The sequence below is a fragment of the Pseudidiomarina aestuarii genome (assembly GCF_048263735.1).
Lineage (GTDB): Bacteria > Pseudomonadota > Gammaproteobacteria > Enterobacterales > Alteromonadaceae > Pseudidiomarina > Pseudidiomarina aestuarii_B.
Window position 1 is genome coordinate 711,409 of sequence record NZ_JBLXDX010000001.1, and the last position, 115,343, is coordinate 826,751.

The 115,343-nt window shown below is 47.9% G+C and carries 106 protein-coding genes (1 of these 106 running past the window's edge); 13 read left to right on the plus strand and 93 right to left on the minus strand.

Features of this window, described 5'->3' with window-relative positions; translation table 11 throughout:
• Window positions 1-399 precede the first annotated feature (399 nt).
• The 3 genes from ACN0S4_RS03285 to ACN0S4_RS03295 all read right to left on the minus strand — a co-directional run bounded on the left by ACN0S4_RS03285 (window position 400) and on the right by ACN0S4_RS03295 (window position 1,607).
• Complete coding sequence (locus ACN0S4_RS03285) at window positions 400-915, minus strand: GNAT family N-acetyltransferase (RefSeq protein ID WP_417656285.1); 516 nt, start codon at window positions 913-915, stop codon at window positions 400-402.
• Window positions 912-1,187, minus strand: a complete 276-nt coding sequence (locus ACN0S4_RS03290; RefSeq protein WP_417656286.1) for a DUF1778 domain-containing protein — start codon at window positions 1,185-1,187, stop codon at window positions 912-914. The genes ACN0S4_RS03285 and ACN0S4_RS03290 overlap by 4 nt, the downstream gene beginning before the upstream one ends.
• Before the next feature lie 72 nt (window positions 1,188-1,259).
• Entirely contained in the window at window positions 1,260-1,607 is a 348-nt protein-coding gene (locus ACN0S4_RS03295; RefSeq protein WP_417656287.1) for a helix-turn-helix domain-containing protein, read from the minus strand.
• A 170-nt stretch (window positions 1,608-1,777) separates the two neighbouring features.
• Between ACN0S4_RS03295 and ACN0S4_RS03300 the strand changes: the two genes are divergently transcribed.
• The gene (locus ACN0S4_RS03300; RefSeq protein ID WP_417656288.1) at window positions 1,778-3,832 is read left to right on the plus strand and encodes a tetratricopeptide repeat protein; all 2,055 of its coding nucleotides are present in this window, start codon (window positions 1,778-1,780) and stop codon (window positions 3,830-3,832) included.
• Here ACN0S4_RS03300 and ACN0S4_RS03305 read toward each other — a convergent pair.
• The 3 genes from ACN0S4_RS03305 to ACN0S4_RS03315 all read right to left on the minus strand — a co-directional run bounded on the left by ACN0S4_RS03305 (window position 3,829) and on the right by ACN0S4_RS03315 (window position 7,984).
• Window positions 3,829-6,192, minus strand: coding sequence for a PAS domain-containing protein (locus tag ACN0S4_RS03305; protein ID WP_417656289.1), 2,364 nt, complete (start codon window positions 6,190-6,192; stop codon window positions 3,829-3,831). The two genes, ACN0S4_RS03300 and ACN0S4_RS03305, sit on opposite strands and share 4 nt — an antisense overlap.
• A gap of 3 nt (window positions 6,193-6,195) precedes the next feature.
• Window positions 6,196-7,401 carry an EAL domain-containing protein gene (locus tag ACN0S4_RS03310; protein WP_417656290.1) on the minus strand — a complete coding sequence of 402 codons (1,206 nt, stop codon included), beginning with the start codon at window positions 7,399-7,401 and terminating at the stop codon, window positions 6,196-6,198.
• An 88-nt stretch (window positions 7,402-7,489) separates the two neighbouring features.
• A complete protein-coding gene (locus tag ACN0S4_RS03315) occupies window positions 7,490-7,984 on the minus strand; it encodes a hypothetical protein (protein WP_417656291.1) in 495 nt (164 codons plus the stop codon).
• Between the two features lie 364 nt (window positions 7,985-8,348).
• Here ACN0S4_RS03315 and cysD point away from each other — a divergent pair, with 364 nt between their 5' ends.
• Entirely contained in the window at window positions 8,349-9,227 is an 879-nt protein-coding gene (gene cysD, locus ACN0S4_RS03320; RefSeq protein WP_417656292.1) for a sulfate adenylyltransferase subunit CysD, read from the plus strand.
• Window positions 9,227-11,110 (plus strand): sulfate adenylyltransferase subunit CysN, encoded by a 1,884-nt coding sequence (gene cysN / locus ACN0S4_RS03325; protein WP_417656293.1) that lies wholly within the window; start codon window positions 9,227-9,229, stop codon window positions 11,108-11,110. The genes cysD and cysN overlap by 1 nt, the downstream gene beginning before the upstream one ends.
• Window positions 11,111-11,118: 8 nt before the next feature.
• On the opposite strand, the gene ACN0S4_RS03330 is transcribed toward cysN, so the two are convergent.
• The 35 genes from ACN0S4_RS03330 to ACN0S4_RS03500 all read right to left on the minus strand — a co-directional run bounded on the left by ACN0S4_RS03330 (window position 11,119) and on the right by ACN0S4_RS03500 (window position 53,042).
• Complete coding sequence (locus tag ACN0S4_RS03330) at window positions 11,119-11,778, minus strand: hypothetical protein (RefSeq protein WP_417656294.1); 660 nt, start codon at window positions 11,776-11,778, stop codon at window positions 11,119-11,121.
• A gap of 89 nt (window positions 11,779-11,867) precedes the next feature.
• The gene (locus tag ACN0S4_RS03335) at window positions 11,868-13,139 is read right to left on the minus strand and encodes a DegT/DnrJ/EryC1/StrS family aminotransferase (RefSeq protein WP_417656295.1); all 1,272 of its coding nucleotides are present in this window, start codon (window positions 13,137-13,139) and stop codon (window positions 11,868-11,870) included.
• A 5-nt stretch (window positions 13,140-13,144) separates the two neighbouring features.
• Window positions 13,145-13,930, minus strand: coding sequence for a formyltransferase family protein (locus tag ACN0S4_RS03340; RefSeq protein WP_417656296.1), 786 nt, complete (start codon window positions 13,928-13,930; stop codon window positions 13,145-13,147).
• Window positions 13,920-14,522, minus strand: a complete 603-nt coding sequence (locus ACN0S4_RS03345) for a sugar transferase (protein WP_417656297.1) — start codon at window positions 14,520-14,522, stop codon at window positions 13,920-13,922. Before ACN0S4_RS03345 ends, ACN0S4_RS03340 begins: the two co-directional genes overlap by 11 nt.
• Window positions 14,523-14,835: 313 nt before the next feature.
• Window positions 14,836-16,062: a glycosyltransferase family 4 protein gene (locus tag ACN0S4_RS03350; RefSeq protein ID WP_417656298.1), complete on the minus strand. Its 1,227-nt coding sequence runs from the start codon at window positions 16,060-16,062 to the stop codon at window positions 14,836-14,838.
• Window positions 16,063-16,065: 3 nt separating this feature from the next.
• A complete protein-coding gene (locus tag ACN0S4_RS03355; RefSeq protein ID WP_417656299.1) occupies window positions 16,066-17,904 on the minus strand; it encodes a hypothetical protein in 1,839 nt (612 codons plus the stop codon).
• A 363-nt stretch (window positions 17,905-18,267) separates the two neighbouring features.
• Window positions 18,268-19,410, minus strand: coding sequence for a glycosyltransferase family 4 protein (locus ACN0S4_RS03360; protein ID WP_417656558.1), 1,143 nt, complete (start codon window positions 19,408-19,410; stop codon window positions 18,268-18,270).
• Complete coding sequence (locus ACN0S4_RS03365; protein WP_417656300.1) at window positions 19,391-20,536, minus strand: N-acetyl sugar amidotransferase; 1,146 nt, start codon at window positions 20,534-20,536, stop codon at window positions 19,391-19,393. Before ACN0S4_RS03365 ends, ACN0S4_RS03360 begins: the two co-directional genes overlap by 20 nt.
• A gap of 7 nt (window positions 20,537-20,543) precedes the next feature.
• Window positions 20,544-21,308, minus strand: a complete 765-nt coding sequence (locus ACN0S4_RS03370; RefSeq protein ID WP_417656301.1) for an AglZ/HisF2 family acetamidino modification protein — start codon at window positions 21,306-21,308, stop codon at window positions 20,544-20,546.
• On the minus strand, window positions 21,302-21,931 hold the full coding sequence (gene hisH / locus ACN0S4_RS03375) for an imidazole glycerol phosphate synthase subunit HisH (protein ID WP_417656302.1): 630 nt from the start codon (window positions 21,929-21,931) through the stop codon (window positions 21,302-21,304). The genes ACN0S4_RS03370 and hisH overlap by 7 nt, the downstream gene beginning before the upstream one ends.
• Complete coding sequence (locus tag ACN0S4_RS03380; RefSeq protein WP_417656303.1) at window positions 21,928-23,067, minus strand: glycosyltransferase family 4 protein; 1,140 nt, start codon at window positions 23,065-23,067, stop codon at window positions 21,928-21,930. Before ACN0S4_RS03380 ends, hisH begins: the two co-directional genes overlap by 4 nt.
• A gap of 99 nt (window positions 23,068-23,166) precedes the next feature.
• Window positions 23,167-24,501 carry an O-antigen polymerase gene (locus ACN0S4_RS03385; protein ID WP_417656304.1) on the minus strand — a complete coding sequence of 445 codons (1,335 nt, stop codon included), beginning with the start codon at window positions 24,499-24,501 and terminating at the stop codon, window positions 23,167-23,169.
• 1 nt (window position 24,502) lies between these two features.
• Window positions 24,503-25,765, minus strand: a complete 1,263-nt coding sequence (locus ACN0S4_RS03390; protein WP_417656305.1) for a polysaccharide deacetylase family protein — start codon at window positions 25,763-25,765, stop codon at window positions 24,503-24,505.
• 525 nt (window positions 25,766-26,290) lie between these two features.
• On the minus strand, window positions 26,291-26,785 hold the full coding sequence (locus ACN0S4_RS03395) for an acyltransferase (protein ID WP_417656306.1): 495 nt from the start codon (window positions 26,783-26,785) through the stop codon (window positions 26,291-26,293).
• Entirely contained in the window at window positions 26,758-27,939 is a 1,182-nt protein-coding gene (locus ACN0S4_RS03400) for a hypothetical protein (protein WP_417656307.1), read from the minus strand. Before ACN0S4_RS03400 ends, ACN0S4_RS03395 begins: the two co-directional genes overlap by 28 nt.
• Window positions 27,936-29,081 carry a CapA family protein gene (locus ACN0S4_RS03405; protein WP_417656308.1) on the minus strand — a complete coding sequence of 382 codons (1,146 nt, stop codon included), beginning with the start codon at window positions 29,079-29,081 and terminating at the stop codon, window positions 27,936-27,938. The genes ACN0S4_RS03400 and ACN0S4_RS03405 overlap by 4 nt, the downstream gene beginning before the upstream one ends.
• Window positions 29,081-30,346 carry a lipopolysaccharide biosynthesis protein gene (locus ACN0S4_RS03410; RefSeq protein WP_417656309.1) on the minus strand — a complete coding sequence of 422 codons (1,266 nt, stop codon included), beginning with the start codon at window positions 30,344-30,346 and terminating at the stop codon, window positions 29,081-29,083. Before ACN0S4_RS03410 ends, ACN0S4_RS03405 begins: the two co-directional genes overlap by 1 nt.
• 170 nt (window positions 30,347-30,516) lie before the next feature.
• Window positions 30,517-31,620 carry a DegT/DnrJ/EryC1/StrS family aminotransferase gene (locus ACN0S4_RS03415; RefSeq protein ID WP_417656310.1) on the minus strand — a complete coding sequence of 368 codons (1,104 nt, stop codon included), beginning with the start codon at window positions 31,618-31,620 and terminating at the stop codon, window positions 30,517-30,519.
• A gap of 5 nt (window positions 31,621-31,625) precedes the next feature.
• Window positions 31,626-32,213, minus strand: coding sequence for an acyltransferase (locus ACN0S4_RS03420; RefSeq protein ID WP_417656311.1), 588 nt, complete (start codon window positions 32,211-32,213; stop codon window positions 31,626-31,628).
• Between the two features lies 1 nt (window position 32,214).
• Window positions 32,215-33,168: a Gfo/Idh/MocA family oxidoreductase gene (locus ACN0S4_RS03425; RefSeq protein WP_417656312.1), complete on the minus strand. Its 954-nt coding sequence runs from the start codon at window positions 33,166-33,168 to the stop codon at window positions 32,215-32,217.
• Complete coding sequence (locus tag ACN0S4_RS03430) at window positions 33,168-34,472, minus strand: nucleotide sugar dehydrogenase (protein ID WP_417656313.1); 1,305 nt, start codon at window positions 34,470-34,472, stop codon at window positions 33,168-33,170. The genes ACN0S4_RS03425 and ACN0S4_RS03430 overlap by 1 nt, the downstream gene beginning before the upstream one ends.
• 75 nt (window positions 34,473-34,547) lie before the next feature.
• Window positions 34,548-36,755 (minus strand): polysaccharide biosynthesis tyrosine autokinase, encoded by a 2,208-nt coding sequence (locus ACN0S4_RS03435; RefSeq protein ID WP_417656314.1) that lies wholly within the window; start codon window positions 36,753-36,755, stop codon window positions 34,548-34,550.
• Window positions 36,756-36,783: 28 nt separating this feature from the next.
• Window positions 36,784-37,233, minus strand: a complete 450-nt coding sequence (locus ACN0S4_RS03440) for a low molecular weight protein-tyrosine-phosphatase (protein WP_417656315.1) — start codon at window positions 37,231-37,233, stop codon at window positions 36,784-36,786.
• Window positions 37,234-37,523: 290 nt separating this feature from the next.
• Entirely contained in the window at window positions 37,524-38,669 is a 1,146-nt protein-coding gene (locus ACN0S4_RS03445) for a polysaccharide export protein (RefSeq protein WP_417656316.1), read from the minus strand.
• A gap of 170 nt (window positions 38,670-38,839) precedes the next feature.
• On the minus strand, window positions 38,840-40,987 hold the full coding sequence (locus ACN0S4_RS03450) for a YjbH domain-containing protein (RefSeq protein WP_417656317.1): 2,148 nt from the start codon (window positions 40,985-40,987) through the stop codon (window positions 38,840-38,842).
• 107 nt (window positions 40,988-41,094) lie between these two features.
• Window positions 41,095-42,387: a YjbF family lipoprotein gene (locus tag ACN0S4_RS03455; protein ID WP_417656318.1), complete on the minus strand. Its 1,293-nt coding sequence runs from the start codon at window positions 42,385-42,387 to the stop codon at window positions 41,095-41,097.
• Window positions 42,388-42,965: 578 nt separating this feature from the next.
• Complete coding sequence (locus tag ACN0S4_RS03460; RefSeq protein WP_417656319.1) at window positions 42,966-43,334, minus strand: hypothetical protein; 369 nt, start codon at window positions 43,332-43,334, stop codon at window positions 42,966-42,968.
• A gap of 139 nt (window positions 43,335-43,473) precedes the next feature.
• Window positions 43,474-44,115, minus strand: coding sequence for a hypothetical protein (locus tag ACN0S4_RS03465; protein WP_417656320.1), 642 nt, complete (start codon window positions 44,113-44,115; stop codon window positions 43,474-43,476).
• A gap of 68 nt (window positions 44,116-44,183) precedes the next feature.
• On the minus strand, window positions 44,184-45,458 hold the full coding sequence (locus tag ACN0S4_RS03470) for a type II toxin-antitoxin system HipA family toxin (RefSeq protein ID WP_417656321.1): 1,275 nt from the start codon (window positions 45,456-45,458) through the stop codon (window positions 44,184-44,186).
• Entirely contained in the window at window positions 45,448-45,786 is a 339-nt protein-coding gene (locus ACN0S4_RS03475) for a helix-turn-helix transcriptional regulator (RefSeq protein ID WP_417656322.1), read from the minus strand. The genes ACN0S4_RS03470 and ACN0S4_RS03475 overlap by 11 nt, the downstream gene beginning before the upstream one ends.
• A 90-nt stretch (window positions 45,787-45,876) precedes the next feature.
• Window positions 45,877-46,452: a transcription/translation regulatory transformer protein RfaH gene (gene rfaH / locus ACN0S4_RS03480; protein ID WP_417656323.1), complete on the minus strand. Its 576-nt coding sequence runs from the start codon at window positions 46,450-46,452 to the stop codon at window positions 45,877-45,879.
• Entirely contained in the window at window positions 46,415-47,944 is a 1,530-nt protein-coding gene (gene pgi / locus ACN0S4_RS03485) for a glucose-6-phosphate isomerase (protein WP_417656324.1), read from the minus strand. Before pgi ends, rfaH begins: the two co-directional genes overlap by 38 nt.
• 42 nt (window positions 47,945-47,986) lie before the next feature.
• Window positions 47,987-50,725 (minus strand): SLBB domain-containing protein, encoded by a 2,739-nt coding sequence (locus tag ACN0S4_RS03490; protein ID WP_417656325.1) that lies wholly within the window; start codon window positions 50,723-50,725, stop codon window positions 47,987-47,989.
• 37 nt (window positions 50,726-50,762) lie between these two features.
• A complete protein-coding gene (gene wecA, locus ACN0S4_RS03495) occupies window positions 50,763-51,863 on the minus strand; it encodes a UDP-N-acetylglucosamine--undecaprenyl-phosphate N-acetylglucosaminephosphotransferase (RefSeq protein WP_417656326.1) in 1,101 nt (366 codons plus the stop codon).
• A 9-nt stretch (window positions 51,864-51,872) separates the two neighbouring features.
• Entirely contained in the window at window positions 51,873-53,042 is a 1,170-nt protein-coding gene (locus ACN0S4_RS03500; protein WP_417656327.1) for a nucleotide sugar dehydrogenase, read from the minus strand.
• Between the two features lie 162 nt (window positions 53,043-53,204).
• On the opposite strand from ACN0S4_RS03500, the gene ACN0S4_RS03505 reads away from it, so the two are divergent.
• The 5 genes from ACN0S4_RS03505 to ACN0S4_RS03525 are packed head-to-tail and all read left to right on the plus strand — an operon-like array spanning window position 53,205 to window position 58,451.
• On the plus strand, window positions 53,205-53,912 hold the full coding sequence (locus ACN0S4_RS03505) for a WecB/TagA/CpsF family glycosyltransferase (RefSeq protein WP_417656328.1): 708 nt from the start codon (window positions 53,205-53,207) through the stop codon (window positions 53,910-53,912).
• Between the two features lie 55 nt (window positions 53,913-53,967).
• Window positions 53,968-55,095 carry a non-hydrolyzing UDP-N-acetylglucosamine 2-epimerase gene (gene wecB / locus ACN0S4_RS03510; RefSeq protein ID WP_417656329.1) on the plus strand — a complete coding sequence of 376 codons (1,128 nt, stop codon included), beginning with the start codon at window positions 53,968-53,970 and terminating at the stop codon, window positions 55,093-55,095.
• Between the two features lie 6 nt (window positions 55,096-55,101).
• Window positions 55,102-56,352 (plus strand): UDP-N-acetyl-D-mannosamine dehydrogenase, encoded by a 1,251-nt coding sequence (wecC, locus tag ACN0S4_RS03515; protein WP_417656330.1) that lies wholly within the window; start codon window positions 55,102-55,104, stop codon window positions 56,350-56,352.
• Between the two features lie 15 nt (window positions 56,353-56,367).
• Entirely contained in the window at window positions 56,368-57,411 is a 1,044-nt protein-coding gene (locus tag ACN0S4_RS03520; RefSeq protein WP_417656331.1) for a glycosyltransferase family 4 protein, read from the plus strand.
• 8 nt (window positions 57,412-57,419) lie between these two features.
• Window positions 57,420-58,451 (plus strand): hypothetical protein, encoded by a 1,032-nt coding sequence (locus tag ACN0S4_RS03525; RefSeq protein ID WP_417656332.1) that lies wholly within the window; start codon window positions 57,420-57,422, stop codon window positions 58,449-58,451.
• On the opposite strand, the gene ACN0S4_RS03530 is transcribed toward ACN0S4_RS03525, so the two are convergent.
• Window positions 58,426-59,586 carry a polysaccharide pyruvyl transferase family protein gene (locus ACN0S4_RS03530; protein ID WP_417656333.1) on the minus strand — a complete coding sequence of 387 codons (1,161 nt, stop codon included), beginning with the start codon at window positions 59,584-59,586 and terminating at the stop codon, window positions 58,426-58,428. The two genes, ACN0S4_RS03525 and ACN0S4_RS03530, sit on opposite strands and share 26 nt — an antisense overlap.
• Before the next feature lie 133 nt (window positions 59,587-59,719).
• Between ACN0S4_RS03530 and ACN0S4_RS03535 the strand changes: the two genes are divergently transcribed.
• Together ACN0S4_RS03535 and ACN0S4_RS03540 are read left to right on the plus strand one after the other, a co-directional pair.
• Entirely contained in the window at window positions 59,720-60,619 is a 900-nt protein-coding gene (locus ACN0S4_RS03535; protein WP_417656334.1) for a Wzz/FepE/Etk N-terminal domain-containing protein, read from the plus strand.
• The gene (locus tag ACN0S4_RS03540; protein WP_417656335.1) at window positions 60,603-61,886 is read left to right on the plus strand and encodes an O-antigen ligase family protein; all 1,284 of its coding nucleotides are present in this window, start codon (window positions 60,603-60,605) and stop codon (window positions 61,884-61,886) included. The genes ACN0S4_RS03535 and ACN0S4_RS03540 overlap by 17 nt, the downstream gene beginning before the upstream one ends.
• On the opposite strand, the gene ACN0S4_RS03545 is transcribed toward ACN0S4_RS03540, so the two are convergent.
• From ACN0S4_RS03545 to gspC, 36 genes are all read right to left on the minus strand, one after another.
• Window positions 61,864-63,357, minus strand: coding sequence for a hypothetical protein (locus tag ACN0S4_RS03545; RefSeq protein WP_417656336.1), 1,494 nt, complete (start codon window positions 63,355-63,357; stop codon window positions 61,864-61,866). The two genes, ACN0S4_RS03540 and ACN0S4_RS03545, sit on opposite strands and share 23 nt — an antisense overlap.
• Window positions 63,358-64,536 carry a hypothetical protein gene (locus tag ACN0S4_RS03550; protein ID WP_417656337.1) on the minus strand — a complete coding sequence of 393 codons (1,179 nt, stop codon included), beginning with the start codon at window positions 64,534-64,536 and terminating at the stop codon, window positions 63,358-63,360.
• 27 nt (window positions 64,537-64,563) lie between these two features.
• Window positions 64,564-65,373, minus strand: a complete 810-nt coding sequence (locus ACN0S4_RS03555) for a glycosyltransferase (RefSeq protein ID WP_417656338.1) — start codon at window positions 65,371-65,373, stop codon at window positions 64,564-64,566.
• 116 nt (window positions 65,374-65,489) lie between these two features.
• Complete coding sequence (locus ACN0S4_RS03560) at window positions 65,490-66,554, minus strand: nitroreductase family protein (protein WP_417656339.1); 1,065 nt, start codon at window positions 66,552-66,554, stop codon at window positions 65,490-65,492.
• 80 nt (window positions 66,555-66,634) lie between these two features.
• Window positions 66,635-67,948 carry a flippase gene (locus ACN0S4_RS03565; RefSeq protein ID WP_417656340.1) on the minus strand — a complete coding sequence of 438 codons (1,314 nt, stop codon included), beginning with the start codon at window positions 67,946-67,948 and terminating at the stop codon, window positions 66,635-66,637.
• A 12-nt stretch (window positions 67,949-67,960) separates the two neighbouring features.
• Window positions 67,961-69,382, minus strand: coding sequence for a hypothetical protein (locus ACN0S4_RS03570; protein WP_417656341.1), 1,422 nt, complete (start codon window positions 69,380-69,382; stop codon window positions 67,961-67,963).
• Between the two features lie 153 nt (window positions 69,383-69,535).
• Window positions 69,536-70,948: a hypothetical protein gene (locus ACN0S4_RS03575; protein ID WP_417656342.1), complete on the minus strand. Its 1,413-nt coding sequence runs from the start codon at window positions 70,946-70,948 to the stop codon at window positions 69,536-69,538.
• A 175-nt stretch (window positions 70,949-71,123) separates the two neighbouring features.
• The gene (locus ACN0S4_RS03580; RefSeq protein ID WP_417656343.1) at window positions 71,124-72,536 is read right to left on the minus strand and encodes a hypothetical protein; all 1,413 of its coding nucleotides are present in this window, start codon (window positions 72,534-72,536) and stop codon (window positions 71,124-71,126) included.
• A 303-nt stretch (window positions 72,537-72,839) separates the two neighbouring features.
• Window positions 72,840-74,879, minus strand: coding sequence for a hypothetical protein (locus tag ACN0S4_RS03585; RefSeq protein ID WP_417656344.1), 2,040 nt, complete (start codon window positions 74,877-74,879; stop codon window positions 72,840-72,842).
• Window positions 74,880-74,893: 14 nt separating this feature from the next.
• Window positions 74,894-75,412 carry a hypothetical protein gene (locus ACN0S4_RS03590; RefSeq protein ID WP_417656345.1) on the minus strand — a complete coding sequence of 173 codons (519 nt, stop codon included), beginning with the start codon at window positions 75,410-75,412 and terminating at the stop codon, window positions 74,894-74,896.
• On the minus strand, window positions 75,402-75,962 hold the full coding sequence (locus ACN0S4_RS03595) for a hypothetical protein (RefSeq protein ID WP_417656346.1): 561 nt from the start codon (window positions 75,960-75,962) through the stop codon (window positions 75,402-75,404). Before ACN0S4_RS03595 ends, ACN0S4_RS03590 begins: the two co-directional genes overlap by 11 nt.
• Complete coding sequence (locus ACN0S4_RS03600) at window positions 75,959-77,116, minus strand: hypothetical protein (protein ID WP_417656347.1); 1,158 nt, start codon at window positions 77,114-77,116, stop codon at window positions 75,959-75,961. The genes ACN0S4_RS03595 and ACN0S4_RS03600 overlap by 4 nt, the downstream gene beginning before the upstream one ends.
• Window positions 77,100-78,002, minus strand: a complete 903-nt coding sequence (locus tag ACN0S4_RS03605) for a hypothetical protein (protein ID WP_417656348.1) — start codon at window positions 78,000-78,002, stop codon at window positions 77,100-77,102. Before ACN0S4_RS03605 ends, ACN0S4_RS03600 begins: the two co-directional genes overlap by 17 nt.
• Window positions 77,992-78,699, minus strand: a complete 708-nt coding sequence (locus ACN0S4_RS03610; protein ID WP_417656349.1) for a PulJ/GspJ family protein — start codon at window positions 78,697-78,699, stop codon at window positions 77,992-77,994. The genes ACN0S4_RS03605 and ACN0S4_RS03610 overlap by 11 nt, the downstream gene beginning before the upstream one ends.
• Complete coding sequence (locus tag ACN0S4_RS03615) at window positions 78,672-79,115, minus strand: type II secretion system protein (RefSeq protein ID WP_417656350.1); 444 nt, start codon at window positions 79,113-79,115, stop codon at window positions 78,672-78,674. Before ACN0S4_RS03615 ends, ACN0S4_RS03610 begins: the two co-directional genes overlap by 28 nt.
• Entirely contained in the window at window positions 79,105-79,515 is a 411-nt protein-coding gene (locus tag ACN0S4_RS03620; RefSeq protein WP_417656351.1) for a type II secretion system protein, read from the minus strand. The genes ACN0S4_RS03615 and ACN0S4_RS03620 overlap by 11 nt, the downstream gene beginning before the upstream one ends.
• Window positions 79,512-80,711 (minus strand): type II secretion system F family protein, encoded by a 1,200-nt coding sequence (locus ACN0S4_RS03625; protein ID WP_417656352.1) that lies wholly within the window; start codon window positions 80,709-80,711, stop codon window positions 79,512-79,514. Before ACN0S4_RS03625 ends, ACN0S4_RS03620 begins: the two co-directional genes overlap by 4 nt.
• Window positions 80,711-82,390 (minus strand): GspE/PulE family protein, encoded by a 1,680-nt coding sequence (locus ACN0S4_RS03630; RefSeq protein ID WP_417656353.1) that lies wholly within the window; start codon window positions 82,388-82,390, stop codon window positions 80,711-80,713. Before ACN0S4_RS03630 ends, ACN0S4_RS03625 begins: the two co-directional genes overlap by 1 nt.
• A 4-nt stretch (window positions 82,391-82,394) precedes the next feature.
• Complete coding sequence (gene gspG, locus ACN0S4_RS03635) at window positions 82,395-82,781, minus strand: type II secretion system major pseudopilin GspG (protein ID WP_417656354.1); 387 nt, start codon at window positions 82,779-82,781, stop codon at window positions 82,395-82,397.
• A gap of 30 nt (window positions 82,782-82,811) precedes the next feature.
• A complete protein-coding gene (locus tag ACN0S4_RS03640; protein WP_417656355.1) occupies window positions 82,812-84,959 on the minus strand; it encodes a YjbH domain-containing protein in 2,148 nt (715 codons plus the stop codon).
• Window positions 84,956-85,798 (minus strand): capsule biosynthesis GfcC D2 domain-containing protein, encoded by an 843-nt coding sequence (locus ACN0S4_RS03645; RefSeq protein WP_417656356.1) that lies wholly within the window; start codon window positions 85,796-85,798, stop codon window positions 84,956-84,958. The genes ACN0S4_RS03640 and ACN0S4_RS03645 overlap by 4 nt, the downstream gene beginning before the upstream one ends.
• Window positions 85,795-86,523 (minus strand): YjbF family lipoprotein, encoded by a 729-nt coding sequence (locus ACN0S4_RS03650; protein ID WP_417656357.1) that lies wholly within the window; start codon window positions 86,521-86,523, stop codon window positions 85,795-85,797. The genes ACN0S4_RS03645 and ACN0S4_RS03650 overlap by 4 nt, the downstream gene beginning before the upstream one ends.
• 78 nt (window positions 86,524-86,601) lie before the next feature.
• Entirely contained in the window at window positions 86,602-86,991 is a 390-nt protein-coding gene (locus ACN0S4_RS03655; protein WP_417656358.1) for a hypothetical protein, read from the minus strand.
• A gap of 85 nt (window positions 86,992-87,076) precedes the next feature.
• Window positions 87,077-87,904, minus strand: coding sequence for a mechanosensitive ion channel domain-containing protein (locus ACN0S4_RS03660; RefSeq protein WP_417656359.1), 828 nt, complete (start codon window positions 87,902-87,904; stop codon window positions 87,077-87,079).
• A gap of 57 nt (window positions 87,905-87,961) precedes the next feature.
• Window positions 87,962-88,750 carry a type II secretion system protein N gene (locus ACN0S4_RS03665; RefSeq protein WP_417656360.1) on the minus strand — a complete coding sequence of 263 codons (789 nt, stop codon included), beginning with the start codon at window positions 88,748-88,750 and terminating at the stop codon, window positions 87,962-87,964.
• On the minus strand, window positions 88,750-89,271 hold the full coding sequence (gspM, locus tag ACN0S4_RS03670) for a type II secretion system protein GspM (RefSeq protein WP_417656361.1): 522 nt from the start codon (window positions 89,269-89,271) through the stop codon (window positions 88,750-88,752). The genes ACN0S4_RS03665 and gspM overlap by 1 nt, the downstream gene beginning before the upstream one ends.
• 19 nt (window positions 89,272-89,290) lie before the next feature.
• The gene (gene gspL, locus ACN0S4_RS03675; protein ID WP_417656362.1) at window positions 89,291-90,511 is read right to left on the minus strand and encodes a type II secretion system protein GspL; all 1,221 of its coding nucleotides are present in this window, start codon (window positions 90,509-90,511) and stop codon (window positions 89,291-89,293) included.
• A 1-nt stretch (window position 90,512) separates the two neighbouring features.
• Window positions 90,513-91,577, minus strand: a complete 1,065-nt coding sequence (gspK, locus tag ACN0S4_RS03680; protein WP_417656363.1) for a type II secretion system minor pseudopilin GspK — start codon at window positions 91,575-91,577, stop codon at window positions 90,513-90,515.
• On the minus strand, window positions 91,577-92,302 hold the full coding sequence (gene gspJ, locus ACN0S4_RS03685) for a type II secretion system minor pseudopilin GspJ (RefSeq protein WP_417656364.1): 726 nt from the start codon (window positions 92,300-92,302) through the stop codon (window positions 91,577-91,579). Before gspJ ends, gspK begins: the two co-directional genes overlap by 1 nt.
• Window positions 92,299-92,679: a type II secretion system minor pseudopilin GspI gene (gspI, locus tag ACN0S4_RS03690; protein WP_417656365.1), complete on the minus strand. Its 381-nt coding sequence runs from the start codon at window positions 92,677-92,679 to the stop codon at window positions 92,299-92,301. The genes gspJ and gspI overlap by 4 nt, the downstream gene beginning before the upstream one ends.
• On the minus strand, window positions 92,669-93,280 hold the full coding sequence (locus tag ACN0S4_RS03695; protein WP_417656366.1) for a prepilin-type N-terminal cleavage/methylation domain-containing protein: 612 nt from the start codon (window positions 93,278-93,280) through the stop codon (window positions 92,669-92,671). Before ACN0S4_RS03695 ends, gspI begins: the two co-directional genes overlap by 11 nt.
• Before the next feature lie 101 nt (window positions 93,281-93,381).
• Window positions 93,382-93,795, minus strand: a complete 414-nt coding sequence (gspG, locus tag ACN0S4_RS03700) for a type II secretion system major pseudopilin GspG (protein ID WP_417656367.1) — start codon at window positions 93,793-93,795, stop codon at window positions 93,382-93,384.
• 92 nt (window positions 93,796-93,887) lie between these two features.
• Complete coding sequence (gspF, locus tag ACN0S4_RS03705) at window positions 93,888-95,135, minus strand: type II secretion system inner membrane protein GspF (protein WP_417656368.1); 1,248 nt, start codon at window positions 95,133-95,135, stop codon at window positions 93,888-93,890.
• Window positions 95,136-95,138: 3 nt separating this feature from the next.
• On the minus strand, window positions 95,139-96,656 hold the full coding sequence (gspE, locus tag ACN0S4_RS03710; RefSeq protein WP_417656369.1) for a type II secretion system ATPase GspE: 1,518 nt from the start codon (window positions 96,654-96,656) through the stop codon (window positions 95,139-95,141).
• A complete protein-coding gene (gene gspD, locus ACN0S4_RS03715) occupies window positions 96,649-98,754 on the minus strand; it encodes a type II secretion system secretin GspD (protein WP_417656370.1) in 2,106 nt (701 codons plus the stop codon). Before gspD ends, gspE begins: the two co-directional genes overlap by 8 nt.
• Window positions 98,755-98,782: 28 nt before the next feature.
• Complete coding sequence (gene gspC, locus ACN0S4_RS03720) at window positions 98,783-99,676, minus strand: type II secretion system protein GspC (protein ID WP_417656371.1); 894 nt, start codon at window positions 99,674-99,676, stop codon at window positions 98,783-98,785.
• A gap of 136 nt (window positions 99,677-99,812) precedes the next feature.
• On the opposite strand from gspC, the gene hslO reads away from it, so the two are divergent.
• Together hslO and ACN0S4_RS03730 are read left to right on the plus strand one after the other, a co-directional pair.
• Entirely contained in the window at window positions 99,813-100,661 is an 849-nt protein-coding gene (hslO, locus tag ACN0S4_RS03725; protein ID WP_417656372.1) for an Hsp33 family molecular chaperone HslO, read from the plus strand.
• The gene (locus ACN0S4_RS03730; RefSeq protein ID WP_417656373.1) at window positions 100,661-101,050 is read left to right on the plus strand and encodes an RNA-binding S4 domain-containing protein; all 390 of its coding nucleotides are present in this window, start codon (window positions 100,661-100,663) and stop codon (window positions 101,048-101,050) included. The genes hslO and ACN0S4_RS03730 overlap by 1 nt, the downstream gene beginning before the upstream one ends.
• Window positions 101,051-101,120: 70 nt before the next feature.
• Here the strand turns inward: ACN0S4_RS03730 and ACN0S4_RS03735 are convergent, their stop codons facing one another.
• From ACN0S4_RS03735 to ndk, 11 genes are all read right to left on the minus strand, one after another.
• A complete protein-coding gene (locus tag ACN0S4_RS03735; RefSeq protein ID WP_417656374.1) occupies window positions 101,121-101,411 on the minus strand; it encodes a HigA family addiction module antitoxin in 291 nt (96 codons plus the stop codon).
• Complete coding sequence (locus ACN0S4_RS03740; protein WP_417656375.1) at window positions 101,404-101,715, minus strand: hypothetical protein; 312 nt, start codon at window positions 101,713-101,715, stop codon at window positions 101,404-101,406. Before ACN0S4_RS03740 ends, ACN0S4_RS03735 begins: the two co-directional genes overlap by 8 nt.
• 133 nt (window positions 101,716-101,848) lie before the next feature.
• Window positions 101,849-103,357, minus strand: coding sequence for a ribosome biogenesis GTPase Der (gene der / locus ACN0S4_RS03745; RefSeq protein ID WP_417656376.1), 1,509 nt, complete (start codon window positions 103,355-103,357; stop codon window positions 101,849-101,851).
• Between the two features lie 5 nt (window positions 103,358-103,362).
• Window positions 103,363-104,547: an outer membrane protein assembly factor BamB gene (gene bamB, locus ACN0S4_RS03750; RefSeq protein WP_417656377.1), complete on the minus strand. Its 1,185-nt coding sequence runs from the start codon at window positions 104,545-104,547 to the stop codon at window positions 103,363-103,365.
• Window positions 104,544-105,158, minus strand: a complete 615-nt coding sequence (locus ACN0S4_RS03755) for a YfgM family protein (protein WP_417656378.1) — start codon at window positions 105,156-105,158, stop codon at window positions 104,544-104,546. Before ACN0S4_RS03755 ends, bamB begins: the two co-directional genes overlap by 4 nt.
• Window positions 105,159-105,260: 102 nt before the next feature.
• Complete coding sequence (hisS, locus tag ACN0S4_RS03760; RefSeq protein WP_417656379.1) at window positions 105,261-106,535, minus strand: histidine--tRNA ligase; 1,275 nt, start codon at window positions 106,533-106,535, stop codon at window positions 105,261-105,263.
• Window positions 106,536-106,603: 68 nt separating this feature from the next.
• Window positions 106,604-107,716, minus strand: coding sequence for a flavodoxin-dependent (E)-4-hydroxy-3-methylbut-2-enyl-diphosphate synthase (gene ispG, locus ACN0S4_RS03765; RefSeq protein ID WP_417656380.1), 1,113 nt, complete (start codon window positions 107,714-107,716; stop codon window positions 106,604-106,606).
• 19 nt (window positions 107,717-107,735) lie between these two features.
• The gene (locus ACN0S4_RS03770; RefSeq protein WP_417656381.1) at window positions 107,736-108,806 is read right to left on the minus strand and encodes a RodZ domain-containing protein; all 1,071 of its coding nucleotides are present in this window, start codon (window positions 108,804-108,806) and stop codon (window positions 107,736-107,738) included.
• 13 nt (window positions 108,807-108,819) lie between these two features.
• Window positions 108,820-109,590, minus strand: coding sequence for a type IV pilus biogenesis/stability protein PilW (gene pilW / locus ACN0S4_RS03775; RefSeq protein ID WP_417656382.1), 771 nt, complete (start codon window positions 109,588-109,590; stop codon window positions 108,820-108,822).
• Window positions 109,591-109,657: 67 nt separating this feature from the next.
• Window positions 109,658-110,791 (minus strand): bifunctional tRNA (adenosine(37)-C2)-methyltransferase TrmG/ribosomal RNA large subunit methyltransferase RlmN, encoded by a 1,134-nt coding sequence (locus tag ACN0S4_RS03780; RefSeq protein WP_417656383.1) that lies wholly within the window; start codon window positions 110,789-110,791, stop codon window positions 109,658-109,660.
• A 108-nt stretch (window positions 110,792-110,899) separates the two neighbouring features.
• Window positions 110,900-111,331: a nucleoside-diphosphate kinase gene (ndk, locus tag ACN0S4_RS03785; RefSeq protein ID WP_417656384.1), complete on the minus strand. Its 432-nt coding sequence runs from the start codon at window positions 111,329-111,331 to the stop codon at window positions 110,900-110,902.
• A 312-nt stretch (window positions 111,332-111,643) separates the two neighbouring features.
• Between ndk and msrA the strand changes: the two genes are divergently transcribed.
• Entirely contained in the window at window positions 111,644-112,183 is a 540-nt protein-coding gene (gene msrA / locus ACN0S4_RS03790; protein ID WP_417656385.1) for a peptide-methionine (S)-S-oxide reductase MsrA, read from the plus strand.
• Window positions 112,184-112,213: 30 nt separating this feature from the next.
• Here msrA and fdx read toward each other — a convergent pair whose 3' ends face one another.
• The 4 genes from fdx to iscA all read right to left on the minus strand — a co-directional run.
• The gene (fdx, locus tag ACN0S4_RS03795; protein ID WP_417656386.1) at window positions 112,214-112,552 is read right to left on the minus strand and encodes an ISC system 2Fe-2S type ferredoxin; all 339 of its coding nucleotides are present in this window, start codon (window positions 112,550-112,552) and stop codon (window positions 112,214-112,216) included.
• Window positions 112,553-112,670: 118 nt separating this feature from the next.
• A complete protein-coding gene (gene hscA / locus ACN0S4_RS03800) occupies window positions 112,671-114,542 on the minus strand; it encodes a Fe-S protein assembly chaperone HscA (RefSeq protein WP_417656387.1) in 1,872 nt (623 codons plus the stop codon).
• A gap of 142 nt (window positions 114,543-114,684) precedes the next feature.
• Window positions 114,685-115,176: a co-chaperone HscB gene (gene hscB, locus ACN0S4_RS03805; RefSeq protein ID WP_417656388.1), complete on the minus strand. Its 492-nt coding sequence runs from the start codon at window positions 115,174-115,176 to the stop codon at window positions 114,685-114,687.
• A gap of 20 nt (window positions 115,177-115,196) precedes the next feature.
• A protein-coding gene (iscA, locus tag ACN0S4_RS03810; protein WP_169930425.1) for an iron-sulfur cluster assembly protein IscA crosses the window boundary here: on the minus strand, window positions 115,197-115,343 show its end. 177 nt of this gene lie beyond the right edge of the window; only the last 147 of its 324 coding nucleotides appear in the window; its start codon lies off the right edge, out of view; the stop codon is at window positions 115,197-115,199.

The window sequence follows — 115,343 nt, forward strand, 5'->3', positions numbered from 1 at the left end:
GCTGGGCTGGGCTGGGCTGGGCTGGGCTGGGCTGGGCTGGGCTGGGCTGGGCTGGGCTGGGCTGGGCTGGGCTGGGCAAGCGAGAATACCACCTAGACAACTCGGAGATGCAACAATAGATTGCCGAAACCTACGATATCTATTCATTCACAAATAAAATAGAAACTAATAACTCCATCATCAAGATTAGTACCCATGTTGGGCAGCACCTTGAAAATTTGTGTTCACACGCATCAAATATGAAAAGAACGGGGGGCTGGTGCAGCAAATATGCCGCAGGAATTTCCATATCTGCGGCACCTGAACCAAAAATTTTCAAGGTCCTCTGAATACACGTCCTACTGACGAAACGTGACGAGTCACTAGGGCCTTTTCGGTTCACCGTTCACTATTCACTGTTCACCAGTAGTTAGCGGCTCGGATGGTTTCGATAGGCAGAAACATCAGGGTTAAGGTGAGTCCAGATTGAGTACGGGTTGTGAGCTCGTGGAAGCCTAGGCTTCGGTAGAAGTCAAGTGCGCGCGGATGTGACCACAGGTGGATACCCTTTACGCCAGTGCCAGAGGAAACTTCTACCGCTATTTCCAGAGCCGTGCGTAAGAGCTGTTTACCGAAGCCGCGTCCACGAAACTTCACGGAGGTAGCAATTTGTTCCAGGCTTATGGTGGGAATAGTTAGTGGCAGAGCTTCTGAATCGAGAAATTCACGTTCGAGGCTATTGACTCTCATAGTAAAAGAGCCTGCCAGCTCGTCGGCGACTAACATAACAAAGCCTTTGTGAAGGTCTTTTTGGTCGTATTTTACAAGCTTATTGCGGACGAACTGATTCAAGAACGAGTCGCCGCAGTCGAAATTTTTGAAAGAGGCAATGACGTTTTTGTTTAATCGTGAGACTGGAACAATCAAGTTAGTCACGTTTTCATTAAGTCCTTTAATGCAGCATTCGGTGCTGGCGGATTATCAATAATCTCGGTCAATCGATCCCAAGCTTCTCGATTTAATTTTATTCTTTCCGCGTCAGCAGCAATACGTCGCGCTTCCGTGCGCGCCAAATTTACAATGAATGCCGTTAACGTCACGCCGCTCATCGACGCGGCCCGCTCAAGCTCCTCCTTAACCTCGGCACTCGTCCTGATTTCAATCCGTGCAGATTTTACTGCATCTTTCATTCTCGTTACTGATGACATATCGAAACTCACATTTATCCGTATATATTACGGATAAATACTCCCCATCTGTCCCTTTGTCAAAACCAGCGCCTACAAAAACGGCGCCATGACTTTGAGGAAGGCGTCGCGGCGAGCGCGGCGTTCGCGGGCGCTGGGTGGATTTTTGAGCTGGGCGTTGATCAGCTCCACGAACGGACGCGATAGTTCTAGCCGATACAGCACCACAAATAGACAGTGGGTACTCACCGAGTGGCCGCGTTCGAGGCGCGATATGGTGGCGCGACTCGAGTTCGCAAGAAATGCTAAGTCGTCTTGGGTGGCAACGTGACGGCGTTCCAGCCGAATCAGTTCGCCTAGTTTGCGAGCAAGCTCCTCCGCCTCATCTGCAAATAGCGTATTGTTCTCGAAATCGTAGTACTCATCTTCAAAGCCAATCATCGCGCGCCCCGCCCACCAAAAGCATAAAGCCTAGCTCCATAAAACCAGCCTGTCTGTAAGCCGCAGGCTGACATCCACGTGCGCAGCCGCGCAAAATCAAACCCCAAATTAGGGGGTTGGCGCAATCTCACAACGCAGTCTATGCTTTTTCAAAAAATGGAGCGCCAGCCATGCGTTTGATTCTAATCTCTTTATTACTAATTAGTTTCCCCCTGTGGGCGCAAAGCAACTTGCAGCCCAAGATCAATGAATTCGATCAGCTACTTGCGCAGCAACAGCAAGCCCAAGCCATTGAGCTGGCGGCGCAATTACATCAGCAGCATCCGCAAGACCCAATAGCGCTGATGCTGCAAGGACGAGCGCTAGCTATGCAAAATCAGCTACCGCAAGCTACGCAGTTGTTCCAACAGGCAATTGAGCAAGATCCAACTCAGGTAGCGCCTCACTTCTTTCTCGCCCAGATCTATCAGAACCAAGGCAATTTCGCGCAGGCAGCAGAGGAGCTGCGAATCTATCTCAATGAACGCCCCAACGATAATTACGAGCTCACCTATATTGAGCTGTTAGCACGCAGCAATCAGCCGGCGAGAACGCTTGCCTATTTGCAGCATCGGCTGGATCAACAATCGAGCAAGCAGCAGCGCGAACAACTGCAACAGCAGTTGCAGCCCATCTATGCTTGGGCTGCAAACATCCTGTTTCGTGGACCGCTCATTTATCCCAATAATCCTGAGCAACTAAGTGGATTGCAGTCCACCCTCAATGCCATGGAGGCAATCACCAACCGCGGGCTGATGCTCGATCTGAATGACGGCGATTGGGTAGTGGATACGAACTTGTTTGCGCCTCAAATAGAGCTAGGTCGCTACGAAGACATTCAAAATATTTATGCCGCCGTGGCATGGGCAAACCTAGCGAATATTCCTAAGTCGTATGAATTCATCCTAGAAATTCGGAATTCGAATGCGCGCACAGTCGGTATGATTCGTGTTGCCGAAGCACTGGCGCCAGCGGCACCCGCGTTAGCCCGCGAGTGGCTCCGTATGGCTGAGAGCTGGCACGAACTGGTGGTTCGCAACACGAATTTCGCCGAGCGCAATACCGCGATTTCTGACTATGATCTGCTGCTTGGCTTTGAAATCGCAGCGAGCCCACTCATGAAAATTAATACGCAGACAGCCGTTCGTGGTGAAATACTTCGCGTCTTGTTTCATCACTTCCCAGATGAATTCATCGAATTGCAAGCAGCCAATAACCTTCAAGCAGTGAACAATGTGAATACGCTAATGCCACGATTGGTCGCACATAAAGAGTTTGATGCGGCGCTCGAACTATTTGATGCAACGACTATTTCTCCCGAAAACGCCACGGAGTTGAATCGAGGTCTATTGTTTGCGGATAGACGCGATGATGCCGAGCGTGTGACCGCTGCAATGATTGAGCGTTTTGAGAACCCGCCACCCAATGATACGGAAATAACAGGCGAGCAATTGCTTCGCCAATATAGTTATATGGCAACAGACTGGGCTGAATTTTATGGTGTTGCCGGTGCTGTAAAATTGGTGATGTTACAAAAGAAAAATACAGAGACGGATTACAAGAAACTCTACTACGGCCAGACCATGGCATGGCTGGGCATTTATACCGTTGCAGAGGAGGTACGGAACAGCATTACGAGCCCGGGGGTACAGAATCAATTAGTCATCAATAAAGACGATAATGATTTTCGCAAAGCAGCCACGACTGGCAAAACTGATGCTGCGTTGCAAGCATTACGCAGTGGCAATTTCGACGTAGACCGAGACAAAGGTTATTTGCGCAGCATGCTTCGCTCTCTGCAAGCACTGAAGCGCTGGGATACCATTGAACAACTCGATAAACTCGCGTTTTCAGCAATGTCTCAATACGTTCAGATGGAGTTACTCGCGGGTCTGATTGAGCATAACGTTGCAGCGGGCAACGATATTTCTACCTACATGGAGCGAATGCTTGAAACTGCGGCATCCCCACAGAACAAGAACAATCGATCGACCACCGATATCCTCGCTCAAGCGGCATACTACGCAAGCCTGTATGGGCGGCGCGGTGACCTCGAGCGCGTTCGCGAGTTGGCCTCATCCACCCGCCAGCAGCGAGCGGTGCACTTTGGCGTGTTGCTCGCGCAGATGCACGAGCTAAACCAGCCGCAGGCAGCAAACAGCAGCGGAACTTCGCGCAGGCGCTAGGGGGCGAGCAGGACTTCGCGGACTTTGTTTGCGAGGTCTTGGCGGCGGTAGGGTTTGCTGAGAAGGTGGACCCCGGCGTCTAAGCGGCCATGATGGACGATGGCGTTTTCGGTGTAGCCCGAAGTGAACAAGATCTTCATGTCGGGATACAGCACTTGTGCTTCGGCTGCCAGTTGTGGGCCGTTGATGCCGCCTGGCATGACGACGTCGGTGAATAATAAGTCGAAGCGTTCTTGTTCGAGCATTGCCAAGGCTTCCTGGCCTGAGCTTGCGGCTTCGATGTCGTAGCCTAAAGCACCTAGCTGAATAATGACGTGTTGGCGTACTAAGGCGTCATCTTCGACAATCAAGATGCGCTCTCGCCCGCCTTCTGGCTCAGCAGTGGCAGTAGCCACCGCAATTTCATCTGCAGTCGCCAAAGCACGCGGCAGATACAGCTTAATAGTCGTGCCGTGCTCTAGCTCCGAGTAAATTTTGATGTGCCCATTCGACTGTTTCACATAGCCATAGACCATACTCAAGCCCAAGCCGCTGCCTTTGCCGCGATCTTTGGTGGTGAAGAATGGTTCAAAGGCGTGCTGGATGACGTCTGGGCTCATGCCCGTACCCGTATCGGAAACCGACACCAGCACATAATCCCCAGCGGTCACGTCGCCGTGGGCGCTGCAGTACTCGTCGTCTAACTGCACATTACGACTTTCGATGGTGAGTTTACCGCTGGCTACACCACCACCTTCAGACATCGCATCACGGGCGTTAATCGACAGGTTCAACACTGCCGATTCGAATTGCGCTGGGTCAATGTCGGCGAGCCATAACGACGGGTCGGTCAGCAATGCCACTTCCACACTCTCGGACAACGTGCGTTTAATCAGCGGTAGCATCCCCCCAAGCAGCTCGTTCACTTGAGTCGGTTTCGGCTCCAAGGGTTGTCGCCGCGCAAAAGCCAACAGCCTATTAGTCAGCTCCGCACCGCGCTCAGCGGCGCTTACCGTCATTTCTGCCAATGGTCTCAAGTCATGCGCAGCAGGCAATTGCTCGGCAATCAACTCCGCATTCCCCAAAATCACCGTCAACAAGTTATTGAAGTCATGGGCGATGCCGCCCGTCAGTTGCCCCACTGCTTCCATTTTCTGAGACTGATATAGGCGCTCGTCGAGCTCGCGGCGCTCGGTTACGTCCAAAATACTACCAATCAATCGAATGGCATTGCCATCGGCATCACGAGCGATATAACAGCGGTCATTCACAAAAGCGACCGAGCCATCGGCGCGCACAAACCGATAATCATGATTCCAGTGCGTGCAACTCTGATCATGCATGGCAGCGTAATAGCCCTCCACCACATGCTCACGATCGTCAGCGAATATATGCTGCACCCAGGACGCATCGGGGTCGTCGCCGTCATCACTGCGCGGATGCCCAAATTGTTCGGTGTAGGCTTCACTCCACCACAGCCGATTGGCGGGCACATCCCAGTCCCAAATCACATCATTAGTAGCGCGGGTGACTAAGTCAAAGCGCTCTTTGGCACGCTTCAACGTTTCTTGTGCGCGAATCTCGGCGCTCACATCGCGGAAGTACACCGCTAAGCCATCGGGACCTGGGTAGGCATTGATTTGCAACCAAGCACCTAGCGGCGGGTAAAATTCAGTAAAACGAACAGTTTCATTGGTCTCTACCGCACGTCGATACTGCTCATCAAAAACACTGCCCACACCCTCAGGAAACTCATCCCACATATAGCAGCCAATCAAGTCATCGGCTTCGCGTTGTAGCAGCTTTTCTGCCTGCGAGTTGACGAACATAAACTGCCACTCATCATCGAGCATAATAAAGGCATCGCTGATGCTCTCTAAGGTATGGCGTAACTGGATACTCGAACTTTCCGCAGCATTGCGTGCTTCAATCAGCTCAGCGGTATACCGCTCCGCCTTTTTCTCAGCAATCACACGCTGTGTTACATCTCGCGGCGCATGCAAAATGTAAATAATCTCGCCATTCTCATCAAAAACAGGAGAATTGGTGACTTGCCAGTAGCGTTCCTCAAAACCACCGCCCTCGGAGGCTCGTCGTTCAATCGGATAACGCACACTATTCATGGTGTGCGCTTCCTTGGTAGTCCGAACATGCTGCAACGATTCGTCAAACGCATTGGTACCACTGTTACTGCTGGGGTCAGCTGGATCGGCGGGATACGCATCAAACAACAAATGGCCCACTACCTCGTCGCGTTGGCGCATGGTAGCTGTTAAATAGCTCTCACTAGCTTCCACAATCCGAAACTCACGCGGCTCGAGCACCATAAGCAACGTAGGTGTCTGCCGAAACAAGCTCTCAAACTTCACCTCTGCAGCCATGTGCTACACCTCCGCCCCGCGTTCCTGCACTTCAGGCTTATAATTGGCGAGCCACATCAACAGCGTCTCGCCCGCCATCGGACGACCGATGTAAAAGCCTTGGGCATGCTCACAACCTGCCAGCGCCAAATAAGACAAGCTCTCTTCGTTCTCGACGCCCTCGGCGGTGGTAGTCAGCTTCAACGCTTTCGCTAGCGCAATGAGTGCTGCCGCAATTTTGCGCGACTCTTCAGAGCGCGCCAGCGGAATAATGAAATTCTTATCGAGCTTCAGCTCAGAAAATGGCTGTCGTACCAACTGCTCCAGTGACGAATAACCGACACCGAAGTCATCAATGGCCACGCCATAGCCTTTCACGCGCAATTGGGTTAGTAGCTCCAGCGCCATGGACGGATTCTCCGCCGCACTGGTTTCGGTGACCTCCAGCTTGATGCGATGCGGCTCCAGCCCACATTGCTCGGCCAGCTTGCTAATGGTTTGCGGATAAGCGGTTTCCGCCAGAATGCTGGGGGAAGTATTGAGCGCCAGCGTCACTCGCGCGTCTCGGAAATGCTCAGCAAACCAACAAATGGCCTGCGAGAACACCTGCTGGGTAAGCTGATGAATTTGTCCGGTACGTTCGGCCAGCGGAATAAAGCGGTCTGGAGCTATGAGCTCATGGTCGGGACTGATAATGCGCACGAGAGCCTCAAAGCCAGTAACACGGCGGGTATGGCAGGACACCTGCGGCTGATAAAACACCACCAAACGCTCTTGGTCGAGCGCCTGCTGCAATTCTTGTTGGGTGAGTTCGGCGGTTTTACGCTGCTCGGCGTCTTTATGAGACTGGTCGGTATAGTCTTTGAGCAACGCCTTGAGCGCGCTCATGCGGAACGGCTTTGGGAGCACGCCCGCCACGCGGAGACCACTCTCAGCAGCGGCAATTTGCGCAGACTTCAGCACCTTAGCGCCCAGCCCACTGACAATAATCAAGGTGGCATCACATTGCTCGATGGCGAGCTGTCGCATTACCTCAACGCCATCCACACCGGGCATGGCTAGGTCCAGAATCAGATGCGTCGGTTCGAATTCTTGCAAACAAGCAAAGAACTCTGTGGCATCGGTGCAAGAGCGCGCCTCAAACCCGGCAATCTTCGCCATTTCACGAATAGTACTGCTGACCTGATAATCATCATCCAGCACCAACAATCGCCCTTGCAAATCACTCATTCCGGTTCGCCACCTGTGGTTAACAGTTGTACAAATGTCTACCTCAAGTTATCACAAACTAGCCATTTGACAATCATTTAACGAACCCTCAGAGCGACACCGCCCGCTCTGCTTCAAGGTTGAGCTGCATAGCCGCAAAGGCAGCTTCGCGAACCGAATCATCGAGATCTTGTTTGACATGCTTGGCTAACTCATCAATGACTGTCGCGAGGCGATAAATCTGCGTATTCCCCACAATAGTAAACGCATGAACGTTAGCGAGTTTTGATTGCACAATAACTTGTACGCGCTGTCTCGAAATACCATAAAAGTCCGCAATGTCCGTTGGACCGACGAAATCAGGCTTAGCCTCCAGCAAACGCGCCTTTGGCAAAGCACTCAGAACTTGTGATTTTGCTTCCGTCAGAACTTGAATAGCGCTCAACCCGTCACGCGCAAACTCAATCAAAACTTCAGCCTTTCGTCCATGTCTAATTAGGACATCATCACAACCAGCTTCGTATATCTGGTCATCGATGAAGTCCAAATCATCCTCATAATATGAAACATCAAACCGCAAACTAAACTCATACTTTTTCATCATTGTCCTCCTGCCCGCTGCCTCAACTTGTCTCGAGCAAAGTAATCCCTTACCGAGAAGTTGTCAATTGACAACTCTTTACAGAAATCCGATAACAGCAAGGTGAAATGATTGTTCTATGTGTATGTTTAGAAGGGGCTGGAGGAAGGGTGTTAAGCTGCGTCAGATATGGAAAAAGTGGGGGTACTGATGCAGCTAATGTGATGCAGTAATTTCCAGATATGCGGCACATGCGCACAAGAATTTCAGCACCTGCTGACAACATGTAGGCGATATCGCGTCGCGCCCACAGCGCCGCGCAAGGCTCTAGACCGCGCAAGGTGCAGGCGGTACACTCTACGCAGAAGAAGAACAATAAGAGAGCCACATGCTGACGCATCTACAGCAGTTGGAAGCTGAATCCATTCATATATTTCGAGAAGTGGCGGCTGAGTTTCAGAAGCCGGTGCTGATGTATTCCATTGGCAAGGATTCCAGTGTGCTGCTGCATCTGGCCAAGAAGGCGTTTGCGCCCGGCAAGCTCCCCTTCCCGCTGTTGCACATCGATACCCTGTGGAAGTTTCAGGAAATGTACGCGTTTCGTGACGCCATTGCCCAGCAGCATCAGCTATTGATTCATACCCATCCCGATAAGCTAAGCCCGTTTGAGCACAGTAGTGCCGTGTATACCGATGTAATGAAAACGCAGGCCCTTAAGCAAGCGCTCAAGGAATATCAGTTCGATGCGGCTTTTGGCGGGGCACGGCGTGATGAAGAGAAATCGCGTGCCAAAGAGCGTGTATTTTCGTTTCGTGATCAGCAGCAGCGCTGGGACCCAAAGAATCAACGTCCCGAGCTCTGGAATTTGTATAACAGCAAGGTGCACAAAGGCGAAAGTATTCGCGTTTTCCCGCTGAGTAATTGGACGGAACTCGATATCTGGCAATACATTGAGCAAGAGAATATCGATATTCCGCCGTTGTATTTCGCGAAGGAGCGTCCGGTGATTTGGCGCAATAACATGTGGATTGCGGTGGATGACGAGCGCCTGCCACTAGAAGCCGACGAACAGCCCCAACTGAAGCAAGTACGCTTTCGCACGCTCGGGTGTTATCCGCTCAGTGGCGCGGTGGAGAGCACTGCTACCTCGCTCCAAGACATCATCCGCGAAACCCAGCACGCCACGCACAGCGAGCGCCAAGGTCGAGCCATAGATCACGACGCCGCCAGCTCCATGGAACGCAAGAAAATGGACGGGTACTTCTGATGGCCACGCAAACGTCAGCCCCCGCCCCCAAACAAGAGCAAAAAGGCCTACTCCGCCTCATCACCTGTGGCAGTGTCGATGATGGCAAGAGTACCCTCATTGGTCGGCTGCTGTATGACAGCCACAAAACCTTCGCCGACCAACTCGAAGCGGTGAAAACCAACGAATCTTATGACTTTGCGCATTTGGTGGATGGTCTGCATGCCGAACGCGAGCAAGGAATTACCATTGATGTGGCGTACCGGTATTTTAGTACCGACAAGCGCAAGTTCATCATTGCCGACACGCCGGGGCACGAGCAGTACACCCGCAATATGGCGACCGGTGCCAGCACCAGTGATCTCGCCATTATTCTAATTGATGCCGAGAAAGGCGTGCTCACGCAAACTCGACGTCATAGCTACATTGTCAGCTTACTCGGCATCAAACATGTGATTGTGGCGGTGAATAAGATGGACTTGGTGGGTTATGACCAAGCGCGCTACAAGGCGATTCAAGCTGATTATCTGAAGCTTGCGGGTCAGTTGGATATTCCCGATATCCACTTTGTGCCTGTAGTGGCGCTGACTGGCGACAACGTGGTGCAAAAGAGCACCAACATGCCGTGGTTCCGTGGTCGTACGTTGATGAATTATCTGGAGACGCTGACCATCGACCGCGCGCTGAACACGCAAGATTTCCGCTTCCCGGTGCAATACGTGACGCGCCCGGGCGGTGAACTCGCGAAGCGCGGCTATGCTGGTTCGGTGGTATCGGGCTCGATTAAGCGTGGCGATACTATTCGTACGTTGCCAGCAGGCACCATTAGCACGGTAGAAAGTATCACCACCTATGACGGCGAACTCGAACAAGCTATAGCGCCACAAGCGGTCACATTGCTATTGAGTGATGAGATTGACGTGAGTCGGGGTGACTTGATTGTGGATAAGGACGCGCTGCCGCACATGAGTAATAGGCTGCGGGCGCGCATGGTGTGGATGCACGAACAAACGCTGTTACCCGGCCGCGAGTACTGGGTAAAACTCGGCACCAAAACCGTCAGCGCGCGCTGCGAAAAAGTGCTACACACGCTCGATGTCAATACGCTACAAGAACAAGGCGCAGAGACTTTAGCCCTCAACGACGTCGGCATGACCGATTGGGTGCTAAGTGAAACCGTGGTGTTCGACAAATATAAAGTGAATCGCAAAACCGGCGCTTTTATTGTCATTGATAAACGTAGCAATGCCACCGTCGCGGCGGGCATGGTGGCACAGCCGCTCGCAGAAGCTTCGGCTGGGCTAATTACTGCTGGCGACGTGAATTGGCACGACCATCAGGTCACGCCTGCACGCCGCGCCCTGCTGAAACAGCAAAAGCCGGCAGTGGTGTGGTTTACGGGATTATCGGGGGCGGGAAAATCGACGCTCGCGAACGCAGTCGAAGAGCTATTACTGCAGAATGGGAATCATACGTTGGTTCTGGATGGCGATGCCATGCGCACCGGGCTGTGCGCCGATCTGGGCTTTAGTGCGGAAGACCGCGCAGAGAACATTCGCCGCGCCGGTGCAGTGGCGCGAACGTTGGTTGATGCCGGATTGATTGTGCTCTCAGCCTTTATCTCACCGTTTCAGGCAGATCGTGCCGCGGTGCGCGACATGCTGGGTGCTGGGGAATTTATAGAAGTATTCGTGGATACGCCATTAGACGTGTGTGCAAAGCGCGACCCGAAAGGCCTGTATGCTCGTGCGGCGGTGGGAGAAATTCCAGATTTCACTGGCATCAGCTCGCCGTACGAGGCTCCGCAAGAGCCAGACTTACACATCGAAACCGCAGAACTCGAGGTACTCGAAGCGGCTCAACAAGTCGTTGCCCTACTCCGTGCCCGTGGCTTTATCCGCTAACCGTTCGGTTAGGGTTTTTCGGTTTGGTCCATGGTTTCGGGGTTCGGGATGAGGCCGATGAAGCGGGCTAGGCTGAGGAGTGTCATGAAGAGGCCGATGACGGCTTGGGCGATAACGATGGTGTAAGCGAGGACGCTCAGTGGGGTGACGTTGTAGAAGCCGAAGCTGGTCATGACCACGAAGCTGGTGTACACCGCACCAAGTACGCTCTCGTTGGAGCCAGGTACGGTGAAGTCGAAGATTTGGCTGAAGAACGCGTATTGCGCCGCAAACCAGAAGATAATTTCGAAGTAGTTTTGAATGAGGAGCAGAATCATGCGGCGATAGCCATGCAGCGCATAGGACTTGCCGGCTCGTTTGGCGCGATATTCGTCGAAGAGCAAGACGTTCATCTGATACACGACCACTTCGAACACCCGCAAAAACGCATAACCTGCAATAACACCGCCCACCCACACCGATGGGATATAAAGCACCAACGGCACCGATGCAATGGACAAGAACACGTGACTCAGCGCCCAAGCATCCACAAAGCGACCGCTGCCATGCGTGCTCTTAAACACCTTTCGCACCAAGGCAAACAACGACACTTTACCGAGCCAACGAAACACCGTCTCCCAGAAGTCGACGATGAATGGAGGTTTTGGTGTGGGTGTGGTGTCAGTCATGCGAAATCCTTATCAAGCTATTACACAAAACTTTCGCTCACTTTTGCGTGGCTTGCAAGGACTTCGTAGGTTGGTTTACTAGAGCGTTACTAGCGCTGCGCTTGCGTGAGCACTTCCTTCAACACGGAGCAGGTTTTGTCGATTTCGGTGGGGGTGAGTGTGGGGTGGACGAGGAACATGAGCGAGGTTTCGCCGAGTTCGCGGGCTACGGGTAGGCGCGATTCGGGGCGGAAGCCGGAATTGTCGAAGGCTTTTTCGAGATAGACTTCAGAGCATGAGCCTTGGAAGCATGGTACGCCGCGCGCGACGATTTCGGAGACGATGCGGTCACGATTCCAACCTTCAGCTAGTTGTGATGGCTCGATAAAGAAGTAGCACTTGTAGGCGGCGTGGGCGCAACCAGCTCCGCTCGAAGCATCGCAACCGCAAGTTGAACAGGTGCCGCACCATGAACTAGCGCAGCCGTCGGAGGCGCCAACCGCACCGGGGCAGCAACCACCAGCGGTATCGGGTACGCGAGTACACGCAAACTCTGCCGCCGTTGCCCAAATGCGGGAAGCATTCTGTTGACGAGCGGCTGTCCATGTAGCCATGCGACGTAATTGGATACGTCCGATAGCGGCTTGTACTTCGAGCATACGCCAGTTGGTGCCAAAGCTTTCATGCAGCCACCGGAAGCCAGGTGGATGCTCGCGCTCATAAACTGCTTCGTAGCTCTTGCCGTGGTCTTTGAATGACCACATTTTGCGCCACAGGGATTCATCGTTGGTGGTGACCATACCGCCTTCACCGCCGGTGGTCATGATTTTGTCTTGGCAGAATGACCAAGCGCCTACATGACCAATACTACCTGCCATACGGCCTTTGTAACGAGCGCCATGACATTGCGCACAGTCTTCAATCACAAACAAACCGTGCTTTTCGGCAAGCGACATAATTGGATCCATGTCGGCCATGCGTCCCGCCAAATGAACAACAATAATAGCTTTGGTGCGCTCAGTAATAACCGGCGCAATAGTATGCGCTTCAATGTTTTGACTATCGCGGTCGACGTCTGCGAAAACAGGAGTCGCTCCTGCGTTCACCACACATGAAATAGACGCAATAAAGGTACGGGGCGTGACGATAACCTCGTCGCCAGCACCCACACCTAAAGCATTTAAAGCAACATCTAAGGCTAAAGTGCCGTTCGCTAACGCAACCGCATAGTTCGTGCCACACCAAGCGGCGTACTCTTTCTCAAACTCTCGACATTCTTGTCCAGTCCAATAGTTCACGCGATTCGACAGAATAACATTGCGCGTCGCCTCAGCTTCTTCTTCAGTAAAAGACGGCCAAGGTGAGAATGGAGAGTTAAGCATAATGATTACTTCTTACTTGGAGACGAAAACAAAGAGGAACTACCAACAGGTGCCAGAATTTCTAAAAGACGTCTACTAACCAAAGTATACCTCTCTTCGTCAATCTCAATATATGCTCCATCATAAGGAGGAAACCAAAACGCTCGGACTTTGCGCTCTAAATCGTCACCTTCAACGACTTTCTTCATCGCTTCCATATCCGCACGCGACGTATATTTCCCACCAAGATTCGGACTCGTCTCTAACTTTTCCCTTCTAACCAATACGTTGGTTACTATCTCTGTATATAAATCTAACAGTTGATTCGTTGACTTTCTCTCCAACGACTGAGCCGTTTCACTCTCTGAATCAATATCAAACCAAGAAACCTTAATTATCTCACCTGTGTCAATTTCTTCATCAACATAGTGGGCTGAGCAAGCCCAGTCTGATCTTCCTTCCAAAATTGCTAAATTATAACCTGCTGTTCCTTTATATTCCGGAAGCGGAGCTGGATGAAAATTTATAATTCCTAACTTAGGCACGGATATATATTCGTCTCTAAACTTTCTCCAGAATAGCATTGAAACACCAAGATCAAATTGAAGGGTTCCAGCTTTCAAACGTGAGAGAGTAGTTTCAAAATCAAATACTTCCAAACCGTATTTAAGCGCAACTTCAGTTGTTGGAGATATTGATAGATGATCATCCGTTAATACACCAACAATCTCCACATCATTTCTCATCATCAACCATTCAAGTGCATCAGCAGCTACCTGCTTTCTCCCCATAAACAATACTCTAACTACCATCGGACTTTGTTCCCTTAAACTTTTCAACAGTGGCCTGTCCATCTGCGGATATTCCGTCGCGCTTGATGACTTTATAAATCGTTAAAATCAAAATTTTGAAATCCAACCAAATCGATTGGTTGTCTACATACCAGACATCCAAGCTAAACTTCTCCTCCCAGCTCAGCGCGTTGCGCCCATTTACTTGTGCCCAACCAGTGATTCCGGGACGTACTTCATGTCGGCGAGCTTGCTTTGGTGTGTATAAATCGAGATATTCCATTAATAGCGGACGCGGGCCAACCAAGCTCATATCACCTTTTAGTACATTCCAAAGCTCGGGCAATTCGTCGAGGCTTGTTGTTCGCAAAAAGAAACCAAGTCTTGTAATGCGATCAGAGTCTGATAATGGATTTCCATTGCTATCAAAATCATCACGCATAGTTCTGAACTTTATCATTCGAAACGCATTGCCATTAAGTCCCGGTCGAATCTGCTTGAAAAATACCGGTGAACCAAGCTTAATCTGTATTATTAAACACAATAATAAAATGATCGGTAACAGTAAGATCAATCCGATGAATGCCGCAATGAAATCGACCAAACGTTTCACTTTTTATTATCTCCACTAATCTCAGCAAAGGGTCTATTGATTAAACCTATTTTCCGAGTGTTATTTCGTTATTTATTCGTTCCGTACACCTGACAATCTCAGACCACCTTAGGCCTGACAATCAAAAAGCCAATTGGTAGCAACTTCAATTAAATACCACTCGACTTATCTCGAAACGTTCTTTATAAATAAAATGACCTTATTAAAAATAGAGATAATAATACACTCAAAACAGAACATAAAGCTTAACTTTCTTTAGCTTAGTATGTACCGATTTTATCTCAATAAAGGAGGAATGAATTTGAGAGCAATGTTATTTTTCATTATCAAACAATAAATTCAAATAATCATTTGCTATTTTTTCATATTTACGATTTTCAAGCAGCCAGTTACGCCCTTTACTACCGATTTCACTTAGTTCAAATTCTGACATTACTGACAATTCTTCGATTTTTAAAACTAACGCTGGAACGTCTTCTGCTGAGATAAAATAACCACATCCTGCCTCGTTAATCATCGATGGATAGCCGCTGTATGAAGCCAGAACCGGTTTTGCTGACAACATATAGTCGATAACTTTGTTCAAAGATTGACCATAATCCCAAACTTTTGATTTAAAAACCGAAAAATACACTAGATCAGCACTTGATAGAACCGACTGAACTTGCTTCTTATCAACTCTAGGCGCAAATATAAGATTCTCTAAATGACCATATTGTTCTATATAAGTTTCTTTCAAAGCACCATCCCCGACAACTACAAACCTAATCTTTTTATTGTCTCTGAGTGCTTTTGCTGCCTCAAAAAATGTATCTAACGCATTCGTGATTCCAACCGTACCCGCATGAACTATGTTAAAAAATTTAGGATTAAGGTATTCATCAATATAATCTGGAGGAACATCTTTCTTGTCAACCAACATGCTAGGCATTACACCCATCGGAATGCAAGTGACCGATTTCTCATATCCTAAAACTGCTTTTACATGTTCGCCAAGATTTGGCATGGTGCCTACAATTAGGTCAGAGCGTTTATACCCCAATCGCTCAACCAATCCTAAGAATCGAACAAAAACGTTATTTGGACTGAAACCACCTTCTTCAACTAACGTTAAGGGCCAAATATCGCGAATCTCAAAAACCAACTTACACTTGTATTTCCTTTTAAGTAATACTCCATTTATTATCGTTAGAAGAGAGAGACTTGATACTATGATTACATCGGGTTCCGCTAAATCTTTCTTTTTCAACCAAAAGACATTCCATTCAAAATGGAACCAACTTAAGATTCTTTTTAGAGACTTAGCCACTGAGTATTTAAGTGTTTTTAGCCACACTAACTCAACGCCTGACTGCATATAAGTTGTGACTTTCTTTTCAAATTCGGGCAGATCAATGAGATTATTAGAATCCGATGTTATCACTACTGGACGATATCCATTAGACGCAAACTCTTTCATTAAAAGCCATCCACGACCGCCATCGGAATTAATTGTAGACGGTGCGAAATACTTAGAAATATACCAAATCGTCTTAGCCACAAATCACCTGTTCGCCGAGTCGATGTGATTGTAAAGCTTTGGTATTGAATTGATCCGCTGAATAACTTCAACAAAATCGAGACCTAAGGTGTCTAAATACCATCGGATGTTTTGATATCTAGGTTGATTCTCACACTCGACCAATGCTAACGCTCTTTCTCTAGTAATATCGCCTTCGCGAATCTGGTTACTTCGGAATGTATCGTGCTCAGTGAACCCCGCAACAGTGTAATAAACATAGTTATATAAAGCTGCCGTTCCGTCACCTATACGCCAAGTAGTGCTTGTATCTGGCGCCTTTTCCCACTCATACTCACCCAACAAAGTTTCATTAACTTCGTCCTCATCCCAGCGCCAATAGTCGAAGATGTGGTAATAGTCTTTCTTCTCTGTAAAGCTTCTGTAGTATTCTCCAGAAAGAGTATCCCACAACGAGCTATTGAAATAGCCGGGGCTTGCAAACATCGCGCTCGTACGTTTGTAATGGTAACGCAACTGCTTGGCCATACCGTGTGAATAAACTCTCTTTTCCTCAAAGTCAGGGGGAATATCTAAAAAACCTGTTTTGAAGTGGGTGACCTCTAGTGGATTAACACCCCAGAGATTCAGATTTATACCGGTTTGCTTCTTGACCGTTTCAACGTGCCTAAAAAAATGCTTATCTCCAGCCGTAAGCATTGCCATCATGCCCAGATGCGGTGATTTCAACCAAGCTTGTAGATTCTTTCGGATATTACGACGTTTTTTTGAGATATCCGCCGCGACAATAATATTCTCAACACCTAACTTAGCACTCATTCGGCTAATATTTCGGCGTCCTAAATCTGTCACCATTCCCCAATCATAAGTATAGGTAACCGGCTTCATTTTCAGTTCATTCACTATTAAATGAAGACCATAACAGCTATCACGACCACCTGAGAAAGGCACAATACAATCTAAACCTGATTTCCGACGATACGGCTCTACCAACTCAAAAAGTTCTTCCTTCGGCCTTGGCCTATTCCGAAGCTTATAGCTATTACAATAATTACAAACACCGTTCCCATCAAAGCTAATAAACGGCATAGTCTCCGGCAATATACATCGAGTACAACGTTTCAAAGATGGCTTTTTATATTCAAGCATTGCAGATTCTGATTTTATTAATTTAAATTCGGGAATAAGATCTTCTGTTCGACTAACTTTGCTTGAAAATGATATATCTCCACTCAGAGGAATATCCACGATATAAGAATTTTCTTTGATTTGTTGAATATTCTTGCAGCCTAACAATGTTAAAGGATAGCTTTCCGATGAAAAGTAAAATGACTGACCATTAATTCCACAATATAAACTACCATTATTAGAAAACAAAACAGCTTTACCTAGTTTAGGTATCACAACAGCTGTCGAAATAGTACCTTGGCATTTCTCTAAAACAACAGCAGACAAAGATGATAAATCCCCGCCATTCTCTAGATGAGATTCGGTAATTGCAGCGATAACTTCAGAATCAATCTTAAACAGGCGTTTAGAGCCTAATGTTTCCCAAACTGACTCGTCATTCACAATGATTCCATTGTGAATAACCATAATATCACCACGCACGACAGGCTGGTTGTCGCTTAAACCATTTGTCACTAAGCGACTGTGACCAAAAACAAGTGAGGACTCTTTTAGATTGGTCTTCGATAGAAGATATTTGATATCACTATCAGCCCGGCTTACTCGGTAATTAATGCCTTGCTTAAATATTAAACCACTTGAATCTCGGCCTCTTTGTCTAGCATGGTTAACTAACAAATGTAAAGCCTTCATATCAACTTTACGATCTGTTACGACTCCGAATATTCCACACATTTTCAACGCCTTCTTACTTATAAACAGAATGAATATTGTTACGTTAAGTATTTATTTATTGAGGTTATATCCAATAGCTTAAAGAGCTCGCGTCATTCAACAAAATAGCTACTCCACATCATTAATTAAGGTTTATTATTGTTATATCTTCGCGGTCGAGACCAAACTTTAGATGAGTATAAATAAAATTTATTTGCCAGTATGAAGTTAATTTTCATTTATTAATATAGATACTAAACCAGTTAATATTAACCGTTAAAATATACTATTCATTGTTATTTGGTCAGACTTCGTAATTTTGGATAATAACCTAGAGAGGCTTTTGTTACATTAGGCGAACAACCCAATCATTTAAAATATTTTTTAACGCCAATCAGAAGCTTTACTCGTCCAAAGTGACTGATAAAAATCTAAAAATTTCTTTTCTTCAATATTCCAATTATACTTTTCCTGCACAGCAATGAAACCATTATGCCCCATTTGCTCCGCTTCTTTAGGGTGAATAATAAAGTAATCAATAGCGGAGGCAATGGCTTCAGGATCTTTCGGATCAACGCACAACCCGCAATTATTTCCTTCAATAATTTCCTTCCACAACGGAAAATTTGAGGCAATAACCGGTAATCCGGATGCCATGTACTCAAACATTTTGACTGGAAGTGCATCAAGATAATTAATTATCGGATGCAAAGTGACTAAACCTGCAACTGAATCTTGTAGCACCCGACTAACTTCTATACGGTCTAACCAACCTAAATATTCTGTCTTAACCCAGCCAGATTCACTTCTTAATAAATCTTCAAAGTTAGTATCAGAGAAAGTCCCAGCAAGGACGAGACGAACATCATCTTGAGCATAATCGATAGCTTTAATCATCTCGCGTATTCCGCGAATCTGCTCCAAGCCTCCTACATACCCAACTTGACGCTTCTTCTCTGACCAATCCATTCGTCCTATCGAAAACTCGCTAAGAAGCGGATAATTATTTATGTCTATTGACGGCACACCCATTTCTTCAAATTTATCGCGAATAAATGGTGTAGCCGCAATTACCGCACTTAATCTTCGACATGCCCAGCGTTCATATCGTGCAAATATCTTTGACAATAACCACTTTGCTGCCTTATTTAAATAAGGTTTACCTAAGAGTTGCTTTGGCACATCTTCGTGGGCATCAAAAATTACTACTTTCCCATACTTCTTTAGTTTTAGACCAATCGGAATTAACTCGGGATCATGTAAATGGTAAATATCAGCGTTTAATCTTAATGCTTTTCGCATCACTCTACCGGGCACGTTACATATTCGATCGAGGCGCCCTTTAGATGTTCCAACATCATAGATGTCAACATTATTTATGTTCTGGTCACCTTTTCCGTCTGCAACCACCAGCGAAACATTACAGCCATTTCTGACTAGTGATATGCACTCCTTAAAGAAAATTCGAGAATCGAATCGAGGATGGGCGGATGTGAGGTGGGCAACCTTAAGAATAATTTTTGACATCACGACCCAGAACTTTAGAAACTAGTGATTGAATACGTTTTGTAATTTCGTACTGTAAATCCCAATTTGGATATTCAGAGTAATCATGGCCTGAGGAAGAAACATACTCATCAAGCTGCTCGACTGTTATACCTAACTTTTTAGCAATGTAATACTTGTCTTCACGCAACTCATTCTCATCGTAAAGTGGCTTTTCTAACTCAATCAATGCCTGTTCACGAGTCAGCAAACCTGACAATATCATACTGGACAAATGAGGTTTACGTTTATCCATATTGAATTTTTTTGGCAAATAATAGTTCTGGAAAAACTTCGTAAATCGCGACTCACCATGTTTACGTCCATATGGTTTGTAGCCAACTTTCTCTTGAAGTTCAGCTAATGCAATGTCCTTAGTATAAGATAAGTAATTCAATGGCCTAACGGATTTCATTTTTTTAATAAAAGGGTAATATAAGTAATACTGCAAGAAGCTGATCGTTTTGTAATCCTTTAACGGCAATTTACCAAAGTTCTTATGAATCGCTTTCAGATTAATCGCATCCATTGCTGAATGATGCCAGCTCGAGGGAAAAACACCTTCTGTAGCAATGTTGCCACCACTGATTACATAATTAATATTATTCTCGACAGCAAAATGATAAAGCGACGCAAAAAAAGCATGGTCTTGCACAACATCCTGGTTTGCAACTCCCGCTTCAAGGTATGATAATTGCAAATCTCGCACTTCAGGCCAATTCATCACATGAGTATGGAGATCATAACCACAATATTTTACTATTTTCTCAATATTATAAACTGCTAACTCACTGTTCCATCCTGCGTCAACATGAACGACCAAGGGTCGCATATTGTATTCTTTCATCATCAGCGCAAGATAAGAACTGTCAAGACCGCCGCTCAAGCCAAGAATGCAGTCGTACTCATAATTTTTACGTTCCTCTTTCATTTGATTAAAAATCTGTTCGAGTTTACGCGTACCCTCTTCATTTGGGAACCAATGCGTACTTGTCTCATTATCAAACTGGTAGCAGTGATTACATACACCTTGTCTATCAAATGTAATCTCTGGATCGGTTGTATCCATTACACAACGAGTACACATCTTATACACACATTCAGTCATCAAAACCTCAATCTACAAACAAACTTTCGAGTTCGTGGTAAGCAGGGTAAGTCAGCAAAACCGCTTTATGTTTGCCATGGAAGGTAAAAAAAGAACCAGCAGCAACAGCGGAGGCGCCGGCGATCTGTACCGCTTGTTTAATATGTTCCAAACTACTAACCCCGCCCTGAGTAATAACCGGGATATCAACAGCATCTGTAATTCGTTTGACCAATTCAAGATCTGGTCCGCGTCCAGTTCCTTCACGATCGATCGAAGTAAGCAAGAGCTCGCCCGCTCGGAATGCTTGAGCCTTTTTTACATAGTCCTCTAAACTTATGTCAATTTTCTTTGTTCCATTATGGATATAAACGTCATAACGACCCAGTAGACTCTTTTTAACATCTACTGCAACAACAATACTCTGTGAACCGGCAACTTCACTGCATTCTTTTACGAATTTAGGATTAAAAGCAAAGGCACTATTTATAATGACTTTTTCTACTCCTAGTCGAAACAACCGTTCCACCTGATGAATACGTTGAATTCCACCACCATATGCAATCGGCATGAAGGCTTCAGATGCCATGTCTTCAATTAAGCCATAGTCAGGCTCTCGTCCGGTCATACCGATTGTGATATCCTGAAATGCGAGCTCATCGACTTCCTTTTCATTAAAAATACGCACCGCATTAATCGGATCGCCCACATACTTATGTTTTCTGAACTTCTCACCTTTCACTAAGCCTCCATTTTGCAGAAGCAAAACAGGAATCACTCGTTTTTTTAGCATTGGGCTATCTCTACAAAGTTTTTAAAAAGTTGCTTCCCGAATAAATGGCTTTTCTCAGGATGAAACTGAACTCCATAGATATTGTTCTTCTGAATGCCACAAGTAAAATCGTAGCCATAGTGACAGAGAGCTATCTTATTTTCTTCTGGTACATGTGCTGCGTGGTAGGAATGAACGAAATAAAAACGCTCAAGCGAGTTGTGTTCAAGTGTCTTAATTAATCGTGACTGAGTTCCAGGCTTAATCTCATTCCATCCCATGTGCGGTACCACAAGCCGCTGATCACTTTCCAGAGAAGAAAAATCAAAACGCTTCACTTTTCCCTTAATCCAACCTAATCCAAGTAACTGTCCCTCTTCACTCTCTTCAAGCAAAAGCTGCATTCCCAAACAAATCCCCAAAAAAGGAACTTCTTCATGCAGAACCTTTCTCTCCAATATTGCTTTAAAAGGTTCAAGGTGCTTCACACCATGATCATATGAGCCTACACCAGGTAGAATAATTGCTTTTGCGTCTTTAAGGGCATCGGGTTGGGTAGTAGTCGTAGCCTCAGCGCCAATATAGCGCAACATATTTTTAATCGAACCACAATTACCCATGCCATAATCAAGAATCATTATCATCTAGTTAACATCCTATGATAACCTTCAAGCATAACTTTCTCTTGTCTCTCCCAAGCATTAGCTTGTGCGAATTGGTAAGCATGACAAGAAAAGCTACCTAAATCACAAAATGCTAAACTATCAACTGCTGCGTTGATTGCCTTATTTGAGTACTCAGAAAGTACCATACCGAAGCCAGCTCTTTGAACAGTATCGGCCATTTCTTTCATATCAGATACGATCACAGGTAAACCCGCCATAGCGTATTCGAATAGCTTATTTGGAAGACAATAATAGTAAGAAAGGCATGTATTTTCGATCAAAGAAATACCTATATCGGCTGATGCGGTATAATCTAGAACTATACTAGGTGCAACCGCTGGGAAGTAGAATACATTTGAATGATTTTTTGCTGTTTGTTGCACTTCACAAGCTAAATCTCCATACCCCATAAAAACTGCAACTACGTCATTCTCTTCGCGCACCTTAAAAGCATCTAATATCAGATGAATACCTCGTCCTTTCGTCAGCCCTCCCTGATAAAGTAGAATCTTCTGTTCTGGTAAAATCGGGAGAGCCTCGCGAAACAGATCTTTTTTATCTTGATGACGAAGCCTAGGTGCATTCTTCACAACCAAAGGACGCTCAATCTTGTACGTATCAGCATACCAATCAGCAATGAGTTCACTCACAACTATCACCAAATCACAAGATCCAATAAACTTAGCCTCTGTCCACTTTGATATTCTTTTTCGTAACCCACATAAACCGTTCTTTTCCGTTTCAAGCTCATGGGTATCGTAAACAAGTTTCACTTTGAATATCTTTTTAATTAACCAAGCAAACGGAAGAAGTGCAATTGTATGGATATTTATTACTTGAGCTTGTTCTTTTTTTACCATAAAAATACATTTCAACATGAACTCAAAAAATTTGATTACTTGAAACGGACCATTTTTAGGCAGAATCCTACTTATTAAATTAATTCTCCGAACTACAGATCTAGAGCTGATTCGTTCTTCAAAAGGTAAGTCACCAGAACTAAGAGCGATAACGATGTAGCTTTCAAAAATACTGAATGATTCGAGTGAGGCTATTTCCTTAAGCACACGTGATTCGTTCCTAAAATCTGTTAACGTAATATGGATATTTTTCATCTATTCAAAGCCTAGGGATTAATATGTAAACTTAAAGTCAGTCTCTGACCTTGGAAAAATAATGAGAGTAAATTACATCAGGTATTTTAGTTTTGTGGTTCAAACTATCCGATGGCTACGTTTACGACGAACTCGTAAGTAACCCCGAATTGCCAGAACTCCAAGCACAAGCATTGAAACGAAAAGAATATAAACGTTATAGAAATATCCGCTAAACCCTGTGTTTGCTAAATTTTTGAACATAAGGATAAGCCAAACATAAAATCCAATACTCAAGGGATTTATTTCAAGTTTAGAGACAACGTAGCTCACAATTGAAACTATACAACCCATTATGAATGCTATTATGGGAATTCCAGCGACTCCGAAGTTGGCATAAGCCTCTCCCCAAAAGACAGTGGGCATAGTCCCAACGATACCTAACTCTAGATGGTAGGGAAATTTCCAGTTCATTACTTCTATTGTATATAAGTAAGGCTCATAGGGCAGAATACCACCTGGATTTGGGAAGGTTCGCCCCAACAAAAATTCTTGATGAGCAGGGAAAAACTCCAGATAGTAATATGCTGGCGAAATACTACCAGAGAAAGCTCTAGAAAATATCGCCCCGATTGCCGAGAAGACATTGTCGGAGCCCATAAAGAAAATATACCCTAAAATCAACCCTCCCAGCAAAAATAAAATAAAAGGAACGATTTTTCGGAATGGGATCGAACCATTTCTATTCACCAAAAAATAAACCATAAACAGACCTATCAAAAGCCATGCGGCCGGTCCTTTCTCTGTAGCCATAATAGCAACAAACAAAGAGTAAATCAGTGAACTAATAAAACCGATAAGCGCCAATCTATTTTTTGTGATTAACCAATGTGCGTATACAGAAAAAGTCACTAACTTGCCTATATCATGCATAAATAGCTTATACCAATGATATTTACCCGCGAATGAATTACCCATGTCGCTTCTAGCAGCCTTAGCGTCGGAAATGCTTTCTGTAAATGTAATAAAAATTGCTACTCGATCAATTTGTTGCAAGTACAGAAGCAGCACGATTACACATAAAAAGAATATTGTAATCAAAGCCAACCACTGGATTTGACTTAGCATTTTAATTTCAGACGAATCAAATTCGATTGGTCTGATACCAAACACTTTTCTTGTAAAAATAACACCTAATATAAAAACAAATATATTTATAGACGAATAAAAGAGAACCTTTAATACGATTGTTTGATCATTCACCCCAATAGAATATCGATATTCATCAAGAAAATAAAATAGCGGAAACGTACCAAGTATTGAGAACATAATTAATGCAATAACTGTTACATTCACAATACTAATTTTAGTTATTCTCTCACCAGCGGCGCGCAAGAGAATAATAGTAATAATTGGTGTAGTTATATAAAGCAGCCAAAAACCTATGTCCAACAACTTAATCACCCTCTATACATGCTAGGTATAATTCTCTTTCAGACTGCTTCGTCAAATATGAGTTGTGCCACAAAAGGCTATAAATACCGCCTACCTTTTTACAAGTAGATTTTAGATTTTGCATACATTGAAATGCAGCCTCCAAATTATTTCCTAGTCCCAAATAGGCTTCATCCAGCACAGTACATTCCATCACAATCAAGGGACGGATACGCATGTTTAGAGCTTGTTGCGAAACGGGATCAAAAGCTGGATATTCATGACAAGTGCCACATCTGAATCCAGGTTTATCCGCATAACCAAGCGTAGCATCATAATCCATCCCTGCATTAGCCCAAGCGACTAGCGTAGTAGGCTGTTGCCATCGGAGATAATGCATTCGCCCGCCCCAGAGCTTCTGGCTAATTCCCTCTTCACTACAAACCTGCTTAAGACGTTTGGATTCCCTAGTGATTTGCTCAGATAACAAGAAGCTCCCATAACTCGGGTGAAGTCCAATCTCATGGCCGCGCTTGTGGATTCGACACAGCAGATTTCGTAGTACTGGGTGCTCGAGCTCGTAGTCAGCATCCTTATTTTTGTCAGTACGACCGCATATAAAGTAAAAGGCGCTTTGTAAGTTATTCGCTTCAGATACGTCCATCAACCACTCAAAGGTATTGTATGGGTCGTTGGGACTAAGTTGACGTCGGGTTGTGAATTTCAAATACAACGTTGTCATCAAAGCTTTCATATCACGTCTTTTGAATAGGTGACCCATTATTATTCGGGTTATTACCTTCCAGGACTTAAATGCGTATAGGCTTGGGACATCAACGTCATGACTCACACAAACTCTGAATCTATGTGTCCGTAACACTCGCTCAGGCCAAACTTTTAATATTACTTGCCCCAAGATATTCAACCATTCATCTACAACTGGACGCTCAAGATATCCATGGCGCCAAGCGTGAGATGAAGTTGCAGGAAATCGTAAGTGAGCATCCAAATCATTGCGCTCAACTTCTTCAATTCGTGTCAGCATCCAATAAGTTAAGCCCAAAATATCATAGTGGACTATTGCTCCTTTCCCATCCAGTTCAATCAATGGCTCTGGTAGACATTCGAGAGACGGCGCCGGCAAAACATCGTCAACCACTCCGATATACCCTTCACTTCTCGCCGACCATTGCTTGCATGGAAAATCAGAACAGGAATCATGAAAGATGTCTTGAAGCACATCAAACCTAATACGGTCATCGCGATCTTTTAAGCTTAATTGCAAGCTACCAACCTGATGGCTAATCGTAAAAAAACACCCAAATCGCTCATACAAAATTAACTCTAGCCATCTTAAACTACTGTTCGAGAATCTACTATCAGCCATATAAACCACTTAATATTAGAATGATTTTCATAAAAATAAATATCTATAACTCAATTATAAAAATCAGGAAAAACTATTAATATATACCTATAAATATGGGTGTTCAACTGACTTTATTCATTATAAAAAGCTAAATATTAATACACCACTCACTTTAAAGTCACGAAAAGTATCGAATAAACCATACTTATCTACCTTATTCTTCTATCCAAATCATAAACCCAAATATTAAATCAATTGATAAGCAAATTTAGTTACCACTGATATTTTGTACGGTTATAATTCAATACGAGCAATGCTGATAGTTATAATAGATAAAATAATTACCGAAACAAAAACACCTTGTATTTCTCAATTACTTTCAATTCATTTAGTAAATATTCTATCAATATAAATTATTACGAACGCTCTATAATCCCTCCACTATTGCTCTCTGTACTTGACAACTCGTGCTGGGTTACCTACGGCTATAGCGTACTCTGGGATATTTTGCGTAACGACGGCTCCTGCACCAATGACAGCTCCTTTACCAATTTCAACACCTTTCAAAATCGTTACGTTCGCCCCAACCCAAACATCGTCCCTAATCGTCACCGGAGCACACACATGAGATTGTTCACGGATTAACTGACCAATTTTCATACCGTGATCACGCCCCCATATTACTGTTTTTGGACCGATCTGTACGTCGTTACCGATCGCAATATCTCCCAAAATATGGCACCCTACGTTCATATAAAAATTATCGCCAATCGATATTTTGGGGGAGCCGCAAAGTCGACAAAATGGTTCAATTACAGCCTTGCCGAGAAAATCTACATTACTAATAACTGCATGATGATGAATAATTACTCCCTTCCTTGCTAGAAAGAAACGATAAAATTGAAAAATCAATGCTTTCGCCAGCGTTTTAACCATGTACCCATAATCTCCTTCGAGAGGGATAGTAAATCATAAATAAAAGGTTTAAGATCAGCCCAATTAAAAACAGCGAACTCACATTTATTACAATTAAATATATTCCTCTTAAAATACTTAAAATAATTATTACGGGAAATTAAATTCAATAATTCATGCTTCATATAAATATAATGTATGCGTTCTATTCTATTCTGTTGCTGTCTTGGTGGTTCGATACCTGCGGCATCTAACCATTGAGTGTATTGCAACTTTACACCGCTGAGATTACCTGTTCTATGCCACATCATGGAACGAAGATTTATTTCCATTAATTTATATTGTCCGTCACGCTCATCATATTTAAACTCCGGCTCGGCAATACCCCATAGATTCATACCATTCAAAAGACGTCGTCCATATTCTTGAATAACATCAGGGCCTACATTCGCAGCGCTTGAAAAAACTCCAAAATTATCCGGGTACTGCGTTAATTTTTTTCCAATCCATTCATTTAGTATACGACCGTCAAAAGAACGGTAAGCAGTATACGCATAAATATTTGTATCATTTCCAGGAATAAATTCGGATACCACAAATTTCACTCCACTCCTAACATGTTCAAACAAACCCGAGCGAGCAGATTCAAGACACTCATATGTCTCGAAGAATGCATTTCGAAACACCGATGATGTTAGGTCATCACGCTTACTTGGCTTGACAAGTAAAGGTGGCCTTAATTCACGAATGAACTGCCAATCAGCTTCAGTCTCCAATGTTCGACTAACCGGATAAGGAATCCCCAGTTTCTCGCACCAAAAATATTGATAGCTCTTGTCAAGAGTTTTAATTAGATTGTCAGGATTGAATGGTATAAAGCAAAAATCACAAACTTTTTTATAAATATCTACTAGAAACTCTAACTGGATATCATCAGTTGGATATAAAATTATATTCTCATATTTTTTATGTAGTTGATTTAGCACGCTCAATAGAGATTCTTTGTCACGGTCAATTACGAATTGATGTAGAACTTTATTACTAAAAGAGGATAAGGAGCGATTGTAATCCACTAGTACAATATCTCTTACTCCGCTATCATAAAGCTCCCTGATAATAGAATACCCATTAACATAGCCCCCGAGTACAACTGCACACGATTTTTTATTAATCACAAGCCCCCAAGAAAAAAACGACGCAATTTATTAAAAACTCTAGTAGTGAAATATTTTAATCCCCATTGTCTTAGCAAATACATATAGAAACCAAACCGCCAAAGCATTCTTGAGGGTTTATTTAAGACAACTTCAACAGGTTTGTATATACTCGATGGTAGTAGATAAACAATGGAAAGTATTCTTATCCAGAACGACCAAACAATAGCACTTAACTTATCAATATCTGACACGACTGGCGAATTATCATCCTGAATAGCGAATTGATGTCCGCACCTATTCGTACCCCAATCCAAGTTAACTACTAAAGATACACGATTGATTAACCGCCATTTCTTATAAGTGAGACCAAGAACTCCATGATACTGCCGAGTTATGTCATACCCCTGATTTATACGGTCTAAATCAGGGTGAGCAAGTTGAGCTGGTTGGTCGTAGAAAAAATTAGGGAATAAGAAATTTCCCAATGACATGTATGCGAATTTACCATTGTACTTTATATATCCCTGAGGTCGATGTGAATGCATACCGACGATTAACGCAACTTTACAGTGCCTCAATAATTTCTTTGCCAATTCAATATCGGCTGATGGCGGAAACCACACATGCTCCTCGCCCCAGTGAAAGTATAGAATAGCTTTAGCGTTTGCTGGTAATGCCTCCAAATCCTGCTTAATCTTGTCATACCTAAGAGGATTTACACCGGATATTGAATCAGACGCCACCGCAACGCTCTTAAGATAAGGCTTTTCAAATTCACAATATCCAATTATTACCAAGTCCTCTGAAAGCCAAATAGATTCGCTTGATTCGACAAGAGTTTTTCCAGCTCCAAAACATCTTACGCCTGCTGCTGTAAGATGCTCTTTTGTTTCTTGAATTCCTACTAAACCCTTGTCATGTATGTGATTGTTCGCTATTCCGGCAACATCAACTCGCATAGACCTAAGTTTCAGCAAACTTTCAGATTTAGTATAAAGGGTTCCCTTGTCTTCAAGGTAATTGTTATCACTTATCGCTTGCTCTAGATTTACGATTCGCGTATCAGCCTCTAGATAAGACTTTACTTGTATCGATTCAATGGCATTGAATTTACAAAGATCTCCACCTAGAAATACATCTCCAGTTAAAGCAATTTTCATTAAAGATTACCCTTCGATACTTCTCTCATTATGAAATAAAGAAAGACGTAATGTAAAAAAAGAACAATGGTCATCGCTCTAAAAAAATAGTATTCAGAAAAACCTATATTTTTTGAAATTATAAAAACACCTAAAGAAAGTACTAAAAAGATGAATTGCCAAACTAGCGCTATTCTTTGTTTTTCAAATACATTATTTATATTACTTACCGCACTCATTACAAACTTCACAAAAAATAATGGAGTCAGGATTTCCGCATACTCTCCCGCAACTCTCCACTTTTCTCCAAAAACAAAAGCAAATAAATCTTCGATAAAAAGATACAATATTAAAAATGCTGGCAAGGCAAGTAAAACTAGTCCTTTGACTGTACTGTCGAAAACCTTATCTGCTTTCCCAGTCCTATTTTTTTCTTCAATTGCTTTTTGATAAAAAACTTGACCGACAGCGCCCCCCACTAGTGCTGACGGCATACCTAAAATACGCTGCACAAGCGAATAAAAGCCCAGTGTGGCAACTGAATAGTATGTTGAAATCAATATGCTTGTCAGATTCTGCGCTAACGCATTCGCTAAAATACCGAACATTGAATATGCGGGAAACTGACGATAACGAATAGCCATAAATTTAATACGCTCAACACTAATTACTTTTCTAACATCCAAATAATTTAAAGTTCGTTTTAACAAAGTACCATTAGCAATTATGGTTGCAAAAACCTGCCCACTAATCAAACCTGCTGCACCCAACTTGATATACCCTAGAAACAACTGAAAAAATGCAGAAGCTATCGATTTGCATATGGTAGAGTAAGCGATGTCTTTGTAATTTTTAATTCTATTATTGAAATAGTTAAGTACATTGTAAAGGCCTGTAAACCAGACTACAAAAGGTACAAAATATAGCCATACGCCTATAGCTTCATTTCCGAGCCAATTACAAATATGTTGGTTTAGAAAAAAAACTAATATCAGTAAAAGAAAAGCTAGAGTTGTTGTAATAATAAGACCGAGTGCTGCAATGTTAACAGCATCCTCATCATCTGCAGGCAGCATAATGGCTAGCTCGTACCTTCCATTCGCAATGGCACCAAAAATACTTGTGATTGCAATGAATAGTGCGAGTAATCCAAATTCTTCAGGGCTATATAGTCTTGTCAATATAGGACTAACTGCCAGCGGAATAGCTTGAGCGATTGTACTTCCCGTCATAAGGGTGAAAATATTCTTAGCAAAATCACCCTTTAGCGCCTTGAATTTAATCATGCTCGAATAACTTCGTGGGTATCTTCTTCATTTATTTGAATAAATAGCTATCTTGAACTATTAATCATTAAAAATAGCTCAACAGATTTGCTAGTATTTCCTATTTTTGAATTACAAACAGCTACGTTGATAAGTTTGAGAAAACTACCTGAATCTTGATTGTTAACCTTTCATAGCCCAGAGTTCTCTCGGACGGATGAAAGTATATCTATAACATATCTCTGCTCATGCTTATGCAGATATGGATGAATCGGTAAACTTAAGACTTGTTCCGCGGCCACATCTCCCACCTTTAAATGTACACTTGCATCCGAAACTGCCGGTTGTTTATTAAGAGGTAAAGGATAATGTATGGCTGTTGGAATACCTACTTCTTTAAGCCTAGTTTGAATCTCCTTACGCTTTCCTACACGAATTGTGTACTGCGCCCAAGCGGACGTACAGTCACCTTTTAAATATGGTTTGGTATAACTCTCAATCTGGCATAGTAGCTGATTGTAATACTCAGCGATAAGACCGCGACGCTCAATTTCATCCGGAAAAATTTCCAATTTGCTCAAAAGAATAGCGGCCTGCATGGTATCTAGACGACTATTCACTCCGACACGAATGTGATGATAACGGCGATCTTGTCCATGGCGTGCAATTTGGCGCATTACTAAAGCCAATTCGTTATCATTTGTGAAAATTGCACCACCGTCACCATAGCAACCTAACGGCTTACTTGGAAAAAAACTGGTGCAGGCTATTGTGCTCAAATTGCACGACTTGCGCCCTTTATAGGTGGCACCAAAGCTTTGAGCAGCATCCTCAATAACTGGAACTCCATATTTGTCAGCAATCGCGTTTATAGCATCAAAATCAGCACATTGCCCATAAAGGCTCACTGGAATGATTGCCTTGGTTCTAGGCGTTATTGCAGCCTCAAGGAGATTGGGATCGAGGTTATATGTCTTTGCATCGATATCAACGTATACAGGCTTTGCACCCAACAGCGAGACTGTTTCTGCAGTGGCTATGTACGTAAATCCCGGCGTAATGACCTCATCACCAGGTCCAATGCCCAATGCCATTTGAGCAATTTGAAGCGCGTCAGTTCCGTTTGCTACGGTAATGCAGTGTTTGGCTCCAGTATAGGCCGCGAGCTTTTCTTCTAACTCGTCAACTTCCGGCCCCAGAATGTATTGTCCATGAGCCAATACTTTGGCTATGGCCGCGTCAATCTTGTCTTTAATTCGAGCTTGTTGTGCTGCCAAATCTATAAACTGCATCATAAAAGTTATGATCCTGCGACTAGTTTCGTAAGTTGATTACCGTTCAAAATATATCGGGTACCGGTGTGTTCACAGACTGCTTCACCTTCGCCACTAACAGGTAAGTTTAACTGCTCACCAAATTCACTCATCCATCCACGTTGCTTAGCAGGAACGCCAAGCACTAGTGCATAAGCCGGCACGTCTCGGTTGACGACAGCGCCAGCGCCAACAAATGAATATTCACCAATAGTGACTCCGCAAACAATGGTGCAGTTCGCACCTAAAGTTGCGCCTTTCATAACATGAGTGTCTAAGTACTGGTCTTTTCGCTCTATCAAAGATCGAGGATTGTAAACATTCGTAAATACCATACTCGGGCCACAGAATACGCCATCTTCAAGATAGACATTGTCGTAGACTGACACGTTGTTTTGTACTTTGCAGTTGTCACCGATAACAACCTTGTTGCCGACGAATACATTCTGCCCAAGTGAAACGCCTTTACCGATTTTTGCGCCACCACAGACGTGCACGAAATGCCAAACTCGGCTGCCTTCACCGATTTCAGCTCCTTCATCGACAATCGCTGATTCGTGTTTGTAATAGCTCATATTAGTCTGCCAATAAGTTCTTTAAATGAGGGTGAGCTTCGTTAGGCGCTGCAGTTTGAGGTTGTTGAACGCGAATGGACTCAACGGTCTCCACACAGTGACGGGCGTCCGCAATGCCGTAGCCTCGTCCGGCTAAAATCTCTTCATAACTGACGGTATGCAGATCTGTAAAACCGCCGGAGAACTCAAGTTCTTCGCCATCGCAGGTGATCGTGCGGAATGTCGATTGTTTCCCGGAAATTGATTCGGGTAGATCACCAGCATCTATAGATAAAAACCAACGCACACGAGCTCTTTCGTATTCAAGATAGCCACTTGCCTTCATATCATTGGCAAAGTGCAATACGTTGCGTTGAAGCTTGCCAAAAATAAAGTGCAACATGTCGAAAAAGTGCACGCCAATATTTGTTGCAACACCGAATGACTTTCTTGGATCGCCTTTCCAACTCTCCATATACCACTTGCCTCGCGAAGTAATATAAGTCAGCTCAACTTCATGCTTTCTTTCCGAAGTTGCGCGAGCAACTTTTTCTTTTAAATCCAAAATAGCTTGGTGATGACGAAGCTGAAGTATATTAAAAACTCGCTTACCCGTTTCTCTCTCAACCAAAGCGAGTTCATCCAAATCTGATGAGGTTGGTACTAGTGGCTTTTCACAAATTACGTCACAGCCAAGCCGGAGTGCAGCGGTAATCTGCGACGCATGCATATGATTGGGCGTGCAAATAGAAACATAATCGAGCTTCGTATTGTCATTCCGCTTGAGTTTCCAAGCATGTTCGTAGAACTGCTCGAAATTGGTGAAAAAGTCGCTATCTGGCGAAATGCTATCAATAATCCCTACGGAATCATTGATGTCATAAGCTACGCTCAGCTTATTACCTGTTTCATTAATTGCCTTCATGTGACGTGGAGCGATGTAACCAGCAGCTCCAATTAATGCGAAGTTCTTCATTAGGCTTTTACCACTTTACTATTCACATGACGGTATTTACCGCGTGAATCGATAATCACTTTGGCGTGTTCATAGATAGCGTCGTAATCAAATTTGTCGTGATCTGTGGCCAGCACAACAGCATCATAGGATGCCAATGTCTCTGGAGTTAAAAACACGCTGGAGAGTTTAAAGGAATGTTCACGCATTTTGGGAAATATTGGAACGTGTGGATCACTATAAGCCACTTCAGCTCCTTTTGCCTGAATCAATTCCATAATCTCAACGGATGGTGACTCACGCATATCATCTACGTTCTTCTTATAGGCAATACCGAGCACCAGCACTTTGCTTCCTCTTAATGACTTATTCGTGTCATTCAGGCCATCCATCAGCTTGGAGACCACATATTCAGGCATCGCACGATTCACTTCACCAGATAGCTCAATAAAACGCGTATGCAAGCCATATTCACGGGCTTTCCACGTTAAGTAGAAGGGGTCGATTGGAATACAATGACCACCCAGCCCAGGGCCAGGATAATAGGCGGTAAACCCAAAAGGTTTTGTCTTCGCTGCATCAATAACTTCAAAAATATCTATGCCCATGCGATCGGCCACAACCTTCATCTCATTGACAAGTCCAATGTTCACAGCTCGATGAATATTCTCTAATAACTTGGTTAGCTCAGCAGCTTTGGTTGAACTAACTGGTACAATTTGGTCGATAGCTTGCTCGTACAGAGCAATACCTACTTCTCTACACGCTTCGGTTTGCCCACCTACAACTTTTGGGATGGTTCGTGTTTCGAAGTTTGGATTACCTGGGTCTTCTCGCTCAGGCGAATAGACAAGATAAATATTTTCACCGACTTTCAACCCGCCTTCTTCAAGACGAGGTAATAGAAGTTCTTCTGTAGTTCCGGGGTATGTCGTACTCTCTAGTGAAATTACTTGTCCTTCACGAAAGTACTTTTTCAACATGTCTGTCGTATTGATAACAAAAGACATGTCAGGTTCTCGATGCTTGCTCAGTGGCGTAGGAACACACAGGATCAGCGCATCACATTCTAAAGCTCTCGAAAAATCAAACGTCGCTTCAAAACCTTTCGATACTGCTTTTCGTACTCTGTCGTCAGATATGTGTTCAATCTCACTTCGTCCGCTATTAAGTTCGTTGACTTTACCCTCGTCAATATCAAAACCGATAACTTTGTATCCGATATCTGTGTAACGGAGTAACAAGGGTTGACCAACATACCCTAAACCGGCAATTCCGATAATTGCGGTTTTATTTTTTAACTTTTGAATCAGTTCGTTAAGCATTTCTTCTATCCATTGAAATACAAAATAAAATTAAGACGCGGAGCGCTTACCAGTATGTGTACGTTTGTTAAATAATTAGCTTTTGTATGAATAACCATAATGGTAGCCATAGCCATATCCATAATAAGCACTAGCTTTTCTTTCAACACTGTTGAGAATGACACCTTTCACTTCTACACCGTTTTGATTAAATCGTTTGACAGTTTGAACCATTTCTTTAGTCGGTGTCATTCCGAAGCGTGCAACAAGTAAAGTAGTACCGGCATAACGACCGACTATTGATGCATCTGTTACTGCCAATACTGGCGGCGTATCAATCAGGACATAATCAAAATCATTCGATGCCGCTTCAAGAAGTTCGTTCATGCGTGGATGCATGAGCAACTCGGACGGATTCGGCGCAGCGGTGCCGCGAGGCATAAACATCATATTTTCAATAGGCGATGGAACGATAATGTCATGATAGTTCGCAACCCCAATTTTCCTACTACCTTTATTACGCACCGCAAGCAAATCTGACAATCCATAATCATTCACAGAATTCATTATATTGTGCAGGTAACCACGCCTAATATCACCATCAATCATCAGAACTTTCTGCCCACTTTGAGCAAGAACTGCAGCTAAGTTTGCAGTAACAAATGATTTACCTACACCAGGGCTTGGGCCTGAAATCATAATCACGTTGTTACGCGCTTCGAGCATTGCGAAATGCAAGCTTGTTCGGAGCCCGCGTAATGCTTCGATAGCGAGATCCGTCGGATCATCTTTTGCCAACAAAGGAGCTTGAAGTGACTCAACGCGGCTTCGCCGCGCTAACCTTGCGAGCCTCTCATTCATCTGCTTCTGAACTTCTGAAAGTGGCACTGACGCATAAACGTTAATACCTTCCTCCTCAAGCTGTTCAGCACGTTCAATACCTTTATGCAAAGCCGACCGGATCAACACAAATCCTACCGCTACAACTCCGCCTAGAGCAACAGTAATTAAAACTATTAAGCTTTTCTTCGGGGCTACTGCTCCGCGGCCTGACGCTGCTTGATCTAAAATTCGAACATTCCCCACAGTTCCCGCTTTTAAAACATTGAGTTCTTGCATACGATTCAACAATGCCAAATATATCTCTTGATTCACTTCAACATCTCGCGCATAGCGCAAAACCTGCTGCTGCGTTTCTGGCAACTGTTGTACTTGGGCACTCAAGCGTTCCAAGTCCGCTTCTAGGTTTTCTTTCTGTTCAATTAATGCTTGGTAAGTAGGATGATTTCGAGTGTAAAGTCGGCTTAATTCGGCCTCTTTTAGTGACAATTCGTTTAAGCGGCGTTCAATTTCAACCACTTGGTCTAACAAGCCTTTGGTTTCAATACTTAAGTCTACCGATTGGCTCTGTAAACGGAACTTATTTAGCTGTTCTTCTGCATCATTCAGGTTGTCTTTAATCGTGGGAATCTGACGCTGCAAGAATTCGAGGCTATTTTCAGCTTCTGCTGCATTTCGGCGAATATTCTGCAACATGTATTCGCTGGCAATGGCATCAAGCACGCGCACAGCCTTTTGCTTATCAGGATCTTGAATAGTTGCGTTTAGAATCCCAGTTTGACGACCACGCTCGCTAACGGCGAGTTTAAGTTGCCAGAAGTTCACCGCTGCTAAATGACTTAGCTTTGTCACTTTAAAATGCTCAGTATTCGGATTTTGAACAGCGGACACATGCAACATCCACTCACCACTCTCGGCTGGAGTACCCACTACTCCATCTAGTACTCGGTCTCCATCGGAGTTGTATAGTGCGAAGTTGTTATCAACAAATTCTAAATGCAGCTCTTTGCCCACTTGGTTTGGCGGTACTTGCAACATTTCTACTTGCACAACGTCTTTCTCACCACTGCGACGAGCTAAATAGTTCCCAATCACAGGCAGGTAATCTGGCTTTACCACATTGGTGAGTCTGAGTTGGTCTACCACGGCACCGACCACCATCCGAGATTTCATAATCTCGATTTCGGTGGCGGCTTCGCTTTCAGTGGCGAAAAGTTCGGACATTTCACCGATGGCGGGTAAGCCGCTGGATTTCTTTTCGACCTGCAACAAGGCATCGGCCTGATAAATGGGTGTAGCCAGTAACGCATAAGCGACACCGAACACCATAAACACGGCTGTGGTGATAATGATAAACCAACGATGGTCTATCAATAAGCCAAGCAAACGCGCTAAATCAATCTCATCATCGTCACTTTTTTGACTATGAGCGGATGCCGTGGGTTGGGTTTGGTTTTGTTGCATGTTTGAACTACCTACTGATTAGAATTTTTTAAAGCTTCTGTGCCCACGCTTCGCAGGCCTGATCGATGAGATGATACACATGTTGGTATACCTCATCGCTTTTTTTATAAGGGTCGGGAATATCTTTGCCACCGGGTTGTAACCATTGTCCTAACAACATGGTTTTGGCATGCGCTTCAGGGTAACGTTTCGCAATATGATTCCGCTGCTCGTTTTCCATCACCAAAATCAAATCATAATGGCCAATCAACTCACGCGTGAGTTGTTGCGCTTCATGGGTTGGGCATGCCAGTCCATTCTGCTCAGCTACCGCACGCGCGGTAGCGTCCATGTCCCAGCCTTTGCCATCGCTGTGCTTCATAGCATGTAATCCTGCTGAAGCAATGGTTTTGCTGGGAAGCAGTTGCTTGAGCGCAAACTCACCGGTAGGTGAGCGGCAGATGTTACCGAGGCAGACTACTAGGATTTTGTTGAACATTTTTGGTTGATTCTACCTTTGCTCATTATTTGCGCTTGAAGAGCGTACGCTTCGCTGTTGGTGCGCTACGCTGTTCGTACGCGTTGCTGCTCGTCCGTGCTTCGCACTGTTCGATCGCTTCGCTCTTTTTCATTCTTGAAGAGCGTGCGCTTCGCTGTTTGTACGCTGCGCTTTTCGTACGCTTTGCTGTTCGTGCGTGCTTCGCACTGTTCGATCGCTTCGCTCTTTCTTAACATCGAAGAGCGAAGCGGACGAACAGCGGAGCGTACGAGAGACGAACAACGCTTTTCTTAGTTTCTGACGTCGTCTTGGAAGCGGCCTAGGCTGTAGAGGCCCGTGATAGACGGCAGTAACTGGCTGATCACGCGGTTCCAACGGGCTACTGGTGCTGCGGTGACGTAAACGACGTCACGGGGTTGCATCACGAACTGTTCAGCTAACACGAGTGCAATCGCGTTTTTGGCATTGAGCTGATACACATCCGCTACGCGACCTGATTCTGGGTCGGCTTGGCGGATCACGAAGATTCCTGATGCATCAGCGGTTGATTCAAACATACCGCCAGCATCCGCTAAAGCTTCGGCTAAGGTCATGCCGCTACGGCCCATCATGTAGCTCTTCGGCTGACGCACTTCACCGAGCACAAATACTTTGTTCGCGTCGTTACGCGGAATGTGCAACACGTCGTTCTTCTGCAGAATCACGTTTTGACCAGTGTTACCGTTTTGATAGAGCTCACTCAAGTTATACGACACTTCTTGGTCGCCTCGAGTCAGCGTTACATTGGATAAATCCGCTTCAGGGTTTGCACCACCTGCCATGTTCACCGCTTCGATGAGTGTCATGGGTACGTTGGTGACTGGCAGTACGCCTGGCTCCATGACTTCACCGGTTACATAGACGCGCTGGCTGCGGAAAGCGGCAACGGTAACATCTACTTGTGGGCTTTCGATGTATTCGGCGAGTCGCTCAGCAATTTCATCGCGCACTTGCGTGACTTTTTTGCCTTCCACCTCAACACGACCAATGTACGGATAGAAAATCGTACCGTCATTGTGCACCCAGTTACCGGCTTCTTGCGCGCTTCGCATGGAGCCCGCTGGAATGGTTAGCTCTGGGTGATTCCAAACGGTGATATTCAGAATGTCACCACGGCCAATCAGGTAGTCATAACCATTACGCGCAGCTTCTAGCGCACTGTTGGTTTTGGGCGACGGCTGCAAGGCATCCAACTCAGCAATCAGCATTGGCGAGATAGAGTAAGTATTTACTAACTTACTCAGCTCAGCTTCGCTAAACTCTTGGTTCTGCTGCGTGCGTGAGTCTTCGCCAAACAAAGCACCGCTGCTCTGGTCGGGGATATGACCGCCGGGAGACAAACTACACCCAGCTAACAGAGCTACGGGAAGGATTAGAGTCGTTTTTAAGTTGTTCATAGTCATCTCGGTTTTTCTAGTTTTCGTTGTTCGTGCGCTGCGCTATTCGTACGCTTCGCTGTTTGTCCGCTGCGCTATTCGATCACTTCGCTCTTTATGTTTGGCTTCTTCGAACAGTGCGGAGCACGGACGAACAGCGAAGCGTACGAGCGACGAATAACGCTCTTAAATTATCTTGGGCTCGTCATATCGTATAAACGAGTCTTACGACGCAGGAGCTGGCCTCCGTCACGGGTTATTGGCTGCCAGCCAATAGTGCCGGTTTCGCGCGTATTGGTTAGGAAGAATAGGTCAAAGGGTATACGCAAGTATACGCCCTTGTTGAAACTACCTTCACCGAAGTCTTCAGCGGATACGTTGGTGAATGCTGCATAAGCACCGGCGACAATGCCGGATTCGAAGCGATGCGAGAAATCGATATTCACGCCATCGTCACCTGCCAAGAAGCGCCCTGCTTTCAATTGCAGCATCGAGTCTTTGAGGTACGGGAGCTGCCAATACAAGGTCGCGTGGCCAGTGACCACATCATAGTCGTCAAAGCCGAGTGATGAAAACGGGTCACGTTGCTTCACATAGTTCACGTCAAAGCCTAATGCCCAGGTACTATCGAGTGGGCGATACAACAATTCACCGCCCACACCACCGAACATCCGCTCAAGGTAACCGCCATAAGCGCTCGCGTACCAATCACGTGCCATCTGTTCGGTGTAAGTGACCTGCAAGTCATTCAGCCACACATCGTTATTAACCGAGTATTCACGAGCGCGGGTTCTGACGCGTGGCAGAGGAGAGCCGAGTTCATCGAGTAAGAAGTTGAACTTGTCGTAGTTATTGACGATGTCGACGTTCATGGTGCCGTCAATCACCCAGTTGTTATTAAACCGGTAGTTGGCATTGCCAGCCACCGACAACTGATAAATAAAGAAGGTCTCAGCGCCACCAAATGACTGCGACAACGACGGCAATACGGACCAATTCAAACCGTGCCGCAAGTCGCCTTGATACAGCAAGTTGTCTTGGTCACGGTCTGGACGCACTTCACCCACGGTGATGGCATCAAGCTCGTCGGTATAAAAACGCTCACCACGCCAAGCGGTACGGAAGTAATCGGCATTGATATTGACTTGCTCAATGCGGAAGTCATTGCGGATCTCACTGATTTCAAAACGTTGCACGCTATTGGGTAGGTGCGTTGCCATGATACGTGCGGCGCGATCAGCCGCTTGTACGGTATTACGGAAACGTTCTTGTTCTGCGACGACGGTTACAATCGCGTCATTCGGCTGGTAGATTTTCTGTACGCGATAGCCAGCTTCGTTGAGCAGCTCCGCGCTCATACGTTCGAATTCAACTTGGCTGATTTGCTGTGGCTGGTTGTAACTTGGTGGGCGTTTCGGCGCCTCAAATTTACCTTGGACAGTGGTGACTAGGTTATAGCTAAACTCCATACCAAAGCTAAAAGTATTGCCGCGCTCATAGGCCGCACGCAGGGTTATGTATTCGTTGTAGCGATACTCGGCGCCGATGTTCCATGGTGAGTCTTGTACAAACTCGAAATCTTCGTAGCCCGGAGTACGTAAACCGTCCGTTTCACGAGTGTAGTCGTTGGAATCGTACTCTAGTTTGATACTGAGCGGGTCATATGGCGTTTGCCATAACACACCACCAAAGAGTGCAGCAGGTCCGCGGAACCATTGATCGACTTCGAATTGTCCACCTGTTCCGGATATTCCTGTTCCACGTTCGCAAAAACTATCGCGGATTTCGCAAAGTAGGTTCGGAATATTGTCCGCTGTACCTAAATTACCTGTGGCAACCCCCAATGAAAAATCGAAATGGCCATAGTCCCGTGTGTAGAGTGCTTTGTTCGCAACGAGGAATTCGCTCGATGATTGGCCTGTACCACCTACATCTCGTAAACCTAGTGAGAGGTTCGGAATGTATTGGCTTTCTTGAAGCAGTCGAATTTTAAAGTCGAAGCCTTTATCTTTTAAGGTTTGGTCGCCGCTAAACTCCGGATCATCACTGTAGAGCCTATAACGCACATCAGTATACCGCGCCGTCGCTTCCAACCAATCAAACAGTTGCAAGTTTACGCTCATGCGCCGGAACTCACTGGTATCACTATACGCCAGCGCGAACTGCCCTTCCGGGTTCATTCGCGCGGTTGGGGTTTGCAGCAAACCCACACCACCAAAATCCGATTGGGTGTAGGTGTTAAATCCTTCTACTTCCACCTGCTCGTTGGCAGTGGCAGTGCTACTCGCACCTAGACCCAACAGCAAAACAGCTGCAGTTTGTCGTGACAGAAGTGTCATTTGACACTTTTCGATTATATTTTGACCATTTAATGTCAATTGACACTTTTTATTCTTCATATGTCTTGTTTTTAGCGTCTTTTGACACGTTTTTTGAAGATGCTTCATTATTCAGCACCTCCGTTTGAAGCAGCATCAGCCGCCCAGTCCCAATGCTGCAGGAACAACGCTAACTGGTAATTCAAGTCACGAAAGCCCGGAGGCAGCTGCGCATCAGGAATGCTTTGCAGGCGCACGGTGGCATGGCCTGGCAGTGGTACCAACATAGCGTCCGGTTTCGCGTGCGCCTGAATGCTGCCATTGGGCTGCACGTCATAAATAGCTGGCAACGCAAACTCGGCGGCACTGGCATCACTCAAACCCACAACGCGATGCCCATCTGGACGCACAGGAATACTCACGGTGTACTGACCAGAGTCACCGGCATCGGCTGGATTTAAATAGGGGTTGTCGGCAAAGTCGATCAGCATTTGGGGAGGCTGGACGCCATGCTGATAGGTGGCACGTAACGGCCACGATTGGAAGGCTTCAAGGAGTTCTTGGGTAGCGGCAGCCAATTCGGGCTGGCTCTCACCGTTGTAGTATTCACGCAATAAGCGCAGGCGCATCAGCATACCCTGCTTCCGCGCCTCAAACTTTTGCTGCAAGCTGTCGTTGTGGATGCGCAGCAGCGGCCAATAGTGTTCAGCACTTAATCGCGGCGCCACCACTTCATTTTCCAGAAGTAACGACAGTCGATTGCCACTTGATGCTGTAAACGCAAATGCCGGCGCTTCATAGCGCACTCGCTCAGCAGTTTCAGGCATCTTAGCCACGTCATAATCGATGTAACCGAGCTGCGGACTAAACCACTGACGGCTTTGGCTTACTCGTCCATTGCTGAGCGTAAAAGTATTTTCAAAAGAGTAGGTATTGCTCAACGCATCGGTTGCTGTGCCAGTTTCGGTAACTGTATCACCTTGCACACTAAAGGTACTCGACACCTGATAGCTGACAATCACATCACCACGCTGATAACTCGCTTCCACCAACTTCGATGGCCGAATATCTACCGTTCGTTGCCACGACCGCTCACAATTGCTATCACCGTTTGCGACAATACATCGCAGCGGGTCAGCCGCAAGATTCGTCACCATAATCAGGTCCGCAGGCGCAACATCACCCGAACCAATCAAGCGTCCATGCGCTAATCGTAACGCTTGACCGCCGGAGTACCATATCTCGCCGTATGGACCGCTATTACCAAGAGCTATAACGGCGCGATCGTTGTCACCCGCTTGAACGTAAGCGGTTGGTAATTGTCCTTGCTGAAGTTCCGAGCGCGAGGGTAGTGGAAGTGGATCAGCAAAAAAGTATTCATAAATAGTGAGCAACTCGTTGGCTTTCGGATCGCCTGTCACATCACTATCTATTGACTGATTCGACTGACTGTCCGTCAGTTTTGCGCTGTCTTCTCTTATACTGCTACAACCAGACAGACTCACTAGCATAGCGCACAACAAAACGATGGACTGAAGTCGACAACTTGGGAGTTTCTTGCTCTTAGCTTGAATATCAAACACTCTGACTTTTTCTCATTATTGGTTATTCGTTAGATTTTTGAATTTAGCCATAAATATCAAGCTGATAACATAACAAAAGTATTATATCAAAAGCAGCTCAAACTATCCGTGAGGCACGCTACCGCCCTTAGGTTACGGATCCCAAACTCCACACAATGACGCCTATTCGCGCTCACTATAGCTCTGAATAAACCGGGAAAATAAGTACGTTAATCAAGCTTAGTGAACGGATGTTTAATTTTTATTAAATTGACTTGTGTATTTCACCATAGCGCCTGATTGAACACAACCGTAATTTAACGTCTTTGCGGGGAATTAAATAAATGTATGAGGGGCTGCTAAACGTGTTGTAGACCACAAAAAAAGACCGCTCATTGAGCGGCCTTTTTGCACTAATCATTTACTTTACGGTGAGATTAATTACCAGTAGCAGTTGTGTTGTCATCATCATTGTTTGACACAACAACCGCACCAGCGACTACGGCTCCACCAACTATTACGGCAGTTGTAAATGCAAAACCAGTGCCTACTGCTGCGGCTGCGCCTGCTGCTGCTGCGCCTGCACCAGCTGCACCAGCTGCACCAGCTGCGCCAGCTCCTGCGCCAGCGCCAGCTCCGGCACCACCAGCACCTGCTCCGGCACCACCAGCACCACCAGCACCGCCACCTGTCTGAGCAGCAGCACCAGAACCACCAGCTGCTTGCGGGTTCGCTAAACTAACTGGCGCGGCTACGAATGCTGCGGTTGATACCAATAATACGCTTAAAGCTAATACGTTTTTCATTTTCAATAATCCCTGTTTGTTCAAACTCGAATACCGACAATCATAGCAGCGATTTTTCGCATTGCATAACATAAATTAGAAAAATGAGCGTTTTTTACACAAAACACCCATTTTTATTTTACTCGCTAACCTACAGCGGTTAGTTATTCCCACCAGTGGTGTCGGTAGTGTCGTCACCGTTGTTAGTTATAGCGGCCGCAGTACCCACGGCTACCGCAACGCCTGTTACAACTACCGGTGTGGTCAAGCTCATTCCGAGAAAAGTTGGCGATGTTGGCGGCGGAGGCGCATTGCTAGCCACCTCAGGGCCTGGATTCGATATTTCCACTTGTTCGGTCGCTACGTCGGCCTGCTGTGCTTGTGTTTCACGATAGCGCTCCATTGGGGTCATCTGACTCCATCGTTGAGCCACGTCCTGCATATTTTGCTCAACAACGTTCAGAACAGTCCTTTCATGGTTAAATCTGGCAATATCTCCCACCTCGAGAGCGTCGCGAGCAGCCCTTAACCGTTGTTCAATATTTCGTTCTAGAGCCCTGGCCTCTGTTTGAAGCCTATTGTAGCCATTTAATCTCATGATATCTTTTTGGCTACGTGCCTCTGCGAATTGACTTAGCCGCTGCTCGTTCATAAAGGGCTCGGTCGGGTAATTATTTAGAAACTGCCGCGCTTGATCCAACTGAGAACCACCTTGAGACACCTCAACCACTTGCCACGCAGAGCTCGGCGGAGAAATCACTACCGCAACAATTACCACTAAAACTAACAGAATATGTTTCATACATTTGTGCCACAAAAGATGTGAGGAACCATTACTATTGACCATCTGGTCGAGTTATTCAAGGTATTCTAATTCACCTCGAATATAGAGGGATTCAAGAATTGCCGCCGCCACAGCAGTTGCCGATCTAGCTCACTGAGTTGCGCAACATCACACACCGATTGCCACTGCTTATGGATGACTTCGAGTTGCTTTTCGACTATGCCCTCGGCTTCGGTTTGACTCAGCAAATAAACATGGGCACTTCTTATACAGGTGGCGAGACGGCTTGACCGATCATTGCCGGTAATCAACATGCCTTGCGACGCTTCGTTACCCGCGCGAGCTTGCGGGCAAATATCGTAGGCAGGCGCCAAAGTGAACTCCTCACTATCTCCGTTCCTGAACAATAGTGCCGCGTGATTGCGCGCATGGTCATCGGTGTTGCCGCAAAGAATATTAAAAACCAGTCGTGAAAAAAGCTCCCGCAAATTAGCTTCTGGCTCTGCAAACTCAAGCCGAATAATTTCAGCTAGATGCTCGTAACTTGCGTACCGTGCCATAAGCTCGTCGAGTTCCAGTAATGTTAACGCTGAAACCATTGGCTTGCGCAACCAACCTGCTGCCGTGCACTCACGGTCGAATCGCTCCACCAACAAGACATCGCGCCCTGCAGCGCATTCCAGCTTGACAGGCGCCACGGTTAAACCGACATGCTCAGCTAAACGCATCGCGACAAATTCTGCTTTGACCACCGAATACAAATCCGTACTCGATGAGAACTTGGCGACATATTTGCGATCGTTACTTTGAATGAGTGCTTTCGGGCGGGCTCCGCCTATAGCGGTACCGTGAAAAATTGCGGCTGCTAAATCAGGCGCTAGAGGACGACCCTGTTCGACTCGTTCGGCAGCCTCGAGTAGCTCTTCAAGCGAAGCGTTTTGTTCTGCGCGCGCGATATACTCGGTGGGCGAGAGCTGAAAATCCAGCGCGCCAATGCGATCGGACGCAGAGGCCAATAAATACGTCAGTTCATCAAATGTCGCAGTATCTTGTTGCCTTGCAGCGCTACCGAGTAATCGATTCATAATAACTCGGCGTCCCCAAGCATCAGGTGCACCATCGCGAATGGTTCCCGGCATGTTCAGTCCCGTTGTTAGGTCGAGCACGCCTTTGCGTAAAGGCAATTCGCGTGGATTCAACGGTAATGCTGCTGGATTCTCTAGATAACTGGAGCCGTAATTGAATTGATAGCGGTCGCCATACTTAGCCAAGCGTCCCGCAACAATCGGCTGAGTGGCTTTGGGCAACCAAACCCACACATAGGCTTCATCATTGTGCTGAAACCTTTGCTTAGAAGTCATCGATTAACTTCCTTGGTTGTTCTCTTACACGTTGTGGTAACAGCGCTAGTTTTTCTTCAACATAGCGTTGTTTTTCGCGCAGTCTGCTCGGCTCGACTTCAAACAACGGCACACCAACAATCACAGCGACTTCAAACACCATACCGATTTCGCACTTGGGATCGCCCTTTTCAATTCGTTGATAGGTGCTGCGTGAAACACCTGCACGGTCGGCAACCTCCTGCGCACTCATTTGTTGCTCCAGCCGCGCACTCTTTATCAGCTGACTGAGCAGCGTTAACGTCAGTTGGGTTTGTCGCGAATAGGTCCGCACGATTGACTTTGCCATGATTGACTCGTATATAGGTATTTAACTTAATAATGGTTTATATATGAATCAATTTAGTCGTGAGATCGACACCTGTCAAGGTTACGAAGTTTACTGACCGGCGCGGCGCAGCTCGTCGTAGCTGAAGGTGGCACGGACTTCTTGTTGCAGCCAGTCCAGCAGGACCACGCAGCGGGCGTCGCCGTCAAGCATGATGATGCGGGCGAGTAAGCCGGCAAATGGACCGTCGATGACTTCCATCAGGTCGCCCACTTGCGGGGTGTCGGCCTTGTTGAGGTATTCGACGGCTGGGCAGTCGTCGGTTAGAGCTTTGAGCTGTTCTATCAGCTCTGCGGGAATAGTGGCGGGTTTGTCGCCAAAACGAAGCAAATTCGCTACACCAAAGGTGTTACGAATTTTGTGGAATTGCTCGTCGTAGTTGCTGAGGGTCACGAACAAATAGCCTGGGAACAGTGGCTCGGTGACTTGTTGGCGCTTGCCGCGGCGCACCCGCGTGAGTTTTACTTCAGGTAGGAAAGGCTGCATGCCTTGGTTATCAAGTTGCGCGAATGCCCGTTTTTCTTGGCGCGGCTTGGAGCGCACCACGTACCAGAGCTCTTTGTTTTTAGAGCTCGCGTCAGAGCTCGCGTCAGAGCATTCTGCGGATAATGGCGTCTGTCGAGTCATCAAATTGCTCCTCTCGGTCACCGTCAATCACTTCATGAATGCGTGTGGCAATTTTCTTACCCAGCTCCACTCCGGGCTGGTCGAAGCTATTGATCTGCCAAACGACACCTTGCGTGAATACTTTGTGCTCATAAGCGGCAATTAAGGCACCGAAGCTGCGTGGGTTCAGCTCGTCCACAAACAATAAGTTCGACGGATGATTCCCTACATAATGATTGGTCGCCTCACCTTCTTGCATGCCGTCACTGGCTGGATCGGAACCGGTCCACATCAAGCGACGATGCGCTAACGCATTAGCTACGGCCAGGCGCTGTTGTTCGCGCAAGGCATCTTGTACCGCAGGAACAAACCCCGGTGCTTTGCGGTGCAGCACCGCCACAAAGTCCGCCGCAAAGGCATCAAAACCTTGGTGCAGATGCTGAAAGAACGCATGTTGCCCATTCGGACCAAAACCGCCCCAAATAATTGGGCCAGTTGGATACTCAATAGGCTCGCCACGATAATTCGCTTGCTTGCCGTTCGACTCCATGTCGAGCTGCTGCAAATAGTTGGGTAAATAGCGTAAGCGGCCGTCATACGGCAACACCGCTAAGTTATTAATACCGCGCTCTTCACGGTTATATAAACCGGTAAGCGCCAGCAGCAACGGAATATTGTTCTCTAGCGGTTCACTCAGGAAGTGGTCATCCATAGCCGCCGCGCCCGCCAGCATCACACTAAACTGGTGTGAGCCAATAGTCAGCGCAATGGCTAGACCCACCGACGACCACAATGAGAAACGTCCACCCACCGAATCCGCAAAGCTGAGTTGTTGCGCAGGCGGAATACCAAAGTCGACCATCGCTTGGTTATTAGCAGATACACCAATAACATGCTTCTCGAGCCACTGCTCATGCGTGAGTGCGGGTTCAACCCACTCCATCACGGTATCGACGTTGGCGAAAGTATCAGCGGTAGTGAAGCTCTTCGAGCAAATCACGAATAGCGTGGTTTCTGGATCGACAATGGGCAGTACGGCGTGCAGCTGACCGCCGTCCATAGAACTCACAAAGTGTACTTTGAGGTTGTGCAGTGACGAGTCGTCGGCAAACTCGCGCAATGCGAAGGAGCCCATCATGGGGCCCAAGTCAGAGCCGCCGACACCAATGTTGACGACATCTTTAATGACTTTGCCGGTTGCGCCATGCCAATTACCGCTGCGCAGTAAGCGCACGATTTCATTGAAGCGATTGCGGCCGTTGCCGGCTTTCACCACGTTATGACGCGAGCGACTCAGCACATGCGACACGGTACGATGCTCAGTCGGATTATAAAACTCACCGCTAATTAGCTGAGCCCGCAGCTTATCGAAGTCTTCAGGCAAACGCTTGGCAGCGAACGCCTTCAGTTCATCGGGCTTCAGCCCTTGGTAGCTCCAGTCGAGATGAAGCTGGTCTTGCGACGCAATTTTCAGCGCCGCACCAATCCGGGTTGTCGGTTTGCTTCTACTCATAATCCTCTCGCAAGTCCATTGCTGTGATGCGCTATTGAGCGCTTAGAGCCCACTAATCGCAGCCAAGGCAACACCCACTTGATACATGATCTGCGTGGCCGTGGTCCAAGCTTCGATATTGCTCACATACTGCGTATCCAGCGGTACGATAATGGTGTCACCTGGCTCAATTTGCGTGGCACGAGCACTAAACCATGAGCTGCGCTCTGGTACCATCACTGAACCGTCAGCTTTGACTACGTACACGCGCTCTTCATCCGCTTTCTGACGGGTACCACCAGCGCGCTCAATATAATCTTCTAGCGTCAGGCTCGAGTCATACTGATACGAGCTCGCTAACTGCACTTCACCAATAATAGATACGGTATTTTGAACGGTTGGCACGAACAGACGGTCGCCGTCTTTGAGCTGTACGTCACTTCGTCCGTCGTTGTCTCTCAAAATAGTGTTGAGATCCACAATCAATCGACCGACCGCCTCAATATTGGTCAAGTCACGCAGCAACTGATTCATTTCGCTGTAAGCAATAGTATTACCGGTATCGGTAATCGCATTCGACGCGATTTCACGACGCAATTGCTGGGCTAACTCTTGCAGACGCTTGCGTTCAGCGGCACGCAGATCGGTTCGCGTGAACACTGCCCCACGCGGGAACGCATAATCCGTTAAACCACCCGCGCGTTTAATAATGTCGCCCATGGTCTCGCCACGGCGAATGGCATAAGTACCTGGGAAGCGCACTTCGCCTTCTAAACGCACTTGAATAATATTCTGCCATTGCGGAATAGACAGTACGTGTAACCGGTCGCGCCCTTGCAGCGGCATGTCTGCCTGCCCCGCCAGCGCTTGTTCTAGGCTAAACTGCAGGTAATCAGTGACCGCTTCGCCACCCACCACATCGGTCCGTGTCACTTCAGCACGCGCTAAATAGGCTGACTCTTTCAAGCCACCCGCTGCCGCGACACCGTCACTCACAGCACCATTCGATGCCAATGGGTATACGCCTGGGTAACGCACTTCACCTTCGACATAAATCAGCGCTAACTCACCATCACGGGTAAACTGGTTGCGCAGCTTATACAAAATAGGTTGCAGTAAATTGCGACGGGAGAATTTGGAGTAGTAATCGTCTTCTCGCTCTACTACTTCACGCGTGTCAAACAAGTCCACCAAATCACTGGATAAATCTTGGAGTCGATCGGGGCGATCATTTTCCAGAACACTAGAAATACCATCGCGATCTTCGAGTAAATTTTCAAGATACTGCTTTCTGTACTCCCGCAACACCTTTTCGCGCTGTTCTCTTTGAATCTCATTTTCCGTTCTCAGCCAAGTCCGCAATTGATTTGCCTCGGCCTCTGCAGACTCGTACCGACTGAAGAGCACGATCTGATCACGCGGCTTTAATCCAATGTTTTCACTCTTGACGCCGGCAAGAGCAAGACCTAAATCAATTTGTGATACGGTTATAGACCGACGATCTTCAGCCTCATGAACGACGATCGCGTAGCTTAGATCGGTATGTGGGAGTAATCCGGAATCTATCGAACCAATAATATCTTTAACTTGAGCTCCTTCGAACCACGAATATAATCCCGGACGAACAGCAGCTCCAACCAACATGACGCTATCAACAGCCTCTTCAGCAACTGGATGAATAGAGACGACATCCCCCCCTTTGAGTTCATACGAGCGCTCTGCTGCCAAGTCAACTCGTTCAATGCGACGCAAACCGGCACTATAGCGTTGCACTTGCACACTGTCTTCAAACGCGTTCGGCAGAAGACCACCTGCCATTTCCACGAGGTCATGTAAGGTTTCCTTTGGTTTAATTTCGTATAAAGCCGGACGCAATACTTCACCGGCAATTGAAACTAAAGGACCACGAGTAGGAATAAACACAACATCACCTGCTCGCAGTGTGATGTCAGCACTTGCATCACCTCGAATCAATAGATCATATAAATCGAACTGAGCAACGGTAACCCCTGCTCGCTTTACTTGGATAGAGCGGAGTGATGCGATATCACTAACACCACCCGAAACAAATAATGCTTGGCTTAAAGTAGTTAACGAACTGACGGTATAGGCGCCAGGCTTGTATGCTTCCCCGACTATAAATATCTGCATACTTCGCAGCTCGCCCATAGAAACCGCGGCTTCAAATCCAATTAACCGCTCCTTCACTTGAGACTTAATCAAGTTCCGAGCTGAGCTATACGTCAAACCGGCAACTTGAATAGGACCTAAGTTTTCTAGAACGATTCGGCCTTCACGATCAACAAGTACCGTATTCGAACGACTTTCCTTACCATATAGCTGGATATTCAATTCATCGCCAACGCCCAAAATGTAGTCATCTGGTACAGGTGCATTATTAATAGGGGCAAAAGTTGACGGCTCGCCTTTAAAAATCTCATAACCAAAAGGCTTTAATTCTTGATCATTCGCCGCAAGCCGCTCTGCGAGTTCATCAGGGCTGAGCTCACGTAACGGCCGATCATCATCTTCACGCTCTCGTACGTCGGCTCGCTCGGGCATTTCGAGACTTTGTGTCGCTGAACGGTTAGTGGAGCCTTGAGCATTGATTAATACATTTAAATCAACTCCAAATTGTCGTGCGAGAGCCTCTTGCTGTGCTCTCGGCATCCGCTTTATTTGCTCGATTTGAGCGGGGGTAAGTTGCGACAAGTTTGCTTGCAATGCCTGTGTGGCGGGAGCGAGAAATACTATGCAGGCCAAACTGGCTGCAATAATGAATCGTTGACCTAATTGAAGCACAAAGTCTCCCCTTTTTATTGTCTTAATCAGCTTCCATCTATGACACTTCAACTTCGCGTTTTTGTCTTATCCACGACACGATGCGCCAAATGTTTTTAAGTGCCAACAGATAGAAGATAAATATCCCTAAATAAAGCATCAGCACAATAGGTTCCGGCACTTTAATAACTTCAAGCATAATGCCGAACGCAGCCAGTAACAAGGCAAGCAGCGAGATATAAAACAATGCTTGTCGGTCACTGAATCCCGCTCGCAGAAATATGTGGTGTAAATGCTCACGATCAGCCACAAAAGGCGATTGTCCCTTGAGCATGCGACGAATCATTATCGCAATCATATCCATCAATGGAACCGCAATCACCCACAAGACAGCTACGGGTCTTACTTCAGACATACCATTGTTCGTGTTTGCGCTGGCTTCCGCAAGCTTTTCAGGGTGCGTCAGTACGATCAAACACCACACCACAGTGAAACCGATAAACATGGAACCGGCATCACCCATAAAAATTTTACGAATGAGCCTATTGCGAAGTCCAAGATTACGCACAAGAAAAGGGATGATAGCGCCAGAAATGGTCAAACCCACGTATAAGGGCAGTACTTGATGATTCAATGCCGCTAGCACCGCAATACTGAGAAATGCCACTAGCGCTAGCGAACCAAGTAGCCCGTCTATACCGTCAATCATATTGTAGGCGTTCATCGCCGCGACCATGGCTAATAGAGTAAATGGCATTGCAAAATAACCAAGCTCTACATTTCCAAGACCCACCAAATCACCTAAATTTTCCAGATAGGCTCCTGCGCCAAACACCACGACGGCGGCAGTCAGTAATTGTGCGGTAAAACGCAAACCCACATTGAGGTCAAACCGATCATCCAGCACTCCAATAAAAACCATAAATCCTGCGGCTATCAGAAACAATCGCACATCAAGTGACATCGGAACCACAAACGGTAAAATGATGACCGCAGTCATGTAAATCGCGATACCACCAACTAACGGAATACTGCCGTTATGTTGCTTGCGATTACAGGGTTCATCTAATAAATTCGTTTGCCACGCAAATGGGATCAGTATCTGACACAACACCGCCGATAAAAACACAGCTGAGAAAGTCATGTACCAAATTGTCATTACCTTACCTTATTCGTCACTGTTGAAAATATCGCGGCTGTAGACTTTATTCTTGACATCAACCAATTCAGCCGCACGACGATTGGTCATGATCACATTTGCAGTTTGTTTGAAAAGCTCGAGATCGCGTTCCACGCGAAACCCGTTATATTCATCTTGTTTTAAAAACGGCTCATAAACAATTACTTCGACTCCCGCGCCACGTAATCGCCTCATCACCCCTTTAATTGCAGAGTAACGAAAATTATCAGAACCGAATTTCATGATAAGTCGATAAACACCTACCACTTTAGGCTTTAAGCGCAATATATCGGCCGCAATAAAATCTTTTCTAGTGCGGTTCGCATCGACAATCGCTCGAATCATCACCTGTGGTACTTCATCGAAGTTTGCCAGAAGTTGGCGAGTGTCTTTCGGCAGACAATAGCCACCGTAACCGAATGAAGGGTTATTGTAATGTTTCCCTATGCGAGGGTCTAGGCATACTCCTTCAATTATTTGTTTTGTGTCTAATTGATGGTGAGCAGCATACGTATCGAGTTCATTAAAATATGCCACGCGCATGGCTAAGTATGTGTTGGCAAACAATTTAATGGCTTCGGCTTCGGTGGGATTCGAAAACTGAACCGGTGTGTCAGGACGTTTGGCGCCGGCAAGTAAAAGTTTTGCAAAGGCTTTCCCGCGCTCACCTATGTCACCAACTATTATTCGCGACGGGTAATAGTTATCATGTAACGCTTTCCCCTCTCGCAAGAACTCCGGCGCAAAGAGTATCTCATTGGTCGCGTAGTTTGCGCGTGCTTGTTCAACGTAACCAACCGGTATCGTAGAACGAATCACAATGGTCGCGGAAGGATTAACTGCCCGGACATGGCGAATGGTTTCATCAACGGACGAAGTATCAAAATTGTGTGTCCGTTCGTCGTAATTCGTGGGTGTTGCAACGATGACCCAATTAGCTTGTTGATAGGCTCGTTCGGCCTCGGTTGTGGCTACCAATTGCAATGATTGTGTCGCAAGTACTGCGCTTAAATCGGGATCACTAAACGGGCTGCAACCAGCGTTGACTTGGGCAACACGGGTTTCATCTATATCAACAGCAATCACCGAGTGTTGTTGCGCTAACAACACTGCGTTCGAGAGACCCACATAGCCAGTTCCGACAACAACAATAGTCATATTGAATCTACTTCTTATATTTATTGAGTGAGTGTAAACCAATCTACATCAAGCTGTCACGTGGGATGCTTGGGTTGGCGTGTCGGAGCGAGTGTACGATCGTTGTATTTTAGTTATGTGACAGTTAGAATCGGCGCTGTCATTTTAGAGGTAAAGAAGTTGATGAGCACTGTTGATGTGGGCGGTATTCAAATCACCCCTTTCGATTCGATGGAAGATGCCGTCGCTCATGTTATTCAGAGCACCGGAATTACACCGGGTTTTGGTATTGCCATCAATCCCGAAAAAATTATCATGGCGCGGAAAGATGTCACATTACGTGATCAGTTGAATTCCGGAACATTGCGGTTTGCCGACGGTATGGGTGTGGTGAAAACCATGCGGAAAAAGGGCGTGCCGAGCCAACGCATACCGGGTGTCGAGTTTTGGCAGGCGTTGATGATGGGCTCTCGCGAGCAACAAGTTCCCGTGATGCTGATTGGTGCTAGACCTGAAATCAATCAGCAAGCAGCAGCTAAACTCAAAGCTGCTGGCGTGAATGTAGTCGCGAATATTAATGGCTACTTTACTGATGAACACGTGCTGATTGACGCGTTGCACCAGCACCAACCAAAAATTGTCAGTGTGGCGATGGGTTCACCTCGCCAAGAGTTACTGATAGCGCGTTTACGTGAGCATTATCCCGACGCCTTTTATCAAGGTGTCGGCGGCACTTATGATGTATTTACAGGCCACGTAAAACGTGCCCCAAAGTTGTTTTGCAAATTGCATCTTGAGTGGTTCTATCGACTCTGCGCACAACCAACGCGCATTGCACGACAATTGAATTTGATTAAGTATGTTTGGCTACACTTCACTGGTAGACTCTAACCAAGTAGAATGACGGGCTGTTTTTTCCTCTAGCAACCGAAAAAGTAAAACATTTATGACGAAGAAGCTCTTAGTAGTCTTTGGTACGAGACCAGAGGCCATCAAAATGGCGCCTTTGGTGCAACTCATGAAAGACCAAACAGAGTGGGATGTGCGTCTGTGCGTGACTGCGCAGCATCGTCAAATGCTCGATCAGGTTCTGCAACTCTTCTCGCTAACGCCAGATTATGATCTCGACGTCATGCGCCCGAACCAAAGTTTGCATCAGCTCGCCGCACGCGTGTTAACCGGGCTCGAGCCTGTGCTGAATGAGTTTGAGCCGGATGTCGTGTGTGTACATGGGGATACCCTCACCACGCTGACCACGGCTATGGCAGCCTATTTCAAGCAAATTCCTGTCGCTCATATCGAAGCAGGTTTGCGCACCGGTAATATCTATTCTCCGTGGCCAGAAGAAGCTAATCGTAAATTGGTTGGTGGTATTACACGCTGGCATTTTTCGCCAACGGCACAAGCGCAGCAGAATCTGCTAGCTGAAAGCACCAATCCTGCTCATATTCATGTCACTGGAAATACAGTGATTGATGCTTTGTTAACTGTTTCTGAGCAACTGAAAACGGATACCGAGCGCCAAACGCGCTACCAACAACAGTTCGACTTTGTCGATCCGAAACGCCCGATGGTACTGGTGACTGGGCATCGTCGCGAAAGCTTCGGTGGCGGCTTTGAGCGTATTTGCGAAGCACTGGCATCACTTGCCGAGCAGCGTCCAGAGCTGCAAATTGTGTACCCCGTTCATTTAAATCCAAACGTACAAGAGCCGGTGAATCGGTTGTTGCGCAGTCATAGGAATATTACGTTGCTGGAGCCGCTCGACTACGAGCCGTTTGTGTATTTAATGAATGCATCCACCATTATTGTGACCGACAGTGGTGGCATTCAAGAAGAAGCCCCGTCGTTGGGCAAGCCAGTATTGGTGATGCGCGATACCACCGAGCGTCCAGAGGCTGTGGCTGCGGGCACCGTTAAATTAGTTGGCACGGACACCTCAAAAATTATTTGCGAAGTGAATCGCTTACTCGACGATACGACGTATTATCAAACTATGAGTCATGCCCATAACCCGTATGGTGATGGTAAAGCATGTCAACGCATCGTCGATGTATTGAAGCAGGAGCTCTAAGCATTTATGCAAACGTTTAGACAAATATCAGTGATTGGCTTGGGGTACATTGGCCTGCCGACGGCAGCTGTATTTGCTCAGCACGGGCTGAGCGTGATTGGCGTTGATGTGAATCAACATGCGGTAGAAACAATCAATCGCGGTGACATTCACATTGTTGAACCTGGCTTGGGCGCGGTAGTGAAGCGTGCCGTTGCTGATGGCCTGTTACGCGCGGTATTAAAACCAGAGCCAGCGGATGCATTTTTAATGGCGGTCCCGACCCCATTCAATGACGACTACACCGGTGATTTAAGCTATATCCGCAAAGCTGCTGAAGCTTTGGCGCCAGTGTTGAGCAAGGGCAATCTCATTATTCTCGAATCAACCTCTCCAGTGGGGACTACTGAGCAACTCGAGCGTTGGTTGATGGACTTACGCCCTGATCTAACCTTCCCGACCCAAGCCGGTGACGTCGCCGATGTGCAGGTGGCTTACTGCCCAGAGCGTGTATTGCCCGGTCAAGTGATGCATGAACTGGTGCAAAATGATCGGGTCATTGGCGGACTGTCACCTCGCGCCAGTAGCCTAGCAGCTGACCTGTACAATGTATTTCTAAAGGGTGATTGTCTGCTGACTCATGCGCGAACAGCAGAAATGGCAAAACTGACTGAAAATAGCTTCCGCGACGTCAACATTGCCTTCGCAAACGAGCTGTCGCTGATTTGTGACCACTTGGATATCAATGTCTGGGAACTGATTCGATTAGCGAACCACCACCCTCGCGTCAATATTTTGCAGCCAGGGCCTGGTGTGGGTGGGCATTGTATTGCAGTAGATCCTTGGTTCATTGTCAGCTCGGCACCTGAGCAAGCAAAGTTGATTCGTACCGCTCGTGAGGTCAATGATTTCAAACCGCAGTGGGTATTTGAACGTGTACAAGCGACGTTAAAGTCGTCAGGGCAAGCTGAGCAGTTGACTGTTGCCTGTTTAGGCCTTGCATTTAAACCAAATATTGATGATTTGCGTGAGAGCCCTGCACTTGCCATTGCGCGCCGGATTGCGGAAGAGCATGCGGGTACCACGCTAGTAGTTGAACCCAATATTGAGCCAACCGCAAACCCCGTTGCAGGCGCTGAATTGTGTGATCTAAACGAAGCATTGCAACGTGCCGATGTGGTGGTGTTATTGGTTGACCATACGCCGTTTAAAGCCATTACTCGCGCCCAACTTGAAGGCAAGCAGTGGGTCGATACCCGCGGGTTGATTGATGGCTAGATTAGGGCTGTGGTGGTGAGTCGACTGCATCTGATTGCAACCGCGGTCAAGCATGGGCGTGGCGGTATTAGTACGGCGCTGGTTGGCTTTACCGAAACTGCAGTTTTGAAGCAGCAAGGCCTCAATATTATCGAGTCACATGTAGCGGGTGGTCGCTGGGCGGCGTATCGACAGGCTGCGGCTCGCATTCAGGCCGAAGTTCAGGCAGGTGACGTGGTTTGGCTGCACTGTGCTCGCTGGCTGTCAATGTTGCGCAAGCTGATGTTAGCCCGCATTGCCCGGAAACGCGGCGCCAAAGTGTACTTCCACTTCCACTCTATGGTGACCGAGCATTATATGCAGCACTGGCTCGGTCGGCGGCTATTAAAGCGCATGATTAAAGCGGCTACCGGTATTGTTGTAGTCAGCGACTGGTGGAAACAACGCTTCGTTGATGTATTGAAGGTACCCGCCGCACAAATTTTTGTCTGCCCCAACCCACTCGATCAATCCTTTCAGAACCGAGCACCCCGCGAAACATTGGTGCACGCTGATGCGGATGATCCCGTGCAACTACTCGCCATGACACGTTTGGTTCCGGGTAAAGGTGTTGCAGAAACCATTGCTGCGTTGGCGGCGCTCCCCACACGGTTCCATCTGAAAGTTGCCGGTGAAGGGCCCCTTGAGAGCGCCTTACGCGAGCAAGTCAAACAATTGGGCTTACAAGACCGCGTCGAATTCTTGGGCTGGATTGATTACGATAAGAAGCTCGATGTGTTGCAAGGGACCGATATATTTTGCCTCCCATCACAGTTTGATTCGTTTGGTATGGGATTTATTGAAGCTATGGCATTGGGCATACCAGTGGTCGCATTTAACGGCGGCCCGACAGCAAGTGTGGTGCCTCATAAAGCCTGTGGTTACTTGGTCGACTCGCTGAGTCCTGCGGCAATTGCTGCAGCGGTTCAGCACTGTGTGACGCACTACACTGAATATGCTTCTGCAGCTTATCAGCATACGCAGTCGAACTTTTCTGCCGAAGTCATTGCCCAACGATGGGTACAATTCTATTCGAAGTGAGAATTTAAATGATTGATTGGAAACGCTTGAGTCTGGCAGTTCTGCTAAGCGTAGCCGCTATTGCTTGCGGTGATAATGAACTGCCCGATGACGGTTCTGGGGACGGCGGCGATGGACCGATTACAACCGAATTTGTAGAGGTGTTTTCATCAACAAACTTTGCCAGTGCAAGTGAGTCCCCACGCGCATACTCGTTGGACGATCAAGCCTATGTCGTCGACGGCATTTTCGGATTCGATACCTATCGATTTGCAGACTCAGTCTTGACGCGTACCTTTGTTGACGGCAGCACCTCCGACAATCCCTGGCTCGCCACTGCCTTTGCTGCAACCGCCGATCGAATTGTAGTCAAAGGTATTGCGAATCAATCGATACCAAGTATTCGTATTTATCGTCGAAATAGCTCCAGCACACCAACATTTTTGGGCCAAGCACCGATTGATGCGGCAACCGGACCCGTTGGCGCTTTCTCTAACTTTGTTCTCAGTGCGTCGGTGGAGCGTAATGGCATCCAGATTTGGGATGCACAAGATCCCAATGACCTAACGGCAACCGACTTCTATGAAACCACGGCGCAGGTGCGCGACTTTGTGATTGCGGACAACGCTCTATACGCATTGGTAGGCCGGGATATCTTGATGTATTCCATTCATGAGTCTGGCGCAGCGTTGCAGTTTGAAGGGGACTATCCGCTACTCGCCGAGTCGGCGCGTATTAAAGCGGAGGGCGGCTACCTGCTGGTAACAGAACAGGAGTATCCGAAAGTACTTTCTGTCACCGAACCATTTAATCCCGTTGTCGCGTATGAAGGCCCGGAAATGAGCCAGAACAATCCACCGCTAGCGATGGGAGCTGGCTATTTATTTGTCGGCACGGCGACCAATGTTCTGGCACTGCGTCAAAATGGCGGCACCTTTGTGCCAGAAACCGAAATTGAGGCGCTCGGTCCTACGACCGAGCTCGTGGTAGTCGACAACCTACTCTACGTTTTCAGCGCTGGCGAAGGCCTGCAAATTATTCGGGCACCAGCAGCGCCGTAACTTCGTCCCACATAGCCGTGACAGCTTGGCGTTGCCACTGCCCTGCGGTCGCTAGCTTTTGCCTCTCAGTGGTCGTCCAATCCGCATCGGTGAGCAATTTCTCTAGCCGGTGTAGTCCCCTCGTTTGCTCTTCTTCAGTTAGCTCAATTAAGGCCTCTGTGCAGTCATAATCTTTGAGTAACGCTTGGTACTTATGACTCCATCCCGTTGCTATAACGGGAATATGCTGGGCCAGCGCGCTAACTAAACCATGATAACGTGAGCCAATGACTATTTGTGACTGCCCAATAACCCATTTGATCTGCAGTGCATGTTGAGGATCGAGCACTGCAATGGGTGCAGCTAACCGTTGCTGAATTTGCTCGACCAAAGCGCGGTCAGCTGTTGCTTCATGGATCAGGAAAAAGGGCTTTGCTTGCAACGTCTGGGCTTTCTCAATGACTCGCACCAACCAATGGATATAACGATCACCGTCCTCGCGCTTTTCGATCATTTTGGCATTCGGAATAATGCAGACTTGATGCTGACCGGCGTCAAATTTATCGTGCGGCATACCGGCAACCAAGTTCGTAAAGTCGGGACAGCGCTTGAGCTTGCTCGGCTGCGGATTCAGTTCAGCAACGTAACGTTGCGACGCCTCGTCACGGGCATAAATTTTATCGGCATGGGTAGCAATAATTTTAAAAGTGGCTCGGCTGCTGGGTTTCATGAATGGCCCAAAGGCTTGCGGTAACAGGACAACGGGGATGGCCTGTTTGTTGAGCATATTGATAGTCGACGCCAGGCGGTCACGTGCAACACCGACTGGCCAAGTGTCGCCATAGGCAAAACCCGATGCATCGAGAACGAGATCAATTTCGTCAGAATTAACGAGTCCTAACTGTTCCCGTAACACTTGTGGCAGCCATTGCAGTGGCGCCAGCCAATTGAGACGCTTGCGGACATAACGCGTTTTTGTCCATAGCCCAAACGCTGCCCGACGCAGAAACGGCCCGTCTGGCTCCACAACCCACTTGATCGACACGCCGGTAGCAGCCGCGCGCGGCTCAAGTTGCGCCTGAATGGCATGCAGCATCAATTCTGCGCCTTTATTCGCAAAGCTGATTCCTTTTACTTCAATCACCCACTGCTGCATTGGTTCCCGACCTATCTTGATTGAACAGCTACTTAACCAATAGATTACCCTATAAACCGGTCTAGTTTCATCGTACAATCAGTTTTATTCGTTCCCGTGGCGCGCGCTGCATATTCATATTTTCGAGAGTTCAATGAAAAAAATAAGTTTCGAAATTATCATTTCATGGTTTTTAAAAGACTTTTGGAAAATCTGCATTGTTTTTGTGCTGAGCTCAATCCTTGCCGTAGTTGTTGCACTTTCTATACCAAACAAGTACAGCTCTCGAGCCGTGCTGGTCTCAAACCTTGGCGAAGGTAAAGCTATTAGCGGAGCCTTGGCGAGTTTAGGCGGCCTTGCTTCAATGGCTGGTATTTCGCTAGGTGGTGATGAGTTAAATGCAGAAGTGCTGCGCGAAATTATGACCTCTGATAGCTTTTTAGCTGGTTTTCTTCGCTCTGAGCAACTGAGTTCGATTGTCATGGCGGCAGAGGGTTATGATGTCAACACGAATGAATTCATATTGGATGACGAAATTTATGACGCTGAGGCTGGAGTCTGGGTTCGCGAAGTGAAGTTCCCAGCTACACAAGAGCCGAACGAGGCCGAGCTTGCTGAGAAATTTAAAGAAAGCTTCTCAGCGGCATATGAACGTAAAAATCAGTTGGTCACAGTATCATTAACCTCGTATTCACCCTACTTTGCTCGTGAAACACTGACCAAACTGGTTGATTATTTTAACTTGTACATGCGTGAGCAAGAAATTCAGAAGTATTCTCAATCGGTCAGTTACCTGAACGAACAACTAGAGACCGCAGCAGTGGTTGAGGTGCGTACCGCTATTCAGAAAGTTTTAGAAGACCAACTCAAACAGTTGGCTTTGGCTTCAACACGGGAAGACTATGCGTTTCGGGTTATAGAGAGCCCCATGGTTCCTTATCAAAAGAGCGAACCGCGACGTGCTGTTATTTGTGTGGTCATAGCCGTTGGATTAACGCTCTTGTTTATATTCATTTTCTGGACTATTCGAGCATTCCGTGGAAAAGACTACTGAGTCATCTGTAGAATCAGTTAAAAGAGTTCTTCAATTCTATTATCTGTGCTTTGCAGCATTACTTGTATTCGGTATCACGTTTCAAGTTGCACTAACGAATATTGTTGGACTGCCAGCCTTTTTTGATGAGCTAGTATTAATATTCATGCTGGCAGACATCTCGTTTCGCGCACTCAAGAATAGCTCCGCGAAGCGGGCTTTGATTTTGTATGCGATCAGTTTCACTATTCTGTTCGCGCTGAGCTTCTCAGCTATCGGTAACCGCGGTATTTTCGCGGTCTGCCTGCAAATATTCATACATCTTAAATTTATAGTTTTTATTGGTTATCTTTGGCTGGTCTTCGGACCAACCAGACTGCGTTTCGTAGCGTTGGCAGTATTAGCGCTCACAGCCTTTTTTATGTTTATTAACTTGGCTACCGGCGCAACGTTCAATCAAATTTTTGAAGTTGCTACGAATATTCGCGGTGGTTTGGTTCGCCCGATTGGTTTTCAGGGTGACACCGCATCACTGGGGACAACCATTGCCTTACTTGGCATATTTCTGGTCACGATCATTGCGCGTAGCAATCGCCAGCTAGCTATTATTTTCCTTGTGAGTTTAGCCGTTCTTCTATTTCTCAGTAGTTCACGAACGTCCATGATTGTTCTCCCCATTATGGTTGCTTGGTGGTTTCGTCAAAGTATCAAAGCCGCAGCCATCGCCGGTGTGCTGGTATTGTTATTAGTAGTGACTGCGCCATCAAACCCATATATTGCAGAACTTATTGAAATTACTGAACAAAATATCGAATGGACCGTAGATAATCCAGTCGAGTCTGCCTACATTCGCGGCATTATGATTTTTTTCTCGTTTGAATTAGCTAATCAGAACTTTCCTTTTGGAACCGGTGCGGCAACCTATGGAACTGTAATGTCGGAGGAGAGTTTTGTTTATGCCGAACTAGGGCTTCACAACAGTCGTTTTTTCATAGAAACGGATGGGATCTACGATAGTAACTTAGCCAGTTTGTTGGGCGAGTTTGGCTACCTCGGTCTCGTGATTTACTTAGCTCTATTTTATAAAGCCATTACTCTGTTTCGATCTGAGAGCGTCGAACAACCGAATGAATTCACTTTTGCCATTTGTATGGCCGCTCTGGTGTTCGGTATCTCTACGCCATTATTTATGAATACGTACCCAGCATTCATACTTGCTTTGGTTTGTGCAGCATCGTATTCAGAAAAGCCTCAAACGTCAGAGGCTATTCCTTCCCATAGTTCTTAAACTTCGGTACATAATTGGTCAGCACACGACCAACAAAGTTGAAGAATGGAATTAGTCGCTTGGGCGTTTTAGGGCTATACATACCTTCTGATGTTAACCGCACGATATCGGAATCTAAGTGCTTCCAAACATCTTTAAACACCGTGTAATCGAGCACATCCGAAACCGGCGCTGTGACGCAGGCTTTGACAATAGCAGGCTGAGCAAATGCAGGTACCACCACATTGACTACACCATTCATAGCAATTCCGCCCATGTAAATATGCGCAAATCCACGGCCGAACATAAATTCGAATAGGGTGACATGGTGACGACTGTCTACATAGTCAGCTTGAATCGCTCGCAACAAATTATTGGAGTCCGTCACCAGCAGGCTTTTTTGAGCCTGAGTTAGACTCGAATACCGTTCCAACAGAACTTTGGTTGGTTTGTCCTTTGAAAATAGTAATGGGAAGAGTTTTTTAAACTCACTCCGCAGTTTCGGGCCATATAAATACACACCGCGCTGCAATACGTCACCGAGGTATCCGTCTAACGAGATGAATTGCCCCGTGGCTTTTTGGCTTACAGCCTTAAAGTTTCGGAAGAACTGTGGCTCAAATGTTTTGTTTTGCCCATCTAACAGCCACCGCAAAAAGCCAACATCGTCGTCTGTATATTTATGCCGGCGGAATGGAAAGTGATACGAATCGAAACCCAGTTTCTCGCAAATGAATTTTGAATTTCGGATGTCCTTTGAGTTCTCAGGACCCCATGTATAGGCAAATGAGGCATCACCGACTAACGCGAGTAATCGTGAATCAAATCCAGCAGATAATGAAACCAATTTGGTTTGCTTCTCAAAAATTGATAGATTCTTTTGAATGAGATTAGGGATTTCGGAAACGGCTTTCACGTCCGACGTTTTGAAGTTGCAATAAGTCCGACTCTCAAGATGATTCGAGAGCATTTCGCCCGGTAGCATTCGAAACACATTTTTGTATCTGGTGTGCTTTCCCCAAACATGGCCCTTGCGCTGAATAATGTCGTCAATAAAGGGATCCACTTCTCCCGCTGCCGAAATTGCCGAAGCACTGGGGCTAACTCGAATATGCTCGTCATTCCGATAGTAATAGTGTGCAGCCAACCCGAACCAATCGGTAAAGACCTGATAGTCTGCGCCGGTTTGATGATAACCGACGAAAATGCCCTGCGTGATCTCCTGCAAAGCACTCGCTAGGCCTGTCTCATCGATCAATCGATTCAACGCATCTAAATTATTGATTTCGTCGTTCAGAACGAACCATCCTGCTATCACTAACAGTGATGAAGAACTTTGAGAAACAGGTTGCCGTGACCACAAACGTTGGTCGTAGATAACTTGTAATGAGCCAGCTGTGGTCGCCAATTCCACTGATTGAAAAGAATCACAGGCGTCCTGCACTGTTTGAGGATAATGGGTTTTATCACTATTTATATTTAACCAATGCATCTAGCGGTTACTCTCTCGATAATAAGGCTTTACTAACGTCACAAAAAATCCCCATCGGATAAGATACAAGATACCGAGCATGATAAAAATAAGATTTAGCTTGAGGCTATCGGTAAGGTCAGCGTTTGCAACTAAATGGGTCGTTATCAACATCACCCCGAACGTCACTGCAGAAACCCAAAATGTTATGTGTTCTTTTCCCAAATAAACAACGAGATTGGATTCAAGCAAATAAAGCTGACCAATTGACATTACTGTCGTAATAATAACGACCAATACAACTCGGTTTAAATCTATCTCGATACCTGATGCAAGCAAATAAAACAAACAGGCAATGATGCCAGGCACAAACATACCAGCGACCACGATTTGTAAGCGACGATTGATCATTTTCATCAGGGAACGTCGTAACCGCAATCGTTTAGCTTGGCGTGAGACCAAACCTATAAAAATATTGAAATAGGAACGCGGCAAGATAAATAGCGTTCCAACAATAGTCACAATCAAGCCAATCACGAGTATGGTGTTGGCCGAAACATGTGTTGCCAAGAGTGCTGGCAACAGCATAATGAATCCGCCCGACAAAAAGTTTGCAGAGCCAACAAAAAGTCCTCGCCGAGCGACATGAAGTGTACTCGTATTTTCGGAATTACCGCCACGTGTGCCATATAAACGCCAGCCAAGCATCAGGGCTGTCACGATGAAAATAATACCGCTAATTACCAGTAATGCCTGCTGTGGGGCTACAACAAAGGGCGCACTAGAAGCGACCAGTAACAGCGAAACTTCCGCCACTGCAAGTGAACGAAATTGCCTTTGTCCAATCCATGCATGTCGTTCTAGTTGCCAACAACTCAGTGCTAGGGTGATTAGTAACAAATCACTAAATGACGCCGATAGAAAAATTACACTCGCGCTCACCCCAATCACACTAAATAATGTATTTAACGCATTGGTTTTCAGCGTCAATGTACTAGCAGAGGGGCGATTCATTCCTTGCAGAAGTTGAATATAAATAAGCCCGAGTCCAGTTGAACTGAACATCATCAGGCTTGAAGCAAGCAATAGTGTTGCGATTAAAGGTGCCGCGAGCTCATCGGTATACGCTAATGCCAAAAACCAAATCAATAAGACACGAAAAAGTCCAGGAAGTACTGTCGCAATCAATGAATAAATCATACGCTGCGATCCTGGTTGTGAAGAAGTTTAGTGCTCACTTCGCCGTCCAGTAATAAGAACATTGAGTAACACTAACTTCAGTGCAACTATGGGGGAGCGCTGCCGACCCTGGCGAATAGCGCGCTGAGTGCTGTGGTTCAACTTTTGCAGCCAATTCATTTTGTAGCCATGTTTCTCGGCAAATTTTTCGTACCCTTCGGTTGACTTTGGTCCAGAGGAAATTCGCTCAAATCCATGTGATACATAGATATTCATAGTTGGCGTGTTGACTCGTCGAGCCGGTCCGAAGCGCTCAACTAGTCGATAAAAACAATCGTAGTCTTGCAGCGATGGAAATGCTTCGTCGAAACCGCCAACAGCCAATAATCTCTCTCGTTCGACAAGGATCTGATTACCGGCATGATTTCTACTTAACTCGCTCTTTCGAGTCAGAATTTGTTCGCCATCAAGGATCATACGACTGCCCGAATGCGTGACCCAATACAGGCTCGTGCTGACAAACGCGTACTTGGGCTCATACGCATTCAGCAATATTTCGAGCCGTTGTGGAAGAAACTCATCATCGTCATCTAGCCCTGTTACCAGTTTAGACTTAGCTAATTTGACTGCCCTATTTCGACTATGACAGGAACCGCGACTCTCATCATTCACTAAGACACGCACACGTTCATCTTGCGCACTGACCTCTGCTAAATAGTCCGAAGTGCTGTCCGTCGAGGCGTCATCAACAACAATTAACTCCCAGTCCGTCTCCGTTTGGGCAAAGACAGATTCAATTGCTCGCTTGAGCAAATCTACGCGATTTTTTGTCGGTAAATAGACGGTAACCTTGGGCATTTTGTTGTAGCTCTGTATCAGTCAGTTATGGTTAAAAGACTCGAAATTGTATCAGCCCACGGTATTGAAAGCACTGCTCTTAACGGAAAACTCTCGTTCCTAGAACTAACGGCACATTACATTTTCAATATGTCACTTGCCGGCTTCTTCGCCGAGTACGGAATGCCCCCCTCAGGATCAGCATAACCAAGTGCCATGAGCATGATGGGGCGTTGGTGTGAATTCAGGTCGAGCTCCTGCGCCATCCATTGTTCACGGTGTTCTATATCTGGCCAATTAATCGGACAAGTTGATAGACCCATCGTTTCAAGCGCCAGCATGAGCTGCATGGCTGCCAGCGAACCATCAATGTAAATACAATGACGGTCACGCTCGGTTGGATAGGCGTTTAAATCACCCACCACCACAATTAATGACTGTAAATTCTGATTGAAACCGACGGTGCCGCCCGCAAAGCCAGCCACTTTTGCTGCGCGCTCAGGCTCGTTAATGAAATAAAATTGATAGGGTTGGCGGTTACATGCGCTCGGAGCCAACGCTGCCATACTAATGGCTTCTTCGACCAACTGCGCGGGCACCGGCTTATCGAGATACCAACGAACGCTGCGACGCCGAATATATAATTGCTTGAGTTGCTCGGGCGTAATATCGGTTTGCGGCAATTGAGCGTGCGGATAAGGCACTGAGTTGGGGGTATTGTTCGGGTTCGACTGCTCTGCTGTATACCAAGCACGAGCCCGAGCAATAATGGGGGTGTCTTCTACAACCGCGAAGTATTGCGTCAACACATCTTCCGCCCACTTCAATTCGGTGTGCTCAAGCGTACCTTGTTGCTTGGCTCTGACAAAGCATCGCACAGTTTCTTCAATATAGGCTTCCGCAAAACTTGCGCGTCTGGGTCGCATGATCAGCCCCTTTTCCAGGCGATGAGTATTACGACGCAGCAACGCACTGGAACGATGCAAAGTACTCAGTGACCGCCAATACGCAATGCGCCCACGCAGCACGGCTTGATGCTCACGTGAAAACTCTCGACTGAACAACGCATAAAATAATGACGAGGTCCAACGGGTGCCGGCAAACACGGTAATCACACGGCGATTCAGACCTGCATACAAAGCATGCAGCTTAGCTTTTACCGTCGCGGGTAGTAGGCGTCGAGCCAGTGATCGGACACTCATGATGGGTTTCGTCTCATAATTCACTTTGTTAACAACAGATACTAGGCTTCATTTTGGCAGAAGCTACATTTATAAACCAGTTACTCAACCGACCTGCTACGGAGTAAATGCCAGTGCCGATAGCCCAGCGTGAACGGTAGATACAGCGAGCGTGTCATCACAATCGCTAGGGGGCGCGTAGAGCTGCCAATCCAAAAAGCTAGATAAGAGGCTACCGCATAGGACATTATGGTCGCTACAGCCGCACCAAGGCCCTGGTAGAGTGGAATGAGCCACAGATTCGCCAGTACGTTAACTACCGCGCCTATTCCATGACTAACCAGCGAGAATGCCAGCAATCGTTCCGCAATCAGCCATTTGCTTGCCAATGCGCGCATGTAAATAAACAAACTGGCCCAAATATGGATCGTGAGAATAGCAGCCGAAGCGCGGTATTCTTCACCGAACAGCCAAGGAATTATCGGTTCCGCAAGTAGGCTCACCGCAATGGCGAGCGCAAACGCTAGGCCGAATAGCGCATCGCAGAGTTGTTGAAGACGTTTCGCGTAAAGCGGACTTTCTTCTTTTCGTAACGTCAGTAGCATTGCGAAGAACGAGGTGGCGAGCGCCGTGGCAAAGAAATACCAAACCTCTGACATCTTCACTGCAACGGCGTAAACACCCACCTCACTCTTGCTGACCATATGGCCGAGCATAACTTGGTCGACCTTGAGATAGAGCACCGCTGCTACACCCGATAAGATCAGCCAAAATGATTGCTTAAGTAGCTGCCCACCGTAACGCCAATCAATTGCCTTGAACCGGAAACCATGCGCTTGGCTTTGGTAGAGGAAAATATAACCTAGCCCCCAGAACAAAAATTCAGCGGCGTAAACATAAGCAACTGACAGCAAGTCTGCACTGACCCAGGCTACGATGATTTTAATCACACCAGCACACACAGTGACTACCGTGCGCATCTTTACCACATAGTGAGCACTAACTTTCGCTTGGAAGTAATACTCCACCACTTGGAAGGCTTGCAGAATGCTCGCCGCGCCAATAATGACAATGGCGATTTGCTCTTCAGGGGTAACGGTACTGGTCAGTTGTAACCAGGTCAGCAATGCCGCGAATCCGAAGAGCGCACCTAACAGCCGCACTGCGGACGCAGTAGCCATGATCCGCGGCTCATCTTCATCACGTTCCACGAGTTCGCGGGTGATAATGGCGTTCAGACCTAATGCCGCTAGCGGTGTCACTAAGGTTACTAAGGCAAGGACATAGGCAAGTTCGCCGTATACTTGAACGCCAAGCTGTCGCGCCAACCAGACCGTGACAAATAGGTTAAGCCCCATGGTGATGAACTTTTCGCTCACCAACCATGAGGAATTCTTTAGCGCGGCTTTAATCATTTAGAGGTTCAGTTAGTACTTATTCCGATTAATCACAATTGAGTCGTTCTGTACAAAGCCGCGATCACGACCACTGTCGTTAAACGATGAGAACACTTCGACATTTTCGTCGAGGTCATTCACGACAATGTTGAATGCAAATGACTTCACGTCGCTACCACCGAAGAGCAACCCGCGAGCCGCAATCGCCTGATAAATAGGCCCGGTTAACTTAGTGATTCCCGTTTCTGCGGTTAAGCCCATCAACTCGTCGTTGGACAGCGAGATGCGGCGGCCATCTTCGGTATAAACATCGATCGATACTTCGCTAGATTGGTCACCGACGTTGTTTACGTAAATAATTTGCGAGAATTGATTCACGCCTTGGCGACTATACGGCATGTACGGAATATAGGTTTGTGCTGCATTCAACGTCCACTCACCGGCCGCAATGGGCCCAACTTCAGAGGCACTGAAGGTACCGCCTGCCACCGAAAAGTCGACGTCGGCAAGGATTTCAAATTCTGAGGTTGGGATCACGACATCACTACCTTGCGCCGCCGTTTCAATGGCCAGGGTGAGTGTATCCAAAGTATCGCAACTAAAGCGCAGGCGATCAGCAGCAACCAGCACATTTGAACAGTTAGCTGTACCGCTGAGATCGGTTAATGTGAACACGCCCGCCATTGGCTGTATGTTGGCAATGTTCGGACTAGTATCTTTAACCCAACTGAAATCACCGAAAACTTCATAGACAACGCCATCAACGTCAACGCCGATATCGAGGGTTGGGTCGCTTTCGATACGGAACTCCAGTACATCACTGGTCACACCGCCGAGAAACGTTTGCCGGTCATTCTCAAAATCGACCTCTTGGTCGAGCGGTTGAATAACCGTAGAGACAAACTGCTCAGTAGCTTCAATGAGCACCTGAGATGTATTGTCTGTAGTAAAGTTGTCGAGCGGTAAACCTGCATTCGACCGAGCCGAGAAGCGAACATCGATGCCCTGCTGTGAACGCAAAGCCTCAAAATCAATCGAACCAAAGTTGAGCGTTATACCTGTTGTTGTATCGCTCTCACCACCAGTGATATTGGTCACTCGGTAATAAATGAGCGTACGGCCGTTGATTCGCTCTTGAGCCAACAACCCAACAGTCATACCTTTCTTACCGTTTGGTCCATCAGCAGCCAACGTCAAAAAAGTCGGAAGCGAAGATATATCTAGGCTATCGGTACCGGAGAAGCTGAAAATCAACGTATCATCTTCAGCATATTCAGCACCCAAGGTGACAATCATGTCATTGGTACTAATTTTGCCAGCTGGTGCGACTTGGAAGTATTGCGAAGATACCTTAAGAGGTAATGTCTGCGTGGCAATGTCAGCCGCTACGGCGACAGGTACAAAGCTACTAGCAAGCGCAACACTGAGAACGGGACGAATTCTTAAGCGCATTCAATTGTCCTTCTAACTCTTATTATTATTGAGCAATGGCATTAATTGTACATTAAATTCACAAACTTGCGATAACACTAAAAAAAACGCTCCCGAAGGAGCGTTTGAACAATGACAAACATTTTTTTACTTTCTATATCAACTGTCGGTCGATTATGGGTTCTTCACGCGATTCACAACTACTGAATCGTTTTGGACCCAACCGCGGTCGCTGCCATTTACGTTGTATGCAGAGTACACCGAAATGACGTCGTTCGCATCGTTCACGACAATGTTGAGCGCGAATTGCTTGGTAGCCGAGCCACCAGTCAATAAGCCTTCAGCAGCCAATGCATCTACAATGGCGCCTGTTAGTTTAGTAACACCTGGAGCAGCAAGGATTCCGCCTAAGTCTGCATTAGTCAGGTTGGTTACGGTACCGTCTGCCGAGGTAACATCAATCGAGATTTCACCAGATTGTGAACCGTTGTTGGTCACGTAAATAATCTGCGAAATGTTCGACATGTCATCGCGGTTGTAAGGCATATATGGAATGAAGGTTTCAGAACCATTCAGTGTCCACGCACCTGCCGCTACACGATCCAGGTCTTTATCAGAAGTACTTGCACCCACTGAGTATTCGACGTTAGCGTCGATACCAAAGGTGGTTGCTGGAAGTACTGCATCAGAACCTTGTGGGGCTGTGTCGATATCAACAGTAATTTGGTCAAGCACATCACAGCTGAAGCTGAGTGCTGTTGCCGTTACTGTTGGCGCACCACACACCGCTGCACCAGTCGGAGTAATTGTGAACGTACCAACGGTTGGTTGAATACCTGCAGTGTTTGCGTCGGTATCTTGAACCCAAGAGAAATTACCTGCGATTGAATAGTTGATACCATCCACATCGGCAAATAAATCGAAGGCTGCAGTTTCAGCAGAAGTAAACACTAGTGAATCAGCAGTTGCTGGACCAGTAAAGAACTCACGTTCTGCTTCAACATCGACAACTGCGTCAAGCGCGGTATCGACAGTGACTTCGAATTGATCTTCGATAGCAAACAACTCTTGAGTACGCAGAGCACCACCACCAGTATCTAACGCTAGGTTGGTGTTAGTAACTGCTGAGAAAGTTACGCTGATACCATTGCCAGATTTGGTTGAGTCAAAATCTAGCGCACCAAAGTCAAGTGTTACACCGGTAGTGGTATCTGAAGCACCACCAGTAATGTCGGTAACACGATAGTTAGCTCGTGTGGTTCCCGCAGTTACGCTGGTTGAAATAAGACCAACAGTAATACCCTTGAGCGGAGGTGCCGCAGCAACGGTGACAAACGGCGGCAAAGAAGTGACGTCTAGTGCATCATTACCACTAAAAGTAAGAGTAATGACGTCGTTTACCGCATACTCTGCACCAAGTTCGAGAACCACAGCATTTGAGGTTAACACTCCAGCAGGAGCGACTTCTAAATATTCAGTTGAGACATTACGAGTAACGGTTCCAGTAGCAATGTCAGCTGCCATTGCACTAGCGCTCGTACCCATAATCGCCAGTGCGACCAGCGACTTTCTAAAAACGTTATTCATGTTCTTCTCCGATTTCATGAAGTTATTGGACATTATTGTTGTTCACAAAATGTTCAATTTAAAGTAGTCCTATTCTGCTCATAATGTCAACAAATTCGATGAAATAAGTGAAAAGTTTTACATTAGGCAAAAAAAAACGCTCCCGAAGGAGCGTTTTTGTTGCCGTAAGGCAATCTTAGTTTTTAGCGCGGTTAACAACCACTGAGTCGTTCTGTACCCAACCACGGTCTGAACCGTTAACGTTGTATGCAGAGTAGACTGAGATTACGTCGTTAGCGTCGTTAACAACGATGTTTAATGCAAACTGCTTGGTAGAAGAACCACCAGTTAACAGACCAGCATCAGTTAACGCGTCTACGATTGGACCAGTCAACTTGGTCACGCCCGGAGCAGCCAAGATGCCACCCAAGTCAGCGTTAGACAAGTTAGTAGTAGTACCGTCCGCAGAGATAACGTCTACAGAGATTTCACCAGACTGAGTACCGCTGTTAGTTACATAGATGATCTGAGAGATGTTGCTCAAATCGTCACGGCTGTAAGGCATGTATGGAATGAAGGTTTCAGAACCGTTCAGAGTCCATGCGCCAGCTGCCGCACGATCCAGATCTTTGTCTGAGTCAGTACCGCCAACAAACGAGTATTGTACGTTCGTGTCAACACCGAAAGTACCAGCAGGAAGAACTACGTCTGAACCTTGTGGACCAGTGTCGATATCAACAGTGATTTGGTCAAGAACGTCACAGCTGAAAGTCAATGCAGTAGCTGTTACTACTGGAGCTGTACATACTGCTGCGCCAGTTGCAGTTACTGCGAAAGTACCAACAGTAGCTTGGATACCAGCAGTGTTTGCGTCAGTATCTTTAACCCAGCTGAAGTTGCCAGCAACTGAGTAGTCAACGCCGTCAACGTCCGCAGACAAGTCGAATGCAGCAGTTTCTGCAGCAGTGAATACCAACTGATCAGCAGTCAAAGCGCCAACGAAAGTTTCGCGCTCGTCTTCAACGTCGATTACTTCGTCAAGAGCTGTGTCGATAGTGATTTCGAACTGGTCGTCAATTGCGAACAGGTCTTCGTTACGTAATGCGCCACCAGCTGTGTCTAAGTTCAGACCAGTGTTGGTAACAGCAGAAAATGCAACGTTGATACCGTTAGCAGCTTTAGTTGAATCGAAATCTAAAGTTCCGAAATCTAAAGTGATACCAGTAGTTGTATCGGTAGCACCACCAGTAACGTCAGTTACACGATAGTTAGCTTTAGTAGTACCGTTTTCTACAGAAGTAGAAATCAGACCGACTGTGATACCTTTCTCTGGAGCTGCAGCAGCTACAGTTACGAAAGGAGGCAGTGAGTCAACGTCTAATGCGTCGCCACCAGTGAAAGTCAAAGTGATTACGTCGTTAACCGCATATTCTGCGCCTAACTCAAGTACCACTGCGTTAGAAGTCAAAGTACCCGCAGGTGCAACTTCTAAATACTCAGTTGACACGTTACGAGTAACGGTTCCGGTTGCGAGGTCTGCAGCCATCGCACCAGTGCTGGCACTAGCGATAGCCAGAGCAACCAGCGATTTCTTAAACATGTTTGTCATGTTCTTCTCCAATTTCATGAAATAGAGATTACAGGCCTCGTGCCTTTTTCTCTTTATTGTTTAGTTAACAAAACGACCGCAAAAACGGTCACAACGATTATGTGTAATGCATAGAAATAAGTCAATGACCTATCTCAATGAATTACTGACATTTTAACAAGTAATCGCATTTATATGTTTTTTAGCGCACCCAAACTGGTGTTTCCCACTAAGTTTAAGCGATACGTTATTCAACTTGTTGTTCCGCATTAACGATTCCGATCCCCGTCAAATGTTCACAGTTTCGTAACGCTTGCCGCCACATTAGTCTGAAAGTTTGATACTTGTCAAGCTATCCGCGATGGTTCGACGAATCTCTGACCACTGGTCTACACTGTCGATAATTCGCGGAGTAATGAAGATTACCAGTTCCGTTTTCTCGGTGCTACGGTCTTTACCTTTGAATAACTCACCAATAAGCGGAATGTCAGAGAAGCCTGGCACATTTGTGTTACCGTCTGATGACGACTCGGAAATTAACCCACCTAAAAGTATCGTTTGACCACTCTGAGCAATAACTTCGGTTTTGATAGAACGCTCAAAAACACTCGGCGATCCCTGTAATGACGGGCCGCTGGCAGATTGATTCGAGATATTCTGGTCGATTTCTAAGATCACCAAACCTTGTGCGTTAATGGTTGGAGTAACAGTGAGCGTGACACCTGTTTTCCGGTATACCACGTTGGTGGTCTGGCTTTCGAAATTCGGATTGGTGATGGTGGCGCCAACGGTCGGAATGTCGTTACCCACATTAATGGATGCAGACACGCCATCACGTACGACTAAAGTAGGGTTAGATAATACGTTCACTAAACCTGTAGTTTCAGATAACCGAGCGATGATCGAGTCAAGACCATCAGCCCAATTCAATCTTAATCCCCCCATTTCCGAAACGCCAAGCGAACCTAGTGTAGATGCACCAAACTTACCGTCGCGAATGGCGAATTCGAATCCTTGAGCAAATTCATCGGTCATAGTGACTTCAGCAATAGTCGCATCCAATAAAATTTGCTTCGGCATGATGTCGAGACGCTTTACTACTGGCAATAATGCTTGATAGTCGGTTCCCGTCGAATAAAACACCAACGTATTCGAGCGTTCATCGACTGTCATGCGGACTTCATCATTGCCAGCAGAAATAGTGCCACCGACGGAGCCTTGTGCTCCAGTACGATTACCCGAAGTGCCAGATTGTGTATCACGCGCTTGGTTACCGCCACTGACCCCACCGGAGTCACCGGTTAATAAGGCAGCCATACTGCGCCCGAGGTCTGATGCTCTTGCAAAGCGAGGATGGTACATGTAATAGCGCTTGTCAGTACCTTTACTCGGCTCATCCAGCTTTTTGGTCCAATACTGGGCGCGATTAAGCACTTCTTCATCAGAAGCGAACAGCGCCACTGATCCGGCTTGATCCATACCAACCATCAGCAATGCCACGCCCGTTTGCGGGTTGGTACCCGCGGTAATGCCCTCGGCAGTCATTAGCTCGGTGAGTTGGTCAATATAATCTTCTGCGGTAATAAAAGTGAGTTCAGCTAGCCCGATAAACCGACCCCGCGTTGATGGCGCGTCTAACAAACTCACCAAATCAATAACCCGGAGAATTTCGTTACGGCTACCTTGTACAAACAAGGCGTTCTGCTCGAAGTCAGCAGTGATTCGGGCGCTAGTTAACCCTTTTAACGTGCGTTCAAAGCTGGTTTTAATGCCATATCGAACCGGAATCACTTGCAGAATAGTTTGCACCGTTTCAGGCACGTCACGCACCCGTCGACCGAGTCCGATCACGACGTTGCCGCGCGCATCTGCATCGGTTGGGTAGATATAAAACGTTTGATCGCGGTATGAAATGCTCATGCCGTTATCAATCAGCAACTGCCGGGTGAGGCTAAATAGGCGACGTGAACTAACCGGTTCGGAAATATTCAATGTCACCGACTTGTTAACATCTGCGCCAGCAGCAATGACATAATTACGCTCAAGTGACTCGCCAAAAACTGACTGAACTAGCGCTCTCAACGGCAGTTCATTAGCCGTGACTTGATGGCTATCGGTAGTTTTAAACTGCAATGCTGGATCTTCATCATTCGTAATTGTCGATGCATCAGAACCCAGTGAATCGAGTCGCGAAAAGCCACGCTCTGCGAGCTCGTTGGCCTCGGTCGTTTCGTCATTAGCTTGGTATTGCGGCGCATCTGAGCGCATCCGGTCCGGATTCACTGGATAGCTATCTGGCATTTGCGCACAGCTTGCAACGCCAGTAATAGCAACCAACAGCATTCCGCTTCGCAGCTTATTCATACGTAAAGTCACCTTTATTCAAATACTTTCACGCGCACTGTGGCGCCTTCGCCGGAGCTCGGTTGAAACTCAACGGCATCAACCTGAACGGCACTGATGGTATAACCACTCAGTGTGTCGCCTTGGCGTAGTTCGACAAATTCAACGTCTCGTTGTTCACGGTCTTGCGCTTCAATCAACGCAACCCGTTGCTGGGTAGTATTGGCGATGAGAATAGCACGAACCCGTACCCGCTTCTCACCAATATTCGTGCCACCGCTCAGCAACTCTTGTTGGACAGTTGCGGTGTTGGTTTCTGTGCTATTGGAAGCGCCCGTGTTTAGACCAGCGAGCCAATCGCGCACACGCGGACTGACTTGATGTACTGACGCAGGCGCTGCTACCTCAGTAACGGCAACTTCGCGGCTCAAGGCGGCAGTATCAATTGTCGGTTGCACACGTTGCACAAAGTCCACTACACAGAACAACAACGCAATGATGATGATTCCTAGCACGCGGCGATCGGTTAATCCAGCTAACAGATTACTGAGCATTAGCACCTCCGGTGCGTCCAGCAACTTCGATAATCAGCGTCAACTCGGCTTGCTTATTATTGCCAGGATCGCGATTTTGGGGACGCAAACTCGCATCTATAAAGCGAATGTATGGCGCCTGCTGTGCGAGTTGCAGCTGCCCCTCAGCAAGCGTTTTAAAATTACCACTGATATTCACGCGGGCTTGCTGTACTTGAATACCATTCCCGGCTGCTTGGGGTTGCGCGAGCCAACTGAATAACGTGACCTGGTTGCCCTGCTCCCGCAAGACACGCTGAATTTGATCTTGCACCTCTAATCGGAAACCAGTGGCATTGCTGGCATCAGGAAAAGCACCGGCAACACGCTGTGCCGCTGCGGCAAGCTTGTCAGCTTGTAACGTTAATACCGGCAACTGTTCGACCAAGGCTTCGGAACGAACTACTTGGCGCTGCAGTAGCGTAAGTTCGTCGCGCAACTCCGCTTGATAACTAAGCAGTGGCAAAACTACAAACTGAATGGCTGCCAACAGTCCGGCGATGATCAGCAAACGCGCTTGTCCAGTGCTCATGGCTGTGCCTCCGGTTCAGAAGCATCGCTTGGGGCTGACGGTTGCAGTTGAATCTCAATGGTAAACCGCTCGAGGCCGTTTTGTTGAGCTCGAACTGGCGCGGTAAAATCAGCACCAGCAACATAATCGCGTTGCAGAAGTTCGGTAAGTACTCGGGTTGCGCCAACCCCCTCTGATGCCAATGTAACACTGGCATAATCCGTTACCGCTGAGTTAACCAGTACATTCAATGTTTGGCTATCGGCAATGCTTTGCCAAAACGTATCAACCGCCACGATGTTGCTTTGATGCGCCGCTAAACTGGCCAACTGTTGTTGTGCAGTGTTCACCGTTGCTTGCGCAGTGAGCGCTGTATCGAGGTCGGTACGAATCGATTCGAGGTCACTTTGCGCTGATTTTGTGGCAATCACTAAATAAGCAGTCGAAAGTACGCCATATAAAATCACAATGGCCCCAACACCGAGCAATGTAGGACGCCACGGAAAGCTTTGATCAGAACCCTCACGGTTGCTGGGTTGCTGCCAGCTTTGTTGCCATGCACTGAATCCTACTTTCTGGAGACCTTGCAGCAACGCCAATCGCCATGCTTCACCGTCCAATACTTGCTGTGGCGTGGACGTTGCTCCACCTAGCGCTAATAATGCGCGGTCAGGCGTTGCCACTAACCCGGATGCAGGTAACGACTGCCACTGCCCACCGCTTTGCTTCAACAGGAAGTAACTGCTTCCGCTTTGTTGAATATGCGTCAAACCAGCATCAACGCCGGCAGCTAAAACCAGACTTTCCGGAAATACCACTAGCGCACGGTCGATTATCGCTAGAACGGCTTCATGCCAACGCACGGTGAGCACTTGCCGCTGGCCGTTGTGGAGTTTACCAATGTAATGCTGCACCGGCTGACCAGCATCACGCAGCGCGAGCACGCGCTTAAGTTCGCGTTCGGAACGAATGGAGAACTGTTCCCAGCGCTCTTGATAACCGTCACGTGCCACCACCAGCACTGGCAGACGGCCTTGTGCTGCGGTTGCGGACACGGCGGTTTCAGCCAGCTTACGCGTGTTACCACGCGCATCAACCCACCAAGCGAGTTTAGCGAGGTAGGCTTGCAGGCCAGTCAATGTGGGTGTCGATGGTGTTTTAGTTGTCGTTGTCATTCCATTCGTCACTGTAGCGCTCAGTATCTAAGCGTCGCTTTACGGTTCCATAATAGCGCGTTAATGGCGTCAAGCCATAGGTGTCATAATTCATATCACGTTGCGAAGTCAGCCCACTGAGCGGATCACTGATGGTCACGCGTTGATCACCACCAGGAAATAGACTGACCACGGCATCACCAAACTCATTGGTTAAGTCCGAGTAGCGATTCTGGTCGTAATCGCCACTGGCACGCATTGCCGAGATACTAGCAGCTAGCCCAGAGCGGAGCAATACAGGCAGCAAGGCATCTGGAGCATGCGCGTAATTCGGAATACCGCCGCGCGCTGTCAGTACGTCGCTTATTAACTCAATATCGGCGCGAGTCCATTCGGGAACTTGTTGTAAATCCCAAATAGTCTGCAAATGAATACTGTTCTCACGTTGCAGAAAATCTCGCAGATTTGATACCAGCAATTGTGCTCGCGATGACTCTACTCCGCGCAGTTCGAGGAGCTCGGCCAGCTCACTACTAGGGTTGTTAATACTCAATAGGCTATCGAGATTTTGGAGTCTTAGTTCGATGCCCTCACCTAACGCGGCATAACTCGCCCGTTCAGGCAAAGGAATAGGCATGGGATAATTATAAAAGTTCAACATCGGCAGCACCCGCTGCGGATTGTCCTCGTCGACCATACCCCAATTACTTGTCAGCAACTGCTGATCAATAAAGTTTTGCGCTGAGTACAGTGCCAAACGTTGCTCAGTTTGCTCCTGCAGACGCTGCGCTTGGCGCACCGCACTATTAGAATTCGCAACAATAATGAGCAAGAGAATGGCCATAATGGCGACGATAAGTAGCACCTGAAACAGTGCCATACCCTGCTGTGTGCGCTTACACGTCATCGGTGTACCTCGACAACTCGGCTACGGCACTATCGGGCAATGTAATAAACCACACCACTCCAGCGGCGTTAATTTCAATAGCCAGCGGATGCAAGATGCGCTGCATGCCATCATATTCAACAAACCATTGGGGTTCGGCAATGGTCTCGGTTATACCTTCGGCGGAAATAGCCATGCTCCGCACTCCCAGATTTTCCCAACCTTGATAGCGAAACTGGATCTCTGCTGCATTTTCAAGGAGCACCCGGCGAAAGTTAAATGGCAACGTTTGTGACGCGCGCACCAACGATTGTCGACCTAAGGGAGCCTCTTCGTAAACCAAACGGAAGCCATCTTGGTTGTTGGGCTCGCGAAAAATTCGAAATACCGCACTGCTATTGGGATCTTGAACACTAATGCTGGTTACGCCAGTAAAACCGTCATCACGCCCAAGAAAGTAAAAACCTGGAGTGTCTTCACTGTTTAACACCACTTTTGGGTAAACCGCTTGGGTGACCTTATGCACGAGTTGCCAAGTGCGGTAGTCCTCGCGGACATCAGCGAATTTACCTTGGTTACGTTGCCAATTTTGCGTGAAGTATTGATACGCCAGAGCGGCGCTCAGCATCACTAAGCTGATAAGCACTAAACTAATCAAAGTTTCGATCAGCGTGAATCCGGATGCACGCGTTATTGAGGTACTGCGTTGGCGTCCCATACCAGCTCCTCATAAACAAATTCACGTTGTGAACTATCGAACTGTAACTGCAACAGTACCTCAAACAGCTCATAGCGGGGTTGATATGGATTCGGATTGATATCCTCACCGGAAATCCGCGCAGGCGGCGGCAAATCATTGATAGCGGTCGCTTGCCACTGTACTTGCACGCCATTCATCTGCAACTCGCCTGCGGTGACACGCTCAGCGTTCGCTGCTACCGGCTGCTGTAACTGAAACCGAATGGCGGACTGCAACGTTTCGACCTGGGTTAATATATGTGTGACTTCGGCTGCTTTCGCTGAGCTTTGCTGGCTGTTCTGAAACGCAACCAAGCCGGTGGTCACCGCCGCAAATAAAATGGTCATAGCCATCAATACTTCAATCAGGCTGAATCCATGCTGCTTAATTGGCATTTTCAGCCTCCTGAATAGCAGGCGGATTGAGCGGCTCGCGGCGCTGCAATTCTGCTTCGAGCCAACGCACTTCATTGGGCTCCCAATAACCGTGACTGTTGACCGTGAGCGCTTGGCTGGGGAAGCGCAGATACTCAAAGGTTCTATTAAGTAGCACATCCTCGCCGGACAGCACGCGCAGCGCTTGCCCTTGTAATTCGACCACGACTTCGGCATCCATGGTGAAGGCATTGAACTCAATGGCATCGAGTTGCCGCAGAAACTTTTCGCGGTCTTCGGTCACTTGCATGCGTTCATATTGATTAATGCCAACCGGACCGATAAGACTCAAAGCAATACCGACAATGGCCAGCACCACCAGTAATTCAATCAGCGTAAAACCGCGCCAGCGGGGGATCATATGTTGACGTCTGTGACGGCAGAGATACTGAGCATCATGATCACCACGATGCTGCCGACCACAGCTCCCATAAATAGAATCATGGCGGGTTCGAGTAAGCTGGTGAAACGAGTGACCCAGCTGTAGAAGGTGCGCCGTGAGCGCTCGGCAATTTCACCGAATACGCGGGACAACTCACCACTTTCTTCACCAATGGTGAGCAGCGCAGCGTAAAACTGCGGATACAAGCGAGTTTCGCCAAGGCTAGAAGCAAGTCCCTGCCCGCGATTGATGTTTTCGGTAGCTCGCGCTACTTCTTCACGCAACGAGAGCGTGCGCAAGGTCTTTTGTGCCAACTTCAAGCTGCGGTCAATCGCCACGCCGGAGTCGAGCATAATGTGCAGCGCGGAATTAAAACGAATGCGCTCCACCAATAAATTGGCACCGCTAATGATGGGCAGTCGCTCGCGACAATAGGTTCGCACCCGAATCACACTGGGGTGCTCTTGCCCGCGCCAGGCAATAATGCCGATCACAATCAACCCCAGTAGTACATACAACTGGTAGTTAATGAAAAAGTCGCTGACGGCTAACAATCCGAGGGTATAGCCGGGTAGGCCTTCCTGATCTTTGAAAATAGTCGCTAGGTTCGGCACCACAAAGTTAAAAATAAATACGATCGCGAGTAGACACACGGTCATAATCACGCCCGGATACACTAGCGCTTGCTTGACCTTGTCGCCTAAGTCGAGCTGATACTTGAGCTCGTCGGAGAGCTTGGTGAAGATGCTGGCGAGTTCACCGGTTTCTTCGGCAATTTGCACCAGACCTAAGTACAACGAGTTGAACACTTTGAAATGACTGAGTGCTTCGGACAACTTATGCCCTTGCTTGAGCTCGCCCAAAACCCTGCGAATCATGTCGCGCAACGCTGGCTTCTCGACATTGTTGAGCAAGATTTCAAGGCCTTTGTCGACCTTCAAACCAGAATTCAGCAGTAGTGCTAGCTCAGAAGTGAAAAACTCGACGTCTTTGAGATTCAGCGAACGTTCACCGAATAAGGTGGTCATGGCGTCTTGCTGTTGCGGTTTGATATCCGCCACTAGTAACTGTTGAGCCTGCAGCTTTTGCTGCGCGGCTTGTTGGTCCGCGGCTTCAATGGTGCCTTGTTGTTGCACCCCGGTCGCATTGTACGCGGTGTACTTGAACTGAGGCATTAGCCAGCCACCCGCACAACTTCTTGAATGGTGGTTTCACCGCGCATAGCTTTGAGCATGCCGTCTTCGAGTAGATTGCGGAATCCTTTTTGGCGGTTCAGCGCCCGGGCTTTTTGCAGGAAGTCACTGCTGCCGAGTAACTGCGTGAGGTCATCGTCACAACGCATGTATTCAATAAGTGCCACTCGGCCTTGGTAGCCGGTATGCGCACACTTTTCACAGCCAACCGCCTGCATAAACTGTGGCTGCACTTGGAAGCGCTCGGCGAGCCACTCCATTTTAAGTTTTTGATAATGTTCGACGGCTTCTGGATCCGCGGCTTTACAATGCGGACAGAGCTTCCGTGCCAAGCGTTGCGCCACAATCACTTTAATGGCAGCGGCAAGGAGGAATTCTTCGACACCTAAGTCGAGCAACCGCGTGTAAGCGCTGGCAGCATCGTTGGTGTGCAAGGTACTGAAAACTAAGTGACCCGTCAGTGCCGATTGCAAGGCAATAGAGGCGGTTTCGTTATCACGGATCTCACCGACCATGATGATGTCAGGGTCTTGCCGAACCACGCTACGCAGCGCATTCGCGAAGGTAAAGCCAATGTCGCTTTGTACTTGCACTTGGTTGATGCCGTCGAGCTGGTATTCAACGGGATCTTCAATGGTAATAATTTTGACGTCTGGATCATTGCGGCGCGACAAGAACGAATACAAGCTGGTGGTTTTACCAGAACCAGTTGGACCGGTCAGCAATACCACGCCTGAGGTCGCCTGAATGTCGTGCAGCAATGCTTGCTCTACATCTGCCTCAATACCTAACACTTTGACGTCATACGACAAGCTGTCTTGCAGCAAGAAACGCATGACCACACTCTCGCCTTCACCAACTGGCAATGCGGATACCCGCACATCGACATTCATGCCATCAATACGTAATTCAATTTTGCCATCCTGCGGACGACGCTTTTCCGCAATATCCATGTTGGAGAGCAGCTTCAAGCGCGTGACTATCGGCAACACCATGTGCATGGGAATGAAGTCAGCTTCATGCAGTACACCGTCAATACGGTAGCGCACGCGGCCTTTGCCTTTCCACGGTTCAATGTGCATATCCGACGCACGGCGGCGCAGTGCTTTGGCAATGAGCGCGTTGAGTAAGTTAACAGTAGGAGCTTCTGAAGCGAGTTCACGCAGGCGATCTTCTTCCAACACACTGAGGTTGCTGCTCGCCTCACGTGGTGTTTGGCCTTGTTCGTAGCGATTCTGCAGTCGCCCGTATTGCTCGTCACTGGCAATTTGCAGGGTCAGTTGTGGATATTGGTTCGCCACCAACTCGAGAATAGCTGGCGTAGTTGGATTGGTGCAGATGACGGTTAACGACTCACCAGCGGCAATCGGTAATAAATGATGTTGCTGCAATTGCGCTAAATCAGCTGCTGGCAGTTGTTCTTGCAAGACCTCCCAAGCGGCATCATTGTCGAGCAGATGCTCAATGGTGTCATCGGTGACGCGGTCAAGCTGATACACCTGACTGTAATAATCCGGCAGGAACTCAGAACTCAGCGCGCCCATGCGCACCAGAATTTGCTCCAACTGGCCACCATTGCGGCTTTGGAACTGAACAGCCTTGTTCACATCGTCAGCATTGACTCGAAATTGCTCGACGAAGAGCGCGTTCACATCAGTCATAGAATCACTTACGCAAATAAATGTCGTCATTACCCTCTTGGCTATCAGGGCCAAGCGACTTCAGGGTATATGGGCGGTCTTCTTCACCAGGCATTTTGTACACGTACTCATTGCCCCACGGGTCGACCGGGATATCTTCTGGAAAATAAGGACCCTGCCAACGCTCGTTGTCACTGCTTACCAGTAGGTCTAGGTTAGCTGGAAATGCACCTAAGTCTAAACGGTAGGTACTGATAGACGTTTCGAGCATACGCATTTGCGTTTGCGCCGTTTTCACGCGTGAGTCATCTACCTTGCCAAACATTTGTGGTCCCACTAACGATGCCAGCAAGCCAACAATTACCATAACAATGAGCAGCTCAATGAGCGTAAAACCTTTTATTTGTTTCATACTATTTTTCATTACCTAGCGTTCCATCTTCTAATCAGTGTAATACGGGCTGCGTCGATCCGTCGAGTAGTACAATTGAATACTGCGATTCAGCATCTGTCCGCCGTCTCGAGTTAATGGTGTCCAGCCAATCATGCCTCGGTTTGGGCTATGCTGCATTTGCATTAAATCGATGGGAATACTGATGTAAAAACCTTTCGAGAAACTGCCCTCACCGTAGTCACGAGAAGATACGTTGGTTTTTGCAGCGTAAGCGCCGACAATCATGCCACTTTTAAATTTGTGCTCATAGTTGATCTGAACCCCTTTGTCGCCAGCCAAAAATTGTCCCGCTGCCACTTTAATCAATGAGTTAGGTATAAAGTTCGGTTTTAAATAGCCAGTCACATGCCCGGTAAAGACATCGTAGTCGCGAAAGCCTGTATGGCTCTCGAAATCACGTTGTTTCACCCAGTTCATATCGACACCTATCGCCCAGTTTTTATCGAGTGGGCGATACAGCAACTCGGTGCCAACGCCACCAAACATGCGCTCAAGATAACCAGCATAATAAGCGGTGTAGACTTCATTGGAAACCTGCTGCAAATGACTGACTTGCAGTTGTTCCAGCCAGATATCACTGAACGTGACATATTCACGAATATAAGTCCGGACCCGCGGTAACGGTGATTGAAAACCATCGACCAAAAAGTTGAAGTCATCAAAATTGGTCATCAAGCTGCCACTGAGCGTTCCATGCACAAAGGTATTGGGTGCAAACCACCAATTGGTATTGAGGTCTAAACCCAACTGGTACATGTAAAAGTTTTCTGGGTTCTGGAAACTTTGATCCAAAAAGGGTTTGACGCTGAATTTAGGCCAAGTGGCAACCGGAATTAATTCCAAATCACCTTCACGCTCGCGCTCATTCAATGCGGTATCGGTGCGTGTCACCGCTTGATCAAACGTGGTGTCTATGTCGCGTCGCTCAATCGCGTCCAGCGCAATCGGCACGTCAATCACATGTGTGACCAGTTCAATATCATCTATCGACTCGACTATCTCGTAACGATTTATCGATTCCGGCAAAGCACTAGTCAACACACGCGTCATATTTTCTAGCGCGAAATCATAATCGCGATAGTAAGCTTGGTGTCCATATACACGCAATGTTTCGGTATCCGCATCAGGCTGGCTGATAAATTGAAATTCACGGACATTCATGCCGCCGTAGCGACTGAGTTCTTTGGTCAGTTCGATCAGTTCACGTCTATCACGCTTTTTCAACGGCTGCACAGCGTTGTCGGCACCACGCGCGGGAACACTGCGGTCTACTTTGGCTTGTCCAAGTTCCATAAAATTGGAGCGGAACGTGAAGCCAAACATCCACGTGGTGCCTCGCTCATAACTCACCTTGAGCGACAAATTATCCGTGAGCGCGTAATCGGCACCGAAATTCCATCGCGAATTAGCACCAAGATCACCGACAAAACGCTCATTTTCATAGTCGTTTCCATCAAACTCAGCTTTTAAGTTCAATCCGTCAATCGGGGTCTGATATTCAATACCACCAAACAATGAAGCATTGCCGCGAAACCACTTATCCACTTCAAACGTTCCGCCTTGGCCTAGAAATTGATCGCCACGCTCACAAAATGAATCTCGAAGTTTACAAAATGGATTATCGATGTCGTTTGCATTACCTAAATACCCCCAACCTAAGCCGAGTGTCACATCGACATCACCAAAGCGTTTACTCGCTGCGATGTATTCGCTAGCAAATACACCGGTACCCGCAAGGTCACGCCAACCGAAACTGACCTGCGGCAACCAGTAACTCTCTTCGAGCAATCGGATCTTGATATCAAGCCCTTTATCCTTACCGGTTTGATCACCACTGAATGCGGGATTGTCACTATACAAAATGGGGCGGATATCAACGTAACGAATATTTGTTTCTAACCACGGCAACAATTGCAGCGACACTGACATCCGTCGATACTCGTCGCTATCATAATAAGTACCGGAAAACTCACCATAGGGCGCCATGCGTGCTGTTGGCATTTGCAGTAAGCCAGTGCCACCGTATGCGGTTTGTGTGGTTCGAAACTCATTTGCACTCGTGGGTGCTTGGACACCAAGCCCTACTCCGATACTGAGCGCAATGGCGGAGAGTTTTGTTGGAACTTTGACTATCATGAAACGGGATTCCAATACTGCGCCAACTCCACCAACCTTTTATTCATGTCGACAAAACGGTCAATTAACCATTCATCTGGAATTGGGATCACGATCACAGCGCCATATACGGCGGCTCTGTCACTTCGGTTGTAATAGGCAACAGGAACGGTTTGATGCTGACCGCTCAAGCTAATGACTTCCACTGCGGCTAAGCGTGGTGACTGCGAAAAAACACCTTGTTGTTGCAATAACTCGCGTACCGTCTTATTTGCTGTGTACGGCAACAACTCGGCGCGACCGGTGATGGTTACGCCAACCATACGCCAAGGAACCTGGTAGTCACTCGACGGCGGCATGAGCCATTCATAGGAACCAGCTGGTAACAACGGATTGTGTTTGATGCCACGGGTGGTATCGGCAGCACTACTATAAAAACTCGGACGCTCAAACGACTGTCCTGTTTGGACGTCGCCACGCTCAGAAATACGAGTCACGCCAATAAATTCAGCTCCGACTAATGGCCAATCCCGCACTTGCCCCGCCAACTGGCGAATCGCTTCAGCGACTTCGAATTCACCAAAGTCACGATAATAGGAACTCATCGCAATTAAATCGTCCACCAACTGTAATTGTTGCTTATCAATCTCTTCTTGCTTCTGTGCACTCACTAACCGTGTCGCCGGCCAATATAATCCTGATGGAAACTCGAGTGCCTGATAAAACTGGCCGAGTCGAATACGTTGCTCAAAACCAATCACTTGATCGTTCACCGTGACTTGAATAGCTGAACCTTGCGCCAGACTCGACGCGCTAATTGAGCTCGTGAATAGCACTGCTAACATCACAATGATTCTCATGGCAACAAGTCTCCACTGAACGGCTTCATTTCGGTGACGGTCGCATAGCCGAGTTCCGGAGATACCCATTGATGGGCTTTAACAATACGCCCATTACTCAGCCAATAACTGTTTTCGTAGGATTCAATGTCGAGCTCATCAGCGTTTTCAACGGTTACCACTTCACGAATGACGGTAGCCTCTAGGGGCGTGCCATCTGGATGGATATACGATTGATTATACGACTCAATAAAAAAATCACTGCGCATGGCAATACGGCGTGCTTCATGCGTGCCATGCCCAGCAAATTCAAATTGCCATAGCCAGCTCGTGTCACATTCTTGCAACGCTTGCTGCGCACGATGTTGATCGACCAGACACAACAAGGGATCACGATGTGTATTGCTGAGATAGCGTGGAAAACTATCGATACCCGCAGCACTAACGATACGTCCGTGCTGAGTAGTAATGACTTCACGACCGCCGGTAGACCAATTTCGTTGTGGTATTAACTCACCGCCGCTGATACGGGTCAGCACGGCAACGACTTGTGGCGTCGACTCCGTTTTGAGGTAAACCGCTGCGTAGCGCAAGTTTTCGATTTGCTGTTGATCAAAAACGACATCGGTTGGCTTGTCGAAAGCTTCAGCTGCTAACTCAATAAAGTTACTAACACGCGTACTACAACCACTTGCCAGTGAAATAAACACCAACAGGGCCAGCAGTCGAACAAAGGATGGATTCATTGCATTATAGCTCTTAAAAAAATACCGCAGTGCGCACCTGCGGTATTTTTATCATATTTCATACAACACTGACTAGAACTAACGAGTAGACGTGGTTGTTGTAACCGTAGCTGTCGTCGTAGTCGTTCCAGTAGTTGTTGTCGTCACCGGCGGCTCAGGTTCTGGCTCAGGTTCTGGCTCAGGTTCTGGCTCAGGTTCTGGCTCAGGTTCTGGCTCAGGTTCTGGCTCAGGTGGTGGTGGTGGTGGCGGTGGCGGTGGTGGTGGTGGCGGCGGTGCCTCCGAATCACTACTATCCAACAGGGTTGCAGCGCCAGCAACGCCAATAACGGTAGCAATCACAGTCTTAGCCGTGACTTCACCGAAACCGACAACATTGCTGTCCGCAACTTCACCACTACCTTGTGCCGCAAATACAGCTGGCGTAAGCGCCACGCTAATTGCAACAGCTAAAGCAGTACGTTTTAACATTTTCATACACCTCTATGTGTTTGATTGGCCAATCGATAGCCAGATTTCCATCCAACTATGATTGCTCTCAGACTAGCACGATGTTTTATTCTTGTGAAGCAACTTTGTGTAAATGAACATCCATTTGTGGATACGGAATTCCGATGTCATTTTGATCAAGTGCGAGCTTAATTTCGCGCATGAGATCCCAGTACACACCCCAGTAGTCAGTGCCTTTAACCCAGGGCCGCACAATGAAATCAACCGATGAGTTGTTCAGTGCATGGACCTGAATATTTGGTGCCGGTTCTGGCAGAATACGTGACTCTTTGGCGAGTACTTGCTCAAAGACTTCTTTACATTTCTGTAGGTCAGCGTCATACGACACACCAATCAGTAAGTCAACTCGACGAGTATCTTCACGATTATAATTGGTGATTGGCTGGGTGGTGATTTGGGCGTTGGGCACGAACACCACTTTATTGTCAGGCGTTTTCATGATGGTTTGGAAGATATTCACTTCTTCCACGGTGCCAGATACGCCACCTGCATCGACATATTCACCCGCGCGGAATGGGCGGAACATAATAATCAGTACGCCAGACGCGATGTTCGACAGTGAACCCTGCAAAGACAAACCAATAGCCAAGCCTGCAGCACCTAAGATGGCGATAAACGACGTGGTTTGCACACCCACTTGCGACAGCGCCATCAGCAACGCGGCAATAAAGATAACGGTTTTGATAATGGCCGTAAGGAAAGAAATCACGGCGCCGTCCATGCCGCGCTTGTTCATTCCTTTGGCCATCAGCTTCGCGGTACTATTGGCGACGATTTTACCCACCACCAGAATGACAATACCGACAAGAATTTGTACGGCGTAACCGAGCAAGGTGGCTTGGTTATCGCTGATCCAGGTCATGATTTGGTCCATAAAACCCTCTTTTGAATCAAATTGATACTAGCTATACGGCCATAAAGTGTAGCTGGTTTAGAAACGAAACCCAAATGCATAACGGCCCGCTGCATCAGGTTGTCCAATAAATGGCAATACTTCTTGAACCTCAGCTGGCGTTTCGATAGTGGGTTGGAAGAACCCATCAATGCGTCCGCGTGGAATTTGTCGCGAGCCTTCCATCAATGCCTCGAAGCTGAGACCTAGACGGTTGGAACTCGGCATGGTAACGGTAATTGCTTCGGCTTCAGTGCACTGCAGTTGCATGGCAAAGTCCCCTAATTCAAGCCAACGATTCTCCAGTTGCACTTGTACCGCATTACCTTCAATAGTCGCGTCGAGAGCCGAACACCAAGTGGGCTGCTGCCAATTAGCCAACTGATAATCTCGAATGTTGAGGTTCCAGCGACCGTCCGTTGGCACCAACATCGGTACATTGAGTGCTGTAGCACCACGTAAAATGTCTCCGCTCAAGTTGGCGTTAAACGCTTGCAACCCTGAGCTAGTGGCGCTGAGTGAGCCTTGCCCAAAGACTAAATTGGTTAATTGCGGGACGTTAAAGTCCACCGCGAGAGTACCAGTCACCAGTGCCCATGGACTTACTTGCCAGCTCACTTGTTGGAGTTGTATGGGTGCGCCAGTTGGTAGACGAGTTTCAACGCTCGCCGCGCTACCACTCCATAACGAGCCCTGTAAACCATGCAGGCTCACCTGCTGGGCGGCGGGCGTTTGCGCAAGCGCCCAACCAATCAATCGCGCCGGTGCAAAGACGACCAGTGCAATCAAATAGATAGGAATGAGCCACAGTAACCAAGTCCAACGCATTAGCCACGTACCTGCAGTTTACGGACACGCACTAAGCCGGGCGCACTGCCCTCGGCGACATCTAATGCTTCAATGACCATGCCACCTTGTCCTTGTAACGCGTTAAGCATTTGCACCAAGTTGTTGAATGGTGCTTCATCAATCACTACCAACAAGCCACCTTGTCCCGGTTGCATGCGGGTAACGCTGATGTTGCTTTGATCGGCCAGACGGGTCACCCGTTGGGTCAGACTGCCACTGGCTTGATTCGTAGTCGCCGCAGTGCCGCCACTATCACGAGCAGCTTTCAACAAGCCTGCCTGCTCGCGGACTTTCGCGAGAACCTGCTGTTGCGCTTGTAACTGCAGTTCACGTTCTGCAATACCGTTAGCAACGGGCAGCCAGGCAATCGCATAGACAATGGCGACCAGTGCTAGGCCACCCAACACGCTCACCAGCGTGCGCTCGCGGGTGTTCATCTTCTGCCAATAAGGGTCGATCAGTGCTTTGGTCTGCTGGCTGAGTGAGTTAAATACTGTCATTTGTTGTTGCTCCTACCTACTACCGAACGCGCACTGTTAACGTGCCACTCACACCGCTATCGTTATTACTGATAGAGCCCTGTTCAACATCATACGTACCAGCTTGCTGTGCGGCAGTACGAAACGCTTCGAAACTATTAAAACGCTCAGCACGCGCTTGCAAACGCAGCTCACCGCGTTCAAAGCGGAGTAATTCGAGTTGCATGTCACCGGCAGCTTGAAACGCCGGCTGCAAATCAGTCAGCACTTGCATCACATTACCGCTGACTGCTGCAGTTCCTGCTACGGCCTCAAGCTGACGACGTAGTTGCACTTCCGCATTCACAATCTGGCCTTCACCTGGCACCACGTCACGATAGGTTTGCTCAATGGCGACACGCACTTGTTCTTGCTGCTGCCCGAGTTGAATGTAAGTTGCTACCTGCTGCACATAAACCAATGCAACGAGCACCGTGGCGGCTATGGCAACTGGGCGCCATGGTAAGTGAGTGCTTACCTTGCGGCGTTTGCGTGTAACCTTGTAGTCGTTCTGACGTAGATTGATGGTGTGCTTATGCGCTGCGCTATTGGCGTTGGCAACGATGCTCAGCGGAACTTCAATATCGGCCGCTTCTAATTTGTCACTAGTGACTTGTACTGGGCCAAAATGCACCATTTTGGTGCAATCCGCATCCACAAAAGTCTCGAGCCCAAGACTGTCGAGAAGGTCCGCTTCGACCGCAAAACCCGATTGCTCACCATTGCGAATAATGACGTCATTGCCAAGCTGCAACGCATGCGCTGTATTCGCTGGCGGCGCCGGCAACATATAAAAGTCAGGAAATAACTGATCGGCCTCAATATCAGCTGCTTGCAACCACTCGAGCCAGTTTTGCATAGCCGCATCGGAAACCACGGCGACTGGTAGTGGTGCTTCGGTACCGGCGACTTTAAAATTGGCAGGCCAAGCAAAATGAAGCTTGTCGATATCAGTCGCGAACTCATCTTCGAGTGTGTTCGGCACTAATTGCGCCCAGAGCCGCTGCGAACCAGCCGGTAACGGGGCATGTTTCATACTCACCGCTTGCCCTGCTACAAACACCGCCACGTCGCGACTGCGAGCGCGCTCGGTCAATTGCGCTAAGTCACTGGCTTGTGGCACTGTACCGCTCGCGATCAATTCGCTGGTGGTGCTATTCCAAATCAGCCAATGCACGGGTTGCTCAGCGCTTGCGGGCAGCCGAATGTACAGCGTTTCCATATTAATCTCCTATGCTTCGGTAAAGTACCCGTGTCTGCTCTTCACCGATGAGCAAGAACGAACGGCCACGCAAGGTTAGATCACCGAAGTTAATTTGTGCTGTGACTTCAAAATACTGACTTTTCACGGACAGATCGTCAAGCGCTCCGCCCAATTGACTGACAACCGTTGCATCAGGGCGAACATTGCCCCCAAACTCCGGTCGAATTTGGTTCGATTCAGCGCGCGACATTGCGCTGTCATTGCGCAGATTCTCGGTTGATTCGTAGCCCTCTTCGGGCCGACTATTGAGGAAGCTCTGCGCATCATCGACGGTCATAGCACCCAAGGTGGCGGCATACAATAATTCCGGCCGATTCTCAGGTACAGTGTTCGGATTCAATGTCCATTTGGCATTATTCGGCCACATACACAGGTAAGGCTTCATCACTTGATAGATTTGTGGTGTGACACCGCGAATCAACCGCAACTCTGAATACTCAGCCAAATAGGTATTGCCGGTGCGATACGGAAACTCACGTGATTCATAATCAGCATCTTCGGCACCATAACTGCTGACCAAGTTTTGATCTTCATCGAGCCAATCGACGGTACTATCGACAATAGTATCGATGGTGTATTGATCGCCATCTTCCAAAACGGCCATCAGCAGCATCCGAAATTGTGTTTTGCGACGCTCAAGCAGACCTTGTTGATCTTCAGGTAGGCGCATGCTGTTGACGTTGAAACAGCTATGTTGATCTTTGATCACGCCTTGAATGTCGCCGCCTTCAACAGGGTACCGTTGCCCGCTTGAACTTTGCAGGGCCCATTCTTGCTGTAAGTGTGCGGTAAAATCATCTTCCACTAATTCGGTTTGCAGTAAGTCACGCACTATGGTTTCTGCACTGACCCAATACCAATGGCCTTGCTCGGCTTGTTGTAAGTTGGCAGTCCGCAGCACGCTGGTTTGTAACCGTTCACTCAAACTCATGGCAACCACGGCCACGATAGCGACGACCAGCAGCACGATAATTAACGCGACGCCTCGTTGTTGTGGCTTGCTTGAGCTCATGTGCTTACGCATTAGCTTGCTCCGCCATTCGGATTATCTGGGGTGTCCGGCTGCGGGTTATTCTCGTCTGGGTTCTGTTCAATCGGCTCGGGCACTTGCTCTGTGAAATCACCGCCGTTAATGGTGAACACGCGTTGAATGTGCCCCCAACGCTCGGTGACTAACGTCAACTCGATGGCTAACGGTAGTTCATTAGTAAAGTTCCACTCTTCGAGCCATTCATTACTGCCAGCTGCGCCCGCGCCAGCATTATTGCGCGCTTCATCAGCAGGTGGGCGACGATAAAACATCAACTCCATCGACTCGACACCCTCGAAAATAATACGAGACTTGGCATCTTCACTGGCGCTCACATCCACATAATAAAAATTCTCGCGAACCAAATTACCCTCTTCCAGCAAATATGCGACTGGCTCGAGTTCACTGCGCGGTAACATGGCACCGGGGTTTAACCAGCCGTTGCGGACAAAGGCAAACCGCTCGTCATCGGCAAAAAAGAACCTGCCCGTAGCGTTCTTGCGCGGCACCATGGAGCGAATGTCTCGTTCTAAGGTCAGCATGGAATATTGCAGTTGTTGCAGGTCTTGAATCGCGCTTTCGCTTTGTTCGCTCGTGCGCATCATACTGTTGACGACACTCGACGCCGCTATACCAATAATGGCAAATATGGCCATGGTGACGAGCACTTCCACTAAGGTGAAGCCGCTTTTGCTTGAGGTGTTGCCTAACCGTTTCATTCGCGAATAGGCCCCTGATAGACGCTGATCTGATGCAACGGACGTTGCTCAGGATCATCCGCCGGTGCAACCCGCACGGTTACGTAATAAATGCCTTCGTTGGGTGTGTCACTGACTTCAACGGTCCAGTTAAACGATTGGTCGGCAATAATCTCGGTGCCATTCGAGTTGTCACGCGGCGGATACTCGAGCGACATCCGCGCCACTGCATTGCTGGCGGCATAACGCGCCAACGTCTTCTCTTGCATGTAACTTAAGTCATTGAGATGACCACTGGACGAAGAAATGCCGGCAATCGCAGCTAATGCGAAAATAGCCAACGCAGCCATAACTTCAATGAGTGTGAAACCTGATTGATGATGCGGCTTAGATGTCATTTTCAAACGCCTCCGCCAAATCATCAAGATAATCTAATCGACCGAAATCCAACTGGAAGCCATCGAGGCTGTGAATGCCTAGTTCGGGCGCTTCAGGACGCTCTAAGTCAGTAAAGGTCAGACGAAAGATGGGTAACTCACCACTGCCAAAAATAAACAATTGCGGAAATAACGGCGGGCCTTGGTCATCTGTTCCTGATGAGGAATCGGTATCATCGTCACTGTCTTCTGCACTGAATAACTCGATGACCTCTTGCTCGTCATCAATCATGCCAATGCCTTGAATATCGACCGTCAGCCGCGTATCCATGGGCAGTAGCTGTTCACGTAAACCACGCTCATCCAGCGCTTCCCAGCGCAAATTGTCTTGGTTCCAACGGACAAAACGATAGCTCTCATCATCAAAATGAAAGCCCAAAATCGCATGCCGAACCAGCGCATACTCACGCGCATATTCCATACGGTAGTAGAGTTCTTGCACAAACTCGGCATTATCGTCATCGCGGCGGTCGGGCACTACAAAGGTCACGGCGGTTGCGAGAATCGCAATAATCGCCAGTGTGACCATCACCTCTATAAGCGTAAACCCGCGCTGACGCATGGAGCTCCTTCGTTGCTCGCTACTAGCTATTAGTTACTTGCTACTCGAAAACACAGATCTAGGTAGTTCTAGTAACTAGTAGCCATTAACCAGTAACGCTTTTAGTCTTCTAAGTTCCAGTTACCGATGTCATCTTCGGTGCCGGCTTGACCATCAGGACCTGCAGAGAAGATATCGATATCACCGTATTCACCCGGGTTCAGCATTAAATACGGGTTCTGGTATGGGTCGTTTGGAAGTCGAGCAATGTAGCCACCGCGGCGATAGTTACGTGGCGGATCAATTTGTGGCTCCTCAACTAGTGCCTGCAACCCTTGCTCAGTAGTCGGATAGACGCCATTGTCGAGACGATATTGCGCCAGTGCATTCTCTAGCGAGACGATATCCGTGCGCGCCTTCTGACGGTTGGCTGAGTCACTGGCACCAATAACGTTGGGCACAATGAGTGCGGCTAACAATCCGAGAATGGCAATCACGACCATAATCTCGAGCAAACTAAATCCTTTCTGTTTCATAAATACCCCCCTAGTAAACAGTGAATGGTGAATGGTGAACGGAACAGCTTGGTTTTCCAATTCACTGTTCACTATTCACCTTTCACTTTCAATTAGAGTCCCATCGCTTGGTTTAGTGCCAGGATGGGCTGAATAATCGCTAACACGATGAATAAGACAATCCCCGCCATAGTCACAATCAAGGCTGGTTCGAATATTTTCAGAGCCACGTTCATGGTGTTTTCAAAGTCGCGATCTTGGTTGTCTGCGGCGCGGCCCAGCATTTGTTCCAGCTCACCACTTTTCTCACCGGCGGCAATCATGTGCAGCATCATAGGTGGGAAAAGTTTGGTATTGGCTAGCGCGTTACGCAATGACGAGCCCTCTCGCACACGGTCGGATGCATCTTCAATAGCTTGTTGCATGGCGCGGTTGGTTAATACGCGGCCGGTGATCCGCAGGCCATCTAAGAGTGGCACTGCCGATGCCGACAGGATACTTAAAGTCCGACTAAAACGTGCTGTGTTGACGGCTCGAATCACACGACCGAACAGTGGCGTTTTCAGCACCCAGGCATCGTATTTGTCGCGAAACGCGGGCTTTCTCAACGCTTGCGTGAACACAATGCTAGCGATGATCAGCGCCACCAAAATATAAGGCCCAAAAGTTTGTAGGAAGCTACTGATAGCGAGCATCACCGTAGTCGTGGTCGGCAAAGTCTGATCCAGCGAGATAAACTGCTCAACAATGTTCGGTACCACCGACACCAATAAGAAAATCACGATGCAAATGGCGACGAATGTCAGCACCATCGGATAAATCAACGCTTGCGTCATTTGGCTTTTCAGGCGATTACGCTGTTCGGTGTAATCAGCAAGTCGATTCAAAACTTCGTCGAGGTGCCCTGAGCGCTCGCCCGCAGCCACCATTGATGTGAAGAGCTTATCGAATACGTGGGGATATTCGCTCATAGCCTCTGCTAAGGAATAGCCCTCAACGACCTTAGAACGCACCGCCATCAGTAGGTTGGTCAACCGCGCTTTGTCGGTCTGCTCCGCTACTGCCAGCAATGCTTGTTCAATAGGGAGTGCGCCCTGCACGAGGGTTGCCAGTTGGCGAGTAATCAGTGCTAAATCGGCGGCCTTAATACGGCGAATTCGCGCTCGCGCAAACCAGCCCGCAACCCCACCTGCAGTCGACTCACTCGTGGTACGATTTTGTTGCTCAGCAACTTCAACCGATACCGGCAACAAACCTTGTTCACGCAGGAGTTGACGCACTTGGCGTTCGGTATCCCCTTCGAGAACACCATTCTTTTTGCGCCCACTGGCATCCAGCGCTTGATACGCAAATGCACCCATACGTTATTCCTCACGCGTAACGCGCAAGACTTCCTCTAATGTGGTTAAACCCAGTGCGACTTTGCTCAAACCGTCATCGCGGATACTCGGCGTATGCTTGCGCACGTACTTGTCGATGGCCTGCTCGCCATGCCCGTTATGGACGAGTTCACGAACCTTTTCGTCGACCACCAGCAATTCATGAATACCGGTCCGACCGCGATAACCAGTATGGTTACACTTGTCGCAACCTTTCGCACGATACAAGACCGCCGCTTTGCGCTCTTTCTTGCTGAAAAACTCGAGTTCATCGTCACTCGGGTCATAGGTTTCTTTACACTCTTCGCACAGCGTACGCACGAGTCGTTGTGCCAACACTGCAAGGAGTGAAGAACTCAATAGGAAAGGTTCAACGCCCATATCTTCCAGACGCGTAATCGCGCCAGCGGCGGTGTTGGTGTGTAAGGTCGACATTACTAAGTGACCGGTCAACGACGCTTGCACGGCAATTTGGGCGGTTTCGACATCACGAATCTCACCGACCATGACCACATCGGGATCTTGTCGCAAAATAGCGCGTAAGCCACGAGCAAAGGTCATTTGCACTTTGGGATTGACCTGCATCTGCCCGATACCTTCAATGGCATACTCAATCGGGTCTTCAACGGTCAAAATGTTACGGTCTTTGGAGTTGATGTCACTTAAGCCCGCATACAAAGTGGTACTTTTACCAGAACCGGTTGGGCCGGTAACCAAGATGATGCCGTGGGGCTTTTTGATAAGTTCTGCGAAAATCTTGCGGTTCGCTTCTGTCATGCCAAGCTGCGCCAAATTCAAACGCGCGTTGTTTTTATCGAGCAAACGCAGTACTACCCGCTCGCCATGATTCGATGGCATGGTGGAAACCCGAACATCGACCGCACGACCGGCAATCAGCAGGCTAATACGACCATCTTGTGGCACCCGCTTTTCAGCGATATCTAACTGCGCCATAACCTTGATCCGCGATACCAGCAGCGAACTCAGTTTACGGTTGGGGCGAATGACTTCACGCAGCACGCCGTCAATACGGAAGCGCACTAATAAGTCTTTCTCAAAGGTCTCGATGTGAATATCCGACGCACCTTCTTTAATCGCTTCCGACAACATAGCGTTGATCAATTTAATGATTGGCGCGTCATCTTCACTTTCGAGTAAGTCTTCGGTTTGCGGTAGTTCGTCGGCGAGCGAGAATAAGTTGGTTTCGTTACCAATGTCTTCCATCAACTGCTTCGCTTCCGAAGAATCACGCTGATAGGCTTGCGTCAAAATCGCTTCAAAGGTGTCGTTGTCATGCTTTTGCACGCTGAACGATTGACCGAGTACGCGGCGCACTTCAATCAAGGCATCGCGGTCAAAGTCAGCGCGGGTGTGGACAATGTAAGTCGGCTCACCGTCTGGTTCATTGCGATTTTCTTGTACCACCACACCGTGCCGCTTGGCGAATCCAAATGGCAAGCGTCGCGGCGCTATAACTGCTGCGACGTCAGCGATTTCACTCATTGCCAGACCCTTCTTTCTGATCTTTGATGGCACCCTTCTCGCGCAGATATTCTTCATACCCAGGCGGTAATGCCAGCGACGTATCAAATTCAGGTAACACTGGAGATTCTGTACGTGGCATTAACTCAATACCATCTTCGTTCGCTTTTAGCTGCTCAGCGCGAATGTAATTGTACTTGCGGCTGCTGAGGCCAGTTGCCGTGGACGAATCACGAATAATGGTCGGCTTTATAAAGACCATCAAATTACGCTTTTGCCGCGTAGTTGAAGTAGAGCTGAACAGTTTACCTAAGTATGGAATGTCACCGAGCAATGGAATTTTCGAGACGCTTTCCTGAACATCTTCATCAATCAAACCACCTAACACGATGGTTTCGCCATCTTCGGCCATGACCACGGTGTTCAGCTCACGTTTGTTGATGGTGATATCCACTGCAGTAGCACCGCTTAAGCTGGATACTTCTTGCTCGATAACCATTTGTACCGCATTACCTTCGTTGATTTGTGGCGTCACCTTCAACTTGATACCAATGTCTTCACGGTTCACGGTTTGGAATGGGTTTTGATTGTCACTGCCAATAGTCGAACCAGTAATAGTTGGCACGGACTGACCGACCAGGAATGATGCTTCTTCATTGTCCACGGTCATGATGCTTGGCGTGGCCAAAATGTTGGAATTGGTGGTGGTGCTGACCGCTTGTAAAATGGCGCCCCAGTCATTTTTGATGACCCCAATCATGGTACCGTTCACGTTGCCGAGCAACTGCGCGAGTAACTCAACGTTACCTTGCTGCGCTGGCTCTTCGGTTACCAATGGGTTCCCCGCATTGTCGACTTCACGGGTAATACGACCCGGTTGTTCCTGCGCCAAATAAGCGGCAGCAGCCAACTGACCGATCGGTACTTGGTTACCGTTGCTGTATTGCACCAAGCCACCGTCTTCTGAAATCCACTGCAGGCCAAAATCAACACCGTCGCCTTCGAAAATCTCAACAATAATGGCTTCTACGTGAACCTGCGCTCGACGGATATCGAGCTGGCGAATCACGTTCTCAAGGTTCAACAACATGTCTGGTTGCGCGGTGATAACTAGTGAGTTGCTGGCTTCGTGTGAGGTAATGCTGATGTTGTTATTGGAACGGCTGCGGCGCTGCGGTGCGCCCTGTGGTTGGCCCTGGCCGCCCTGCTGCTGTTCTGCTACTAAAGAATCTGACACGCCCTGCAACACATCCACCAACTCTTCGGCTTTGGCATACTTCAGATACACCACGCGGGTGTTGCCTTCGGTTTGCAGATCTTTATCGAGCTGCTCAATGAGTTTAACAACACGCTCGCGTGCTTGCGGCTCACCGCTCACTACCACCGAGTTGGTGCGCTCATCGGCGACAATTTTTGGGATCAATAATGCTGGCGTACCATCCGCAGTTTTCTCAAACAACGCAGAAGCGATACGGACCACTTCTGATGCCGACGCGTACTGCAACTTCACGACGCGGACGTCTTGGTTACCGGCGCGGTCGACCCGCTCAATTATTTCAACTAAACGCTGCACGGTCTCACTGCGGCCGGTCAGCATGATCACGTTTGACGGGTCATAAGAAACCACGTTACCGCCACCGCTGGCGTCATTCAGCAAACGCAGTAACGGAGCTAATTCACGCACAGAAACATTCAGAACAGGAACGACGCGAGTGACTAATGTATCGCCACCTAGCGAGTTGTCATCAACCACCGGAATGGCGCCGTTGCGCGCATCTTTGTCACGCATAACCTTGATGACGCCCGATTCCATTTGTACCGTGGCAAAACCGTAGACATCCAACACGTTCAGGAAGAACTGCCAATACTGCTCTTCTGTCATCACATCATAACTACGCACGTCAATTTTGCCGCGTACATCGGGGTCGATAATCATAGTTTTACCCAAGTTACGTCCCACTACCTGAATGAATTCAGTGATGTCTGTGTTCTTAAAGCTCGCGGCGTATTCGACCGGCTCTTCGGCTGCGCTGCGTTGTGCTTGGGCGTAGCTCACAGCTGAAGTAGCTGCGGCGGCGAGGCTCAATGCCAGCGCGATGGAGAGTGTGGAGTGACGCATGCGTGTTCCTTTCATTCTGATTCTGCTTTTATTGTTCTGTTGGCACACTGAGTTCAAGATCAATGTACTCGTTATTTCGTAATACCGTGACCGTCACTTGTTGCATGTTACCCAGCTCACTGGTCATGCGCATAGCGGTACTGGCATCGGTCAGGTTCTCACCATTAATGGCGACTGCGATGTCTCCCGCTTGGAAACCTGCCTCGTTAAAGAGTTCCGGTTGCGGCCCTGGATTGAGTCGAAAACCTGAAATACCACCGGACTCTTGCACCGGACTAAACCGAATATAATTCAAGATACCGGCACTACCCGCTTGGCGTGCCTGCTGCACTTGGTCACGGCTTAACGGCGTTGCAGCACGGCGATTAATAGGTGGACGGCCTTGCTCTGCGCTGCTTGCCGCTGCGCGCTCACGACTATTCTCCATAGTCAGCGATAGTCCTTCACTCAGCTCACCGATACCTTCGAGCTCTAAGGTTTCAAGACGCCCGTTGTTATCTAGAATAACGCGGTCGGCATAGATTTCGTGCACGGTCACTTGAGTGCCGGTGAGCTTCTCGCCCACTGCATAAACCTCTTGCGTACCGCGTTGTTCAATAATGGCTGCAGAACGCTCAGGCGCCGAAGCTGCGGATACACCCATTAAACGCACATTCAATTGGGTTTTCGGCGCGTTGGTGGAGGCCTGTTGAACCGTGGCAGTGCTACCAAATAAGTTGAGCCGATTGATGCCGGCAACGTCCACGCGAGCACGCGACTGCACTTGCGCTGGCGGTAATGGCCCTGCTTCAGGTGCAGCTGGAGGAGTCAAAAATTGCCAGGTCAGTTGGGCAACAAACAGTGCGGCGGCAATTGCGCAAATAGCGGTGAGCGTCCATAGTCCGCGAGCCCACCACACTGGGTTATCAAGTAGCTTCTGCATTTTCGTTATAATTTTGTGACGTCGCTTTAAGAAAATTCATTCTAGCGACTCAAATTGCCGCTGAACAGATAAAATTTGAAGAATTTGGTATCATAACCACCTTCTTTTACACAATCATGACTTCGAGACGTATTCCATGACCAAAGCCAGCCATTATCCAATGGATCAATTGCATCGCTACACCTTTGTCGAGCAAGACGTTCGCGGTGAACTGGTGCAATTGAGCAGCAGCTATCAACGCATGCTACAAGGCCATCAATACCCAGCGCCGGTGCAACGGTTGCTAGGCGAACTGATGGCGGCGACCGCATTGTTGTGCGCGACGCTGAAATTCGAAGGCCATATCAACTTGCAATTACAAGGCGATGGCCCAGTTAACTTTATCGCAGTTAACGGCTCACATCATCAAGATCTACGTGGCATTGCACGCCTGCGTCAGGACGTTGCTGACATCGAAGCTGGACTCACAGAGTTACTCGGCAAAGCCCTATTGGTCATCACCTTAACACCCGAGCGCGGTGAGCGCTATCAGGGGGTTGTCGATGCCAGCGGCGGTTCTATTGCTGAGGTAGTCCAAAACTATTTCCTGCAATCTGAACAGTTACAAACCCGCTTGTGGTTGCACGCCGACGGCGAGCACGCTGCCGGCATGTTACTGCAAGTGATGCCAGCCAGCGGTCAAGACCTAGCGGCCTTTGAACATCTGGAGCACTTAACTGAGACCATGACTGCCGCGGAATTGTTCACCTTACCCGGTGAAGAAGTTTTGTTACGTTTGTATCACCAAGAGCAAGTGGAACTCTACCCGGCGCAGCAAGTGCGTTTTCACTGTGGCTGCTCACGCGAGCGCACCATGAGCGCACTAACGTCTGTACAACCAGAAGAGCTACGCGACATTTTGCGAGAAGATGGTGCCGTGGTGATGACCTGCGAGTACTGCCTAACCGAGTACCGCTTTACTGAAGCTGACTTGTTGGAATCGTAATGAACACTCGTTCGGAACCGGTACGCATCGACAAATGGCTATGGGCAGCGCGTTTTTGCAAGACGCGCTCAGTGGCTCGACAGTTGGTGCAATCCGGGAAAGTACAAGTGGATGGACAACGCTGCAAACCTTCCAAAACCGTCACCGTAGGGCAGACCGTGCGCTGCCCGCGCGGACATGACATTTATGATGTGGTGATTCTTGCACTCAGCGAGCACCGCCTCAGCGCACCGTTGGCACAAGAACTTTACGAAGAAACCCCAGAATCACTGGCACGCCGCGAAAAAGAAGCCGAATTACGACGCGTCAATGCGCTCTACAACCCGCACCCCGACCACAAGCCGGACAAGAAAGAGCGCCGCCAACTGATCAAGTTTAAATCTCAGTAGCTACTATTTGCCAAACAACTACATGCATCTCGTCAGCATGTTCTTGAGGTTCTGCGGTAAGGTTAGCTTGCTATTGCTCAAGAAGGGGTTCGGCTTCTATTTGCTTGACGTCCTGTCGCTCGAGCTGCTGAAGATCAAATTCCATTTGACGCGATAGCCAGTATCTCACTGAAACACCTGTAGCCTTAGCGAGTTTGAGCGCTAAATTATTCGACACAGATGTTCGTCCATTCACAAAACGCGACAGCTGTTCTCGTTTCATGTGGAGCTTTTCAGCCGCCGCTTGAATACTAATATTGTGCCGTTCCAAAAACCGCGCCCGAAATACTTCGCCCGGATGCTTGACCGTCAGTTTAGTCATGATTTGAGTCATGGGAATACCCCTCGCAAAAGTAATCAACTTCGTAGACCTGACTTTGATAATAATTGAACAGGATAGCTCCAGTCGGCTCTGTTCGATTCACAGTGACCGTAACACTCGTGAAGTCAGAGTATTCATTGACCGTCCATAGTAGTCTTAAGTCAGCGATATCAAAATCAGGCAGATTTAAATCAATTAAGATCTCACTAACCTCAGCTAACGCAGTCGAGCAAAATGGCAAGTTTGAGGCATCTGCATGGCGAAAATAAAGTTCTAGCGCTGCACTTTTGAATGATTTTATCAAACGAACCTCCATGTATTCGCAGACTCATCCGTAACACATGATGTTACACCTTGAGCAGGTGATTTGTCCACCTCGATTTATTATCGGAATGACAGATACAAAAAAGCCACCCGAAGGTGGCTCATGGAACGTGTTATTTTTTCTTTTTGATGAACTTCATCAGGCGCTTGCGTTTGCGCTCTTGGGTGCTGGTGAGCTTGTTTTTGCGGCCAGCGTAGGGATTCACCGATTCGCGGAACTCGACCTTGATGGGCGTGCCCATAATGCCGAGGGTTTTGCGGAAATAGTTGGTCAGGTAGCGCTGATAGGAGCCGGGTAAGCGCTCCACTTGGTTGCCGTGAATGATGATACGCGGCGGATTATAACCACCGGCGTGCGCATACTTGAGTTTGACGCGGCGGCCACTCACCAAAGGTGGTTGATGTTCATCGACCGCCATTTCAAGAATGCGGGTAAGTTTAGCGGTGCTGACGCGTTGAGTTGCGCTAGCAAAAGCTTCTTGTACGGATTCAAATAAGTTGCCGACGCCGCTGCCGTGCAACGCCGAGATAAAGTGCAGTCGAGCAAAGTCGACGAAGCCTAAACGGCGGTCGAGTTCGCGCTTAATTTCTTCGCGGTGGTCATGGCTGAGGCCATCCCATTTGTTGACTGCGATGACAATCGAGCGACCGGCATTTAAAGCAAACCCGATTAAGTTCAGGTCTTGGTCGGAAACCACTTCGCGGGCGTCAATCACGGCGATGACCACGTTCGCGTCTTCAATAGCCTGCAAGGTTTTGATGACCGAGAATTTTTCGATGGTCTCGTCAATTTTGCCGCGGCGACGGACGCCAGCAGTATCGATCAAAACATATTGGCGCTCATCACGTTCCATCGGAATATAGACCGAGTCGCGGGTGGTGCCTGGCATGTCATAAACCACCACACGCTCTTCACCGAGAATGCGGTTAATCAATGTCGATTTACCTACATTTGGGCGCCCAACAATGGCGAGCTTCAACGGTAAAGTGGAATAATCAATTTCGTCGTGTGCGAGGTCTTGGCTCGGGTCAACATAGATAGTCTCGCCGGCCTCATCGACCACCACATTGCCATCTTCATCAATAAGCGGAACCGGCTCTGCAGGTTCAACGCGAATATCTGGGTAGGCTTCAAGTAACGGCGTGAAGGCTTTGTCGAGGAGCTGCTCAACGCCACGCCCATGGGCAGCAGCAATACCATAGACATCACCGAGGCCAAGCTCGAAGAAATCAGCTTGTGCGGCATTGGCATCAATGCCGTCAATTTTGTTGGCGACAACGTAGGCCTTCTTGCTGGTTTTACGTAAGTATTCAGCAATAGCACTGTCGGCTACGGTGATGCCATCGCGAGCATCAACCATGAACAGCACGACATCGGCTTCATCAATAGCGCGCAATGACTGCGATGCCATTTCTGCATCGATACCCTCTTCATCGCCATGGACACCGGCGGTGTCGATCACGATAAATTGGAAGCCGTCATAGTTCGCTTGGCCGTATTTACGGTCACGCGTGAGTCCAGGAAAGTCTGCTACCAGTGCGTCCCGAGTGCGGGTCAGCCGATTAAACAGGGTAGATTTGCCCACATTTGGGCGCCCGACCAGGGCCACAACAGGTAACATAGCTTTTAAATTCCTACCGCGAGTAAACTACCGTCGCGTAATTGAACATAGAGAGTGTCACCACTCACAACAGGCGCCACGTAGGCTTCGTCATCCATTTCTAAACGCCCAACGAGTTCACCGTTGCTGGCATTTAAGAAATGCAGATAGCCAAAGCGGTCACCCACAACAACCGTATTTTTATAGCGCACTGGTGCGGTCAACTCACGACCACTAAGGTCATTGTTGCTCCATACTTCAACGCCACCTTGCGGATCCAGTGCATAAACACTGTCGTCGACGTCCGTTAAATACAAACGGCCACCGCCTATATCGATATTCTGGAACGACGAGTATTCACGCTGCCAAATCACTCGACCTGTATTCAGCTCGACCGAAGCCACCTGGCCATTATATGCAATTGCATATACTGCCGAACCATAGACAACAGGCTTAGAGTCCACATCAATCAAGCGTTGTAATTCGGTTGCGCCTTTTGGAATCGCTAACCGTGCTTCCCACGCTTGCTGACCATTTTCGAGAACGGCAACCGATAGTTTACCGGTCGCAGTACCGAACAAGGCACCACCATTGGTAATGATAGGAGCTGAGGTGCCACGCAACGTCAGTGCTGGCACTTCAGTCCGCAAAGTCCATTGCTCTTCACCCGTACGCTCGTCAAGGCCGACAATGTTTCCAGAGCCAGTCTGTATTACGACAAAACCGTCGCCGACCGCAGGGTCTGCTAATACTTCACCTTTGACTTCGGCTTGCCACAGGAGCTCACCGTTGTCTGGGTTCAACGCAATGACTTGGCCATTCTCGGTACCGAAGAAAATGCGATTGCCACCTGAAGTTAAGCCACCACTAATGCGCAACGGCTCTTCTGGGAACAACCAGCCTTCTTCTTCACCGCCAAGTAATGTTCGCACGTCCACACGCCAAACCGGCTGACCTGAATTGCGATCAAATGCTGCCACTACGCCGCGACGGTCCGCCGCAATCACCTGCTCACGGACAACCACAGGATTTAAGCGCGAGAAAAAGTCACCGACGCCCTCACCCACTTCTTGGGTCCACTGTACTTTTGGCGTCACAGTCGCGTTGATGGGTTGTAGCTCTTTGTAGGTGATTTCGTCATCACCGAAAATAGAACAACCACTGAGCACAGTAGCGGCTACTGCCACTGCGGTTAACTTCAAAAATTTCATGATTCCGCCGGGATACTTTTCAGTTTGATTTCAGCCAATGGCGAGTTGTAGTCCACCACAGCTAGCGCGTCTTCATAGGCAGCCCGTGCTGCCGCAGAGTCACCTTTGGTGAGCAATGCATCACCACGCAACTCCGCTGCGATACCAGCAAAACCAGCAACCGACTCAATGCTTTGCAACGCAGTAATAGCCATGTCGTATTGGTCTTGTGCAATCAAGACACGTGCTTGACGTACGGTTGCTACCGCATTCATCGCGCCTTGCGTATTATCACGGACCATTTGCAGTGCGCTGACCGCTGTCGCCAAGTCACCTTTATTCACTGCCTGCTGCGCTAGCTCAAGTGCTGCGATGTTGCCATAGCTGGTACCCGCTTGCTCATTCACAAATTTCTGTGCATCAGCAATCGCAGTCTCGTCAGCACTGGCTAACCGAGCAAGCACTTCACTGTAAGCTTCTGATGCGGCTTCTTGCTTCGCAATAGTTTGCGCATCGTAGTAGCGCCAGCCGTAGAACAGGGCAAAACCGATCACCAATCCGGCGACGATTCCCTTGCCATGCTCGTTCCAAAAGTCCTTGATGCGTTCGACTTGTTGATCTTCGGTTTCCATTCGTAAATCCTCGTTCTGTAATTCTTCGTAAATAGTGAATAGTGAACGGTGAATAGTAAAGAAAAGAGGCGTGAGTCCTGACTCTTTTCCATTAACTGTTCACTATTTACCGTTACCTAATTGTTCGATAATAGCGCTGAGAGCGGACGTAGTGCTGTATTCGATTTCGCGCTCGCGTAAGTGTTTCAGCTGATAGCTTAACTCGCCATTGTCATTCATCACCACCAGTGCATAGGTGGCGTCCGATTTATCGGCTTTCGCTAATTTCTTCTTCAGTGCTTGGCTGCCGCTGTGCACTTGGATACGCAGTGTCGGCAAAGCGTCTCGAAGTTGTTCGGCAACGGTCAACACGTTTAGTTCCGCGTCATCGTTACCGGCAATTAGGTACAAGTCACTGCTCTGCGTGGCTGGAATTAAGCCTTGTGTTTCCAAGAGTAGAACCAAACGCTCAATACCCATGGCAAAACCGACTGCTGGAGTTGGCTTGCCACCCAGTTGCTCAACCAAACCGTCATAACGGCCACCAGCACAAACGGTGCCTTGTGAGCCTAGTTCGGTGGTCACCCACTCAAATACGGTACGATTGTAATAGTCGAGACCACGGACCAGCTTCTCGTTCAATACGTAGTCGATACCCGCTGCATCCAAACGCTGACACAAACCATCAAAATGCGCACGAGATTCATCATCCCAGTACTCACTCAGTTTAGGTGCATCCGCCAGAATAGCTTGGGTTTCCGGCGACTTGCTGTCTAACACGCGCAACACATTGGTATCGAGACGACGCTTCGAGTCTTCGTCGAGCTGTGCCTCGTGAGCACGCAGGAAATCACGTAACGCAACACGATAATTGGCGCGAGCTTCATTGGACGCAAGTGAGTTCAGTTGTAACTGTACTTGGTCACGAATACCAAAGGCTTGCCACAATCGTGCGGAGAGCAGAATCACCTCAGCATCAATGTCGGGGCCGTCCATACCAAAAGCTTCAATACCGAACTGATGGAACTGACGATAACGACCTTTTTGTGGACGCTCATGACGAAACATTGTGCCCATGTACCAAAGCCGTTGGGTTTGGTTATAGAGCAAACCGTGTTCGTTACCAGCACGCACGCAACTCGCTGTGCCTTCTGGGCGCAGGGTTAGGCTGTCGCCATTGCGATCGTCAAAGGTATACATCTCTTTTTCGACGATGTCAGTGACTTCACCAATGGAGCGCTTGAACAGGTCGGTACTTTCGACCACAGGCATACGAATTTCTTGATAGGAATAGGCGGCGGCGGTATTGCGAATCACGCCCTCAACGTACTGCCAGGCCGGAGTTTGGCTCGGCAGAATGTCGTTCATTCCACGAATTGCTTGAATAGTTTTTGCCACGACGTTGTTACTTTCTCGTCAGTTGTTCACAGTTGGGATCAATTTTAGGCGGGTAGTATACCGCAGGTTTAGCTTTGCTTCACAGGAATCTGCTCAGCTTCTAAGCGTTTCACCTTAGCGCGGATATGTCGTTCGAGCTGATCAACGAGGTCATTGTTGTCGAGACGCTCTTTTTGGCGCTCGCCATCAATGTAAAAGCCGCTCTTGTTCTTGGCGCCAGCCAAGCCAACTTGCGAGATGAGTGCCTCACCCGGACCGTTGACGACACAACCAATAATCGACACGTCCATGGGGATGGTCACGTCTTCGAGGCGTTGCTCTAACGCATTAACGGTGCTGATCACGTCAAATTCTTGGCGCGAACAACTGGGGCAAGCAATAAAATTGATGCCACGGCTGCGAATGCGTAATGATTTCAAAATGTCGAAACCGACTTTGACTTCCTCAACCGGGTTCGCCGCGAGTGAAATACGCAACGTGTCGCCAATGCCCTCGGCGAGCAACATGCCCAAGCCAATTGCTGACTTCACCGAACCACTACGCAAACCACCGGCTTCGGTAATACCCAAGTGGAGCGGTTGCTCAATTTGCTTCGCCAACAGTCGATAAGATTCGACTGCAAGGAAGACATCTGATGCTTTCACGCTGACTTTAAAATCTTGGAAATTGAGACGGTCTAAAATATCCACATGGCGCATGGCTGATTCGACCAATGCGGCTGGATTCGGCTCACCGTATTTTTCTTGTAGATCTTTTTCGAGTGAGCCGCCATTGACGCCAATGCGAATGGGGATGCCTTTGTCACGCGCGGCATCGACTACTGCTCTGATACGTTGTTCGTTACCGATATTACCTGGGTTGATACGCAAGCAATCAACGCCATACTCGGCGACCTTGAGTGCAATGCGGTAGTCAAAATGAATATCGGCAACGACTGGAATGGGGCTTTGTTGCTTGATGAAACGAAACGCCTCGGCGGCGTCCATGGTTGGCACCGATACGCGGACAAGGTCGGCGCCAGCATCAGCAATGGCTTGAATTTGCTTCACGGTAGCCGCTACGTCGGTCGTTTCTGTGTTCGTCATGGACTGCACAGCAATAGGTGCACCATCACCAATAGGCACATTGCCGACATAGATGCGGCGCGATTTACGACGTTGGATTGGACTTTCGTGCATCATACTCTACTACTTTTGTGAATTAGTTCAGCGTCATGGTGACCGAGCGATTGCGACGATACTCACTCAAATCAACGGAATCACCATTATACGTTAATGTCACCGCTTCTGGCTTACACAAAATGATATCAAATGGTGCGGTGCCCGTTAATGGCATCTCGTAACCCATTACTTTCTCGCCAATGGCAATGGTTTCACCAGTGGCATCAATGACGCGGATCCAGCAACGATCACTAAACACCATCGTCAGACTGTCGGTGCCTGCAGGCGATGTAGTGGCTGTGTCCGGCTCGTCTTCAGCCATTTCAGTGACCTCGACAGCAGGTGTCGCAGCGGGTGCAATAATGGCGGTATCCATTGCGGTATCCATTGCAGTATCCACAGTGGTCGGCTGCTCATCGACTTCGGTCGGAGCGCTGTCATCCGGCTCTGCTGCTGGCATGGATGTGGTAGAGAGGTCACTGACTTGCACGTCACTTTCTAGAACGGGTTCGGCCTCACCCTCAGCAATAGTGCCCTGCTCTTCATCGACGCTGGTCGCAGAGCTTGCTGAATTCGACGGACGGTTGCTCACGGCAATACGGCCATCCTCTTGCGAGGCACGAAATTCTGATGAGGTTGGCGCGTCATCGCTGCCAAAAATGGTGTCCCAGCTGAAATCACTCTGTTGTGCCCACCAAGCGACAGCTAAGCCGATAACGATGATAATCAGCGCGTAGCTGATCCACTTCAGTTGAAAGTCACTGCGCTCGCGAACTTTGCGCTTTGAAAAGCTCTGTAACTTGACGTTATTGTTGGTTGGTACGTCAAAACCCATTTTTTCAAACGCTTCAAAAATAGGCGCTGGATCGGTTTCGAGCGCTTTCGACAACGAACGCAAGTAACCGCGTACGAAGGTCGGCGATGCCAACTTATCAAACGCATCGGTTTCCATATATTGCACAATAACCAGGCGCAACCGCAGGCTATCGGCCAATTGTTGTTGGCTCAGACCACGCGCTTCACGCGCCTTCCGCAGCAGAGTACCCGGCGAGTCACCTTGGTAAGCTTGCTGTTCGACTATTGGTTCAACTGGATCGTGCTCGTTGGTCATAAAGTGGGTGCCATTAATTCGTTAACTGCCGATATTGTTCGGCCTGTTGAGACTGCGGAAACCGCTCTAGCAATAACTCGCCGAATTGGCGTTGCTTCGCAGTATTCTGTGTGTATTGTGCAAGTTGAACTTCCAGCCACAGATATTGGGCGGAAAGTTGCGGTTGCTGAGCGCGCCGCTCGATCATTCGTAAGGCATCGGCATTGCGGCCTTGTTCCAATAACCAAGTCGCGTAGCGCTCTAAAATCTGATTATTCCGTGAGCTGTGGTTTACAGCCAATTGATAATAGCGGTCTGCATCCGCAAGTCGCCCTGCTTCTGCAGCGCAACGTGCCGCATTTTCATAGGTGCTCGCAACCCGCACGTAACGCGGCTGTTCAACCGCCTCACGAAAATATTTATCCGCCTCGGCATAGCGACCTTGCGTACAGAGCAATGCGCCGAGATTGTTCATCGTATCACCATTATCAGGATCAAGCCGCATAGCTTGCTCATAATATTGCTCAGCCTGCGCAAACTCTTGTACTTGTTGATGGTAATAGGCAAGCCCAGTAAACACTTCGGGGTCATTCGGCTGGTATTCGCGCGCGCGCTCGAGGTTGGCTTTTGCCTGCTGGAAGTTGCCCGAGCGCAAATACTGCAAACCTAATGCGAGCCGGGTGCTAGCTGCTTCTTCGGCGTTGAAGGTTTGGGCAGGTTGGTCTTTGCCGTCAACGGTACGCTTACTCACACAACCAGTGAGCGTAACCAGTGTAACGAGACTGATGATTATGACTGCACGCATGCCAAGCCCTCGGTAAAAAAACTATGTTAACCCAAGCGCCGCACAGGCGAAAGGGTACAACAACGCTTTACACGGCTTTGACAGAAATTTCGTTGCCGCCGCGCTGCGCTTGCTGCTTTTTCAGGATCCGCTTGGTCCGGTCAATGACATCACCGACTAACTGCCCACAGGCCGCGTCAATGTCATCACCACGAGTTTTCCGAACCATGACGGTATACCCGTGTTCTAGCAGAACTTTGGCAAATCGGTCAATGCGTGAATTACTGGACCGACCGTAATCGGAACCGGGAAATGGATTAAAAGGAATGAGGTTAATCTTCGCTGGCGTACCTTTCAGCACTTCCGCGAGTTCGTGAGCCAGTTCGGTTGAATCGTTTACATGATCCAACATGACATACTCAACCGTCACCGCTTTGTTGGCTTTGGAACCGTCAATATAACGGCGGCTGGCCGCCAAGAATTCGGCAATCGGATACTTCTTGTTGATCGGCACAATTTCATCACGCAGCGTGTTGTTCGGCGCATGCAATGAAATAGCCAATGCCACATCAATTTGTTCTTTGAGTTTATCGAGCGCCGGCACAACGCCTGAGGTACTCAAGGTCACGCGACGCTTCGATAGACCAAACCCCCAATCATCCAACATCAGTTCCATAGCGGGCACAACGTTGTTTAGATTGAGGAGCGGCTCACCCATGCCCATCATGACCACATTGGTCACGGCTTTGACATTGGTCTCGCCAAATGCACCGAGCAACTTGCTTACCCGCCACACCTGACCGATAATTTCGGCGGTCCGGAGGTTACGGTTAAAGCCTTGCTGTCCGGTGGAACAGAACGTGCACTCCAGTGCGCAACCTACCTGCGAACTCACACACAACGTGGCTCGGTCGGTTTCTGGAATCCAGACGGTCTCGACGTCCTGGCCATCAAACAAGGTCATGACGAACTTGATGGTGCCATCTGTCGATTGCTGTTGCGTCCGAACTTCAGGTGCACGAATTTCTGCAATCTGCTTCAGTTTTTCACGCAGCGCTTTGTTCAGATTGGTCATCTGATCAAAGTCATCGACACAAAAGTGATAAATCCACTTCATAACCTGATCGGCACGGAAAGGCTTCTCACCGAGTTCATGGAAGAACTCACGTAAGCCGGCACGATTCAAATCGAGCAAATTCACTTTCTTATCAACAGCGTTCATAAAAACCTAACTACAGTAAAACGTGAATAGTGAATGGTGAACTGACACAGCAGACCGAGCTCATTGGCTTGTTCTGTTACCTGTTAACAGTTCACAATTCCCTGTGGTTTAGCGGGTGCGCGAGCAGAGTTCTTCTTCAGTGAAGAAGTAAGCAATTTCGCGAGCTGCAGATTCAACTGCGTCTGAGCCGTGTACCGCGTTTTCATCGATAGATACAGCATAGTCTGCGCGCAGAGTTCCTGCCAACGCGTCAGCTGGGTTGGTTGCGCCCATGATGTCACGATGACGACGGACAGCGTTGTCTGCTTCTAATACTTGAACCATTACTGGACCAGAAGTCATGAAGTCAACCAATGAACGGAAGAAAGGACGCTCTTTGTGTTCAGCGTAGAAGCCTTCTGCTTGCTCAGTGCTCAGGTGCAACATTTTGGCTGCAACAATGCGGAATCCAGCCGTTTCAAAACGGTTGTAGATAGCGCCGATCACATTTTTGGCAACAGCATCAGGTTTGATAATTGAAAAAGTACGTTCTAAAGCCATGAGATTCTCCGATAAGGATGTCAAATTTTTCAAATAGAAAATTGAGGTTAAAAACAGTCGCGCGGATTATACGTGAGTGCGGCTCGAGTTGAAAGGCTAACCACAAGTACTAGTGAATAGTGAACAGTGAATGGTGAATAGTGAACAGTGAATGGTGAATAGGTAACAGTGAATGGTGAATAGATAACAGTTGATGCCTGCGAGCGAGTGGTTGCGATTCACTATTCACTGTTCACTATTTACTTGGATAGCTATTGGCGCAGTGAGGGATTTGCGTTAGACTCGATAGCAATCTAGACGTCTATATATGAGGTGGTTATGACGCAGCAAATTACATTAGGTGGTGGTTGTTTTTGGTGTATCGAAGGCGCTTTTAAGCAGGTGCGTGGGGTGTTGAAAGCACAATCTGGTTATGCGGGTGGTTCGCAAGCGGAGCCAACTTATGAGCAAGTTTGTACGGGGCAAACGGGGCATGCAGAAGTGGTGCAAATTACGTTTGATCCACAAGCGTTAACGGTGCGTGAGATTCTTGAGATTTTCTTTGCGCTGCATGATCCGACGCAGGTAAATCGGCAAGGCAATGATGTCGGTACGCAGTATCGGACATCGATTTTTTATCAGACGGATGAGCAAAAGCAGTTGGCTGAGGAAATTATTGCTGAAATGGAGCGAGACCAGACTTGGGATGCGCCTGTAGTGACGACGGTTGAGCCTTTAGAGAAGTTTTGGCCGGCTGAGGACTACCACGACAACTATGTCGAGCGTAATCCTCAGAACGCCTATTGCCAAGCGGTGGTGCATCCGAAACTGGCGAAGTTCAAGCGCACATTCGTTGACAAACTGGACGGCTAACGCAGCCGTCCTAATTTGATTAGAATGTAATTAGTGGTTTTCTTTGACCATATTGACGGTGTATTTGGGGATCTCGATAACGAGGTCCTCACCGCTCACTTTGGCTTGGCAACTCAGCCGCGAATCAGGATCTAAACCCCAAGCTTTATCCAACATGTCATCTTCGTTGTCATTAATTTCGGGTAATGAATCCATGCCTTCTCTGACATACACGTGGCAGGTGGTACACGCACACACTTTCTCACACGCATGTTCAATGCCAATGCCGTTTCGCAAAGCTACATCTAAAACAGTCTCGCCGTCTGCGGCATCGATTGCTGCACCCTCGGGGCAAAGCTCGTCATGGGGCAGAAACACTATCTTGGGCATAAGTACCTCACTTCTTGGGGAATAGTGAACAGTAAACGGTGAACAGAAAACATTAAAACAGACGACTATTTAGGGTTTTCCGTTCACCGTTTACTATTCACTGTTCACTGTGTTTTAACTACATTTCGTCGACTCGGGTGCCGGTGAGGGCCTTCCGGATCGATGCGTCCATTCGTCTTGCGGCAAAGGCATCACTGGCGCGATCGACGGCATCAATAGCCTTTTCAATCGCTTTCACGTCGGTGCCTTTGCGGGCTTCATCTAAGTCTTGCATGCGCGCGTCTAACTGCTCGCGCTCATCTGCTTCCAACAAGTCGCCATCTGCTGCTAATGCGCTACTCAATGCTTCGAGGACGCGGTCAGCTTCCACTTGTTGCTCACGCAGCATACGCGCTTGCATATCTTGTTTGGCATTGGTCATCGATGCTTTGATCATCTCGCCAATATCGTCATCCGCCAGACCATACGATGGCTTCACTTGTATGGATGCGCTAACACCACTGGATTTCTCCATAGCGGTAACACTTAACAACCCATCCGCATCCACTTGGAACGTGACACGAATGTGCGCAGCACCAGCGGCCATCGGTGGGATATCAGTTAGAACAAATCGTGCCAATGAACGACAATCGTCGACCAACTCACGCTCGCCTTGGACCACGTGAATCATCATCGCCGTTTGGCCATCTTTGAACGTGGTAAATTCTTGCGCTTTGGCAACCGGAATTGTGGTGTTCCGATCGATGACTTTTTCGACCAAACCACCCATGGTTTCCAGTCCCAGCGACAATGGAATGACGTCGAGCAGCAACATATCAGAATCGGGCTTGTTGCCAGCTAAGATGTCAGCTTGAATGGCGGCGCCAATGGCTACCACTTCATCTGGGTCAATCGACGTGAGTGGCTCTCGACCAAAATAAGCGCCGACATCGGTACGCACTTTCGGGACGCGTGTCGAGCCCCCAACCATAACTACTTCTAAAATCTCATCGGCACTGACTTCAGCGTCTTTCAACGCGCGACGACAGTTTTGTAGCGTTTTCTGAACCAGCGGTTCAATCCAACCGTCAAATTGCTCACGAGTGATGGTTAATTCGTAATGTTGTTCAGCAATGTCGACCTGCAACGTGGTCTCATCGGCATCGGTGAGAGCTTCCTTGGCTGCTTTCGCCGCATTGATGAGCGTGCGCTCAGTCCGCGCATCCACGTTAGCATCAAGTTGCCATTCACTTTTCAATTGCTGCACGATGAGTTGGTCAAAGTCGTCACCACCGAGTGCGCTATCGCCACCGGTTGCCAGCACTTCGAACACGCCGCCAGTTAAACGTAGAATCGAAATATCGAAAGTACCGCCACCTAAATCATAGACAGCAATGAGGCCTTCTTGCCCAGTATCGAGACCATACGCCACGGCAGCTGCGGTCGGTTCGTTCAATAACCGCAGCACATTCACACCCGCCAATTGCGCGGCGTCTTTCGTGCTTTGACGCTGTGCATCATCAAAGTAAGCCGGCACGGTTATCACCACACCAGTGAGTTCGCCACCGAGCGCTGCTTGAGCACGCGCACTCAAGGTCCGCAGAATGTCTGCCGACACTTCGACAGCAGTTTTAGCACCGGCTGAGGTATGGAATACCGGCACACCATTCTCCGTTTCACTGAGGTGATACGGGAGGTTTTGAAAGTTCTTTTGCACATCAGCCACGGTTCGGCCGATGAAACGTTTGACGGAAACAATGGTGTCTTCACTGGCAATTGAAGCATCCGCATGCAATGCCAATGCGTCATAACCAGTGAGTATGCGCTCACTACCGTAATGCACAACTGATGGCAGGATACCCCGCTCCTGGTCGTCACGCAGTACGGTTGCTTTACCACTACGCACCGTCGCAACCAATGAATTGGTGGTACCGAGATCAATACCCACGGCAAGGCGGTGTTGATGGGGGGCGGTGCTCTGTCCGGGTTCAGCTATCTGGAGTAAGGCCATACTACCTCTACATAATAAAATGCGTTGCTCGTTGTTCGTCCGTTCGCTTCACTCACTGCTCGTCCGCGCTACGCGCTATTCGCGAAGAGCGCAGCGTTCGAAGAGCGCAGCGTACGACAAGCGTAGCGCTCGAACAACGATCTTAAAATTCTTTGGCGTCGAGTTCGTAGTCGAGTTTATGCATAAACTTCAGCTTTCGTACTACGTTCGCTGCCGCGTCATTATCTTCGCTTTCGATTAAGGATTCGAGTTCGGTCTGCAGTTGCTTGATTTCGCCATCGAGCTCGGTTTGAGCGCTGAGCACATCTGCTGCTGAATTCAAGTCTTCGAGTCGCTCACGCCATTCCATCTGCGCCATCAAAAACTCAGGATCTTGCAGCGTCTGTTGCTCGTGCTGCAAGTCAATACCGCGTAGCTCAAGCATGTATTCAGCTCGAGACAGTGGGCGGCGGAGGGTTTGATAGGCATCGTTGAGCTGCGAAGTGCGTTGTACCGCGAGTAATTTATCGCGTTGACTCGCATTGGCAAACCGATCAGGATGCAGCGTTTGCTGCAACTTTCGGTAGCGCTGTTGTAACTCCGCCGCATCGATAGCGAATGCGGCGGGTAGACCGAACAATTCAAAATGATTCATACGCTTAAACAATCACCGTCTTAGACGTTAAAGCTCTCACCACAACCACACTCGCCTTTGGCGTTTGGATTGTTAAATTCGAACCCTTCGTTCAAGCCTTCTTTCACGAAATCCAACTCGGTTCCGTCAAGGTAGACTAGGCTTTTGCCGTCAATAATGATTTTCAC

Excerpts from the sequence above, each read along its gene's own strand:
- ACN0S4_RS03575 (WP_417656342.1), bottom strand. The coding sequence starts at position 70,948 with ATGAATAACGTTTTTAGAAAGTCGCTGGTCGCACTGGCGATTATGGGT.
- gspM (WP_417656361.1), bottom strand. The coding sequence starts at position 89,271 with ATGACAGTATTTAACTCACTCAGCCAGCAGACCAAAGCACTGATCGAC.
- wecA (WP_417656326.1), bottom strand. The coding sequence starts at position 51,863 with ATGACAATTTGGTACATGACTTTCTCAGCTGTGTTTTTATCGGCGGTG.
- ACN0S4_RS03625 (WP_417656352.1), bottom strand. The coding sequence starts at position 80,711 with ATGCCTCAGTTCAAGTACACCGCGTACAATGCGACCGGGGTGCAACAA.
- cysD (WP_417656292.1), top strand. The coding sequence starts at position 8,349 with ATGCTGACGCATCTACAGCAGTTGGAAGCTGAATCCATTCATATATTT.
- ACN0S4_RS03650 (WP_417656357.1), bottom strand. The coding sequence starts at position 86,523 with ATGAATCCATCCTTTGTTCGACTGCTGGCCCTGTTGGTGTTTATTTCA.
- ACN0S4_RS03500 (WP_417656327.1), bottom strand. The coding sequence starts at position 53,042 with ATGACTATTGTTGTTGTCGGAACTGGCTATGTGGGTCTCTCGAACGCA.
- ACN0S4_RS03555 (WP_417656338.1), bottom strand. The coding sequence starts at position 65,373 with ATGCCCAAGGTTACCGTCTATTTACCGACAAAAAATCGCGTAGATTTG.
- ACN0S4_RS03620 (WP_417656351.1), bottom strand. The coding sequence starts at position 79,515 with ATGATCCCCCGCTGGCGCGGTTTTACGCTGATTGAATTACTGGTGGTG.
- ACN0S4_RS03505 (WP_417656328.1), top strand. The coding sequence starts at position 53,205 with ATGAGCACTGTTGATGTGGGCGGTATTCAAATCACCCCTTTCGATTCG.
- ACN0S4_RS03525 (WP_417656332.1), top strand. The coding sequence starts at position 57,420 with ATGATTGATTGGAAACGCTTGAGTCTGGCAGTTCTGCTAAGCGTAGCC.
- ACN0S4_RS03335 (WP_417656295.1), bottom strand. The coding sequence starts at position 13,139 with ATGCTTAACTCTCCATTCTCACCTTGGCCGTCTTTTACTGAAGAAGAA.
- pilW (WP_417656382.1), bottom strand. The coding sequence starts at position 109,590 with ATGCGTGCAGTCATAATCATCAGTCTCGTTACACTGGTTACGCTCACT.
- pgi (WP_417656324.1), bottom strand. The coding sequence starts at position 47,944 with ATGAGTAGAAGCAAACCGACAACCCGGATTGGTGCGGCGCTGAAAATT.
- ACN0S4_RS03730 (WP_417656373.1), top strand. The coding sequence starts at position 100,661 with ATGAACACTCGTTCGGAACCGGTACGCATCGACAAATGGCTATGGGCA.
- ACN0S4_RS03305 (WP_417656289.1), bottom strand. The coding sequence starts at position 6,192 with ATGGCTGCAGAGGTGAAGTTTGAGAGCTTGTTTCGGCAGACACCTACG.
- ACN0S4_RS03445 (WP_417656316.1), bottom strand. The coding sequence starts at position 38,669 with ATGAACAACTTAAAAACGACTCTAATCCTTCCCGTAGCTCTGTTAGCT.
- gspK (WP_417656363.1), bottom strand. The coding sequence starts at position 91,577 with ATGCGTAAGCACATGAGCTCAAGCAAGCCACAACAACGAGGCGTCGCG.
- ACN0S4_RS03435 (WP_417656314.1), bottom strand. The coding sequence starts at position 36,755 with ATGCAACAAAACCAAACCCAACCCACGGCATCCGCTCATAGTCAAAAA.
- ACN0S4_RS03780 (WP_417656383.1), bottom strand. The coding sequence starts at position 110,791 with ATGAACGCTGTTGATAAGAAAGTGAATTTGCTCGATTTGAATCGTGCC.
- ACN0S4_RS03470 (WP_417656321.1), bottom strand. The coding sequence starts at position 45,458 with ATGACTTCTAAGCAAAGGTTTCAGCACAATGATGAAGCCTATGTGTGG.
- hisH (WP_417656302.1), bottom strand. The coding sequence starts at position 21,931 with ATGATAATGATTCTTGATTATGGCATGGGTAATTGTGGTTCGATTAAA.
- gspF (WP_417656368.1), bottom strand. The coding sequence starts at position 95,135 with ATGGGTGCATTTGCGTATCAAGCGCTGGATGCCAGTGGGCGCAAAAAG.
- ACN0S4_RS03640 (WP_417656355.1), bottom strand. The coding sequence starts at position 84,959 with ATGATAGTCAAAGTTCCAACAAAACTCTCCGCCATTGCGCTCAGTATC.
- ACN0S4_RS03585 (WP_417656344.1), bottom strand. The coding sequence starts at position 74,879 with ATGAATAAGCTGCGAAGCGGAATGCTGTTGGTTGCTATTACTGGCGTT.
- gspG (WP_417656354.1), bottom strand. The coding sequence starts at position 82,781 with ATGAAACAAATAAAAGGTTTTACGCTCATTGAGCTGCTCATTGTTATG.
- ACN0S4_RS03425 (WP_417656312.1), bottom strand. The coding sequence starts at position 33,168 with ATGAAGAACTTCGCATTAATTGGAGCTGCTGGTTACATCGCTCCACGT.
- ACN0S4_RS03560 (WP_417656339.1), bottom strand. The coding sequence starts at position 66,554 with ATGAGTGTCCGATCACTGGCTCGACGCCTACTACCCGCGACGGTAAAA.
- ACN0S4_RS03370 (WP_417656301.1), bottom strand. The coding sequence starts at position 21,308 with ATGCTAAAAAAACGAGTGATTCCTGTTTTGCTTCTGCAAAATGGAGGC.
- ACN0S4_RS03360 (WP_417656558.1), bottom strand. The coding sequence starts at position 19,410 with ATGTCAAAAATTATTCTTAAGGTTGCCCACCTCACATCCGCCCATCCT.
- ACN0S4_RS03440 (WP_417656315.1), bottom strand. The coding sequence starts at position 37,233 with ATGTTCAACAAAATCCTAGTAGTCTGCCTCGGTAACATCTGCCGCTCA.
- ACN0S4_RS03530 (WP_417656333.1), bottom strand. The coding sequence starts at position 59,586 with ATGCAGCAGTGGGTGATTGAAGTAAAAGGAATCAGCTTTGCGAATAAA.
- ACN0S4_RS03355 (WP_417656299.1), bottom strand. The coding sequence starts at position 17,904 with ATGTGTGGAATATTCGGAGTCGTAACAGATCGTAAAGTTGATATGAAG.
- gspE (WP_417656369.1), bottom strand. The coding sequence starts at position 96,656 with ATGAGTGAAATCGCTGACGTCGCAGCAGTTATAGCGCCGCGACGCTTG.
- ACN0S4_RS03645 (WP_417656356.1), bottom strand. The coding sequence starts at position 85,798 with ATGAGAATCATTGTGATGTTAGCAGTGCTATTCACGAGCTCAATTAGC.
- ACN0S4_RS03630 (WP_417656353.1), bottom strand. The coding sequence starts at position 82,390 with ATGACTGATGTGAACGCGCTCTTCGTCGAGCAATTTCGAGTCAATGCT.
- ACN0S4_RS03570 (WP_417656341.1), bottom strand. The coding sequence starts at position 69,382 with ATGCGCTTAAGAATTCGTCCCGTTCTCAGTGTTGCGCTTGCTAGTAGC.
- cysN (WP_417656293.1), top strand. The coding sequence starts at position 9,227 with ATGGCCACGCAAACGTCAGCCCCCGCCCCCAAACAAGAGCAAAAAGGC.
- ACN0S4_RS03550 (WP_417656337.1), bottom strand. The coding sequence starts at position 64,536 with ATGATTTATTCATTGATTGCGACAGTACTTCCTGGACTTTTTCGTGTC.
- ACN0S4_RS03310 (WP_417656290.1), bottom strand. The coding sequence starts at position 7,401 with ATGAGTGATTTGCAAGGGCGATTGTTGGTGCTGGATGATGATTATCAG.
- gspL (WP_417656362.1), bottom strand. The coding sequence starts at position 90,511 with ATGGAAACGCTGTACATTCGGCTGCCCGCAAGCGCTGAGCAACCCGTG.
- ACN0S4_RS03755 (WP_417656378.1), bottom strand. The coding sequence starts at position 105,158 with ATGGAAACCGAAGATCAACAAGTCGAACGCATCAAGGACTTTTGGAAC.
- ACN0S4_RS03535 (WP_417656334.1), top strand. The coding sequence starts at position 59,720 with ATGAAAAAAATAAGTTTCGAAATTATCATTTCATGGTTTTTAAAAGAC.
- gspC (WP_417656371.1), bottom strand. The coding sequence starts at position 99,676 with ATGCAGAAGCTACTTGATAACCCAGTGTGGTGGGCTCGCGGACTATGG.
- ACN0S4_RS03460 (WP_417656319.1), bottom strand. The coding sequence starts at position 43,334 with ATGAAAAACGTATTAGCTTTAAGCGTATTATTGGTATCAACCGCAGCA.
- ACN0S4_RS03475 (WP_417656322.1), bottom strand. The coding sequence starts at position 45,786 with ATGGCAAAGTCAATCGTGCGGACCTATTCGCGACAAACCCAACTGACG.
- ACN0S4_RS03420 (WP_417656311.1), bottom strand. The coding sequence starts at position 32,213 with ATGAGCTATTACAAACACGAATCAGCGATTGTCGATGAAGGAGCTGAA.
- hscB (WP_417656388.1), bottom strand. The coding sequence starts at position 115,176 with ATGAATCATTTTGAATTGTTCGGTCTACCCGCCGCATTCGCTATCGAT.
- ACN0S4_RS03695 (WP_417656366.1), bottom strand. The coding sequence starts at position 93,280 with ATGCGTCAGCGCGGGTTTACGCTTATAGAGGTGATGGTCACACTGGCG.
- hslO (WP_417656372.1), top strand. The coding sequence starts at position 99,813 with ATGACCAAAGCCAGCCATTATCCAATGGATCAATTGCATCGCTACACC.
- hscA (WP_417656387.1), bottom strand. The coding sequence starts at position 114,542 with ATGGCCTTACTCCAGATAGCTGAACCCGGACAGAGCACCGCCCCCCAT.
- rfaH (WP_417656323.1), bottom strand. The coding sequence starts at position 46,452 with ATGACTCGACAGACGCCATTATCCGCAGAATGCTCTGACGCGAGCTCT.
- ACN0S4_RS03450 (WP_417656317.1), bottom strand. The coding sequence starts at position 40,987 with ATGACACTTCTGTCACGACAAACTGCAGCTGTTTTGCTGTTGGGTCTA.
- ACN0S4_RS03395 (WP_417656306.1), bottom strand. The coding sequence starts at position 26,785 with ATGGTTAAAACGCTGGCGAAAGCATTGATTTTTCAATTTTATCGTTTC.
- ACN0S4_RS03735 (WP_417656374.1), bottom strand. The coding sequence starts at position 101,411 with ATGACTAAACTGACGGTCAAGCATCCGGGCGAAGTATTTCGGGCGCGG.
- ACN0S4_RS03290 (WP_417656286.1), bottom strand. The coding sequence starts at position 1,187 with ATGTCATCAGTAACGAGAATGAAAGATGCAGTAAAATCTGCACGGATT.
- ACN0S4_RS03770 (WP_417656381.1), bottom strand. The coding sequence starts at position 108,806 with ATGACCAACGAGCACGATCCAGTTGAACCAATAGTCGAACAGCAAGCT.
- ACN0S4_RS03380 (WP_417656303.1), bottom strand. The coding sequence starts at position 23,067 with ATGAAAAATATCCATATTACGTTAACAGATTTTAGGAACGAATCACGT.
- ACN0S4_RS03590 (WP_417656345.1), bottom strand. The coding sequence starts at position 75,412 with ATGCTCAGTAATCTGTTAGCTGGATTAACCGATCGCCGCGTGCTAGGA.
- ACN0S4_RS03340 (WP_417656296.1), bottom strand. The coding sequence starts at position 13,930 with ATGGTAGTTAGAGTATTGTTTATGGGGAGAAAGCAGGTAGCTGCTGAT.
- ACN0S4_RS03300 (WP_417656288.1), top strand. The coding sequence starts at position 1,778 with ATGCGTTTGATTCTAATCTCTTTATTACTAATTAGTTTCCCCCTGTGG.
- ACN0S4_RS03430 (WP_417656313.1), bottom strand. The coding sequence starts at position 34,472 with ATGCTTAACGAACTGATTCAAAAGTTAAAAAATAAAACCGCAATTATC.
- ACN0S4_RS03610 (WP_417656349.1), bottom strand. The coding sequence starts at position 78,699 with ATGGGACGCCAACGCAGTACCTCAATAACGCGTGCATCCGGATTCACG.
- ACN0S4_RS03600 (WP_417656347.1), bottom strand. The coding sequence starts at position 77,116 with ATGACAACGACAACTAAAACACCATCGACACCCACATTGACTGGCCTG.
- ACN0S4_RS03595 (WP_417656346.1), bottom strand. The coding sequence starts at position 75,962 with ATGAGCACTGGACAAGCGCGTTTGCTGATCATCGCCGGACTGTTGGCA.
- der (WP_417656376.1), bottom strand. The coding sequence starts at position 103,357 with ATGTTACCTGTTGTGGCCCTGGTCGGGCGCCCAAATGTGGGCAAATCT.
- gspD (WP_417656370.1), bottom strand. The coding sequence starts at position 98,754 with ATGCGTCACTCCACACTCTCCATCGCGCTGGCATTGAGCCTCGCCGCC.
- gspJ (WP_417656364.1), bottom strand. The coding sequence starts at position 92,302 with ATGAAACGGTTAGGCAACACCTCAAGCAAAAGCGGCTTCACCTTAGTG.
- ACN0S4_RS03415 (WP_417656310.1), bottom strand. The coding sequence starts at position 31,620 with ATGATGCAGTTTATAGATTTGGCAGCACAACAAGCTCGAATTAAAGAC.
- ndk (WP_417656384.1), bottom strand. The coding sequence starts at position 111,331 with ATGGCTTTAGAACGTACTTTTTCAATTATCAAACCTGATGCTGTTGCC.
- ACN0S4_RS03330 (WP_417656294.1), bottom strand. The coding sequence starts at position 11,778 with ATGACTGACACCACACCCACACCAAAACCTCCATTCATCGTCGACTTC.
- ACN0S4_RS03410 (WP_417656309.1), bottom strand. The coding sequence starts at position 30,346 with ATGATTAAATTCAAGGCGCTAAAGGGTGATTTTGCTAAGAATATTTTC.
- ACN0S4_RS03660 (WP_417656359.1), bottom strand. The coding sequence starts at position 87,904 with ATGGACCAAATCATGACCTGGATCAGCGATAACCAAGCCACCTTGCTC.
- ACN0S4_RS03605 (WP_417656348.1), bottom strand. The coding sequence starts at position 78,002 with ATGACGTGTAAGCGCACACAGCAGGGTATGGCACTGTTTCAGGTGCTA.
- ACN0S4_RS03405 (WP_417656308.1), bottom strand. The coding sequence starts at position 29,081 with ATGAAAATTGCTTTAACTGGAGATGTATTTCTAGGTGGAGATCTTTGT.
- wecB (WP_417656329.1), top strand. The coding sequence starts at position 53,968 with ATGACGAAGAAGCTCTTAGTAGTCTTTGGTACGAGACCAGAGGCCATC.
- ACN0S4_RS03655 (WP_417656358.1), bottom strand. The coding sequence starts at position 86,991 with ATGTTAAAACGTACTGCTTTAGCTGTTGCAATTAGCGTGGCGCTTACG.
- ACN0S4_RS03315 (WP_417656291.1), bottom strand. The coding sequence starts at position 7,984 with ATGATGAAAAAGTATGAGTTTAGTTTGCGGTTTGATGTTTCATATTAT.
- ACN0S4_RS03580 (WP_417656343.1), bottom strand. The coding sequence starts at position 72,536 with ATGACAAACATGTTTAAGAAATCGCTGGTTGCTCTGGCTATCGCTAGT.
- fdx (WP_417656386.1), bottom strand. The coding sequence starts at position 112,552 with ATGCCCAAGATAGTGTTTCTGCCCCATGACGAGCTTTGCCCCGAGGGT.
- ACN0S4_RS03665 (WP_417656360.1), bottom strand. The coding sequence starts at position 88,750 with ATGCGTTGGACTTGGTTACTGTGGCTCATTCCTATCTATTTGATTGCA.
- gspG (WP_417656367.1), bottom strand. The coding sequence starts at position 93,795 with ATGAAACAGAAAGGATTTAGTTTGCTCGAGATTATGGTCGTGATTGCC.
- wecC (WP_417656330.1), top strand. The coding sequence starts at position 55,102 with ATGCAAACGTTTAGACAAATATCAGTGATTGGCTTGGGGTACATTGGC.
- ACN0S4_RS03365 (WP_417656300.1), bottom strand. The coding sequence starts at position 20,536 with ATGACTGAATGTGTGTATAAGATGTGTACTCGTTGTGTAATGGATACA.
- ACN0S4_RS03615 (WP_417656350.1), bottom strand. The coding sequence starts at position 79,115 with ATGCCAATTAAGCAGCATGGATTCAGCCTGATTGAAGTATTGATGGCT.
- ACN0S4_RS03565 (WP_417656340.1), bottom strand. The coding sequence starts at position 67,948 with ATGATTAAAGCCGCGCTAAAGAATTCCTCATGGTTGGTGAGCGAAAAG.
- ispG (WP_417656380.1), bottom strand. The coding sequence starts at position 107,716 with ATGATGCACGAAAGTCCAATCCAACGTCGTAAATCGCGCCGCATCTAT.
- bamB (WP_417656377.1), bottom strand. The coding sequence starts at position 104,547 with ATGAAATTTTTGAAGTTAACCGCAGTGGCAGTAGCCGCTACTGTGCTC.
- ACN0S4_RS03465 (WP_417656320.1), bottom strand. The coding sequence starts at position 44,115 with ATGAAACATATTCTGTTAGTTTTAGTGGTAATTGTTGCGGTAGTGATT.
- gspI (WP_417656365.1), bottom strand. The coding sequence starts at position 92,679 with ATGACATCTAAGCCGCATCATCAATCAGGTTTCACACTCATTGAAGTT.
- ACN0S4_RS03295 (WP_417656287.1), bottom strand. The coding sequence starts at position 1,607 with ATGATTGGCTTTGAAGATGAGTACTACGATTTCGAGAACAATACGCTA.
- ACN0S4_RS03545 (WP_417656336.1), bottom strand. The coding sequence starts at position 63,357 with ATGCATTGGTTAAATATAAATAGTGATAAAACCCATTATCCTCAAACA.